This window comes from Streptomyces sp. NPDC104202 (genome assembly GCF_055584185.1).
In genome coordinates this window covers 1-111,939 of sequence record NZ_JBVJMN010000004.1, presented here as the reverse complement: position 1 = coordinate 111,939, position 111,939 = coordinate 1, and the positions used below count along the sequence as shown (strand labels likewise).

Sequence of the window (111,939 nt, the reverse complement as noted above, 5' to 3'; positions counted from 1 at the left end):
AGCGCGTCGAGCGCGGCGTCGAACACCGTCCGGGCGGCGGCGTGCAGTCCGGGATCGGTGAGGCCGTCACGGGCCGCCGCCAGCCACAGCGGATTGCGCGGGGCGGGGCCCGTGCCCTCCCGCTCGCCGAGGGGTTCCAGCGCCCGGTACACGGTCTCCGCCGCCTCCAGGTCCTCGAACACGGCCGTCGTCACGGCCACCGGCACCATCCAGCCGTCGGGGCCCGACTGCGCGTCGACCATCCGCAGCTCCAGATGACCGCGGGGCCGGACCGGCGGGAAGAGCGTCGTCATGTGGTAGCGCAGGTCGTCGGCGTCGGCCCGGCGCGGAAGGCCCGTGTGCAGCCACTCCCGGAAGGACAGGCCCTCCGGCACGGCCCACGGGCCCTCGTCGGCCCGCACGCACAGCACCGGGGTGTCGAGCACGTGGGCCGCCCATTCGGCACGCGGCTCCCCGTCCGGCGACGGGGCCAGCGCCCGCAGGGGGTCGAGGTCCGTCCAGAACGCCTGCCGCGTCGAGCGCCAGCCGGTCCGCCGGCCGCCGTGCACCGCGGAGTTGGCGAACGCCGCCACCAGCACCGCGCCCAGCAGATGGGCCATCCGCCAGCGCCTGCGGTAGCCGAGCGGCCCCGCCTCCTCCACCCCGGCGTCGAGACAGATCTGCACCGAAGCCGAGTCGCACATCATCGCCCGGCCGGCCGGCCCGGTGCGGCCGAGCGCGGTCTCCATGGCGTCGTACCGCGGCTCGTGGAGGACCCGCTCGCGGGGCGCGTGCCACGGGTCCACCCCGTAGCCGCTGAGCGTGAGGCCGAGGGGGCCGAGCGCGCCCCGCACCGCCCGCAGGTCCGCGGCGAGGGAGTCGAGGCACTCCATGAGGGAGCCGGCCGGGCGCGAGCTGAGCTCCAGCTGCCCGCCGGGTTCGAAGGTGAGGGCCGACACCAGGGGCAGCGACCGCACGGTGTCGACCGCCGCCGCGAGCCTCGGCGGCCGTACGGGTGTCCTCGGGTCGCGCAGGTCGTGCACCAGCCACTCCAGCTCCGCCCCCACCGTGCGGGGCGGGCCGGTCTTGAAGCAGATACATCGCAGCAGGTCCTCGGCCTCGCCCTCGGTGAGGGGCGGCCCGCCGCGCGGTATGCCGCTCGACGCCATCCGTGCACCTCCTGGTCGTGGGGCAGGGCCCCGGGAAGTCGCTGCTTCCACCTAAAGCCACCTCCGACCGGCATGCAAGAGCGCCTCAAGCGCCCCGCACGCTCCCCCCATGCCCCCGCTCGTCCGAAACCTCACCCCTCACGCCGCGCCCGCCGGGCCGCGGGACCGGCACCCTTCGCCGTCCGGGCCCCGGCCGCCACGTCCCCCTCCGGCCTCCGCCGCCACGTCTTCTTCCGGGTCCGGCCGCCACGTCCCCCTCCGGGTCCCGCCGCCTGGTCACACGAAAACCCGTTGCCCCCGCACCGCCGAAAAGATCACCCTGGCCGCATGAGCGCACGACTGCGCGCGATCGCGCGGCAGACCGAGGAGATCGTGGCCGCGGGCCGCTACCAGGCCCCGGGCGGACGCACCGTCTCCCTGGCCGACGACCTGGCCGCGGCCCTGTCCGGAACGCGCCTGCACGGCCCCGGGCCCCTCGCCGTCACCCCCGACACCGACCGCACGCCCGTCCTCGACGTCACCGGCGAGAGCAGCCTGGCGGCCGCCCGCCGGATGACCGCGGCCGACCCCTCCCGCCCGGTGGCCGTCCTCAACTTCGCCTCCGCCCGCAACCCCGGCGGGGGCTACCTCAACGGGGCCCAGGCCCAGGAGGAGGCCCTCTGCCGCTCCTCCGCCCTCCACGCCACCCTGCTCCGCGCCCCCGACTACTACGCGCACCACCGCGCCGAGCGCGACGCCTTCTACACCGACCGTGTCATCCACTCGCCCCGCGTGCCCGTCTTCCGCGACGACCGCGGCGGCCTGCTCGCCGTGCCCTTCACGGTCGGCTTCCTCACCTCGCCCGCGCCCAACGCGGGCGTCGTCCGCCGCACCGCCCCCGACCGGGCCCATCTGCTGCCCGCCGCCCTGGCCTCCCGCGCCGAACGGGTCCTGGAGACGGCCGCCGCGGCCGGCTACCGGCGGCTCGTCCTCGGCGCCTGGGGCTGTGGCGTCTTCATGAACGACCCCGCCGAGGTGGCCGGCGCCTTCAAGACGCTGCTCACCGGGGACGGACGGTTCGCCGGCCACTTCGAGGAGATCGTCTTCGCCGTGCTCGACCGCTCCTCCGGCGCCCGGACCCTCGCCGCGTTCACCCGCGTCCTGGGCGGCGGCGCCTGACGCGGACGACGGCCGTCCGGCGCCCGGCATGCGCCCCGCGCACCCCCGTGCCACGCTGGGGAGACACGGACCTTCACCGTCCGAGACTCCTCACGGGAGGCACGATCGTGGGCAAGAAACAGACCCGGACCAACCGGGGAGCCCGAACCGGCGGTCATGAGCACCGCACCGAGGCCGCCGCGAAGGAACAGACGCCGGCGCCCGCGAGAGAGACCTCGATGCCCCTCGTGGAGCACGCGTCCCATCGCAAGGAACGGAAGTTCGGCCACAACTGAGGCCGGCCACCCGGCGGGAGCCGACCCGGCACGCATCGGCCCGGGGTCAGTGAGCGGGGCAGGGGAGCCGACGGGGGTACGAGGACGGGGCCCGGCGCCGAGAAGGCGCCGGGCCCCGTCCGTCACTCCGCGACCGGTGGCGGCTACGCGTCGTCGCCGACCGTGATCTCCACGCTCCCCTCCGCCCGCGCCGTGGACGGGACCGGCACCGGGGCGGGCTGAGCGGGCACGTTCGTCCCGCCCAGCCGGTCCTGCGCGGCCGGATTCATCGTGGCGAGCAGCTGCCGGGCGAGACCGAGCCCGGTGCCGCCCATCGTGAGCGCCTTGGCGAACACGTCGGCCATGCCGTCGGCACCGTTGAGCAGCACCATCTGGTCGACGTTCCCGAAGGCGGAGGCCCCGGCGGAGACGATCTCCGGCCACTTCTCCGCCAGTTGCTGCGCGACCACGGCCTCCTGGTTCTCCGCGAGGGCCGCCGCGCGGGCCTTGATCGCCTCGGCCTCGGCCAGACCCTTCGCGCGCGTCGCCTCGGCGACCGCCAGACCCCGGGCGTGCTGGGCCGCGGCCTCGGCCTCACCCGTGAGACGCGTGGCCGTCGCCTTGGCCGCGCTCGCCAGCTCGGTCTCCTTCGCCTCGGCCTCGGCCGCCGAGATGCGGGCGTCGCGCTCGGCCGCGGCCAGCGTCCGGGTCTCGTACGCCGTCGCGTCCGCCGGCTTGCGGACCTCCGCCTGGAGCTGCTGCTCCTTGCGGTGTCCCTCCAGCTCCGCGACCCGGGTCTCCTGCACGACGACCTCCTGCCGGGAGGCCGCCTCGGCCAGCGGACCGGCCTGCCGGGCCCGGGCGGACGCCTGGTCCCGCTCGGCCTGGTAGCCCGCCTGGAGGATCTCGCTGTCCCGGGTGGCCTCCGACATGCGCGCCGCGGCCTGCTGCTCCGCCTCGGTCGCCCGCCGGTTGGCCTCGGCCTGCGCGATCCGCGCGTCCCGCTGGACGGCGGCGGCGTGCGGCGCGGCGAGGTTCTTGATGTACCCGGTCGGGTCCTCGATCTCGTGGATCTGCAGCGAGTCGACGATCAGGCCGAGCTTCTCCATCTCCGTGCCACAGGCCGAGCGGGCCTGCCCGGTCAGCTTCTCCCGGTCACGGATCATGTCCTCCACGGTCAACCCGCCGACGATGGCGCGCAGATGACCGGCGAAGACGATGTGCACCCGCTCCGACATCAGCTTCTGCTGGTCGAGGAAGCGGCGGGCGGCGTTGGCGATCGACACGAAGTCGTCACCGACCTTGAAGATCACCACGCCCCGCACCTTGAGCGGAATGCCCTGGTGGGTGACGCACTCGACGGACAGCTGCGTCTCGTTGAGGTCCAGCGAGAGCTTGCGCACCGCCTGCACGCCGGGCAGGACGAGGGTGCCGCGGCCGGTGACGATGCGGAACCCCATGCCCGCGCCGAGACCCTCGTTCTTGTGGTTGGAACCGGAGATGATCAGCGCCTCGTTGGGTTCCGCGACGCGCCACATCATCTTGAACACGGTGATGACGACGACGAAGGCGCCGACGACGACGCCCGCCAGAATGCCGATGCCCATGGGCAAGGTCCCCCTTCACCGGAGCCGAGCGGACCCGGTGAAGGGAGTGTGCGCCCGTGACGGGCGCCCTCTCAACGGTTCGGTCAACTGTCGTACGCGGCTGTGACATAGACGGTGCGTGGAGGGAGATGTTCCATGACCATCACCACCGTTCCGGTCTCGATCCGCTCCTTCGGCGAGGCCGCGTAGGCGAGGAAGTGCTCGGCGCCGCCGCGGATCCGGACGATCACCTCGCCGACGAGGCCGGGGCCGACGGTGCCGGTCACCCGGCCGAGCAGTCCCACCATCGCGGAGTCCATCGACGCGTCGTCCATGCCTGAACGGTACGTCAGATCCAGTCGTCCAGCGCGGACATGAACCCGTCGAAGTCGTCCCGGTGGACGGTGTGGCCCGCCCCGGCCACGGTACGGACGACGAAGCCGCGCTCCGTCAGCATCCGGGCCGCGCCGGGCGGCACCAGCGAACTCGGGTCGGCGAGGGTGACGAGGGAGGGCACGACGGCCCCGGCCGGCCACAGGTCGGCGCCCCTGAACTCCTCCAGCGCGTACGCCGTCCGCTCGTCCCAGGCGCGTACGGACGCCATCTCGACGTCGACGTCCTCGTCCGGCCAGTGCGGGTTGAACCCCTTGATCTGCTCCCTGGTCAGGGACTTGCCCCGGACGAAGAGGCCGGCCCGGTATCCGGCGGGGCCGGCCCCGAGGTGCCAGGCGGGGTCGGAGTAGACCGCGCGGGCCGGCTTCAGCCGTTCCACCGCCCGGGCCAGGACGAGGGCGCCGAGGGAGTGGCCGACGGCCAGCTCGGCGCCCGGCGGCAGGTTCTCGACCAGGTCGTCGGCGTGGTCGTCCGGCCGGTACCGCTCCGGCCCGGCGGGCCGGCCGCTGGCCCCGTGCCCCCGCAGGTCCACCGCGACCGCCCGGTAGCCGCGCTCCGCGAGCGCCGGTCCGACCCGCCGCCAGGTGCGGTGGTCGGCCATGAGGCCGTGGACGAGCAGGGCGATCCGGTCGCCGGATCCCCAGGTGGTGGTGTGCAGGCGCACGGTGCCGCCTCTCCGTCGTGCTCGGGTGGCCGCCGACCGGGGTCAGCGGACGCCGCGGATGGGGCGCACGGCCAGCGCGCCGAGCACCGACAGTACGGCCGCGATCAGGAAGAGCGCCGTGTATCCGCCACTGAGCGACACGACGAGGGAGGCCACGAACGGGGCGATGATCTGCGGTCCCGCGTTGGCGACGTTGAGCACGCCCATGTCGCGGGCGGCGTCCTCGGCCTTGGGCAGCACCATCGTCACCAGCGCGGTGTCGACGGCCATGTAGCAGCCGAAGCCCAGGCCGTTGACGACGGAGAAGGCGAGCATGGCGGTCCAGCTCGTGGAGAGGGCCGGGATGAGGAGGGCGACGGCGGCGAGCGCGGCGGACGCGCCGACGAAGAGCTTCCGGCGGTCGTGGCGGTCCGAGAGCCAGCCGCCGACGACCGTGGACACCACCATGGCGACCGAGTTCAGCGGCATGAGGATCGCCACCGCCTCCTCTGCGGTGAGCCCGGCCGGCAGGTCGATGTGGTCCTTCAGGATGTACAGCTGGAAACCGGCCACCGCGAAGTAGCCGAGGACCAGCAGCGCCCGGCCGATGAACGCCCACCGGAAGTCGTGGTCCTTGAGCGCGCTGCCGAAGGCGGCGATCTGCTCCCTGACGGGCAGGGCGGCCTTCGGGGGCATCCGCTCCTCGCGGGCGCAGGCCGTGAAGAGCACGGCGGTGGCGGCGACGATCACGCCGAAGACCAGGTAGCCGGTGCGGTAGTGCTCCGAGAAGGCCGCGCCGACGAGGGCGCCGATGGTCGAGCCGACGGGCAGGCCGAGCCCGACGGCCGCCGACGCCTTGCCGCGCGCGGCCAGGGGCACCCGGTCGGGCACCACGGAGGTGAGGGCCGCCTGGTAGACGTTCATGACCGCCTGACCCAGACACCAGACGAGGGTGACCAGCAGGATCGTGTCGACGCTGCCGAGCAGCAGCATCACGGGCACGGCCAGGAGGCCGCCGGCCAGGATCCACGGGTTGCGCCGGCCCGAGCGGTCCGAGAGGGCACCGGCGACCGGGTTGAAGACGGTGGCGAAGATCGCGGATATGCCGGAGACGAGACCGAAGTTCGCCACCTTGTCCGCCGGGTCGATGGACTCGATCTGGAGCGCGAGGAGCATGCCGGGGACGCCGATGTAGAGCGCGTACATCGCGGTGTTGCCGGCGAGGAGCAGAGGCAGCAGGCCGCGGGTCGGCCGGGTGGCGGCGGGGGTGCCGGCCGGGTCGCCGGCGGGGCCGGGCGAAGCGGTGCCGGAGCCGGTGCCGGGGGAGGAAAGGGCCACGGTGCCCTCCTGGGGAGATCGCCCGACGAGGGGGCGAGGAACGGATCGAACGGTACAGTTACACGTGTCAGTGACACGTGTGAGCACTGTGTAGCACCCACTTCCGGCCATCCGCCAGACCCTGTGCCGGATTGTTCTGGAAAGATGCCGAAGCGATGAGCCAGCCAATCGAACAGTCCCCCGACCGCCCCGCCGGGCGCACGGTCCCCACCAGCGCCGACGTCGCGCGCCTGGCCGGCGTCTCCCGGGCCACCGTGTCGTACGTCCTGAACAACACCGCGGCCGTCCGCATCAGCGAGCCCACCCGCCGCCGCGTCCGCGAGGCGGCCGAGGAGCTGGGGTACGTCCCCCACGCCGCCGCCCGCAGCCTGCGCGCCGGCCACAGCCGGATGGTCCTCCTGCCGACCGCCCACGTCCCGGTCGGACCGCTCTACAGCCAGTTCTTCAACGACTTCCAGTGGGCCCTGCGGCGCCTCGACTACACCGTCGTGCAGTACGGCAGCGTCGGCCTCCGTGCCGAGGAGGCCGCCCGCGCCTGGGCCGAGCTGCGGCCGGTCGCCGTGGTCTCGCTCGGCGAGGCCGAGCTCTCCGCCCACGGCGTCGAGATCCTCAAGCGGTCCGGGGCCCGGGCCGTCATCACCCTCGGCACCCAGCGGGTCGAGGGCACCCACGCCCTCGTCATGGACCAGGGCCGGGTCGGCGAGGTGGCCGCCGCCCACCTGGTGGAGACCGGCCGCCGCCGGATCGGCGTCGTCGTCCCCGAGGAGCCGGGCCTCGGCATGTTCTCCGGACCCCGCCTCGACGGCGCGCGCCGCGCCGCCGAGGGCACCGGCGCCGCCGTCGTCCCCCTCCCGCTCCGGTACGACGAGGAGTCCGCCCGGGCGCTCGCCGCCCGCTGGCGCGAGGAGGGCCTCGACGGCGTCTTCGCCTACAACGACGAGTACGCGATGCTCCTCATGCGGGCCCTCCAGGACGAGGGGATCTCCGTGCCCGGCGAGACCGCCGTGGTCGGTGCCGACGACCTCCTCCTCGGCCGGCTGCTGCGCCCCCGCCTCAGCACCGTCTCGATCGACATGGTCCTCGGCCGCGAGCTGGCCGAGCTCGTCGACCGCGCCGTGCGGGACCCGGAGGCCCCGGCGGTCGCCCGCTCCCTGCTCGACTCCCGGGTCGTCCGGCGCGAGTCCAGCTGACCGCCTGCCGCGGCACCGTGCCGGGTGCCCCGCCCGGCACGGCCCGGCGTCGCCCGGCGGGAGTGCCGCCCAGCGCTTAGCGTCGGTGCATGAGCACAGTTCCGAAGCGTTTCGAGATCCTGCTGGTGGCCGAGCACGTGGAGGACCGCGGCGGCGCCTCCGTCCGGGACAGCGCCGTCCGCTCGGCCGTCGTCGAGGCCACCGGACGCCACGGCGAGTCGGGCTACCCCATCTACGAGGGCCACGGCCTGCGGGCCGACATCGACCCCGAGACGCGCACCGTCGAGGCCCTCCTCGTCGACGGCCGCGAGCTCGACTACGGCCTGACGGCGCTCGCCCGGCCCGTCGACCGCGGCTGACGTGCCGCGCCCTCCCCGCCGGACGTCCGGAAGCCGCCCGTTGACAGGGCGGGTTCCCGGACGCAGACTCTGCGCGCGCATGCTGGCGAAAGATATTTCACCAGGCGAACAGAGTCGTTCCGAAGGTCACGCAGGCCACGTGGGAGAGAACCGATGAGCATCCGCGACGTCTACATCGTCGACGCCGTCCGCACCCCGATCGGGAAGTTCGGCGGAGCCCTCGCCGGGACGCGCCCCGACGACCTCGCCGCCCACGTGGTGAAGGCCCTCGTCGAGCGCACCCCCGCGCTCGACCCGGCGCGCGTCGACGACGTCTACTTCGGCGACGCCAACGGCGCCGGCGAGGACAACCGCGACGTGGCCCGGATGGCCGTGCTGCTCGCCGGACTCCCCGTCTCGGTCCCCGGCGTCACCGTCAACCGGCTCTGCGGCTCCGGCCTGGAGGCCGTGATCCAGGCGGCCCGCGCCGTCGCCCTCGGCGACGCCTCGGTGGCGATCGCCGGCGGCGTCGAGTCGATGTCCCGCGCCCCCTGGGTCCTGCAGAAGCCGGAGCGGGCCTTCCCCGCCGGCCATCAGCAGCTCCACTCCACGACCCTCGGCTGGCGCATGACCAACCCGCGGATGCCCGCCGAGTGGACGGTCGGGCTCGGCGAGGGCGCCGAGCTGATCGCCGACAAGCACGGCCTCACCCGCGAGCAGCAGGACGCCTTCGCCCTCGCGAGCCACCGCAAGGCCGCCGACGCGTGGGGGAAGGGCCTCTACGACGGCGAGGTCGTGGGCTACCCCGGCGTGGACCTCGCCCGCGACGAGTGCGTCCGCGACAACACCTCCATGGAGGCGCTCGGCCGGCTGAAGCCGTCGTTCCGCCCCGAGGGCGGCACCGTCACCGCGGGCAACTCCTCGCCCCTCAACGACGGCGCCGCGGCCCTGCTCCTCGTCGACGAGGAAGGACTGCGCGAGACCGGCCGGGAGCCCCTCGCCCGCGTCCGCGCCTCCGCCGTCACCGGCATCGAGCCCCAGCTCTTCGGCCTCGGCCCGGTCGCGGCGGTCCGGCGCGCCCTGGAGAAGTCCGGACGCTCCTTCTCCGACCTGGGCGTCTTCGAGCTGAACGAGGCCTTCGCCGCCCAGGCGCTGGGCTGCCTCGCCGAATGGCCGGAACTCGATCCCGAGATCGTCAACCCGCGCGGCGGCGCCGTCGCCCTCGGCCATCCGCTCGGCGCCTCCGGGGCCCGGCTCGCCGGCTCCGTCGCCCACCAGCTGGCCGCGGCCGGCTCCGGCACCGGCCTCGCCGCCCTCTGCATCGGCGTCGGCCAGGGCCTCGCGCTCGTCCTGGAGCGCTGACCCGGCACCCCCGGGCCCCGCGACCGCCGACACGAAAGGGGTACGGGAGCCGCTCCGGCTCCCGTACCCCTTTCGGCCCCTCAGGGGCACCCGCCCGCGCGTCCCCGCGCGGCGCGCGTCACTTCTGCTGGGCCTCGATGGACTTGCGGACCTCGTCCATGTCCAGCTTCCGCGCCTGGCCGATGACGTCCTCCAGCGCCGCCTCCGGCAGTGCGCCCGGCTGCGCGAAGACCGCCACGTTGTCGCGGACGATCATCAGCGTCGGGATCGAGCGGATCTCGAAGGCGGCCGCCAGCTCCTGCTGCGCCTCGGTGTCCACCTTCGCGAAGACCAGGTCCTCGTGACGCTCGGAGGCCGCCTCGAAGACCGGGGCGAACTGACGGCAGGGACCGCACCAGGAAGCCCAGAAGTCGATCAGGACGAACTCGTTCCCGCTGACGACCTCGTCGAAGTTGTCCTTGGTGAGCTCTACGGTGCTCATGCTTCCTACCTTTCGGGGTCTCCTGGCGGTGTCCTCACGGTCCCCTGGGGACTCGCCCGGCACAACGGCGAAACGGCCCGGCCTATTCCGCCCCCGCCCGGCCGGACCCGGAGCCGGGTCACACGGCGGACCTGGCCCGCGAACGGGCGAGGGCGGTGGGGCGCCGGTCGTCAGCGGTCCCTCGAAGCGGAGGGGATGAGTCACCTCATCAGGGTAAATTCCGGGGCCCCCTCAGGGGTTGAGGGCTGCCTGGAGTGGCATGAACTCTCCGAGGAAAGGAAGGCAAACCATGCCGTTTCCCCTGCTCGCCGCAGCCGGAGTGATCGCCAAGGTCGTCCACAGCATCTACGACTGGAGCAAGAACACGCCCCAGGGCCGGGCCACCCTCGCTGCCGCGAACACGGTCGCCCTCTACCAGCACCAGAAGGACCACCCCGACAGCAAGTTCATCCAGCCCGCGGCCGAGCGGCTCGGCAAGCAGCTGGCCGACGACGTCGTGCGGCCCGTCACCGACAGCCTCTACAAGCACGTCCGCAACGACCTGAACAAGCCCTGATCGCGGGGCGGGGGCGGGCGGTGAGGTGACGTCCGTCGCCGCGCGCGCCCGCGCAGCACCCCCGCCCTCGATCAGTGACCGGCGCGGTACCGCCCGATCCTCCATCGGGCGGTACCGCGCCGCCCGTTCCCGGCGGCTCCGCCCCCGGTCGGGCGGGGGCGCCCGGGGGTGCCCGTCGGCCGGAACTCCACCGTCGTGGCCGGGGGACGATCGTCCTGCGGTCGGACGGCGTGCCCCCCTGAGGGAGGATTCGGCGAACTGTCTTTTACGACAAGGTGGTTGAGTTCGAACGTCCACCTCCCACGAGGACCTGACTGACTGTGCGAAGCATGCGAATTGCACCCGTCGTGGCCATCGGCACCCTCGCGACGCTCCTTCCCGGGCTGACGCCCGCCGCGGCCGCCGCGGCCGGACCCCCGACCCGTACCGTCACGGCCGCCGGGACCGGCGCCGCGGCGGCCGACCCCCTGCAGCGGTTCACGCGGCAGAAGCCGCGCTGGACCCGGTGCGGCGCCGAGACGCCCGCCGAGCTCCAGTGCGCGACGGTCGAGGTGCCGCTCGACTACGCCCGCCCCGGCGGCAGGACCCTCTCCGTCGCGGTGTCCCGGACGAAGGCGACCAGCGCCCGTGACCGGCGCGGCGTGCTGCTGCTCAACCCCGGCGGCCCGGGCGGATCGGGTCTGGACATGCCGGTCTGGATGGCGCCGGAGCTGCCGGACGACGTGAAGAAGCGGTACGACCTCATCGGCTTCGACCCGCGGGGCGTGGGGCGCAGTTCCCCGGTCGGCTGCGGCCTGAACGACGACGAGCGGGAATGGCAACGCCCCTACAAGGCGGCGACGTTCGCCAAGGACGTCCGGTGGGCGCAGACCGTGGCGGCCAAGTGCCGGGCGGGGAACGGAGCCGTGCTGCCGCACCTCACCACCCGCAACACCGCCCGCGACCTGGACGTCGTCCGAGCCGTGCTCGGCGAGAAGAAGATCTCGTACCTCGGGTACTCCTACGGGACGTACCTGGGCGCCGTCTACACGCAGATGTTCCCGCGGCGCGCCGACCGGTTCGTCCTGGACAGCGCGGTCGACCCGGAGCGGATCTGGCGCGGCATGATCCAGGTGTGGGCCGAGGGCGCGGAACCGGCGTTCGCGCGCTGGGCGACGTGGACCGCGGCCCGCCACGAGACGTACGGACTCGGCCGCACCCCGGCCGAGGTCCGCGCGACCTTCTGGGCACTGGTCGCCCGCGCGGACCGCGAGCCGATCGTGCTCGACGGGACCGCCTTCACCGGCGACGACATCCGGGCCGGCCGGGCGATCTTCTTCGACGTCGCGTACGCGGCGGAGGCGATCGTCCGCGTCAAGGAGGCCGCCGAGGGACGCACCCCGGCGTCGCCCCGGACCGGTGAGCGGCCGTCTCCCGTGCCGCCGTCGTTCACGCCCGTCGGCCCCGCCGCCCCGACCGGCGCCTCGGCCGGCGGCGTCCCGGCGGACAACGGCGACGCCGCCTTCTGGTCCGTGGTCTGCGCGGACACCCGCGCCTGGCCCCGCGACCCGGAGCAGTACCGCCGCGACGCGATCCGCGACAAGGCCAGGTACCCGCTGTACGGCGACTTCGCGTCGCACATCAAGCCGTGCGCGTTCTGGGGCCAGGGCTCCGAGCCCGCCACCCGGGTGAACAACTCCGTGGGCGCGCTCATCCTGCAGAACGAGTGGGACTCCCAGACGCCCCTGGTCAGCGGCCAGGGCCTGCGCCGGAGCATGAAGGGCGCCCGGATGGTGACGGTCCTGGGCGGCCAGGGCCACGGCGTCTACGGCATGAAGTCCTGCGCGGACGCGACCGCCACCGCCTACCTGGTCACGGGGCGGCTGCCGGTCCGGGACACCACCTGCACCACCCCCGCCCCCGCGGCCGGGCACGCCCAGCGGCTCCCGCTGCCCGCTCCCCAGGGGCTCCCCGGTGCGGAGGGCCGGTTCTGACGGCACCGTGACCGGTCTCCGGGGCGGCCCCTGCCCCGGAGACCGGGAACCGTCCGGCCACCGGCGTACCGGGCCGTGCCGTTCCCCGCTCGTGCCCGCAGACTGGGACCCATGACACGAACGGTGGACGCGGTGGAAGACGGACACGAGTACGACGTGGTGGTCCTGGGCGCCGGGCCGGTCGGCGAGAACGTCGTCGACCGGGTGAGGGCGGCCGGCCTCAGCGCGGCGATCGTGGAGAGCGAACTGATCGGCGGCGAGTGCTCGTACTGGGCCTGCATGCCCAGCAAGGCGCTGCTGCGCCCGGCGATCGCCCGCTCGGACGCCCGCAAGGTGGCCGGCCTGCGCGAGTCGGTGTACGGACCGCTGGACGCCATGGAGGTCTTCGCCCACCGCGACGACGTCGTCGGCGACTGGAAGGACGACGGCCAGGTCGACTGGCTGGACTCCATCGGCGTCCGGGTCCTGCGGGGCCACGGCCGGATCGCGGGGCCGCGCCGGGTCGAGGTCGCGGGCCCCGAGGGCGAGCGGCACGTGCTCACCGCCCGGCACGCGGTCGCCGTCTGCACCGGGACCCGCGCGGTCCTCCCGGAGCTGCCCGGCCTGCCGGGCGCGCACCCGTGGACCAGCCGCGAGGCGACCAGCTCCGACCGGGTGCCCCGGCGGCTGGTCGTCGTCGGCGGGGGAGTGGTGGGCGTCGAGATGGCCACCGCCTGGCAGGCCCTCGGCTCGGAGGTGACGATGCTCGTCCGGGGTGGCGGACTGCTGCCGCGCATGGAGCCCTTCGTCGGCGAGCACGTGGCCGAGGCCCTCGCCACGCGCGGCGCGGACATCCGTACCGGCGCCGTCGTCACCGCCGTGGTGCGCGACGGCGGTACGGGGCCGGTCACCGTGGTCCTGGAGGGCGGCGACCACGTCGAGGGCGACGAGGTGCTCTTCGCGACGGGCCGCGCACCGCGCACCGACGACATCGGACTGGAGAAGGTCGGCCTCGCGCCCGGCTCCTGGCTCGACGTCGACGACACCCTCCTCGTCGACGGCACCGACTGGCTGTACGCCGTCGGGGACGTCAACCACCGGGCGCTCCTGACCCATCAGGGCAAGTACCAGGCCCGGATCGCCGGCGCCGCGATCGCCGCCCGCGCGCTGGGCAGCCCGCCGCTGGACACCGGCCGCTGGGGGACGCACGCCGCCACCGCCGACCACTCGGCCGTCCCGCAGGTCGTCTTCAGCGACCCGGAGGCGGCGGCCGTGGGCCTGAGCCTCGCCGAGGCGGAGCGCGCGGGGCACCGGGTCCGCGCGGTCGACCTCGACATGCGGCAGGTCGCCGGAGCCGGTCTGTACGCCCAGGGCTACCGGGGCCACGCCCGGATCGTCGTCGACCTCGACCGTGAGGTGCTCCTCGGCGCGTCCTTCGTCGGTCCGGGCATCGGCGAGCTGCTCCACTCGGCGACGATCGCGGTCACCGGCGAGGTCCCCGTCGCCCGCCTCTGGCACGCCGTTCCGTCCTACCCCACGCTGAGCGAGGCCTGGCTGCGCCTCCTGGAGGCATACCGGGGCTGACCTGTCGTCAGCCCCCTTGCCCGGAGGGGGTGTCGGCCTCCTCGGGGCCGTACGGGGCGATCAGCAGCCGGGCCGCCGAGCGGGCCACCTCCAGGGCGGGCCGCGGGTCGCTGCGCGACTCCTGTCCCAGGACGACCCGGGTGCTCAACCCGTCGAGCAGGGCCAGGAGTTCGGAGGTGCGGGCGGGGATGTCGAGGGGCGCGAAGCGGCGGCGCGCGACCCCCGCCGCGAGCAGCGTCTCCAGGTCCTGTTGCCAGCCCTGGTCCAGCTCCTCCTGGGCCTCGCGCAGGGCGCCGTTGCCGGGGGTGCGGGCCCAGAGCTCGATCCACAGGGTCCAGCGCGGATCGCGGGGGCCGCGCGGCAGGTAGAGCCGCAGGAACAGGTCGAGCTTGCGCTCGGCGGTGAGGCGGCGGGCCATCAGCGCCCGCCGCTCCTCGGCGAGCGCGGCCTCGCTCCAGCGGAGCGCGGCGAGCAGCAGCAGGTCCTTGCTGCCGAAGTAGTACAGGATGTGGCCGCCGCTCGTGCCGAGCCGCTCCGCGAGCGCGGACATGGTGAGCGAGGCGAGGCCGTCCTCGGCGATCGCCGTCATCGCCTCCTCCAGCATCCGCTCCTGGGTGACGTGTCCGTCCCGTCGTCGTGCCGCGCCTGTCACCGCGCCGTCCCCGTCCTGCCGATCCCTGTGCCGCCGCGTACCGCCGCGCCCGCTCCGTGCACCCGGTCGGGTGTCTCCGTGCACCATCGGTGCCCGACCGACCCTAACCGCATCGCCTCCGGGTCTTGACGTGGGCCGAACGCATCGCACATCTTGAACGTCGTTCTAAAACTTAGAACGACGTTCAAGATCCTCGGGACAGGATCCGACGACAGGAGTGCGATGTGCTCGGACACGAGACGGCGGCCGTGACCGCGGGCCGTCCGGCGGCCGACGAGGTCTTCCAGGTCGAGGAACACGGCATCGACCCCATACCCGACGCCGAACGCCACGGCGGCGCCAAGGACGTCTTCTGGCTCTGGTTCGGCTCGAACCTCACCTTCACGTACGTGATCAACGGCGCCCTGGCCGTCGCCTTCGGCCTCTCCTTCTGGCAGGCCACCGCCGTCGTCGTGATCGGCGGCCTCTCCTTCGCCGTCATCGGCGCGGCGGGCCTCAGCGGCGTGCGCACCGGCACCGCCACCCTCGTGATCTCCCGGGCCGCCTTCGGCATCCGGGGCAACTGGCCCGCCGGACTCCTCAACTGGATCGTCAGCATCGGTTACACCATCGTCAACACGGTGGTCGGCACCCTCGCCCTGGAGGCGTTCTTCGCCGACCTCGGCTGGCACGGCGGACCCGCCGCCCGCGCGCTCGCCCTCGGCGTCACCCTCGCGCTGACCTTCGCCGTGGCCCTCTGGGGCCACGCCACCGTCCAGTTCGCCGAACGCTGGATGGCCTACGTCCTCGCCGTGGGCTTCGCCGCGCTCCTCGTCCTCGTCCTGCCCGGCACCGACACCGCCGCCCCCGCCGCCGCGCCCGGCGCCTCCGGCTGGAGCCTCGCCTTCGTCGTCATGCTCGCGGGCCCCTTCTCCTACCTCCCCATGCCCGCCGACTACACCCGCTACCTGCCCCGGACGACCACCCTCAAGGCCGTCACCTGGAGCGGGGCCCTGGGCGGCTTCCTCTCCTCCGTGGCCCTGGGCGTCGCGGGCGTGGCCGCCGCCACCCAGACGGACATGACCGACGCCGTCGCCGGGACCGAGAGCCTGCTCCCCGGCTGGTTCCAGCCCCTCTTCCTCGCCCTCGTGCTCGGCGGGTCCGTCACCAACTCGATCATCACGCTCTACTCGTCGAGCCTGAACCTCCAGGTCCTCGGCATCCCCTGGACCCGCGCCCGCGCCATCGTCATCAGCGCCGGCGTCACCGCCGCGGGCTCCCTCGGCGCCCTCTTCCTCACCGACTTCACCACCTCGCTGCTCTCCTTCCTCTCCCTCCTCATCATCGTCTTCGCCCCCTGGGGCGGGGTCTTCCTCGCCGACATGGTGCTCCGCCGCTGCACCTACGACGCCACCGGCCTGCACACCGGCCCCGGCGGCGCCTACTGGTACCGCGCCGGCTGGCACCCCGCCGGCCTCCTCGCCCTCCTCTCCGGTCTCCTCTTCTCCGCCCTCACCTGCGACTCGGAGCTCTGGACCGGCCCGCTCGTCGCCCCGCTGGGCGGCGCCGACCTCACCCTGCTCGGCGCGGCCGTCTCCGCCCTGGTCTACGTGCTCCTCGCCCGGCGGACCGTCGCACCGCTCGCCGCCTGACCCCTCCCGAACCCGCCCCGACACCCTCGTACGCACCCCACGGAGTCACCCCGCATGAACGGCACCACCCCGCCCGCCGCCGACCTCCTCCTCACCGGCGCCCGGATCCACACCGTCGACCCGGCGCTCCCCGAGGCCCAGGCCCTCGCCGTCCGCGCCGGCCGGATCGTCTGGATCGGCTCCGACGCCGAGGCCGCGGCCTGGGCCGGCCCCGGCACCCGGGTGCTCGACGCCGGGGGACGGCTCGTCCTGCCCGGCTTCGTCGACGCCCACAACCACGTCCGCCTCGGCTCCGACGACGCCTGCGTCCAGCTCGCCGGCGCCCGCACCCTCGACGCGATCCACGCGCGCATCCGCACCTGGCACGCGGCCCACCCCGACGCCGAGTGGATCGAGGCGGAGGCCTTCGACTACTCGGCCGTCCCCGACGGCCGGATGCCCACCGCCGCCGACCTCGACCCCGCCACCGGCGACACCCCCGCCCTGGTCCTCAGCTACGACGTCCACACGGCCTGGCTCAACACCGCCGCCCTGCGCCGGCTCGGCGTCGACCGCGACCACACCGACCTCCCCTTCGGCCGGGCCGTCACCGACCCCGAGACCGGCGAACCCACCGGATTCGTCAAGGACTTCGCCGTCAAGGGACTCTCGCGCGCCGGCCACCGCGCCCTCCGTGACCTCGGCCTCCCCTGGGCCTCCCCGGACCGCCAGTACGGCCGCCTCGCCCGGAGCCTCGACGACGCCATCGGCTTCGGCATCACCACCGTCGTCGAACCCCAGAACTCCCTCGACGACCTCGCGCTCTTCCGGCGCGCCCGCGCCGAGGGGCGGCTCCGCTCCCGGATCGTCGCCGCGCTGTTCCACCCCCGCGGCACCACCGACGCGGACCTCGACGACTTCGAGGCGGCGGCACGCGAGTTCGCCGACGACCGGCTGCGCGTCGGCCCCCTCAAGCTGTACATCGACGACGTCGTCGAACCGCGCACCGCCGCCCTCCTGGAGCCCTACGCGGGCTGCTCCCACCACCGCGGCGACACGTTCTACCCGCCCGAGGAGTTCGCCGGGCTGCTCACCCGGCTCGACGCGCGCGGCTTCCAGTGTTTCGTCCACGCCACCGGCGACCGGGGCATCCGCACCGTGCTCGACGCCGTCGAGCACGCCCGCGCGGCCAACGGACCGCGCGACGCCCGCCACCAGATCGTCCACGTCGAGTGCCTGGACCCGGCCGACACCCCGCGCTTCGCCGCACTCGGCGTCGTCGCCTGCATGCAGCCCCGGCACGCCGCCCCCGACATCGCGGGACCCGGCCAGGACTGGGCGGAGAACGTCGGCCCCGAGCGCTGGCACAAGGCATGGCCCCTGCGCAGCCTGCACGCCGCGGGAGCGGTCCTCGCCCTCTCCAGCGACTGGAACGTCGCCGAGATGGACCCCATGGTCGGCATCCACGCCGCCGTCACCCGCCGCCCGCCCGGCGGCGGGGACGCCTGGACTGCCGGCGAGACGATCGACGTCACCACCGCCGTCGAGGGCTACACGAGGGGCTCGGCGTACGCCAACTTCCTCGAACACGAGCGCGGTTCGCTGACCGTCGGCAAGCTCGCCGACTTCGTCGTCCTCTCCCGCGACATCCTCCGGATCGACCCCGACGAGATCCCCGGAACCGTCGCGCGGACCGTCGTCGTCGGCGGCGAGGTGGTGGTGGAGCGCCACGAGTCCGAGTGACGGCGGCCCGACCCGGAGGCGAACGGCCCCGCACGCGCGCGTGCGGGGCCGTTCCGAGGGCCGGGAGCGGATCAGATCCGGCCGAGGATCTTCCGCAGCGCCGCGATCTCCTCCGACTGGGTGCGCACGACGTCGTCGGCGAGCTTCCTGGCGGCGGCGTTGCGGCCGTTCTTCTGCTCCTCCCTGGCCATGGCCACCGCCCCGTCGTGGTGCGCGATCATCAGCTCGGCGAAGGCGCGGTCGAAGGCGCGGCCCTTGGCGGCGGCCAGCTTCCTCATGTCCTGTTCGGACATCATCCCGGCCATCCCGCCTTCGGAGCCGGAGCCGGAGCCGGAGCCGGAGCCATGGGCGGCGCCGTGATCCGCCGCCTCGGGCTCGCCCCAGCCCTTGAGCCAGGCCCTCATCTTCGCGATCTCCGGGTCCTGGGCCCGCTCGACGGCGGCGACCAGCTCCTTGACCTCGGGGTCCTCGGCGCGGCCGTCGGCGAGCTTCGCCATCTCCAGCGCCTGCTCGTGGTGCGGGATCATCATCTGCGCGAACATGACGTCCGCGTCGTTGAACGCTCCGGGAGCGCCGGCCTCGGCGGCGGCTCCCGACGGGGCGGCGGGGGCGGTGTCCGCGGCGGACGAGCCGCCGTGGTCCCGTCCGCTCGCGCCGTCGTCCGTGCCGCAGGCGGCGAGCAGGAGCGCGGTCGCGGTGGCGGCGCCGACGAGGGCGAGCTTCCGGGCGGTGCGGTGGGTGAGGACGTGCATGGGTGACACCTCTTGTGCTGGTCCGGTCGTACGGACGGAAAAGGGCAGGCCGAAGTCGTTCACGGGCGGCGAGAAGCGCCCGTGGCGGGGGTACGGCCTAGATCCGCAGAACGGAGAGGCGGGCGAGGTCGGGTGGGCGGCGGGGCGGCGCGTGGGGGCCCGGCGCGGGGGCGAGCCGTGCGAGGAGGAGGGTGAGCCACTCGGGGCGGCGCGCGAGCGCGGCCCGGACGAGGCCGGCGAGCAGCCAGGTGCCGAGGACCGCCACGCACAGCGTGCTCATGTCCCTCCCGGACGCGGGTCCGTGCCGCGCGTCGGAGCCGCCGTCCCCCTGCGGGGCGGCGACCGGGGAGGCCAGGGGGAAGGAGCCCGCGGAGGCCATGCGGGGGGAGTCTTCGGCGCCGGCGGAGGCCATGCCGGGGGAGTCCCCCGAGCCGGCGGCGGCCGGCGCGGCGGCCGGCTCGACCGCGGCGGCGGCCGCACCGGCGTGGGTTCCCCCGGACGAGGCAGCGTGGGTGCCGGTGCCGGTGCCGCCGCCGGAGCCCTCCGGGTGACCGACGGCGTGCATCAGGAACACCCCGAGCGCGAGCACGACGACGAGCAGCAGGTGCGCCAGGGCACCCGCCGCTGGTCCGTCGCGTTCCGCTCGATGTGTCCGCACAGCCAGGACCTCCTGGCCGCGGAATATACCGTGTGGGGGTATCAGATGCGCGTCAGGACACGGTCTCGCCCGCCATCGCGGCGGCCAGGCGCAGGTGCGGCGCCGCCTCGGCCCCGCGTCCCTGGCGCTCCAGGGTGCGCCCCAGCATCAGCCGGGCGTAGTGCTCGACCGGGTCGCGGTCGAGGACGGCCCGCAGCTCGGTCTCGGCCTTGGAGAGCTGGGCGGAGTGGTAGTACGCACGGGCCAGCAGGAGCCGCTGGGCCGTCTGCTCCGGGTGCTCGGCGACGAGGCCGTTCAGGATGCGGACGGCGGTCCCGTACTCCTTCGCCTCGAAGAAGAACCGGGCGCGCTCCCAGCGCTCTCCGGCCGTTCCGAACTCGTAGTACGTGTCGCTCACTTGCCGTCCCTTTCCCGAGACCCGGATCTGCCACCCTGTGGGGTGGCCGATCACGTCAACACGACGGGTTGGTTGAACATTCCACCATGGGTGCTCCCGCCCGCCCCGGGGCGTTCCGACCCCCGGAACCGGACAGAGAAGGTTGAGCGACATGAGCAATCTTGATCGTCAGGCCGCGCCGACCGTCTGCGGCGGCCGCGGCTTCGTCGTCGCCGAGCCGGTGCGGGAGCTGCTCAGCCCCCGCCGCGTCCAGCTCGGCGAGTCGACCGAGGTCCGCCGTCTCCTGCCAAACCTGGGCCGCCGCATGGTCGGCGCCTGGGCCTTCGTCGACCACTACGGGCCGGACGACATCGCCGACGAACCGGGGATGCAGGTCCCGCCCCACCCCCACATGGGACTCCAGACCGTCAGCTGGCTCCACGAGGGCGAGGTCCTGCACCGCGACTCCACGGGCAGCCTCCAGACGATCCGCCCCCGCGAGCTCGGCCTCATGACCTCGGGCCGCGCGATCTCCCACTCGGAGGAGAGCCCCCGCCCGCACGCCCGCTTCCTGCACGGGGCCCAGCTCTGGGTCGCCCTCCCGGACGCCCACCGCCACGTCGAGCCCCACTTCCAGCACCACGCCGAGCTGCCCCGCGTCACCGCCGCCGGCCTCACCGCCACCGTGATCCTCGGCAGCCTCGACGGGGCCGCCTCGCCCGGCACCACCTACACGCCCCTCGTCGGCGCCGACCTCTCCCTCACCGCCGGCGCCGAGACCCGGCTGCCCCTCGACCCCGACTTCGAGTACGCCGTCCTCTCGATGTCCGGCGAGGCCCGCGTCGACGGCGTCCCCGTCCTTCCCGGCTCCATGCTCTACCTCGGCTGCGGCCGCACCGAGCTCCCCCTCCACGCCGTCTCCGACGCCGGCCTCATGCTCCTGGGCGGCGAACCCTTCGAGGAGGAGCTCGTCATGTGGTGGAACTTCGTCGGCCGCACGGACGAGGAGATCCGCCAGGCGAGGGAGGACTGGATGACGGGCGACCGTTTCGGCGAGGTGAAGGGGTACGACGGCGCCCGCCTCGACGCCCCGGACGTCCCCGCCACCCACCTCAAGTCCCGCGGCCGCGTCCGCTGACGGGGCCGTCGCCGCCGGCCTCCCGCCGAGCCCGCCCCGCGCGCCGGACCGCCCCGGGCGCGGGGGCTGCCGTCCGGGGGACGCGCCCCTCCTGAGGGCCCGTCCGTGAGGGCGCCCGGTGCCGGGGTTCAGCGCGTGGGGAAGCCGTAGACGTAGCCCTGCTCCTTGAGGCGGGGGAGGAGGCGGCGGAGGGCCTCGACGGTCTGGGAGCGGTCGCCGCCGGCGTCGTGGAAGAGCAGGGTGGGGCCGTTGGGGAGTTCCCGCTCGACGGTGGCGACGATGGCGTCGGTGCCGGGGCGTTCGAAGTCCTTGGTGTCGACGTTCCAGCCGAGCGGACGCATGCCGCGGGAGGCGGCGACGCCTCGGCTGTACGGGGTGAAGGCGCCGCCGGGCGCGCGGTAGTAGACGGGGCGGACGCCGCCGGACGCCTGGGTGATCATGCGCTCGGCGTCGAGGATCTGCCGCTTCTGGTAGTCCTGGGGGGCCTTGTCCATCGCGGTGTCGTGCGAGACCGAGTGGTTGCAGAGACGGTGTCCGGCCGCGACGACCTTCTTGACGAGGTCGGGGTGGGCCTGCGCCTGCGTCCCCACCATGCAGAACGTGGCCTTCACCCCGTACTCCTCCAGCACGTCCAGCACTTGGGGGGTCCACACGGGGTCGGGGCCGTCGTCGATGGTGATGTTGACGCCCCGCGCGCCGGCCTCCGAGGCGTGCGCGATGGTCTTCGAGACCGGCTTGACGGCCTGGACCGGCTCGGCCGGCCTGCTCGCGCTCGGCGCGGCGTCGTTCGTGGACCCGGCGTGCGCGGTCCAGACCGACGCCCCGGTCGCGAGGACCGTCACCCCGAGCGCCGCCCCGACCAGCTTGCCGTACCAACCGCGCCCGTCACCGTGCCGTGCCATGTCCGCCCCCACTCTTTCCCCGGCTCCCCACCGGCTCCTGATCGCGTCGCGACCACTCGTCAGGACGGCGTTCGTCGTCCGGGGGATGCGTCCGTTACCGATCACGGACAATTTCGGGGGAGTTCGCGGACAACTCCGTACGGCGGCGACCGGAACGCGCGGGCCGACGGGTGCGAAGCGGTCCGCCCTTTTCGCGTGGCGCGGAGGTGTGTGCGGCGCGCCGTCGAGCAGGGTAGAAGCGGCACAGGAGCTTACGGACCCGCGGACGCGGGGCCGTCGAATCGCGGAGGCGATGCACCATGGCGTTGGCGCTCTCCCTTATTTCCGCCGGTGAGGCGGGCCTGCTGATCCCCGCGGGCGAGGTCACCGCTCTGCTGCGGCAGCTCGCGGACGACGGCGTGGGGTCCCTGGACGAGAGCGGTTCGGGCGAGGAGGCCGCCCGGACGCTCGTCGGACAGCTGCTCTCCGTCGCCGATCAGCTCGACGCCGAGTGCATCGCCTTCCTGCCACCCCGCGACGAGACCTCCTGACCCTCCGGGCCCGGCCCCACGCGGCCCGGGCCCTTGCCGCCCCTGTCCCGTTCGGCTCCACGCGCGGAGGCGGCGGCCTTCCGTCCCTCCGCCCCTCTCCCCGGTGCGCCTGTCCGCCCGTTCGCGCAGGCGGCACGCCCTGTTCCGGCCCTTTCGGCCGCGCGCTCACGCGGAGGGGGCGGCGCTCCGTCCCGGGCACGGCCCGTGTACGTCCGCCGACGTCCGGTTTGCGTTCCGGGGCCCGGGGCACGCGGACCGCTACGAGCCCCCGGAGCCACGGGGACGGGACAGTGCGACTCGCCGAGAGTGCACGGAGGGGTGTGAGCCGATGTCGACCGGAATCGTCCTGGCCGTCGTCGTCGTCGCCGCGGTCGCGGTGGCCGCGTGCGTCGCCGCCGCGGTGACCCGCAGAAGACGGGAGCGACTGCGTGAGCGCTTCGGACCGGAGTACGAGCGGGCCGTCGAGGCCAGCGGCAGCAGGAAGGCCGCGGAACAGGAACTCGACGCCCGGGAACGGCGCTTCCACGACCTCGACGTCAAACCCGTGACGAGCGCCGCCCGCGAGCAGTACGCCCGCCTGTGGAGCCGGGTCCAGGAGGAGTTCGTGGACCGGCCCGAGGCCGCGGTGAACGGCGCCGACGAGCTGGTGCGGGCGCTGATGCGGGACCGCGGCTACCCCGCCGAGGGGTACGAGCAGCGGCTCCGCGACCTGTCCGTCCGCCACGGCCGCACGCTGGAGCACTACCGGGCCGCCCTTGAGGTGCACGCGCTGAGCACCTCCAACGCCGCCACCACCGAACAGCTGCGGGGTGCGATGACCGACTACCGCACCCTCTTCGACGACCTGCTCGCCGACAGCGAGCCGACCGGCGCACGCCGGTCCTGACGCGAAGGCAGGAGACATGCGACGACACCACCAGGACACGCCCGACCGGACGACGCAGGCACCCGCCCGACGCCACCACCCCGACCACACGGCCGGCCGCACCGATCCCTGGGCGGAACCGCGCCGCCCCAACGCACCCGAATCCGGGACGGACGGCGGCGACGCGGGACGGGCGCCCGCCGAGCGGACGCCGTCGGCCGCGCCGCCCGCGGGCCGGGAGGATCCGCGCCGGGACGCCCCGGACACGGGAGCCCCGCGCCAGGCGGAACCGCGCCCGGAGCCCCCGCCCTGGGAGGAGGCGCGCCAGGACGAGCCGCACCGGGACGGGCCGCGTGAGGACGTCCCGCGTGAGGACGGCTCGCGCCCGCAGGATCCGCTCGGGAAGGACCCGTCCCGGGCCGCCGTGCCCCGTCAGACCGGCCGGGAGACCCCGCCGCAGGCTGCCGGGCCCGAGCAGGCCGCGCCCCCGCAGGCCGCTCCCGAGTACTTCGACTCTCCGCAGGTCCCGCCGCAGCGCACCGATTCCCCGCAGGTCCCGCAGGCAGGCTCCCCGTACGCCGCGTCCGGTCCGGGTGTCGCCTCCCCGCACGTGCCGCGACAGCAGCCCCGGGCTCCGCACGCCGAGGCGCCGCAGGCCCCGTCGGCGCCGAGGACCACGGACCCGAAGCCGTCCGTACCGCCGATGCCGCCCGTACCGCCCCGCTCGACGGCAGCCACGGACGCGGACGACCGCGGCACCCGTGACGCCCACGGCGCGCACGAGGCCCCCGGCGCCCACGGCTCCTCCGCGCGGGGCCCGGGGCAGGCCGCACCCGGCGACGGCCCGGCCGAGCGCGGCTCCCGGCACGAGCTCGGTCCCGCCCGGCCCCACGACCGGGCGGCGGACGACGAGGTCCCCGACCTGCTCGGTGCCGGGGACCAGGAGGCGTTCCGCGCGCGGTGGCGGGAGGTCCAGGGCCAGTTCGTGGACGACCCGCGCCAGGCGGTCCACGCGGCCGACGTGCTCGTCGGCGATGTGATGAGGACCCTGGCGGACACCTTCGCCCAGCACAGGAACACCCTCGAAGGACAGTGGAGCGCGGGCCGGGACGCCGACACCGAGAGCCTGCGCCACGCCCTGCGCCAGTACCGCGCGCTGCTCCACCGGCTCCTCGACGCCTGACCCCGGGCCCGGGACCGGACCCGGCCTCCGGCTCTCGGGCCCCTCGGCCCCGGAGCCGGAGGCCGGCCGCCGTCGGACCACCGACGGAACCGCGCGCTCGAAGCCGAACACCGTCCCCCGATCCCCGACCCCTCCGACCCCGACCCCGACCCCTGATCCCCGCCCCCGGCCGTGCGCCCGGCAGCCAGCCCGCACCGCCGGGCGGCGGCATGTGCGGGGCCGGGCGGGACGGAACCGGGGCCGTGAGGACGTAGGGACCCACGGACGCCCCTACGCACGACGATGCCCTGCGCGGTACTGCCTCGCGCAGGGCATCGTCGTGGGTGGGGGCGCCGGACCGGGCGGTCAGCGGCGGCGCAGCTTGTTGAGGAAGCGCTGCGCCTGGGCGCGGCGGTGGGGGTCGGCCGCCGCGCGGCGGACGGTGGCCGCGGCGCGGCGGCCCTGGGGACTCTGGCGGAGGCGCTTGATGCGGGCGAGCAGTGCGGTCACGGGAATCTCCTCCGGTCGGCGGGGCGAGGTGTCTGCTGGGGACGTGGGTTCAGCGGAAGAACGCGAGGTAGTAGTCGAGGAGCCGCATGCGGTGCGGCCCGTCGTCGTGGGGGTGCTCCGGGCCGGGCTCGAAGGAGGGGGCCGCCTCGATCTGGGCCCTGGAGCAGTTGACGCGGAGTGTGCCCGTGGGGGCGTCGACCGCGGTCACCACACCGGCCGGCAGGATGACGCGCCGGTCGGGGATCCACGGTTCCGTGTCCACCACGACGTGGCTGCGGCCGGCCTCTGCCTCGTGCAGGGCGACCTTTCCGACGGGGCCGTCCGTGGCCTCGACGACGTATCCCGTCAGGTCCAGGTGGGCCGCGTGGGCCGTCGTCTCCCCATAGGTCCAGATGTCGTGCGTCATGGGTGCTCCCTTCCTGTCGTCGGGATCGACCGCACCCGGTGGGGTGCGTTGGTGATCCGTGTAGCCCGAGGACGCGGTTTCACGCCTGCCGATCCGCACGGGTCGCCGAGGGCGTCCCGCGCGGGGAGAGGTGTGCTCCGCAGGAGCTGTGAGTGGACGTCAGGGACGGACGTGGTCTCAGCCGCGGGGGGACGACGGCGCGACGGGGGCCGTGCTCGGCGACGTCGGCGGGGACGCGTCCGGTGCGTCGTCGGCAGGGGAGCCGGCGAGCGTGCCGGTGAGCGAGAGGCCGATCGAGACCAGGGTCGCGGCGACGGCCCGTACGCCGGGGCGACGGCCCGGGCGGGCGGAGGAAGCGTCCTCCCGGCCCCCGGCCGGCAGGCCGGCCCGGGTGGCCGCCGGCTCGGGGGCACCCTCGGGGGAAGGACCGGGCGTACGCGGGTCGGCGAGGGCCTTCGCGCAGGCGGCGGCGTCGGGGCGGGACGCGGGGGTGCGGTCGGTCATCGCCGTGAGCAGCCGGCCGAGCCGGGGCGGCAGGCCGGGCGGGAGCACGGGGTTCCGGTGGAGGTGAGCGACGGCGGCCTCCAGGGGTGTTCCGCCGTACTCTGCCTCGCCCTTGAGGGTTTCGAGGAGGACGAGGCCCAGGCTGTAGACGTCGGCGCCGGGGCCCACGGGGCGGCCCAGGGCCTGCTCGGGAGCCATGTAGGACGCGGTTCCCAGCAGCGTGCGGTCGGGTGCGGCGGCGGGCTCGGGCGGTCCGTCGACGCGGCGGGATATCCCGAAGTCCGCGAGGTGCGGGGCGTCGGTCCCGTCCAGGAGGATGTTCGACGGCTTGACGTCGCGGTGCACGACCCCGCGGGCGTGCACGTGGGCGAGGGCCGACGCCAGCGCCGCGCCGACGCGGCAGGTCTCGTGGGGCGTGAGGACCGAGCGGGCGACGCGCCGCCGCAGGGTCGTGCCGCGCACGAGCTGCATCACCAGGTACGGGAGTCCCTCGTCGCTGCCCGTGTCGTAGAGCGTCACCAGGCCGGGGTGCTGCATCCGGGCCAGGAGCCGGCCCTCCTCGGCGCACTGCGCCTCCGGTCCGCGGGGTTCCGACGGCCGGAACATCTTCACGGCCACGGCCCGGCGCAGCCGCAGGTCCAGCGCCTCGTACACGTCGGCCGCGCCGCCGCGGCCCAGGAGGCGGTCGAGGCGGTAGCGGCCGGCGACGGCGTGGGCCGTCAGCCGGAGATCCGGATGGATGGACCTCGCACGGACCTGCATCGGGTTCTCCCTGGGGGTGTGCGCCGGCCTCTGGCGCCGGCCCGTCGGCGGGTGCCCTCCCGCCGGTGTGCGGAGGCCCGCGCCTGACGCGTGCCCCGTCGTGGCGCGAACATCCCTGTGGGGGCGAGGAGATGGGGAGCGGCGGGGCCGTGGGCGGCCGGGGACCCGAACCCTTCGCGGAGGGCGGGGAATGAACGTGCGAGACCCGGGAACGCGGGACGTGTCGAACTCCGCAGGGGAAGGGAGCAACCCATGGGTCTGGGACTGTGCATCATCCTGATCGCCGTCGGCGCCGTGCTGACGTTCGCGTCCGACTGGGAACTCGAATCGGTCAACCTCGATCTGGTCGGCCTGATCCTGATGGCGGTGGGCTTCCTCGGAACCGCCGTCTACACCAGTGTCCTCCGCCGCCGCCGGATGGTGGTCCCGCCCGTGGCGCCCACGGTCACCGAGGACAGTCGCCGCGACCTCCTCTGAGGGGGCCCGCGCCCGTCCCGTGCAGCGACGAACACGACGTACAGCAGGAGAAGGAGTGACAGCGATGACCGACCACATCTGGAGCTACAGCACCGAGTCCGGCCACCTGACGGGCACCGACCTCACCGGTTGGCGCGTCGAGGCGGCCGACGGCCACATCGGCAAGGTGGACAAGCACTCCGACGAGGCCGGTGACGCCTATCTGGTCGTGGACACCGGCGTCTGGATCTTCGGCAAGGAGGTCCTGGTGCCGGCGAGCGCCGTGACCCTCGTCGACCTGGAGGGGCAGGTCCTCCACCTGGCCCTCACCAAGGAACAGGTCAAGGACGCACCCGAGTTCGTCTCCGAGAAGCACCTCGCCGACCGGCAGTACCGCGAGGAGATCGGCGCGTACTACAACATCGGCGGACCGTTCTACGGCGGTCCGGGCGTCATCTGACACCCCACCCCCGGCAGCCGACGGCCCGGGACGGAGCACAGGCCCCGTCCCGGGCCGGCCGCATGCCCGGCGGCCGTGACGCGTACGCCGCTCTTCACCGTCGCCTCCCGGAGGCGCCGCACGCGCCGGTGCCGCCCTCCGGGCGGCGCGAGGCCGGCGAGGGGACGGGTGCGACGGGTGCCCCCGGGCACGCGCGAGCCCGGCACGGCCCTGGGGGGAAGGCGGCCGTGCCGGGCTCGGGAGGGGCTCAGGCGGTGAGGACCGAGTCGTCCTCCGGACGGGCGCCGGGCAGTCCGTGCCGAGCCGCTATCAGGGCCGCGTCGACGTCACGCGTACCGGTGGAGACACAGAGCGTGTAGGCGACGTCGTCCATGCGCTGCCGCACCTCGGCGGTCCCGTTCTCGGCGTGGAGCACCCGCAGCGTCTCGTACTGTTCGACGAGATTGCGCAGCACCGCGGGGTGGGCCATCAACATGGGGACTCCCTCGTCATCTGGGGGCGCGACCGCCCGGTTCGAGCGGCGTGTACCCGGGCCCGGGCGTTCCATGCGGAGGAGATCGCGGTTCTCCTGGCCCGGTGTGGCAACGTTTTCCGGACGCACGGTCCCGCTCCGCTCTCCTCGCGTGGATCACGGCGGGGTACTGTCGTCATGATTGCCGTGCGGCAACGGTTGAGGTCGCGGTCGTGAGCAACGGCCGACGATTCCGGCACGTGACCGCGGCCGTACGGCACGTGAGCGGACGCCCGACGGGCGAAGAAGGATGGGGCATGTCTGAGACGACGATCAAGGGCTCGGCCGGCGTGGGACGGCCGGGTCCTGCCGCGGTGGGCGAACCCGAGCTCCGGCAGCTCCTCGCCGGTCTGACGGCCGTGCGGGACGGTGATTTCGGCACGCGTCTGCCCGACGAGGCGGGCGGGCTGATGGGCGAGATCTCCACCGTGTTCAACGGCATGGTGGACCAGCTCTCCCTCTTCACCTCCGAGGTGACCCGGGTCGCCCGCGAGGTGGGCACCGAGGGGACCCTCGGCGGTCAGGCCGTGGTGCCGGGGGTCTCCGGCACCTGGGCGGACCTGACCGACTCGGTCAACGCCATGGCAGGCAACCTCACCACCCAGGTCCGTGACATCGCCCAGGTGGCCACGGCGGTCGCCAAGGGCGACCTGTCCCAGAAGATCGACGTGGACGCCCGCGGCGAGATCCTGGAACTGAAGAACACCATCAACACGATGGTCGACCAGCTGTCGTCGTTCGCCGACGAGGTCACGCGCATGGCCCGCGACGTGGGCACCGAGGGCATCCTCGGCGGCCAGGCCGACGTGAAGGGCGTCTCCGGCACCTGGCGCGACCTGACCGACTCCGTCAACTCCATGGCCGGCAACCTCACCGCGCAGGTCCGGGCGATCGCGCACGTGGCCACCGCGGTCGCCACCGGCGACCTGTCGAAGAAGGTCGACGTCGACGCCCGGGGCGAGATCCTGGAGCTGAAGACGACCATCAACACGATGGTCGACCAGCTCTCCGCCTTCGCCGACGAGGTGACGCGCGTCGCCCGCGAGGTCGGCACCGAGGGCAACCTGGGCGGCCAGGCCACCGTCCGGGGCGCCTCGGGCACCTGGAAGGACCTCACCGACAACGTCAACGTGATGGCGTCCAACCTCACCGGGCAGGTCCGTTCGATCGCGCAGGTCGCCACCGCCGTCGCGCGCGGCGACCTCTCCCGCCGGATCACCGTGGAGGCGAAGGGCGAGGTCGCCGCGCTCGCCGACACCATCAACACCATGGTGGACACCCTGTCGGCCTTCGCCGACGAGGTGACGCGCGTCGCCCGCGAGGTCGGCACCGAGGGCCGGCTCGGCGGCCAGGCGAGGGTGCCGAACGTGGCGGGGACCTGGAAGGACCTCACCGACAACGTCAACTCGATGGCGAACAATCTGACCGGCCAGGTGCGCAACATCGCCCAGGTCACCACCGCCGTCGCCAACGGCGACCTGTCGAAGAAGATCGACGTCGACGCCCGCGGCGAGATCCTGGAGCTGAAGACGACCATCAACACGATGGTCGACCAGCTGTCCTCCTTCGCCGCCGAGGTCACCCGCGTCGCCCGCGAGGTCGGCAGCGAGGGCCGGCTCGGCGGCCAGGCGGAGGTCGAGGGCGTCTCCGGCACCTGGAAGCGGCTGACCGAGAACGTCAACGAGCTCGCCGGCAACCTGACCCGCCAGGTCCGCGCCATCGCCGAGGTCGCCAGCGCGGTCGCCGAGGGCGACCTGACCCGCTCGATCACCGTCGAGGCCTCGGGCGAGGTGGCCGAGCTCAAGGACAACATCAACGCGATGGTCGGCTCGCTCCGCGAGACGACGCGCGCCAACCAGGAGCAGGACTGGCTGAAGTCCAGCCTGGCCCGGATCTCCGCCCTCATGCAGGGGCACCGGGACCTCGCCGTCGTCGCCGAGCTCGTCATGGACGAGCTGACCCCGCTCGTCTCCGCCCAGTACGGCGCCTTCTACCTGGCCGAGGAGGGTGCGGACGGCGTCGAGCTGGGGCTCGTCGGGTCCTACGGCCGGCCCGCCGGGGACCAGGGCCGCGACCGCTTCCGGCTGGGCGAGTCGCTCGTCGGCCAGGCCGCCCGCAGCCTCCGTACGATCGCCGCCGAGAACGTCCCCGCCGACTACGTGACCATCTCCTCGGGCCTGGGCGAGACGGCCCGCGGCAGCCTCGTGGTGCTGCCGATCGTGGTCGAGGACCAGGTGCTCGGCGTCATCGAGCTGATGTCCTTCGGCCCCTTCACCTCCGTGCACCGGGACTTCCTGGAGCAGCTCATGGAGACGGTCGGCGTCAACGTCAGCACCATCGTCGCCAACGCCCGGACCGACGAACTGCTCGACGAGTCCCAGCGGCTGGCCGGCGAACTCCGCTCGCGCACCGAGGAGCTCCAGGTCCAGCAGGACGAACTCCAGCGCTCCAACGCCGAACTGGAGGAGAAGGCCGCCCTGCTCGCCTCGCAGAACCGCGACATCGAGGCCAAGAACCTGCAGATCGAGCAGGCCCGGCAGGAACTCGAGGACCGGGCCCAGCAGCTCGCGCTGGCCTCGAAGTACAAGTCCGAGTTCCTGGCGAACATGAGCCACGAACTGCGCACCCCGCTCAACAGCCTCCTCATCCTGGCCCAGCTGCTCGCCCAGAACCCCACCCGCAACCTCACGGCCAAGCAGGTGGAGTACGCCGGCATCATCCACTCGGCCGGATCGGACCTCCTCCAGCTGATCAACGACATCCTCGACCTGTCCAAGGTCGAGGCCGGCAAGATGGACCTCAACCCGGAGCGCGTGGCGCTGCGCCGGCTCCTCGACTACGTCGAGGCCACCTTCCGCCCCCTCACCTCGCAGAAGAGCCTGGCGTTCACCGTCTCCACCGCCGCCGGCGTCCCCGTGGACCTGGTCACCGACGACTCGCGGCTCCGGCAGGTGCTGCGCAACCTGCTGTCCAACGCCGTCAAGTTCACCGAGCACGGCAGCGTGGAACTGCGCATCGAACCGGTCGCCGAGGACGAACTCCCCGCGACCGTGCACCGCGCCGGACCGGTCGTCGCCTTCCGCGTCATCGACACCGGCATCGGCATCGCCCCCGAGAACCTGGAGGCCATCTTCGGCGCCTTCCAGCAGGCGGACGGCACCACCAACCGGAAGTACGGCGGCACCGGTCTCGGCCTGTCCATCAGCCGTGAGATCGCCTACCTGCTCGGCGGGTCCCTGACGGTCGCCAGCACGCCCGGCGAGGGCAGCACCTTCACCCTCTACCTGCCCGTCAACCGCACCGACTTCACCGAGCAGCCCGCCCTCCCCGCCCCCGCGGGCGAGGCCGCCGGGGACCTGGTGGTCGCGGTGCCCGACCGCACCCCCGCCGTGATCACGGTGACGCCGGCCGCCCGGCCGACCAGGCGGCTCCTGGTGATCGAGGAGCGGCTGCGCGGCCTCCTGGCACTGGTCGCCGAGAACGCGGTCACGGAGCTCGCCGCCGACCGCGGCCACGCCGACCGGGACATCGAGCTGATCGCGGTCGTCGGGCCCGACGAGGCGGCCGCCGCCCTGGCGACGCAGCCGTTCCACTGCGTCGTCCTCGACGTCGACATGGCCGACGGGGACGCCCTGCGCTTCCTCGACGCCATGGACGGCGACGAGGCCCTGCGGACCGTCCCCGTCCTCGCCCACAACAACCGCCGGCTCGTCGCCGAACAGGAGCGCGCCCTCCAGGACCTGGCCCGGCGGCGTCCGCTGGAGCTGCTCTCCAGCCTCGACGAACTGCGCGAGCGGATCGCCCTGCACCTGTCGGCGGAGCAGCCCGGCGACGTCGTGCCCCTGGTCCGGGGGGACCACCGGGCCCCGGCGCCGCAGACCATCGACACCACCCTGCACGGCCGGACGGTGCTCGTCGTCGACGACGACGCCCGTAACCTGTACGCGCTCAGCGGCATCCTCGAACTGCACGGCATCACCGTGCTGCACGCGGAGAACGGCCGGAAGGGGATCGGGACGCTCCTGGAGAACCCGGCCGTCGACCTGGTCCTGATGGACGTGATGATGCCGGAGATGGACGGCTACACCGCGACCGCCCGGATCAGGGAGATGCCGCAGTACGCGGAGCTCCCCGTCATCGCGGTCACGGCCAAGGCCATGCCGGGCGACCGGGAGAAGAGCCTGGCCTCGGGCGCCAGCGACTACGTGACCAAGCCCGTCGACGCCGACGAGCTGATCGCGTGCGTCGGCCGCTGGCTGAACGAGGGGTAGCGCCGTGTCCGACCCGGTCGGCCCGCACGGCACCCGCGCACGGGTGCCGCGCCGCCCCGGCGCCCCCCGCCCCCATCCCCCCGGCTGCCCCGCGGCCACCCCCACCGAGGAGCCGTCGACGTGAGTGCCCCCCACCTAGGGAACGACGACCCGTCCTCCGGCCCCCGAGGAGAGGACGCCCCGGCGGCGCAGGTCCTCGTGGCCGGCGTCCCCGGCCCCGCCGTCCCGGACGGCGCCGAACCGTCGTCGGACGACCGCCGTACGGTCGGCCGGCTGGCCGCCACCGTGGAACGGCTGCGCGGCGAGGTGCGCGCGGCGCACGCGGCCGCCGAGGGCCGCGCCCTGGTCGAACTGGCCAAGGGCGTCATGATCGAGCGCCTGGGGTGCGGCCCCGCCCAGGCCGCCCGGCAGCTGGCCGAGCTCGCCGACCGGGCCGGGCTCACCCAGCTGGAGCTGGCCGCCGACATCATCAACCAGGCGGCCCACGACCAGGTCGCCGAGGTCGCCGGCGCGTTCGTCCGGACCGCGGCGGGCGAGCCCGGCGACCCCGGCCCGGGGGCCTCCGTGGCCGTGCGGCTGCGGACGGCCGAGAGCGCGGCGCTCAGCGCCGACGACACCCAGGCCGTCGCCGAGTCGCTCCTGGGGCACGCCCTCGCGCCCCTGGGCGCGGTCGCCGTGGCGATCTGGACGACCGGGGCGGACGGCTCCCTGACCCTGCGCGGGCACGCCGGCTTCGGCCCGGACGAGGCGGCCCGCTGGCACTACGTCCCGCCGGGCGTGGCCACCGCGGCCCGCCAGGCCCTCGCGGCCCGCAGCACGGTCTGGCTGCCGGGTCTCGCCGCCGCCGCGATTCCCTCGATCGGGAGGGCGCGCCACCCTGACGGCGGCCGCGTCGTCGTCCCCGCCGGCACCGGCGGCCGGATCCAGGGCGTCCTGGAGATCTGCTGGGACCGCCCGCTGGAACCCCAGCCCCAGGCCGTGGAGCGGCAGATCGAGGCCCTCGCCGAACTCTGCGCGCACACCCTGGAGGCCCATGCCGGGCCGGCCGTCCCGGCCCGGCCCCTCGTGCCGGGCGAGGACCGGGCGCTGGAACTGGCCGAGCTGGCCGACGGACTCTACGACCCCGCCCTCGTGCTGACCCCGTACCTGGACGAGCAGGGGCGGCTCGCCGACTTCCGCATCCGGCACGCCAACGCCCACTTCCAGGACCCCGCGGGGCGGACCCGGAGCGCCGTGGAGGGCGCGCTGCTCCTGGAGGCGTACCCCGCCACCGCCGGCGAGCACGAGCTCTTCGACCGGATCGAGCGCGTCTACGCCACGGGGGAGCCCTTCCGTGCCCGCCGGGCCCGGCTGACCGCCCTCGTGGACCAGGTGCCGCTCTCCGCCCCGGCGGACATCAGCATCAGCCGGCACGGGGAGAGCGTCCTGCTCATCTGGCGGGTCGAGGACGAGTCGGCCCGGCTGGCGAGCCTCCTCCAGCACGCGCAGCGGCTCGGCCGCGTGGGTGCCTTCGAGGAGTCGGTCCTGGACGGCGAGATCACCTGGAACGGGCAGCTCTTCGACCTCTTCGGCAGGCCGTCGACCGAGCCGCCGGTCGCCCTGCGCGACCTCGCGGCCCACGCCCACCCGGACGACGCGGACACCATCGGGAGCTTCCTCCAGTCGGTGCTGCGGCACCGCCGGGCCGGTTCCACGGCCTTCCGCCTGCTCCGCCGGGACGGGGTCACGCGGCACATCCGGGTGATCGCCGAACCGGCGGTGGGCCCGGACGCCCGGCTGCTCGCCGTCCGCGGCGCCTACCAGGACATCTCCGCGCAGCACTGGACGGAGGTCGCCCTGACGGCCACCCGCGACCGGCTGGCCGCCACGGAGGAGGAGGCGGCGGAGCGCAACCGGCTCACCCTCCAGCTCCAGCACGCCATCATGCCGCCGGTCAAACCGCCGCTGGACGCGCCGGGCCTCGACGTCGCCGTGCGCTACCGCCCGGCGGAGTCGGAGTCCATGGTCGGCGGCGACTGGTACGACACGGTCGTGCTGCCGTCCAAGAAGGTGCTGCTGTGCGTCGGCGACGTGGCGGGACACGGCATCGAGGCCGCCACCGGCATGGTCGTCCTGCGCAACGCCCTGCGCGGCCTCGCCGTCACCGGCGCGGGTCCGGGCCAGCTGCTGGCCTGGCTGAACAGCGTGGCCCACCACCTCACGGCGCACGTGACCGCCACCGCGGTCTGTGGGATCTTCGACCCCGAGAGCCGTACCCTGCGCTGGGCCCGGGCGGGACATCTGCCCCCCGTTCTCGTGCGGGGCGGCGAGGCGGCGGACCAGCCGCTCCTCGGAGGGCTGCTGCTGGGGGCGCTGGCCGAGACGGAGTACGAGGAGGCGGAGGTGCGGCTCGAACCCGACGACACCGTCCTGCTGTACACCGACGGACTCGTCGAACGGCGGGACACCTCCGTCCACGACTCGGTCACCCAGCTGCTGGCGGTCGCACGGATGCCCGCCGACAGCCTCGAACGCCGACTGGACCTGCTGCTGTCGCGCAGCAAGTCGGACACCGACGACGACACGTGTCTGGTCGGTGTCCGGGTGACCTGACCGCCCCCGCCCGTCCGACCGACCGTCCTTCACAGTGGAAAGCAGGGAACATGACCGAGCGAGAAGCGAACCTGGATGTCGACGTGGAGATCCGTGACGCCGGCACGGCGGTGGTGTCCCTCCGCGGCGAGCTGGACATGGAGACCGCCGGTCGCCTCCACGAGCACCTGACGGAGCAGCTGGGGGAGGGCAGGCGGCACCTCGTCCTGGACCTGTCCGCGCTGGAGTTCATGGACTCCTCCGGCCTGAACGTCCTGATCAGGGTGGTCCACAAGGCCCGGGCGGCCGACGGGGACCTGTACCTCACCGCGCCGACCCCGGCGGTGCGGCGCATCCTGGAGATCACCGGGGTCACCATGACCATTCCGCCGCACGACGGCGTGGCCGAGGCACTGGCCGCCGCGGGCGCGAGATAGCCGTGAGACCGGCGCGGTCCCGGGGAGCGGGGCCGCGCCCGCAGAGGAAGGAAACGGGAAGAACGTGCACGAGATCGCAGCCGTCGAGCAGGCACTCCGCAAGGCGGCGCCGCACCTGCTGGTGGGCGTCGTGGAGGACGCGCTGCGGGAGCAGTGCGACGCCCGGCGGGTGGAGCTGCGCCTGGCGGACTACGGGCTGCGGACGCTCCAGCTGGTCGAGCGGAGGGCCGGTGCGACGCCGTCGGTCCCGATCCACGACAGTCCGCAGGGGCGCGCCTTCGGGTCCCAGGAGCCGTACGTCACGCGTGACGCCGAAGCGGTCCGCGTCCACCTGCCCGTCACCGTGCGCGGGGACCGGCTCGGCGTCCTGTCGGCCGACCTGCCGCCGGAGACCGACGCGGGACCGCTGCTTCCCGCCCTGGGGCAGCTCTGCGAGGCGCTCGGGCACGAGATCCTGGTGGCGGAGCGCGACACCGACCTGTACGTCCTGGCGCGGCGGGCGGCCCGGCTGACCCTCGCGGCGGAGATGCAGTGGCAGCTGCTTCCCGGGCGCGCGTGCATCCGTCCCGAGTTCGCCCTGGGCGCCCATCTGGAGCCGGCGTACGCGATCTTCGGCGACAACTACGACTGGTCGGTCTCCGAGGGGCGGCTGACCCTGACCGTCACCAACGGCATGGGCGAGGGCATCGAGGCCGCGCTGCTGTCGAACCTCGCGATCAGCGCCCTCCGCAACGCACGGCGGGCCGGACTCGGCCTCGCGGACCAGGCGGCCCTGGCCGACCAGGCCGTCTACGCGCAGTACCGGGGCGCCACCTACGTGTCGGTGCTGCTGCTCTCCTTCGACCTCGCGACGGGCGAGGTGGAGGCGGTGGACGCCGGCTCGCCGCGGATGTGGCGGCTGCGCGGCCGCTCCGTCGAGTCCGTCACCTTCGACGCCCAGCTGCCCCTCGGCATGTTCGAGGAGACCGTCTACACGACCGAGCGCTTCACCGTGCTCCCGGGGGACCGGCTGCTGTTCGGCAGCGACGGGGTGTACGGCGCCTCCTCGCCGGCCGGGGAGAGCTACGGGGAGCGGGCGCTGGCCCGGGCGCTGAGCGGCACCCGGCTGCTCCCGCCCACCCATGTGCCGCAGGCGGTCCTGCGCGAACTCGCCGCGTACCACGGCGAGTCGCCGCTGGAGGACGACGCCTTGGTGGTCTGTCTCGACTGGATCGGGACCCCGTCAACAGTTGCCGTGTGACAACTGTATCCTTGTGGCAACACCTGACGGACGGTCGGGTGCGCACGCCACGAGGATGACCAGAGGGGGACATGGGTGTACCGCCGGCCCACGCCGAGGGCGCCCGGGGATCAGGCCGAACTGACGTCCTTCAGCGGCGTGTCCGGGCGTGACGAGGCCGTCGTCCCGCCGCCCTCCTCCAGGGCGTCCTGGAACCCGGCGAGCCCCCGCAGAAGTGCCTTGCGGCTCGCGGCCGACATACCGGCGATGACCGCGAGCAGGGCCTCCTCGCGCTGGGCCCGCAGGTCCCGGAGGTACGCCTTGCCGTGGACCGTCAGGTGCAGCTCCAGCTGCCGCCGGCTGACGGGACTCGGCAGCCGCTGGACGAACCCCAGCGCCTCCAGTCGGTCGCACATCCGGCTCACCGACGGCGGCGCGGACCCGAGCAGCCCGCCCAGGGTCCGCAGGCTCATGCCCTCGTCGCGGTCCAGGCTGTAGAGCACGCGCAGCTGTGACGCCGACACCGGTGTCGACGACACCATGTCCCGGCCGCGCTCCCACAGCACCTCCAGGAGCTCGATGAGCTCGCGGGCGCCCTGCGTCGCCTGCTGCGCCTCCCGCCGGGCCGGGTCGGGGTTGGTGTTCATGCCTGCCGACACTCCTCGGGCGTCCGGGACCGAGGACGTCGGCTCTCCGACGGACCGGTCATCTCACAACTCTCCAGAAGGCGGTACGGATTCGGTGGACCGACACGTGACAGTGGAAGGCGCACTGCGCGGGGCGCCACCACACCTCCTCCTGGACTCCCTCCGAGTCCATCTCGCGCGGCGGTTCGCCGCGACCTCGGCCGACCTGCTGCTCCTCGACTACGGGCTGACCTGCCTGCGCCCCGTCGAGCCGGTCCAGAACCCGGCCGGGGTACGGCACGGACCCACGGGCGCGGGACCCGCCGATCGCGTCCTCCGCACCCAGCAACCATATCTTTTCCGCGATGACGGGCCCACGGGGACCGCGTACCTTCCGGTCACGGTCCGCGGCGACCGGTTCGGCGTGCTGGTGGTCGCCCTGCCCGCCGACCGGGCGACCGGAGAGTCGGCGGAGGGCCTCGCCGCCGCAGCCGAGATGCTCGGACACGCCCTCCAGGTCGCCGACCGCCACACCGACCTCTACCGTTCCACCCGCCGGACGGAGGCCCTCACCGTCGCCGGCGAGATGCAGTGGGACGCGCTCCCCGGCCGGGCCTGCACCGGTCCGGAATTCGATCTGCACGCCCACTGGGAGCCCGCCTACGTGTCGGGCGGCCACGTCCTCGACTGGAGCCTGACCGAGGACGGGCTCCAGCTCGTCGTCGCCAACGGCACCGGACCGGGCACGCCCTCCGCCCTGGTGAGCACCCTCGCCCTCAACGCCATCCGCAACGCACGGCGGGCCGGACTCGACCTCGTGGGGCAGGCCAGCCTCACCGACCAGGCGCTCTACGGCCAGTACCGGGGGAAGAGCCCGCTCCCCGCCCTGCTGCTCGACTTCGACCTCGACACCGGCAGGACCGAGGTGGTCGACGCCGGCTCGCCGACCGTCTGGCTGCTGCGGGGGCCGGAGACCCGGCGCCTCGAATTGGACCGCCAGCTCCCGCTCGGCATGTTCGAGGACACGGTGTACGTCACCCAGCGCCTGCGGGTGCACCCCGGCGACCGGCTCGTCTTCGTCGCCCGCGTCCGTGGGGAACCCGAACCGGCCCCCGGCGGTCCCGACGAGTCGGCGGACGGACCCGTCGCGCGCGCGGTGGCCCTGACCCGCGGCCTGAGCTGCGCCGACGCCCCGCGGGCCGTGGTGCGGGCCCTGGGCGGGACGTCCCGCGGCGCACCGGACGCCGTCCTCGTCCTCTGTCTCGACTGGCGGGGTCGCTCGGCCCCGGGACAGGGCGCCCCGCGGGACCCGGCCGGGCCGGACCTCCCCCGGGCTCCCCGCCCGCTGACGGGGCGGCCGACCGAGCGGTGACGCCCGTGATTCCCGGTGTAAGCGGTGTGGAAACCGCAAAGGGGGGAAGGGCGGAATACGAGGCGCCCAGTGCGCCCGGAAAGCCGTGTGAAAGGGGAACGGGGCGATGACGGACGCCATCACCGCGGAGCGTGCCGCTACGGAGCCCACGCTGTCCGCGAGCGCCTCCTACGACGGAGCCGACGCGGGCGCGATCGCGGCGGCCCGCCGCTTCGCCGGCGACTTCCTCGCCGCCCCCGGCGCCCGGTCGGCGCCGGTGCCGCGGGACCACGTCGACCTGGCGAAACTGGTGGTCAGCGAGCTGGTGACCAACGCCGTCCGGCACGCGCCCGGCCCCTTCCGGCTGCTGCTGGAGCTGGGCCCCGACCACCTGGACATCTCCGTGATCGACGGCGCGACCGCCGCCCCCGTCCCCCGCGGGCACGACCCGCGCCGGATCGGCCAGCACGGCGTCGAGATCGTCATCGCCGTCTGCGAGAGCGTCACCGTCGAGCCGCACCCCGCCGGCAAGCGGGTCCGGGCCCGGATCGCGCTCGCACCGGCGGACGCCGGACAGGAGCCGGCGGAGCCCGGCGAGGGCCGGGCGGAACCGGCGTAGCGGCCCCGCCCGCTCCGCCCTCACCGCCGCCCGTCCGCCCCGCGGCGCAGCCGCCGGCGCAGGGAGGCGCGCTCGTTCTCCGTCAGGCCGCCCCACACGCCCGTCACCTGACGGGAGTCGTCCATGGCCCAGCGCAGGCATTGCTCGCGCACCGGGCAGTGCCGGCAGACCTTCTTCGCCTCCTCGGCCTGGGCGAGCGCCGGAGCGCCGCTCCCCACGGGGAAGAAGAGATCGGGGTCGGCGTCCTGGCAGGCCGCTGCCTCGCGCCAGCTGTCCATCGGTCCTCCTCGGTCGAACGCGGGATGTTCTCCCTCCCGCGTCACCGCTCGCGCCCACTCGAAACGGTGGAAACGCGGATTCGGCGCGGAAGGACGGGGCACCCGGAGCACTGAGCGAGAGGAGCTTGCGGACATGACGACTGCGAGGGTGCACACGGCCGCTGGGGCCAAGGCGTTCCGGGGAGAGGCCGTTCGGGCCGGTGCCCGGGCTGGATTCGCGGCACGGGGGGTGCTGTACCTGTTCGTCGGCGCGCTGGCCGTGCGCGTCGGACTGACGGGAACGGGCGAACAGGCCGACCGCGGAGGGGCCCTGGCGCGCGTCGCGGCCACCCCGTTCGGCGCGGTCCTGCTCTGGGCCCTGGGCATCGGCCTCGCCGGCATGGCGGTGTGGCGGCTCTCGGAGGCCGTCTTCGGGGCCGCGGGCCCCAAGGGCGACAGAGCCCACAAACGGGCGCTCTCCGCGGGCCGTTGCGTCTTCTACGCCGCGTCCGCCTTCCTCGTCCTCTCCTTCGCGGTGGGGGAGCGGGGCAGCGGCGCGGGCTCGACCGACCGGCAGAGCCGGGACGTCACCGCCCGGCTGCTCGAACTCCCCGGCGGCCGCTGGTGGGTGGGGGCGGTGGCCGTGGGCGTCCTGGCGGCCGGTGTGTGGATAGCGGGCAGGGCGGTGATGCGGAAGTACCGCGACCGCCTGGAGTGGGGAGGCATGGAGACCTACCAGCGCCGCCTCATGGACGTGACCGGCGTCGGGGGCGGCCTCGCACGCGGCCTCGTCTTCGGTGCGCTCGGCTACTCCGGCCTGAAGGCGGCGATCGCGTACGACCCCCAGCAGGCCAAGGGAATGGACGACGCGATCCGTTCGTTCGCGGCGACCCCGGCAGGGCCGTGGCTGCTCATCGCCGTCGCCGCGGGCCTGGTGCTCTTCGGTGTCTTCTCCTTCGGCCAGGCGAAGTGGCGCCGGGTCTGACGCCACTTCACCGCGTCCCCGGGGCCTCACCCGGGGACGCTCTCCCGCTCCTCGGGAAGCGACTCCCAAGGGGCGGGCGCCGTCGACGCGGTCCAGGCGTCCAGCGCCTCGCCGTCCACGCAGAGGATGCCGCACGTGGCCGCGTACTCCAGGGCCGGGTCGGTGAACGAACTGGTCGTCACGAGCACGGCGACGTCGGCGTCGTGGACGGTGTAGCAGGTGCCGCCGAACCGCTGCAGGTCCGGGGAGCCGACGCGGTGGTCCGGTCCGTACTGCTTGCACTGGATCACCACGCGCCGGCCGTCGGCGGTGGTCGCGAGGACGTCGGCGCCCAGGTCGCCGGCGCCGCCTACCACCTCCACGGCCCCGCACCCGTCCCGCGCGCAGAGCGCCGCCACCGCGTGCTCGAACCCGTCGGGATCGACGCCGGAGTGGTCCAGCGCGTCGCCGTCCACCACCGGCACCTCCGCCGTCGCGGCCAGGGCCGCCCGGCGGCGCCCCCGGACGCGGACGCGGGGCCGCGCCCGGCCGCGGGCCGGGACCACGCTCCACCGGGCCAGCGCCACCCCGAGGCCGAGCACCAGGAAGAGTGCCACCGGTATCAGGGGTATCTGCGCGCCCGCCGCCCGGGCCGTCCTGAGGAAGAGGGCCGCGCCGCCCACGACCACCGCCGCGAGCCCCACCGCGAGCACCACGTCCCGTCCCAGCCCGGCCGCGCCCTCCCCGGCCGTGCCCCTCTCCCCGCCGCCGCTGACCGACATCGCGGCCCCCTTCCCCGATAGACGCCCCAGTGAGACCGAAGCGCGGCCCCGCCCCCGCGTACGGGGAGCGCGGGACCGCGCGACGCGGCGCCGCCGGCACCCCGCCCGCGAAAGACGCCCCCTCGTCCGGTCCTGCCCGGTGCCGGACGAGGGGACTCCTTTCGGGTGACGGCGACGGCCCACGGCCCGTGTCACCCCGAACCCGGAGCCGAAACGTCGAGGAAGACGGCGAAACGGAGGATTGGGATCCGTGATCCTGGACAGGGGAGTCGATGTCGCTCCGACGGAATGACGGACCGGCATATGCCCCACGTGGAGGAAGAGGAAGCCGAGCGTGTTCACGGTCGTCGTCAGGCACGAGGCGCGCGGCACGGTGTTCGCGCTGCGCGGGGAGATCGACTTCGAGAGCGCCGTACAGCTCGACGAGGCCGCACGCCGGGAACTGGCACCCGGTGGCGGGGACGGACCCGTCGTGGCCGACCTCGCGGCTCTGACATTCTGCGACTCCAGCGGCATCAGCGCCCTGCTGAGGCTGTATCAGCGGCTGACCGCGCACCACCGCGAGCTGCGGCTGGCCGCCGTGCCGCACAACGTCCTCCGTCTGTTCTCGCTGACGGGCCTGGACCAGGTCTTCGCCGTGCACCCCGACGTGCCCGGCGCCCTGGCCGCGGGCCCTGCGGGAGCGGGCACCTCCACCGGCGCCGGCGCGACGGCCCGGCCGAACAGGGAAGAGAACGCATGAGGCGCGTACCGGGCCGGCTGCCCCGCGGGCCCGCAGAGCCGGACACCGCGGCCCCGGCCGCCACCGGGCCGGCGGAGGAGGACCTGAGGGTGCTCTTCGGCAGGTCGACCGCCGTCTTCGCCTCCCTCGCGGGCCCCGCGCACATGGTCGAGTCGGCCAACCCGGCGTTCTTCAGCGCGATCGGCGGCCACCGGGAGGCCCGCACCGGCGTCCCCCTCGGACAGCTGATGCCCGAGCTCGTCGAGCAGGGCCTGATCGGCTTCCTCGACCGGGTCTACCGGACGGGCAAGCCCCACACCGGCCGCGACGCCCGGGTGTTACTGGGCGACGCCGCGCGCCCCAGGGAGGCGTTCTTCGACCTCACCTACGAGCCCCGCGTCGACACCGGCGGCAACGTCACCGGCGTCCGGGTCATCGGAGTGGAGACGACCCAGGTCAGGCAGGCCCAGCGGCTCACCGCGGAACACCGGGCCCTGCTGGAGCGGATCGCCCGCCAGGCCCCCCTGACGGAGGTCCTCGACGACATGGCCCGCGCCATGGAGGAGCTGTCCCCCGACGAGCTCATGGTCTCCGTGCTGCTCGCCGACGACGAGGGCCGGCACCTCTTCCACGGCGCGGCACCGAGCCTGCCCGACTTCTACAACGAGGCCGTCGACGGCATCACCGTCGGCGAGGGCGTCGGGTCCTGCGGCACCGCGGCGCACCGCCGCACGCCCGTGATCGTCACCGACATCGCGACCGACCCGCTCTGGGACGACTTCCGCGACCTGGCCGAACGGGCCGGTGTGGCGGCCTGCTGGTCCACCCCCGTCCTCGGCCGGGACGGCGCACTGCTGGGGACGTTCGCGATGTACCACCGCGCCCCGAGGGCGCCGCGCGACGCCGACCTCGCCCTCGCCCGCCTCTTCGCCGACACCGCCGCGCTCGCCGTCGAGCGACAGCAGGCCGAGACGGCCCGCCGGGCCGCGGAGGACCGCGAGCGGGCGGCCCGCGAGGACCTCGCCTTCCTGCTCACGGCCGGCACCGCCCTCACCGTCGACCTCGACGCCGTCCAGATCCTGGAGCGCCTGGCCGCCTCCTGCGCCCCGCGGCTGGCGCCCCTGTGCGCGGTCGACGTCGTCGAGAACGGACGGCTGCGCCGCGTCGCGGCCGCCGCGCCGGACGAACGGCTGCGGCGGGCGCTCGCCGCCCACGTCCCGGCCGACGACGACGCCGACGACGTCGTGGCCCGGGTCCTGGCCACCCGCGCCGCCGAGGTCGCCCGTCGCCCGCCCACCGGTCCGGGACCCTGGGACGACCTCGGCGTCACCGGCTACCTGTGCGTCCCGCTGCTCGACCGGGGCACCGCCTTCGGCGCCGTCACCCTGCTGTCCTCCGGTGACCACGCCTTCGACGGCCACGGCGTGGCGCTCGCCGAGGAACTCGCCCGCCGCGCCGCCTCCGCCGCCCGCACGGCCCGCCAGTACACCCACCGCGTCGCCCTCGCGCGCGACCTCCAGGCCGGCCTGCTCATGCCGGAACTGCCGGACGTGCCCGGCGCCGACGTCGCCACCTACTACCACCCCGCCGGCGAAGGGCTCGACATCGGCGGCGACTTCTACGACGTCTTCCCCCTGGAGGATGGCCGCTGGGCGTTCCTGCTCGGTGACGTGTGCGGCCGCGGCGCCATCGCCGCCACCACCACCGCCCTCGTCCGTCACACCGCGCGGGCCGTCGCCGCGCTGCTGCCCGATCCCGGGGCGGTCGTCGCCGCCGTCAACCGGGCCCTGGTCAACCGGCCCGGCAGCCACGGGACCGGCTTCGTCACCCTCGTCTACGGCCGGCTCACCCCCACCGCCCACGGGCTGGACGTCGAACTGGTGCGGGCCGGTCACACCCTGCCGCTCCACCTCGACTCCGGCGGCGCCGCGCACGCCCTCGACATCCCCGGCTCGCTCCTCGGCATCTCCCCCGGGACCGACGTCGTCACCCACTCCCTCCGCCTCGCCCCGCACGAGAGCCTGCTCCTGCACACCGACGGCATCACCGAGGCCCGCGACGCCACCGGCGAGCAGTTCGGCGACCGCCGCCTCGCCGAGGCCGTGGCCCGCGCCGGCCCCCGCCCGGCCGCCCGGCGCGTGATCGACGCGGTCACCGGCGCCGTGCACTCCTTCACGGGCGGTCAGGACATCGACGACGACCGGGCGGTGCTCGTCCTCACCGCCACCGGAGGCGACCCCGACACGCCGTGAGACGTGACCGTTCGGTGAAGCCCCTGTGCCGGGAACGTGGGGGTATGGCCTGTTCGAGTCCCCCCGAGGTCCCGAAAGGGGGGCCTCGCTTGCTGCGGGGACGGCATCTGAGGAAAGGTGGACGGACGAGCTGTCGTCGAGACGGAAGGTGGCGGGCCGGTCGTAGCGGGCCCCGCGTATGACTGTTTTCGAACCCCAGTCCGGCCGGTCGCGGGGTGCGCCCGCGGCCGTGGGCACCTCCTGGCTCCGCGCGCCCCACCCGGCGGTGGTCGCCGACCGGGAGGGCGGAGTCGTGGAGTTCAACGACGCCGCGGCCGACCTCTTCCCCGACATGGTCGTCGGATCGTGGCTCGACGAGGTCGCCCCCACCTGGCTCGCCGACGCGCACCGGCGACTGGCCCGCCCATCGCTTCCCGGCGCGCGCCCCGCCGACACCTCCCCGGCGGCGGCGAAACGTCCCGCCGCCCGAGGCAGCCACGAGGGCCGGCGCCTGCGTGCCCACCCCACCTTCGCCGACCACGGCGACGTCGCCTGGTGGCTGGTCGACGACTCCGACCTCGTCGCCGCCGAACGCGCCCTGCGCAGCGAGCAGGAACGCACCGCGCTCCTCGCGGAGGCGTCCACCCAGCTGCTGGCCTCCCTCAACCCGGACCGGTGCCTGGAGAAGGCCGCGCAGCTCGCGGCCGCCCACCTCGCCGACGCGGCGCTCGTCATCGCGCCCGCCGTGCGCAACCGCTACCCCCTGGTCACCGCGGTGGGCGAGCGGGTCAGCAGACGCCACGTGGCGATGGACCCCACCGCGGTGCCCGGCCTCGCCGAGGCCCTCCAGGGATTCCCGCCGGTGCCCTCGCGGTGGATCGACCCGGCCGAACTTCCGGACTGGGCGGTGCCCGAGGACTTCGAGGGAGCCCCCGGCTCCGTCGCCGTCACCCCGCTGCCCGGCCACGGCGTACCCGCCGGCGTCCTGATCCTGCTGCGGCGCGACGGCCAGGCGGCCTTCGACGCCTCCGAGGAGCTCTTCGCCCGGCTCTTCGCCGCCCGCGCCGGCGCCGCGCTCTCGGCCGCCCGCCTCTACGCCGAACAGGCCCGCGTCACCCGCGCGCTCATCGCCGAACTCCTCCCGCCGCAGCTCCACCACGTCCACGGCGTGGACTTCGCGGGCGGCTACCGCACCTCCCAGGACACCGACCGGATCGGCGGTGACTTCTACGACGTCCACCCCGGGGCCGACGCCGGGCAGGAGTCGCTCGCCGTCCTCGGGGACGTCTGCGGCAAGGGGCTGGACGCCGCCGTGCTCACGGGCCGCATCCGCAGCACGCTCCACGCCCTGCTGCCCCTCGCCGGCGACCACCAGAACGTCCTCGGTCTGCTCAACGGCGCCCTCCTGACGACCCGCCACACCCGCTTCGCCACCCTGGTGCTGGCCTCGGTCAGCCGCTCGGGCTCGCGGGTACGGATCCGGCTGACCAGCGCCGGCCACCCCATCCCCCTCATCCTGCGCACCACCGGCGAGGTGGAGGAGGCGGACACGCGCGGCACCCTCGTCGGCGCGCTCCCCGAGGTCACCTCCCGGTCCGCGACGGTGCACCTGGCCCCCGGGGAGACCTGCCTGCTCTACACGGACGGGATCACCGAGGCCCGCGGCGGACCGCTCGGATCGGCCATGTACGGCGAGGAACGGCTCAGGGCCGCGCTGGCGGAGTGCGTCGGCTTCCCGGCCGAGGCGGTCGTCGAACGCATGCAGATGCTCGCCGGCGACTGGGTCGGCAGCGGCCCCCACGACGACATGGCCGTCGTCGCGATCACCGCACCGCACTCCACCCATCTGACGGCGGTGGACGGTCACACCCGGGGCAGGTACACCGCATGACCACGCACACCACCCCGCCGGCGCCCCTCCCCGACACCCTCGCCGGCATCCGCGAGCGGCTCTGGGCGGCCCTCGACGCCAGGGACGAGCACGCGGCCGCCGCGACGGTGTTCGCCGCCTGCGACGCCGGCGTCCCGCTGGAGGACGTCCTCCTCGACGTGATCGGCCCCGTCCAGGCCAGGGTCGGCCGGGAGTGGGCCGCCGGCCGGCTCACGGTCGCCCAGGAGCACGCCGTGACGGCGATCCAGGACCGCGTCATCGGCGCCCTCGCCCACCGGGTCCCCGCCCCCCGCCCCGCGGACGGCCCGTCCCGGGGACGCGTCACCGTCGCCTGCGTCGACGGCGAGTGGCACGCGCTCCCCGCGCGCCTGCTCGCCGAGGTCCTGCGCGGCCGGGGCTTCACCGTCGACTACCTCGGGGCGCAGGTCCCCACCCCGCACCTCATCGCCCATCTCCACCAGAACGGCAGCGACACCGTCGCGCTCTCCTCGTCCCTGCCGGTCCGCCTTCCGACGGCCCACGCCGCCATCACCGCCGTCCAGGCCGTCGGACTGCCCGTCCTCGTCGGCGGCGCCGCCTTCGGGCCCGACGGCAGATACGCGCGGCTGCTCGGCGCCGACGGATGGGCCCCGGACGCCCGCGCCGCCGCGGACCTCCTCGCCGTCGGCCTGTTCCGCCCGACCGACACCCCGGCCCTCCTCGACGAGGGCCTTCCCCACCTGCTCGACCAGGAGTACACCCTCGTGACCCGCACCCGGGTCCAGCTCACGCGCGACGTCCTCGCCGGACTGGACGAGAGGGTGCCGGCCATGGCCGCGTACACCGCGCAGCAGCGGGAGCGGACCGCCGAGGACATCGCGCACATCGTCGACTTCCTCGCGGCCTCCCTCTACACCGACGACGCGGAGCTCTTCGTCGGCTTCCTGTCCTGGACCGCGGGCGTCCTCGGGGCCCGCGGCGTCCCCGTCGGGGCCCTGCTCGTCGCGCTCGACCTCCTCGCCGAGGCGCAGCGCGACTTCCCCCGCGCGCGGGCCCACCTCGCCGCCGGGCAAAGAGCCCTGACCCGCATCCCCTCGCCGCCGACCCCCGGAATCCCCGCATGACGACCTCTCCCCACGACACCTTCGCGTTCACGACGGCCACCGGCGCCGACGGCGTCCTCGACGTCGTGCTCGTCGGCGACCTCGCCTGGGACTCCGCCGACGAACTCCTGGACACCGCCCGCGCCCACCTGTCGTCGGCCCCACATCCCGCGGACGTGCGCCTCGACTGCGCCGGGATGACCCTGTGCGACTCGATGGGGCTCTCGGCGCTCCTCGCCCTGCACCGGGAGACCACGGCCGCCGGGGTGCGCCTCCACCTGGAGCACCGGCCGCCGTTCCTGGACCGGCTGCTCCGGCTCACCGGCACGTACGACCACCTGGCGGAGGCCCCGGAGAGGGCCGAGGGCGAGAGCGTCACCCCCGGCGACGAGGCCGACGGCCGGCCGCTGCCGCCTTCCTGACCCGTCGCGTCCGGCGGGGGCCGGAGGATCGGCGGGGGCGGGCCGGCGGGGGCCGCGGGCGGCGGCCCCGGAGACCGGCCGAGGAAGGTCGGCCGGAGACCGAATCCTTTGTGGCCCGTCCCGTCTCCTATCCGTGTACCGGCCGAACGGGCCGGTGGAACCGGAGGAGACACTCATGATGGTCACGGCACTGATCGTGGTCGGCGCCCTGCTCGTGGCGGCGTGCGGATGGCACCTGACGCGGCGGTTCAGGAGCCGGGGCTGAACGGCCGCGGCGGGCGGGACCCCCGGGAGGCGGGAAGCGGATGAACCGACGCCACACCTGGCCCGACGAGGGGCTGATCAGGGCGGCCCAGGACGGCGACCTCACGTCGCTGACCACCGTCGTCCTGGAGTCGCAGCCCCATGTGCGCAAGTTCGCCCTGTCGTTGTGCGCCACGCCGCAGGACGCGGAGGACGCGGCGCAGGAGGCGCTGATCGTCCTCTACCGGAAGATCGGCAGCCTGCGTGCCACCGGCGCGCTCGCCTCCTGGATGTTCCGGATCGTGCGCAACGAGTGCCTGCGGCAGGTGCGCCTGCTGGTCTCGCGGACCGGCGAGCCGCCGCCGGACGGGGAGGGGGCCGCGGCACCCGCGGGACCCTCCGCGGAGGAGGCGGTGCTGCACCGTCTGGAGGTGGAGCGGATCGCGGCGGCGGTCGCCGCGCTGCCGCGGGAGCAGCGGCAGGTCCTGATCATGCGCGACGTCCAGGGCCTCCCCGGCAGGTCCGTCGCCCGCACGCTCGGCCTGAGCGACACCGCGATGAAGTCGCGGCTGCACCGGGCCCGCACGTCCCTGCGCCGGTCGCTGGCGGCGACCGGGCCGGTCCCGGGCGGGACGGGCGGCCGGGCAGGGGACGAGGACGCCGCCGGCCGGAGGGGACGAGGAGACCGATGACCGTGAACAGCGAGCGGAACGTGCGGAACGGGGAGAGCACGGGGAGCGTGCGGTCCTTCGAGCCTCCGAGGAGTTACGCCAGCAGCTCCGTGCCGCGCCATCTGGCGCGCGGCGCCGTCGGTTTCGGGCTGGTCGTCGGCTCGATCGCCCTGGTGCCGGTCGTCGGGCCGGTCGCGCTGCTCGCGGCCCCGCTGTCGCTGGTGGCCTTCCGGGGCTGCCCGACCTGCTGGATGGTCGGCCTGGCGCAGACCGTCTCCCGCGGCCGACTGGAGCGCCGGTGCGTGGACGGGGTCTGCACCCTCGCCCCGGCTCACCCGGCGGTCGGGGACGGGAAGGGGGCTGCGCGCGGGTGAGGAGCGGCGCGCCCGGTCGGGGGCGGCACCGCGGCGGTGCGCCGCCCGCGTGCCCGGCCGGGCGGAGGGCGGTCCGCCGGCCTTCTATCTCCAATCTGCGTTGTTCCTAGAATGGCGGCGTGGAAGACATCGATGTGATCGCGGTGCTGCAGGACCCGGTGCGGCGCCGTCTGTACGCGTACGTGGCCGAGCAGGGGCGCGAGGTCGGCCGCAACGAGGCCGCCGAGGCGGTGGGGGTCGCGCGGACGCTCGCGGCGCACCACCTGCACCGCCTGACCGAGGCGGGGCTGCTGGAGAGCGGGAGCCGGCGGCTGACGGGGCGGTCGGGTCCCGGGGCCGGACGCCCGGCCAAGGTGTACACACGGGCGCGGGTCGAGCGGTCGGTCTCGCTGCCGGCCCGTGACTACCGCACCGCCGCCGACCTGCTCGCCGAGGCCGCCGAGGAGGCCGGGCTCGACGCCGGCCTCCGTGCGGCCGCGCGGAGGCGGGGCGAGGCGCTGCGGGGCTCGGCGGAGCCGTGCGCGGGGATCGAGGACGCCGTGCGGGTGCTGGCCGAGCGCGGCTACGAGCCGCACCTGGAGGCCGATGAAGGGGCCGGGGGCGTCGGCGGGAGCGTCGTCCGGATGCGCAACTGTCCCTTCCACGCGGTCGCCGAACGCTTTCCTCCGCTCGTCTGCGGCATGAACCTCGCGCTCCTGGAAGGGCTGATCGGCACGGACGGGCCGGTCCGCGCGCGGATGGACGCCCGGCCGGGCGAGTGCTGCGTGGTCGTCGAGAATTCTAAAAACAATGAACATTGACATAGAAAACGGGGTCGTGCTGGGATGAGGACATGACCGCATCCGAGCACGCCCTCCACCTCGCCCAGCTCAACGTCGCCACCCTCCGGCACCCCCTCGACGACCCCCGCGTGGCGCCCTTCGTCGAGATGCTCGACCCGGTCAACGCCGCCGCCGACGCCGCGCCCGGCTTCGTCTGGCGGCTCGTCGGGGACGGCGAGGCCGACGCGACGGGGCTGCGCCCGGCCGGCGAGGACGTCATCGTCAACCTGTCGGTCTGGGAGACGCAGGAGGCCCTGTGGGACTTCTCGTACCGGAGCGGCCACCTGGAGGTGATGCGGCGGCGGCGCGAGTGGTTCGCCCGGCACGTCGAGGCGCACCTGGTGCTCTGGTGGGTCCCCGCAGGGCGGCTCCCGACCGTCGACGAGGCCATGGAGAGGCTGGCCGACCTGCGGGCGAACGGGCCGTCCCCGCGTGCGTTCACCTTCGCCTCGGCCCACACCGCCGCCGAGGCCGTCGCGCACCGCGGGGCCGTGACGCCGGGGCGGGCGGAGGAGTCCGCCGCGCTCTGAGGCGAGGACTCGGTGCGGCCCCGCCCGCCTCGACCGGAGCCGGTCAGACCGCTCGTACGGCCTCGAATCCGGCGGGCACCGTCAGCGAGGCGCCCGTCGCCGCCCGGACGTCGTCGACCGTGACGCCCGGGGCGAGTTCGGCGAGGACGAAGCCCTCGGGGCCGACGTCGACGACCGCGAGGTCGGTGACGACGCGCTGGACGACGGCGCGGCCGGTGAGCGGCAGGTCGCAGCGCCCGACGAGTTTGGGCGTGCCGTCCTTGGCGGTGTGCTCCATGAGGACGACGATCCGTCCGGCGCCGTGGACGAGGTCCATGGCGCCGCCCATGCCCTTGACCATCCTGCCCGGGATCATCCAGTTGGCCAGGTCGCCGGCCGCGGAGACCTGCATGGCGCCCAGGACGGCGGTGTCGACGTGCCCGCCGCGGATCATGCCGAAGGACAGGGCGGAGTCGAAGAACGAGGCCCCCGGCAGGGTCGTGACGGTCTCCTTGCCCGCGTTGACCAGGTCGGGGTCCAGCTCGTCCTCCGTCGGATACGGGCCGACGCCCAGGATGCCGTTCTCGGACTGCAGCACCACCTCGACGCCGGGCGGCAGGTGGTGGGGGATGAGGGTCGGCAGACCGATGCCGAGGTTGACGTAGCTGCCGTCGGTCAGCTCCAGGGCGGCACGGGCGGCCATCTGCTCGCGGGTGAGCGCCATCTCAGGCACCGCCTTCCGGTCGTACGGTGCGGCGCTCGACGCGCCGTTCGGCGGCGGGGTCGCCGGGGGCCACCCGGACCACGCGCTGGACGAAGACGCCGGGCAGGTGGATCTCGTCGGGGTCGAGCTCGCCCGGGGCGACGAGGTGGTCGACCTCGGCGACGGTGATCCGGCCGGCCATGGCCGCCAGGGGGTTGAAGTTGCGGGCGGAGGAGTGGAAGACCAGGTTTCCGTGCCGGTCGCCGGCGGCCGCGCGGACCAGCGCGAAGTCGGTCGTGATCGCCTCCTCCAGGAGGTACGGGCGGCCGCCGAACTCCCGCGTCTCCTTCGGCGGCGAGGCGACCGCGACCGAACCGTCGGCCGCGTACCGCCAGGGCAGGCCGCCCTCGCCGACCTGGGTCCCCGTTCCCGCCGGGGTGAAGAAGGCGGGGATGCCCGCTCCGCCGGCCCGCAGCCGCTCCGCCAGCGTCCCCTGCGGGATGAGCTCCACCTCCAGTTCGCCGCTGAGGTACTGCCGGGCGAACTCCTTGTTCTCGCCCACGTACGAGCTCGTCATGCGCGCGATCCGGCCCGCGGAGAGCAGCAGGCCGAGTCCCCAGTCGTCGACGCCGCAGTTGTTGGAGACGACGCGGAGGCCGTCCACCTCGCGCTGCCACAGGGCGTCGAGGAGCGTGCCCGGTATCCCGCACAGACCGAAGCCGCCCACCGCGAGCGAGGCGCCGTCGGGGATGTCGGCCACCGCCTCCGCCGCGCTCGCGACCGTCTTGTCCAGACCCATACGGTCCCTTTCCCTCGGGCACGGGGACGGCCCTGGAGGCCGCCGCCGGTGCCACTCCGAACGACTGGCCGTGAGCCTAGGAAGACGACGGGAACGGAGACCATGTCTGCCCTCCACATACCGATGCCCGCGCAGATGGGGGCCCCGGACTTTCCCCGTGCCGCTGCCGAGGAGACGGGCACGTCGGGCTCAGGAGTGCCGCCCGCCGCGGCCTCGCCGTATGGCATGGGAAACCATGGAGGAGGATGTCTTTGTGGTGGCGGTTCCTATGGGACGGGCTTGGAGGGCTCCCTAGTGTCTCCGGCCATGACGCACACCTTCCCCACCCCAGCCCTCCTGCCGCCGCCCGCGGCCCCGGTCGACCTGGCCGGGCGCACGGCCCTGGTGACCGGCGGCGGCAGCGGCATCGGCCGGGCCTGCGTGCTCGCCCTGGCCCAGGCCGGGGCCTTCGTCCACGTCGTCGACCGCGACGCGGCCTCCGCCGGGGCCGTCGCGGAGATCGCCGGAGGCGCCGCGCACGTCGCCGACCTCGCGGACCCCGGAGCGGTCGACCTGCTCCCGGCCGAGGCCGACATCCTGGTCAACAACGCCGGCCTCCAGCACGTGGCCCCGCTCACCGCGTTCCCCCCGGAGCGCTTCGAGCTGATCCAGAAGGTGATGGTCACCGCGCCCTTCCTGCTGATGCGCCGGATCCTGCCCCACATGTACGCGGGCGGCTGGGGCCGGATCGTCAACGTCTCCAGCGTCCACGGACTGCGGGCCAGCGCCTACAAGTCCGCCTACGTCGCCGCCAAGCACGCCCTGGAGGGACTGAGCAAGGTCGCCGCCGTCGAGGGCGCGCCCCACGGGGTGACCAGCAACTGCGTGAACCCCGGCTACGTCCGCACCCCGCTCGTCGAGGGGCAGGTGCGGGACCAGGCCGCCGCCCACGGCATCAGCGAAGGCGACGTCCTGACGAACGTCATGCTGGCCCGCTCGCCCGTCAAGCGCCTCCTGGAGTCCGAGGAGGTGGCCGCCGCCGTCCTGTGGCTCTGCGGCCCCCACTCCGGATACCTCACCGGGGCGTCCCTGCCGCTCGACGGCGGCTGGACGGCGGGCTGACCCGAGACCGCCCCGGGAGCCTGTCCCGTCCGGGGCCCGTCCTTCCCTCCGGCGCCCCGGGCGGACGGCGTCGCGGCCGGGTCCGCTCGCGGTGCGCCGGTCAGACGTAGGTGACCGTCACCTGCTCGAAGCCGAGCGCGCGCAGCAGGCCCTGGAACATGGCGGTGGTGTTCCGTTCCGCGCGGGACGTCAGGTCCGACTCCCGGGCGGCCTCGCCGATGTGGCGGGCGGCGAGGACGTTGACGGCCCGTTCGCTCGCCGGGTTGTCGGAGAACAGGTCGCCCAGCCGGTCCAGCAGACCGCGCTGCTTGGACACGGCGTAGGACTTCTCGGGGTCCAGGGCGGGGGAGGCCAGCCGGGCGTGCGGCAGGCGCAGGGTCACCGTGGTCCGCTTCGTGTCGACGGTGACGGCGTCCTTCCCGACGCCGCCGAGTTCCACGTAGGCGGTGACGCTGCCGGTCGCCACGTACAGCGTGCGGGTCCCGCGGATGGCGTCCGGCAGGTAGCGGGCATCGTGCTCCAGGTCGACGACGACCTGGTAGGTCCCGGCCGCACCCTCGTAGCGGTGCATGTCCTGGACGGACCTGAGGACGGCGGGTCCGGAACGGTCCTTCACCTCGGTGCCGAACACGTCCAGCCCCGGCAGCCGCAGGACCTGCCCCACCAGCAGCAGGGCGAGGGCGAGCACGAGCAGGACGACGGCGGCGAGCGGCCATCGCCGTCCGGGTCGTTCCGGCCGGCTTCCGAGGGGCGAGCGTCTGTTCGCGGTGTCTTCTCCCATGGGCGGCGGGTGCCCCGGAGTGCCCGGACTCATGCCCAACCAGCCCTCGGGAGACTTCTGTTGGCACCTGGAGTGAGGGGAGGGGCGGTGGGGGCGGGCCCGTCGGAAGCCGCCGTCACCGCACCAGTTCGGAGGCGATCAGATCCATGAGCAGCCCGTCGTGCCAGCCGCCGTCCGCGTCCGCCTCGTACTGCCGCATCACGCCGACGGGGCGGAAGCCCGCCTTCTCGTAGCAGCGGATCGCGGCGAGGTTGTCGGCCGCCGGGTCGATGACGAGCCGGTGGTGACCCACGTCGTCGACCAGATGGCGGGCGAGGGTGCGGACGGCGTCGGTGCCGAGCCCCCGGCCGTGCACCGACGGGTCGAGGTACAGGTCGATCCCCGCGTGCCGGTACTCCGGATCCTCCTCGGCGTACCACTGGATCATCCCGACGACCCGGTCGCCGTGGAGCACGGTCAGGCAGTGGGTGGAGGGGTCCGCGAGGTCGGAGGCGACCTCCGCCGCCATGTCGTCGCCGCCGCGCCACCGCGCCCGGACCTCCGGGGTGGTCCGGATGGCGGCCAGGGCGGGCACGTCCCCGGGTCCGGAAGGGCGCAGGACGACGCCGGCACCGCGCAACTCGTTCATGCGCACCAGCCTGCCCCGTGGGCGGCCCCGCAAGCCACCCCGGGCACGAGGTGACCCGCCCCGCCCTCCCGGCGCACGCGCGGCACCGGCACCCCCGGCCGCCGGCGCCGCCGGGCTCCCGTCGTGCCGGGCGCGGCCGCGCGGGCGATCCTGGGGAGATGGGTGGCTCGTTCCCGCGACGGCTGCCGCCCGCCTACCGGGCGGCGGCGCGCAGGGCGCTGCGCGTCACGATCGCCGCCGGGGCCGGGTTCTACGTCCTGCTCTACGGCTTCGACCTGGCGGTCGGCGCCACCTACGCGCTCTTCGGCGCCATCGCGATGGCCGGGCTGTCCCGCCTCCCCGGCTCCGGGCGGCAGCGGGCCACGCTGCTGGTGGGCGTGGTGCCGGTGTGCTGGGTGCTGATCACGCTCGGCACCTATCTGTCCGTGCGGACGTGGAGCGCGGTCCTCGGGATGCTGGTCGTCGGGTTCGCCCTGGCGTTCATGGCCGTCGGCGGGCCCCGGTTCGCGGGCGCGGCCACCGGGCTGCAGCTGATGTACATCCTGCCGTCCTTCCCCCCGTACGACCCCGGCTCGCTGGGCGAACGCCTCGCGGGCGCCACCTTCGGACTCGCCCTGCTGATCGTCGCGGAGCTCACGCTGCTGCCCGAACCGGCGGCCCTGCCCTACCGCGAACGGGCCGCCCGGGCCGCCGACGCCGCCGGCCGCTGCGCGGAGCGGCTGCGCACCGCCCCGTACACGCTTCCGGAGGAGGTGCGGCGCACGGCCCGGTCCCTGAGCACGGAGCTCCGCTCCTCCCGGGTGCCGGAGGCGGAACGGCCGGCCGGAGCGGGGGTGCGGCAGAGGGCGCTGGCCCACACCGGCCTGGCGACGCGCACCCTGCTCGGCCGGCTCGCGGTGCTGCCGCCGCCCCCGCCGGACGCGGCGCCGCCCGCGGAGGCGGTCGACGGGGCCGTGGCCGGCGACGCGGGGGAGGCCGGGGCGCACGGCTCCGGCCCGCTGCGGGCGGTCGCGGAGGTCGCGCGGGAGACGGCCGCCCGGCTGCGCGGCGGAGCGCCCGACGGACGGGCGCACGACCGCCTGCGGCAGGCGCGCGGGGCGCTGGCGGCGACCGGGGACGGGTCGCCCGCCGCGCTGCGCCGGAGCGCGGCGCTCCTGGAGGTGGCGGACGCGGCGCTCGCGATGTCCACGGCGGCCGACATCGCGATACGGGGCCGTGCGGCCGACCCGCCGGCGCCCGGCCGGTTCTGGTACGTGCGGGAACGGGCGCCCCGCCTGTGGTGGCGGCGGCTGTCGGGCCACGCGGGCGGCCGGTCGGTCTTCTTCCAGAACGCGGTACGGATCAGCCTGGCCCTGGCCGCCGCCCGGCTGATCGCGGGCATCGACAGCCTCCCGCACGGCTTCTGGGTCCTCCTGGCGACCCTGACCCTGACCCGGACGACGGTGCGCGAGACCCGGACGACGGAACGCAGGGCGCTGACCGGCACCCTCGTCGGCGCGCTGGTCGCGGCGGCGCTGCTGGGCTTCGTCGGCACCGACATCGAGGTGTACGCGGTGGCGCTCCCGCCGCTGATGCTGGTCACCTTCACGCTCGGCCCGGTGAAGGGCGTCGGCTGGGCGCAGGCCCTCTTCACCGTCGTGGTCGCGCTGGTCTTCGCGCAGCTGGCGCCGGCGACCTGGCAGCTCGCCGAGTTCCGGCTGCTCGACGTGCTGACCGGCAGCGCGATCGGGGCCGTCTTCGGGCTGCTGGCCTGGCCGCGCGGCGCCCACGACGAACTGCGGCGGTCGGTGGCGGTGCTGCTCCGCGTCGTCGCGGAGATCGTGGTGGCCACGACGGCGCAGATCGCGGCGGGCGGGCGGCGCGTCCCGGTGGTCACGGCCCCGGGGCACCGCAGTCTGCAGCACGCCCTGGTGATGGCCGAGTCGGCGTACGCCCAGTACCAGAGCGAACCCCGGGGGCCGGGCCCGCCGCCGGCCCACCGCGCGGACTGGCAGGCCGCGCTGATCGCCGGCCACCACACGCTGTGGGGCGCCGACCGGCTCCTCGTCCCGGCCGAACCGGTCGTCGTCCCGCCGCTGGGGCCGGAGGCGTCGGAGGCGCTCGTCCGCACCGGGGACCGCGTCGCGGCGGGCATGCTGCTGACCTCCGCCCGCATGGACCCGACCGGCGACACCACGGAGACGCCGGTGCCGCTCCACGCCCCGAGCGCCTCGGCGACCATGGAGGCCGATCCGCCCGGCGCACCGCGCGCCTACTACGCGACGGTGTCGTGGCTGGCGTCGTTGACGACGGACCTGGAGCGGCTCGTGGCGGAGACCGGCGCCGGGACCGGTACGGACGGGGAGCGGGCCCCGGCCCCGGTAGGGGACGCCGCCGGGGGCGGACGGAGGGAGCAGCCGGGGCGCCCGGTGTAGGACGGACCGGGCGCGGTCGTCACGTCCCGTCGACGAGGTGCTGGATGCCGGGGGCGTAGAGCTCCGCGAGCCGCGCGGGGGTGGTGTGGGCGGTGGCGCCGTCGGGGCGGTGGAGACTCAGGGTGGCGCCCAGGCCGAGGAGCTGGCCGGCGACGAGCTCGGCGCGCAGACGGGCGTCGGGACCGGCGAGGAGGCCGGTGAGCCGGTCGGTGACCTGCTCGCGGAAGCGGGCGCGCAGCAGGGTGCGTTCGTCCTCGATGCCGAGGGAGAAGACGACGCGGAGGAGCGGGTCGCCGCGGAGCCGGTCACGGAGGTCGACCATGGTCAGGACGAGGTGCCGGCCGAGGTCGGGAAGCGGGGCGGCGAAGAGTTCGGCGGCGGCCGGGCGGAAGTCGACGACCGTGTTGAACAGGACCTCCTTGCTGCCGAACCGTTTGACGATCAGGGACGGGCTCACCCCGGCGGCGGCGGCGATGCCGCGCATGGTGACCTCGGCGTACGGCTTGAGGGTGAACGCCCGCCGTGCGGAGCGGATGATGGCCTCGCGCCCGGTCTCCGGGCCCGCGTCCCCGGCCGGTCCCGCGGCGTCCCGGCGTCCGTCGGGCGCGCCGGAGCGGTCCGCTCCGTCGGTCGCCGGGGCGGTGGGTTCGTCGGCGGTGCTCATGCGTTCCCTCGGGCGGCGCGGGTGGGCGGTGACACCGCGACCGTACCGTCCGCCCGGCCGCCGTCGCGCGGGGCGTCCCGGCGCGGGCGGTCGGAGGGCAGGAGGAGGGTCGCGACGAGGGCGGCGAGGGCCGCGCCGGCCGCGATCAGGAAGATCAGCAGATACGCGTGGAGCGTCGGCGCGGTGCCGCCGGCCGTCACGAAGGTCAGATGGGCCAGCACCGCGGTCACCACGGCGCTGCACCCCGCCTGCCCCACCGAACGCATCAGCGTGTTCAGGCCGTTGGCCGAGGCGGTCTCGCTCACCGGCACGGCCCGCATGACGAGGGCGGGCAGCGCGGAGTACGCGATGGCGGTGCCGCAGGCGACCACGGTGGCGCCGGCGACGATCAGCCAGAGGCTGTGGCTGGTGAAGAAGCGCACCACGTAGCCGAGGGCCATGACGACGGCCGCGAGCCCGAGCGCGGTGCGCGGCCCGTACGTGGCGGAGATCCGCGCCGAGAGCGGGGAGAGGGCCACCATCGCCAGCCCGCCGGGCAGCAGGCACAGACCGCTGACGACGATCGACGCCCCGAGTCCGTAGCCGGTGCTCGTCGGCTCCTGCACGAGCTGCGCGGTGACCAGGGAGTTCGCGTAGAACGCGAAGCCGATGAGGAGGGCCGCCAGGTTCGTGAGCAGCACCGCGGGCCGGGCCGACACCCGCAGGTCCACGATCGGGGACGGGGTGCGCAGCTCGTACCGGCCCCAGAGCAGGGCGACGGCCGCCGAGGCGCCGAGCAGACCGAGCGTCAGCGGCGAGGTCCACCCCCAGCCCGAGCCCTGCGTGATCGCGAGGAGCACGCCGACCAGCACCGCGGTGAGGCCCAGCGTGCCCGGGACGTCGAAACGTCCCGGCGAGCGCACCGCCGACTCCGGCACGATCCACAGCACGAGCGCCAGGTCGAGCAGGCCGAGCCCGGCGGACGCCCAGAACATGGTGTGCCAGTCGAAGTTCTCCGTCACGACGGCGGCCAGGGGCAGCCCGACGGCCGCGCCGATGCCGAGCGTCGAGCTCATGAGCGCGATCGACGGCAGGACGCGCGCGGCGGGCAGTTCGTCGCGGATGATGCTGATGCCCAGCGGGATCACCGCGAGGGCCGCGCCCTGGAGGGCCCGGCCGGCGATCAGCACGCCGATCTGAGAGGTGACCGCGCAGAGCACCGATCCGAGGGTGAGCACGCCGAGCGAGGCGAGCAGCACCCGCCGCTTGCCGTACATGTCGCCGACCCGGCCGAGCACCGGCGTGAACACCGCCCCGGTGAGCAGGGTGACCGTCACGAGCCACCCCGCGGCGCCCGCACTCGCCCCGGTCAGTTCCGGCACATGCGGCAGCAGCGGCACGACGAGCGTCTGCATGACCGCCACGACCACGCCGCAGAAGGCCAGGACGGGGACGACGAACCGGGCACGAGGGGCGCCGGGTGTCGCGCCGGAGGCGGGTATCGCGGGGTTCATCGTGCTCCAGAGCCTGTGCGAGAGGGGGGGAAGGGGGGGTGCACATCTGTTCACCCCCAGGGTAAACAAGTGTGCACCCCCTGCCAAGGCCGTCGGTCCCCGCATCCTCCGGCACCCGGTTCCAGCCGGGCCGGAGCCCCGCTGGAGGACGGGGCGGGAGCAGCGGATCCCCCGCCCCGGACGCGGCATCCGCCCCGCCGGCGCGGGGTGCCCGCGCGGACGTCCTCCGTGCCCGTTCGTCCGGTCGCCGGTCACTCCCGGCCGGGCGGTGGGCTACGCTGCGCCCGCCATCGACCGGAGCGAAGGGCGGCGCCGATGCGGGAGAGCGTGGAGCGGCGGCACCGCCGGATCCTGCGCGTCGTGCGGGAGCGGGAGAGCATGCGGATCGGCGAACTCGCGGCGGAGCTGGGAGTGTCCGTGGAGACGGCCCGGCGGGACGTGGCCGCGCTGGCGGACGTGGGGCGCGTACGGCGGGTGCACGGCAGCGTGACGTGGCCGACCGCGCCCCTGAACGCGCGGGACGCCAGGCTCGTCCGGCGCGGTGCGCCGCGGAGGCCGGCGGGACCGGTGCTGGGCATGGTGGTGCCCGTCTCCGACTACTACTTCCGGGCGGTCATCCAGGGAGCCCGGCAGGCGGCCGCCGACGCCGGGGCGCGACTGCTCGTGGGCGTCACGGACTACGCGGCGGACCGCGACCTGCGGCACGTCGCCACCCTGCTCGACGCCGGGGTCGACGGCCTGCTCCTCGCGCCGAGCTGGACCGTCGGCGGCCCCACCGCCCAGGAGGCCGCACGCTTCGCCGAACCCGACGTGCCCGCCGTGCTCGTCGAGCGGCGCATCCCCGTCGGCGTCCCCGGCGCCCACCTGGACCGGGTCGTGTCCGACCACGCGGGCGGGGCGGCCCTCGCCGTGCGGCACCTGGCCGACCTCGGACACGGGCGCGTCGCGCTGCTCGCCCGGCACACCCACACCTCCCCCGCGGTGCGCGCCGGTTACCTGTCCGCGGTCCGGGCGCTCGGCCTCCCCGAGGACGACCTCTCGCCCGCGACGACCGCTCCGCGGGGACATCCCGACGACGCCGGCCGGGAGCGGCTCCTGGCCCTCGTCGAGGCGGGGGAGGTGCGGGCCGGGCTCGTGCACACCGACATCGACGCCATGAACCTCCTGCAGTGGCTGACCGCCCGCGGCGTGCGGGTGCCGGAGGACTTCGCGCTCGTCTGCCACAACGACGAGATGGCCGCCCTCGCCGACGTGCCCCTGACGTCCGTCAGCCCGGCGACCTTCGCGGTCGGCGAGGAGGCCGTCCGCCTGCTGGTACGACGCCTGGAGGAGCCGGACGCGCCGCACTCCGCCGTCGAGTGGCTGCCGCGGCTGGTGATCAGGGAGTCCTGCGGCGCCGGAGGCGCGCCCGGGGCGCCGCTCCCGGGCCCCGGCCGCCCGCGACGGCAGCCGCGCTGAGGCGCGCCCCGGCCCTCTGCGGGGCGCCGCCCCGTGCGCCCCCGCCCCGCCACCTTCGTCCGGCTCGCCCCGTACGCCCCGCCCCGCCACCACCCGGCGCGAGGCTGCCGCCCCGCCCTCTCCCTGACCCGCCGTCATCCCGCCCGGCCCCTCGCGGCCCCGGACCTCGCCGCGCCCGGCCACAGCCCTGCCCGGCCACCGCCCTGCCCGGCCACCGCCCTGCCCGGCCTCGTGCCCCAGGCCCCCGCCGGCCCGGACTCGCCGCCCTCACCCCCCTCACTGACCGAAAACTGCCCGATTCCCCGCCGTCCCTTGACGGGGAGAAAGCGCTTGCAGAGGCTGCCGTCCAGGCATCGCGCCCCGACTCCCCCTCCGCAAAGGCTGGTTCCCCATGGCCGCACCGCTCCGCCGCCGCACCTTCCTCCAGGCCACCGGAGGAACCGCGCTGACCCTCGGACTCACCGGCGTCCCGGCCGCCGGGGCCGCCGCGGAGACCGTGGACACCGCGGACCCCCAGGAGTTCGCCGCCCTGCGCGCGACCTGGCGCGACCTCGTCCTGGGCACCGGGTTCAGCCCCACCGCCGAGCCGTTCCGGACGCTCCTGGCGGACCTGGGCCAGACCGCCAGGGCCCATCTGGCGGCGATGGCGCCGACCGATGGCTCGCTCTGGCCCGACGCCGTGTGGCGGGACCCCGAGCCGGACACCGACGCCGAGTCCTACGCCTTCTCGGCGATGATGAACGAGAGCTACAACCGGCTGAGCATCCTCGCCCAGGCATGGGCCCAGCCCGGCACGGGCCTGACCGGCGACCCGGCCGTGCTCGCGGCCGTCCTCACCGGCCTGGACCACCTGTACGCCCGGGTCTACAACGAGCACACGACGCGCTACGGCAACTGGTGGAACTGGCAGATCGGCGGCGCCCAGACCCTGATGGACGTCTGCGTCCTCGTCCACGAGCACCTGCCGGCCGACCGGATCGCCGCGTACTGCCGTGCCGTCGACCACTTCGTGCCGGACTCCGTCTTCGACTCCTACACCGGCACCTCCACCGGGGCGAACCGCGTCGACCTGTGCCGCAGCGTCATCCTGCGCTCCGTCGTCGGCGACCACCCCGACCGGCTCGCCCGCGCGGTCGCCGCCCTCGACCCGGTCTTCCCGTACGTCACCGCCGGCGACGGCTTCTACGCCGACGGGTCCTTCGTCCAGCACCGCAACGTCCCGTACATCGGCGGCTACGGCTCGGTCCTCCACGACGGCGTCGGACGGCTGATGGCCCTGCTGCGGGACTCGCGGTGGCCGGTGGACTCCCCGGACGCTCAGCTCTTCCTGGACACGGTGGAGAACGCCATCGCGCCGTTCGTCCACAACGGGCTGATCATGGACAACGTCTCCTCGCGCGGCATCAGCCGGGCCGGGACCTCCGACCACACACGGGCGCACGCGCTGCTCGCGACCATCGTGCTCGTCGGACAGGGCGCGAGCCCGGAGGAGAACGCCCGCTGGCGCGCCATGGTCAAGGGCTGGATGCTCCGCGACGTCTCCTTCCCGCCCCTCAGGAACCCGAAGCTGAGCCTCGTCCGCGCCGCCCTGCTGCAGGCCGTCCTCGACGACGCCTCGGTGAAGCCGGCCGCCGAGCCGGTGCGGCACCGGCTGTTCCACCACATGGACCGCGCCACCCACCGCCGCCGCGGCTGGTGCGCCTCGGTGTCGATGGCCTCGGAGCGCATCGCCCACTACGAGTACGGCAACGGCGAACACGCCCGCGGCTACCACACCGGCGCCGGCTGGCTCTCCTGGTGGGGCGACGACTTCGGCCTGGACCAGTACACGGACGCGTACTGGCCGACCGTCGACCCCTACCGCCTGCCCGGCATCACCGCCTCCCGCAAGCCGCTGGCCGACGGCGAGGGCGGCAACTGGGGCCAGCCCATGCCGGCCGCCGCCTGGGTCGGAGGCACCACCGACGGCGAGTTCGGGGCCACCGGACAGCACCTGATCGGCCTGTCCTCGACCATGAACGCCAGGAAGTCGTGGTTCTGGCTCGACGACGCGGTGGTCTGCCTGGGCGCGGGCATCACGTCCACCGACGGGTACGCGGTCGAGACGACCGTGGACAACCGGGCCCTCGGCACGGCCGGCGCGCCCGCGCTCACCGTCGACGGCCGCACGCAGCCGGACGGCCAGGGCGTGCGGCGGACCTTCGAGGACGCCCGCTGGGCGCACGTCGCGGGCCACGCCGGCTACGTCTTCCCCCAGGGGATGCGGCTGGGCACCGTACGCGAGGAACGGACCGGCGCCTGGCGGGACATCAACACCGGCGGCCCCGCCACCCCCCTCACCCGCCGCTACCTGACCCTCTTCACCGACCACGGCGCCGACCCGGTGGACGCGGACTACGCGTACGTCCTGCTCCCCGGCGCGAGCGCCCGGACCACCGCCCAGCGCTCGGCGGACCGGGGATGGCTGCGGATCCTCGCCAACACCGGTGCCCGGCAGGGCGTGCGCGTGCCCCGGCTCGGCCTGACCGCGGTCAACTTCTGGAGCGCCGGCTCCGTCGGGCAGCTGTCCGCCGACGCCCCCGCCTCCGTGCTCGTCCGCGAGCACCGGGACGGGACGGCGACCGTCGTGGTCTCCGACCCGTCCCGGCGCGCCACCTCCCTGGAGGTCACCTGGAACCGCCGGGTGTCCGGCGTCCTGTCCCGGCCCGGCTCCGTCACCGCCGCGACGACGGGCTCCTCGCTGAAGCTCGTCTTCGGCGACCTCACCGGGCTCGCCGGCGCGCCCCAGCGGATCCGGGTCCGGCTCGGCTGAGACGGAAGGCCGGTGCGGGGCCCGCGGCGGCCCCGCGGCGGCCGAGGGCCTGTCGTCGAAATCCCCTCGTTGCCCGAAGGGCGGCCCTGCGGCGTCTGGTGCGTGCTCTCGGTGTGCCGGGTGGAAGTGCTCGTACGGGGCGTACTCGCGCTTTCGCCCGGTGCGGCGAGAGCGCGTGCCAGGCGTCGCGGGGCAGAGGGGATGGTGACGACAGGCCTTAGGCGCGCACGGCGGCGTTCCGGAGGCCGGGGCCGGTGGGCCTGTCACCAGGGCACGGGCCCCGCGTCGTCGAAGAAGCCGCCGGTCGGTCCGTCCGCGGGCAGCGTCGCGAGCCGCAGCGCGATCGCCGCTCCCTGGCGTGGGGTACGGACGCCCTGGAAGCCGTTGAGGTCGGTGGCGGTGTATCCGGGGCAGCCGGAGTTGACCAGGATGCCGGTCCCGTCCAGCTCCTTGGCGTACTGGACGGTGAGGGCGTTGAGGAAGGTCTTGGAGGCCAGGTAGGCGGCCGGAACCGGGCCCATGTCGACGCCGGGCGTGGTCTGCAGGGCGAGCGAGCCGACGCTGCTGGACATGTTCACGATCCGCGGCGCCGCCGAGCCGCGCAGCAGGGGCAGCATCGCGTTGGTGACGCGGACGACCCCGATCACGTTCGTCTCCACGACGGCCCGCACCGTCGCGGGATCGACCGTGGCGGGTGTCTGCGGCACGGCGCCGGTGATCGCCGCGTTGTTGACGAGGACGTCGAGCCCTCCCGCGCGGTCGGCGACCAGCTCGGCCGCGGCCGCCGCGCTCGCGTCGTCCGCCACGTCGAGCGGGACGCCGAACGCGTCGGTCCCGGCCGCGCGCAGCCGCTCGACCGCGGCGTCGCGCCGCCGCCGGTCCCGCGCACCCACGCCGACGCGCCAGCCGAGGGCGCCCAGGCCGGCCGCGATCTCGTACCCGATCCCCTTGTTCGCGCCGGTCACCAGCGCGATCGTCTGTCCACTCATGCCGTCCAGCGTGGTGCGGACGGGTGCCGGGCGTCCAAGACCGACCGGGTGGGCGGCGATACCGCACGGATATCGGCCGAGGTGAGCGCCGGATAGCATGACGCCGTGGAGACACGGGAGTTGCGCTACTTCGTCGCCGTCGCCGAGGAGCTGCACTTCGGGCGGGCGGCGCGGCGGCTCGCCATGGCCCAACCCCCGCTGTCGCGCGCGATCCGGCAGCTCGAACGGCGGCTCGGGGTGGAGCTGTTGCACCGCACCGCCCGCGCGGTGGCCCTGACCGAGGCCGGATCGGTGCTCCTGCGGGAGGCCCGGGCCGCACTCGACGCGGTCGAGGCCGCCGAACGCCGCACCCGCCGCGCCGCCGCCGCACCGCACGGCGTCGTGCTGGCCACGAAGGCCGGAGCGGCCGGCGAACTGCTGTCGAAGCTGCTCGACGCCTACGCCGCCGAGCCCGGCGCGGTCGCCGTCGAGGTGGTGCTCTGCGGGCCCGGCGAGCAGGAAGGTCTGCTGCGCGACGGGCGCGCCGACGTCGCCCTGCTCCAGAAGCCCTTCGACACGACCTCCGGACTCGACACCGAGGAACTGCGCACCGAGGGGCAGGTCGTGGTCCTGCCCGCGGGGCACCCCTGCGCCGACCGCCCGCACCTGACGATGGCCGAGGTCACCGCCCTGACGGACCTGCCCCTGCCGCGGTGGCCCCGACGTGACGGGAGCCATCCGGACGGGCCCGGCCCGCAGGTGCGCGACCACACCCAGCTGTTCCAGCTGATCGCGCTCGGACGGGCCTGCGCGGTCGTGCCCGAGTCCCTCCGGGCCCACCTGCGCGACGGCCACGCGACGGTCCCCGTGCCGGACGCGCCGGCCGTCACGACCGTCATCGCCTGGCCGCCGCACAGCAGGTCCCGCGCCGTCGCCGACCTCGTCCGCACGGCGACCCGCCTCTAGGGCCTGTCGTCACCATCCCCTCTGCCCCGCGACGCCTGGCACGCGCTCTCGCCGCGTCGTCGTCGGGCGGCAGGCCGGCGGCCGACACGCTCGCGGGTGCCGACGACGAGCGGGGGACGGCGGGGGCGGCCGTCAGGCGGAGGCCGCCGCGAACAGGTCCTCCTGCGCCTCGTCGAGGATGAAGCCGTTGTCGAGCCGGACGCGGACCGTCACCCGCACCGACCGCTCCCGGTACGCCGTCCAGTCGGCCTCCAGGGCGCCGACCTGCTCCTCCAGCCGACCCCTGCTGGCGGGCGGCATCTGGGCGCCGAAGTCGTCGAGCAGCGACGTGAGCCGCAGGTACTCGCGGACCTCGTGGCTCTGCTCCCGGGTGTGCTCCTCGACCCGCTCGACGGTGCCCTCGGTGCCCGAGGCCAGGGAGAGGAAGCCGGCGACGGGCTCCGCCCCGGTGTCGGGGTCCCCTGCCACGGCGAGCGAACCGGTCAGCCGGACGTCGGCCGCCAGCCGGACGCGCAGGCCCTCACGAAGCGTCATGGTCGTACGGCTCTCTTCCGGGTCACGAGGGGCGTGGGCCCGGGCTGCCGGGCCCGGTCACTCTACCGAGGCCGGTGACCCGGGGCCGGTGACCCGGGGCGGGGCCCGGCCCGGTCACGCGCGGTCGTCGAGCCGGCGTTCCCAGCGGACCTCGCCGTCGTGCCGGCGGTCGGTGGGGGAGAGCCCGGCGGAGCGGGCGACGGCAGCGGAGGCGTGGTGGTCCGGGTGGACGTGGGCGACCAGGACGTCGACCGGGCCGGCGGCGAGCCGCTCGACGAGGGCACCGACGGCCTCCCGGGCGATGCCGCGGCCCTGCCAGGGGACGCCGACGACCCAGGCGATCTCGGCGGTCCGGCCGACGACGGTCGCCTGCACCGTGCCGACCAGACGGTCCTCGTCCCGCAGCCGGACCACCCAGTTCAGCCACGTCTCGTCCGGGCGCGGCGAGCCGGCCGTCATGCGGCGGTAGCGCGCGCGGAGCCGCTCCGCGTCGTCGGGCTCCCCGCCGATGAACGCGTGCAGCCGGGCGTCGCCGAGCACCACGGCCATCTCGTCGGCGTGTTCCACCCGCAGGGGACACAACTGAAGCCGGGCGGTCGGCGGTACGTCCGGCCCGGCGGTGGTCCAGTCGTCGCCGACCATGGATCCGACACCCTTTCAGCGGATACGCGTGAGATGGCTCACCGTACGCGACCCCGTCCGCCGCACGGAGCCCGGCCCCGGGCGGTTCCGTGCCGTTCCGGGCGGCGGAGGCGCCCCGCTCCGGCCGGACGGTCGGGCCGCCGTGAAACCTTCCCGTCGCTTGTACCGTCCTCTCACCTGGGAGTCGGTCGGACGCGCACGGGGAGTGAGCGGTTTTCATGGGGCAGAGCACGTACAGGACGCACATAGCCGTGGCGGCCTCGGCGGTCGGGATCAGCCTGGCGGTGTGGGCCGCCGCCGCGCTGACGGACGTCGAGTCCGCCGCGAGGACGGACGCCGCGCCCGGCGAGCGCACGCCGACCGAACAGGCGCAGAAGCCCGCGCGGGTCCCCGCTCAGCGGGTGCCCGAGGGGATCGCGCACGCGGCCGAGGCGGGCGGCAGGGCCGTGAACATCACCATCGACGACGGGCCCGACCCGCGCTGGACCCCCCAGATGCTCGACATCCTGCGGCAGCACGACGTCAAGGCCGTCTTCTGCATGATCGGCCCCCAGGCCCGGCAGCACCCCGGCCTCGTGAAGCGGGTCGTCGCCGAGGGCCACCGGCTGTGCGACCACACGATGACCCACGACACCGCGATGGACAAGAAGTCCGTGGCGTACCAGCGGCGGCAGATCCTGGACGCCAAGAAGATGATCGAGGACGCGGCCGGGGGAGCGAAGGTCGAGTACTACCGGGCGCCCGGCGGCGCGTTCACCCCGGACAGCCGGCGGATCGCGGCGGCGGCGGGCATGCGCCCGCTCGGCTGGAACGTCGACACCAAGGACTTCGAGAAGCCCGGCACGGCCTCGATCGTCCACACCGTCAAGAACCAGCTGTCCAACGGGCCGACGATCCTCTTCCACGACGGCGGCGGCGACCGCGGGCAGACCGTCGCGGCCCTCCGGCAGGTGCTGCCGTGGCTCAAGCAGCACGGCCACTCCTTCAGCTTCCCGGTGCGCACCGCCCCCTGACGCCCCGCCCCGCCCGGAGCCGGCTCCCGACGACGCGTCAGGACGCCGACCCCTCGCGTGTTACTCACCGGTACGCCATGATGGCGGACGACCATCCAAACGGCCGGGGTGAGGTAGTTGTGACGTCCTACGAGCAGATGACCAGGGTGCACGCGTTCCGGGACGACGCCCTGGGGGAGCACGACGCCGTCGGGCTCGCGGCGGCGGTCCGGCGCCGCGAGGTGAGCGCCGGCGAGGTCGCGCGGGACGCGGCGGAGCGCGTACGGGCGGTCGAGGGACGGCTCCACGCCGTCCAGGCCCACGTCGCCGACCCGGCGCCCGCCGCCGCCCCGGGCGGCCCCTTCGCCGGTGTCCCGACCTTCGTCAAGGACAACACCGACTACGAGGGGCTCCCCACCGGCCACGGAAGCGCCGCCTTCACCCCGCAGGCCGCCCGGCGGCACGCGCCGTTCGCCCGGCAGTTCCTGAGCACCGGCGTCACCGTCCTCGGCAAGACCCGGCTCCCCGAGTTCGGCTTCAGCCCGAGCACCGAGTACGAGGGCGCCGAACCGGTGCGCAACCCGTGGCACACGGACCACTCGGCCGGCGGCTCCTCGGGCGGCAGCGCCGCGCTCGTCGCCGCCGGCGCGGTCCCGATCGCCCACGCCAACGACGGCGGCGGTTCGATCCGGATCCCCGCCGCCTGCTGCGGACTCGTCGGCCTCAAGCCGACCCGGGGCCGGGTCGTCGCCAACGCGCAGAGCGCCCGGCTCCCGCTCGACATCGTCGCCGACGGCGTCGTCAGCCGCTCCGTGCGCGACACCGCCGCCTTCCTCGCCGCCGCGGAGAGCTACCGCCGCAACCCGAAGCTGCCGCCCGTCGGCCGGGTGGAGGGACCGTCGGGTCGACGCCTGCGCGTCGGCTTCCTCCTCGACTCGCCGAACGGCGTCCGCGCGGACGCCGCCACCCGGGCGGCCGTCGCCGACACCGCGGCGACGCTCGAACGGCTCGGCCACCACGTGGCGCCGGTCGAGCCGGTCATCGACCCCCGCTTCACCGACGACTTCCTCACCTACTGGGGACTGCTCTCGTTCCTCATCGGGACCACCGGCCGCACCCTCGGCAGGGACTTCGACCGCCGGCGCATGGACGGACTCAGCCGGGGCCTCCACGAGGCGTACGTGCGGAACTGGCGCCAGACCCCGGGGGTGCTGCGCCGGCTGAGGCGGACCAAGGTGGCGTACGCGGCTGCCTTCCGCGGCTTCGACGTCCTGCTCTCCCCGGTGCTCGCCCACACGCCCCCGCCGATCGGGCACCTCAGCCCCGAGGTGCCCTACCCGGAGCTCGTCGAGCGGATCCTGCGGTACGTGGCGTTCACCCCGCTCGACAACATCGTCGGCACCCCGTCGATCGCGGTGCCCGCCCCCGCCGCGACCGGGGAGGGGCTGCCCGTCGGCGTCCTCTTCTCCGGCCGCCCGGGCAGCGAACGCACCCTCCTGGACGTCGCCTTCACCCTGGAGGCCGACCAACCCTTCCGCCGCATCCAGGACGCCTGACGACGCTCCCGGCCGGACGTGGAACCGCGGGAGACGCCTCCCCGCCTCCCCGGGAACCGTCCGGAGTCCCGCCCGGCCCGCGGGCCGGGCGCCCCTACGTCCCGGACACGCCCTGGAGCGCCGGCCCGGGAGTCCTCTCCGCCGGGGTCCGGCCGAGGCGGCGGACGGCGGGCACGGCGAGCATCACGCCGATGCAGAGGATCCCCATGACGGAGGAGAAGAGCAGGACGCGGTCGGCGCCGTAGGCGTCGGCCGCGGGGCCCGCCAGGACGCGGCCCAGCGGGATCACCATGATGGAGCCGGCGATGTCGTAGGCGGACACCCGGCTCAGGACGGCCAGCGGGATGTGGGACTGCACGCTGGTCGCCCACATCACGCCCCAGAAGGCGAAGCCGCAGCCCGCGACGGCGCCGGTGAGCGCCGTGACGGTGAAGGACCAGCCGAGCGCCGGGGCGAGTGGGTTGAGCGTGAAGAAGAACATGGCGCAGGCCCCCGCGACCAGCGGGCGGCCCGGCCGGACCCGCATGCCGAGCAGGCCGCCCACGATGGTTCCGGCGCCGTCTGCGGAGGCGATCCAGCCGTAGCCGCTCGCCCCGTGCTGCTCGGTGAGCAGGGCCGCGCCCAGCGGCAGCGACGGACCGAAGACGAACAGCCCGTACACGGCCCACACGACGATGACGCCCCACAGCCAGGAGCGGGAGCGGAACTCGTGCCATCCCGTGGCCAGCCTCCGCAGCAACGGGTCGTCGCTGTCGTCCCCTTCGTCCCCGCCCGCCCGCAGGCCCCGCAGCGACAGCAGGCCGAGCGCGCTGAGCGCGTACGCCGCCGCGATGACGAGGAAGGACCCGGCCGTGCTCCAGTAGGCCGCGAGGAGCCCGGCGAGGCCGGGGCCGAGGAGCGTGCAGATCGCCTCGGCGATGCGCAGCAGCGCGTTGGCCCGCTGGATGTCCTCGGCGACCTGGGGGACCAGGGCGGCCAGGCCGGGCTGGAACATGGCCGTCGCGGCGCCGCTGACCGCCATCAGCGCCATGACGTGCCAGAGGCGCACCCCGCCCCCGCCGAGCAGGGCCGCGAGCGTGAGCATGGCCGCCATCCGCACCGCGTCGGCGCCGACCATCATCACCCGGGGCGTGAACTTGTCGGCCAGCGCGCCGCCGAACAGGATGAGCAGCACGATCGGGGTCATCCAGGCGGCCAGCGCGTACCCCACGCCGCCGGCGCCGTACCCCGCGGCGAGGACGCTCGTCGTGATCGACACCATCAGCATGCCGTCGGCGAGGAGCGACGTGCCGCGGGCGGTGAAGAAGAGCCGGAAGCGCGGGGAGCGCCACGGGCTGGGCAGGGCGTCCGGCGCCGGCCGGACGGTCACGTCATCCATCGTCATGTCACCACTGCCGGTCGCGACCGGAGCCTTCCGTGAGTAGGGGGCGCCGCAGCCACGCGCTGTCGGCGTCGGTGTCCTCCGGCGGGTCCCCGACGATCACGTACCGGCGGGGGGCCAGCACTCCGGGACGGCCGGGCAGGGCGTCCATCAGGGCCGCGTGGGCCCGGGCCGGTGTCAGCGGAGCCCCGCCGGCGGCGACGTACGCGGTGAGGACCGGTCCGCCGCCGTCCTCGTCCGGGTCATCGCCGGGCGGCGGCGTGTCGAGGCGGACGTGGACGGGCACGCCGCCGAGGGCCCGGCTCAGGGCGTCCGCCACGGCGGGGCGCGAGACCCACGAGCCGTCCACGAGGCTCCATTCCGGGCCCCGTTCGACCGGCCGGACGCCGGTGACCGCGGTGAGCCGGTCGAGCGGCACGTCCTCCTCGGCGGCCGCCTCCAGGAGCCGGACGAGACCGGTGAGGAAGTCCTCCGCGGCGGCCCGCGGGAACAGCCCGGGGTCCGCCCACAGCGACAGGTGCAGCAGCGGGTCGGCCTGGTGGACGAAGGCGAGGAGGCGGGTCGGCAGCACCTGGTCCGCGCCCCACTCCAGTGCCAGCTCCGGCCCGTCCGCGTCGGCGGGGGCCGGCGGGGCCCCGGCGGGGAGCGTGCTGACGTCGTTGAAGACGACGTCGCGGGTGAAGCGGCTGCCGCGCTCGAAGGTGGTGCGTCCGATCATGTCCCAGAGGGCGACCGCGTCGAACCGGCTGTGCCGGTAGGCGTTCAGCGCCGCGCCCCACGCCTTGCCGAGCAGCGCGTCGAAGGTCGGGACCCGCACGTCGAGGCAGAGCAGCGCGTCCTGGGACAGGGTGTTCACCGAGCGGGCCAGCCGCGGCAGGAAGCGGTTGGAGGTCGGCACGGCCGTGACGCAGGCCGTCTGTCCGGCGCGGTGCGCGACGAGCGCGCACCAGGCGGTCAGCAGCACCGTGGCCGGCAGGCCGCCGGTCCGCTCCGCCACCCGGGCCAGCGCGCGGGCGCCGCGCCGCGAGCGGAGGGCCAGGCACGGCACCCGCACCTCCGCGCCGTCGGCGTCCGGCTCCGCGAACATGGCCTGGGGACCGGTCCGGACGATCCGCTCCCAGTGGTCGAGCGCGGCCCGGGACCTGCGCACTCCCGCCGGTGCGGCCTCGTCCGCCGCCAGTTCGAGCGGGGTCAGCGCCGTGACCTCCGGCAGCCGTTGGCCGGAGAGCAGGGCGCGCCACTCGTCGTGGAGGACGGCGAGCGCGCCCACGTCGGTCACGGCGTGGCTCGCGGCCAGGGCGACGTACGCCGGAGCCCCGGCCACGGTGACGAGGGAGATCCTGAGCGGGAAGTCCCTCTCGAGCCGGAAGGGGTCGACGCGGCCCGCGCGGGCCAGCGCGTCGGCGTATCCCGACGGGTCGGTCGGCGGCGCGTCGTGGTCGAGGACGGTGACGGTGAACGTGCCCTCGCCCGCCACGACCTGCTCGCGCGGGACGCCGCCGTCCGGGGCGTCGGGGAAGGTGGTGCGCAGGCCCTCGTGCCGGACGGCCAGGGCGCGCAGGGCGTCGAGCGCCGCCCCGGTACGGGTCCCCGCCGGCACCGGCCAGACGTCGTGGATGTTGATCTGCACGGGTTCGTCGCGCAGGACGCACCGGATCATGTTGGCCTGCCCCATCGTGACGGGACCGCGGCGCGGTGCGCCGCCCGCGTAGGCGACGGTGACCGTGCGGGTGCTCTGCGGGCGCGCCGGCCCGTCGGCGGTCACCGGCACGGGACGGGCGGGGTCGGCCGGGGGCCCGTGAGGGGCCGGGGGCGGCGGGTCATGCGAGGCCTTTCGCGGACGGTGCGGAGCGGATCAGGGGTTCCCAGACGTCGATGAGGAGGGCGAACTCCTCCATGTCCCGCCGTGCCTCGTCGAGGAGGAGGCCGGCGCGGGCGGCGAGGAGGTCCGCCACCGCGGCGTAGCGGCCGCCCAGCGTGCGGTAGGAGCGGTCCAGCACGTCGAGCCGCGCCGCGTTCTCCGCCGGGTCCAGCCGGGTGCTCTCCCGGACCAGGGCGGCGACGGCGGGGGCGCGGACGAGCCCCCGGTCGTCGAGCAGCGTCTCGCCGGCCTCCGCCATGCGGGCGTACACGGTGTTGAGGTACGCCGAGGCCAGCAGGAACTTCGCGAAGCGCAGCTGGTAGGCGAGGAAGCCGTCGTCGGAACGCCGTTCGCCGGTATGGAAGTTGACGATGTGCCGGTTGTGGAGCACGCCGGGCAGCCGGGCGTCGCGCACCAGGTGGACGAGGAAGTAGTCGGTGCCGAGGGTGTCGGTGGCGGGGGGCAGCGGCACCCGGCCGTAGACCGCGCGGTCGAAGCCGATGTTGCACATGTCCACGCGCATCGGGCTGACCTCGGTCAGGGTGGACCGGTCGGCGGTGAAGGGGGCGGTCCCGGCGCCGCGGAAGGACTCCTCGATCAGGTTCCGGCGCCAGATCTCCGGATAGCCGTCGGGCACCGAAAGCCCGACGACGTCGTGGTAGACGGCCGGGTCGAGGCGGCGGATCTCCTCGACGTCCACCGACATCTCGCCGACGAACGAGGCGCCCACCATGGCCACGTTCCGGTCCGCGCAGGCCGGGTCCAGTCTGCTGCGGGTCACCAGGCCCGCGGCCTCGGCGGCCGGCCGGCCGAGGGAGGCCAGCTCGTGGTGGACGGGGAAGACGGGCGCGCCGTCCGCGCACTGGTAGCGGCTGTCGGAGTCCCGGCGGTGGACCGAGGCGCACCCGAGCGCCTCCGCGACCAGGAACGCGCGGTCGGTGCAGGCGCCGTAGGACACCCGGTCCGGCAGCAGCAGGCCGAGGACGCGCTCGGGGCCGGCGACGCCGGACCGGGCGATCACGTCCCGGAGGAAGGCGCGCTGCGCGTCCTCGTCGAGGTGGTGGACGACGACGCCCGGCGCCGCCGGCAGCGCCTCGACCGCCGCGCGGTGCCGGGCGAGCACGGGCGCGTCCGAGGAGTCCAGGATCACGAGCCGGACCTCGACGCCGAACCGCCGTGCGCCGTAGGCGGCCTCCTCGGCCACGGCGGCGATCGTGTCGGGGCAGGAGCGGTGGGTGGGAAGGGTCAGGCAGACGCGGCGCACGCCGGCTCCCCGCTCCGCGGTCCGGGCACGGGCGGGGCGGAAGCGGCGGGGGCCGCGGCGGTCGTGGCCGCGGTGGCCCGCCCGGCGGGGTCGCCGGCGCCCGTGTCGTCCGGCTCGTGCCACGAGGTGAGTCCGAGGAGGCGGCTGCCGAGGGGCGAGAGCGCGGCGGTGGGGTACCGCTTCGACTCGTGCAGGACCGGGTCGCCGACGAGGGTGCGGTTCCAGCGCGGGGTGCGCAGGTGGCGCCAGGAGTCGACCCGGGACTTCCGCAGCCGCTCGTGTTCTTCGAGCGCGGGCATCATGGAGAGGTACTGGACGGCCCGCACCCCGTCCGAGGAGACGTTGCGCGCCACGCCGTGGGCGAGCAGGCCGTTCCAGATCAGCAGGTCTCCGGGGTGGAGTTCGGGGCGTACGACGGGGAACTCGGCGCGGTCGACGTCGGGCCGGAGCGGGTCGCGGTCGGCCGGGCTGCCGGTCCTCCACTCCTCGAACCGCCGGAACAGCTCGGGGTCGCACTGGAAGCCGCCCGTCTCGGGCGTGGTGTCGTTGAGCGCGATGATGCCCTGCACGCGCTGCGGCGGGACGCCGAGCGTGGTGTCGATGTCCCAGTGCAGCTCGATGTCGAAGCCGCGGTCGCGGGCCTCGATCAGGGCGCGGTCGCGGTTGCGGACGTTGGGCGGGTTGAGGTTGAGCCGGTCCAGGGTGACCCACAGCTCCTCGCAGTCCCACACGTCGACGAAGGCGTCGTACACGCGGCGGGCCTGGCGGTTGTCCCAGAGGAGCTGGTGGTGGTACGCCTCCACGAAGCCGTACACGTGGAGCTGGCGGTCCAGGTCCGAGCGGAACGGCCGGTCCTCGTACCAGCTCTCCGGGCGGTGCGGGTCGAGCCCCTGGAAGTCCCAGGTGAAGTCGAGCAGCCGTCCGGCCACGGCCGCGGGCACGGCCTCGCGGACGACGACGTAGCCGTACGTCTGCCAGTGCGCGAAGTCCTCCTCGGAGAGGACCCGCAGCGGGCGGGACTTGGTGAGCTCCCGCAGGGTCGTCTGCGCCAGGTAGGACTCGCCGTCGGCGCTGAAGTACGGGCGGTCCGTGGCGGCCCGGTGGAGGAAGGGGCGCCGCGGGCGGCGGTCGGCTGCGGGTGTCGTCATGTGGTCCCTCCGAGGCGGGGGTCGAGGCCGGCGGAGCCATGTCGTTGAGCAGAATTGGTGTAGACCATCGGTCCTGTCAAGTCGGCTCGCGACATGCGCAGTTGTGTCGTCTTCGTGTGGAGAAGGGGGTTCGGCGGAGGGGTGCGGATCAGCCTGCGCGGGGCCGACTTTGGTCTAGACAAGTCGCGAGAAGCTGGCCTAGTGTCCCCAGGGGCGGCCCGCCACCTGAGGGGGCGTCAGTCGACCCGTGCCCCGCGCGCCGCGGGTCGACGACGCCTCCGTGCACGGGCCGTCCCAGCCGCCCGCGCGGCCCCCCGGCGCGGGGAGGCCGGCCGGCGGGCGCCCGCCCGGACCGGCCGTCCGGCACGCCCGCCGAAGACCTCGACTGTTCGTCCACGCCCAGAGGGAGCGGTTTCCATGAGCACACCCGGCACCACGGCCTTGCCCGACGGCGGCCTGAGGAACCCCGGTGCGGGACTGATCACGCTGGACCCGGTCCACACCGCCCTGCTGCACGGCCTGGACGGGCTGCTGACCGGGCTCGCCGCCCGGCTCTCCGCCCCCGAGGTGACCGGCCCCCCGCTCCTCTCCGTGGAGAGCCTCGCGCGGCTCGACTTCTTCCGGAACTTCCCCCATCTCGGCGTCTCCGCGGGGCGGTTCACCCCCGAGGCGCTCGACGGCCTCGCGGCCGGCGAGGAGCCGGGCGGCCTGCCGCTCCGGCCCACCGGCTACCTCCTTCCGTCCGCCACCTGCTACGGCCTGCTGCTCTCCCTGGAGGGCCGGGACGTCGGCGACGGCGGGCTGCGGCTCTCCGCCGCCGGCCGCTGCTTCCGCAACGAGACCCACTACGACGGACTGCGCCGGCTCTGGGGCTTCCACATGCGCGAGGTCCTCTACCTCGGCACGAAGGACGGAGCCGTCGAACACCTGGAGAGCGGCGCCGCGTTCGTCCAGGAGCTGGCCGTCCGGCTCGGCCTCGACCTCACCCGGGCCACCGCCGACGACCCGTTCTACGACAAGGGCGGATCCCGTGCCCGGCTGATGGCGCTCGACCCCGTCAAGCACGAGTTCAGCGCCCCCGACGGCACGGCCATCGCCTCCGTCAACCGCCACCGCAACTTCTTCGGCGAGCGCCTGGACATCCGCGCGGGCTCCCACGGCCCCGCCTACAGCGCCTGCGTCGCCTTCGGCGTCGAACGCTGGGTCCACGCGATGATCCTCGCCCACGGCACCCCCGAACGCGCGCTGGAGCACGTCCTCGACGCCGCCCGGCCCTGACCCCGGCGCCCTTTCGCCACCCCCGCCCCACCCCGAGGAACAGGAGCGACCCCGCCCCATGGAACGCATCACCGACTGGCTCCACGAGAAGAACCCGGGCCTGGACGGAGCGATCGACGCCGACGAGGACCTCATCGAGGCCCGGCTCATCGACTCCATGGACTTCCTGGAGTTCATCGACCTGCTGGAGGACATGTCCGGCAGCTCCATCGACCTCCAGGAGGTCACCATCGACGACTTCCGCACCCTGAACCGCGTCCGGGCCCGCTTCCTCGACGCCGGCCCCGCCGCGGCCCCGGCCCCGGCCGGCTGACCCGGTCCGGCGCCCCGGAACCGCCCACGGGCCTCACGGCGGCGGGGCGCGGCGTCCGGGGACGGAGGGTGGCCCGCGGGCGTACGTCCCCGGGCCGATGTGCGGGCTGAGGCCCCCGCCTACGATCGTGATCATGACCGCCACCCCGACCGCAGCCCCGCCGAGCGGGCGGATGACGACGGTGCTCGCCTGGTGCGCGGCCGCCGCCCACCCGTTCGTCCTCTTCCTCTCCCTGGGGACGGGCCCCCACCACTCCACCCGACTGCGCTTCCTGCTCGGCGCGGTGGCGGTGGGGGCGGCCCTGCCGCTGGCGAGGCGGCGCCCGCTCCCGGCCCTCGTGCTGCTGCTCGGCGGCCTGCTCGCGGCGGCGACGGCCCGGCCCGAGTCCCTGCTCCTGTACCTGCCGGTGCTCGCCGCCGACGTCGTCGTCGGCCGGATCGCCGCACAGCGTCCGCTGCGGGTCCTGCTGCCGGCCGCGCTCGGCACGCTCGTCGCGCAGATCACGGCCACCACCTTCGTCGCGTCCGGACAGGACGTGTTCGTCAGCACGAGCATCGCGCTCGCGCTCGCCCTGCTCACGGCCGGCCTCCTCGGCCGGTCGGTGCGCGAGCGCCGCGGTCACGCGGACCGGCTGAGGGCCGCCGCCGCGGCCCAGGCCGTGGCCGCCGAACGGCTGCGGATAGCCCGCGAGCTGCACGACGTGATCGCGCACAGCATCGGGGTCGTCGCCATCCAGGCGGGCGCGGGCCACCGCGTCATCGAGACCCAGCCCGCCGAGGCCCGCAAGGCCCTCGCCGTCATCGAGACCGTCAGCCGGGAGACCCTCGCGGGCCTCCGCCGCACCCTCGGCGCGCTGCGGACGCCGGCCGAGGACCCTCCGGCGTCCGGCGAGGCGCCCCGCGCACCCGCTCCGGGCCTCGCCGACCTCGACCGGCTCACCGCGATGACGGCGGACGCGGGCGTCCGCGTGGAGGTGCGCCACATCGGCGACCCGGGGCGCCCCCTGCCGCCGGAGGTCGACCTGGCCGCGTACCGGATCGTGCAGGAGTCGCTGACCAACGTCGTCCGCCACGCCGCCGCGCCCGTCTGCCGGGTGACCGTGGAGCGGACCGGGGACGCCCTGGTCGTGGAGATCGCCGACGACGGCCCGCCGTCGGCCCCCGCCGGCGACGGCCCCGACCACCCGACCCGGTCCGCCGGCGACGGCCCGGGTCGGGTGGTCGCCACCGCCACCGCCACCGCGGCGGAGGGTGCCGACGGCGGCTACGGCATCGTCGGCATGCGGGAGCGGACCGCGCTCCTCGGCGGGCGCTTCTCCGCCGGCCCGCGCCCCGGAGGGGGCTTCCACGTGACGGCGCTCCTGCCGCTCCCCACCGCCCGCCCGGAAGGATCTCCCACCCCGTGAACCCGCAGATCCGCGTCCTCCTCGTCGACGACCAGCCGCTGGTCAGGACCGGTCTGCGGGTCCTGATGGCCGACAGCCCCGACCTCGTGGTCGTCGGCGAGGCGGGCACCGGGGACGAGGCGGTCCGGCTGGCGGCCGAACTCCGCCCGGACGTGGTCCTGATGGACGTCAGGATGCCCGGCACGGACGGCATCGAGGCCACCCGGATCGTCACGGCGGCGCCCGACGCGCCCCGGGTCCTGGTCCTGACGACCTTCGACGACGACGCGTACGTGTACGGCGCGCTGCGCTCCGGGGCCAGCGGCTTCCTGGTCAAGGACATGGCCGTGGACGACATCCTCGCCGCGGTCCGGGTGGTCGCCGCCGGAGACGCCCTGATCGCGCCGGGCGTCACCCGCCGTCTCATCGCGGAGTTCGCGGCCCGGCCGGAGGCGCGGCCGCGGCCGGTGCGCGAGCCCGTGGCGCTCGCCCAGGTGACCGCGCGGGAGCGCGAGGTCCTCGTCCTCGTGGGGCGCGGTCTGTCCAACGGTGAGATCGCCGAGCGCCTCCACATCAGCGCGGCGACCGTCAAGGCGCACGTGGCGCGGCTCTTCACCAAGCTGGACGCCCGCGACCGGGTCCACCTGGTCATCCTCGCCTACGAGGCCGCCCTGGTGCCCTGACGGCCGGTGGCGCCTCCTCCGGATCGCCCCGACCCCGTAACCCGGGCGTCATGTCGGAGGTCTTGCGCCGCGCTGCCGGGCTCTCTACTCTCCGCCAATGGTTAGGAATATTTCCTATCTATTGGCCAGGGAGAGAAAGGGAGTTGTCATGCGGAGACGAAGCGCCTCGCTTCTCGGACTCGCGGGTCTGCTGGCGTTGCCCCTGACGGTGGTCGACCACGCACAGGCGGCCGACGCCGTGGTGTCCACCGGGAAGTCCGTGACGGCCTCGTCCGTCGAGACCTCGGCGTTCGGGCCCGCCCTCGCCGTGGACGGCAACGGAGCCACCCGCTGGGCCAGCGTGGAAGGGGTCGACCCGCAGTGGATCAGGGTCGACCTCGGGGCGAACCACACCATCTCGCGGGTGAAGCTCAACTGGGAGGACGCGTACGGCAAGGCGTACCGCATCCAGACCTCGCCCGACGGCACGACCTGGACCGACGTCTACTCGACCACCACGGGTGACGGTGCGACCGACGACCTCACGGTCTCCGGCAGCGGCCGGTACGTCCGGATGTACGGGACCGGCCGCGGCACCGCGTACGGCTACTCCCTCTGGGAGTTCCAGGTGTACGGCGCGCCCAGCGGTGGGGGAGGCGGGGGCGGGGGCGGCGGCACGGCCGTCCCCTTCGGCAGCCACCTCAAGCCCTACGCCGCCGGCACGCTGAAGCCCTCGGGCTCGCAGACCACGACCGACCAGAAGGTCGTCGACTACTACAACCGGTGGAAGGCCGCCTTCGTCCGCCAGAACTGCGGCAACGGCTGGTACCAGATCATCTCGCCCGACGCCGACCACCCGTACGTCGCCGAGGCCCAGGGCTACGGCATGGTCGTGACCGCGACCATGGCCGGCGCCGACCCGGACGCGAAGAAGATCTTCGACGGCCTGGTCAAGTGGAAGATCGACCACCCGTCCTCGGTCAACCCCAACCTGCTCGCCGCCGAGCAGGACACCGCCTGCAAGAGCGTCAACGGCGGTGACGGCGCCACCGACGGCGACATGGACGTGGCCTACGGCCTGCTCCTCGCCGACAAGCAGTGGGGCAGCACCGGCACGTACAACTACAAGGACCTCGCGCTCAAGCACATCGCCGCCATCAAGAAGGACGAGCTCAACCCGACGACCAAGCTCCTGAAGCTCGGCGACTGGACCAGCTCCGGCGACCAGTACTACTACATCACCCGGACCTCGGACTGGATGGTCGACCACTTCCGCGCCTTCCGCACGGCCTCGGGCGACTCGACCTGGGACGCCGTGCGTACCGCGCACCAGAACCAGATCAGCCGGCTCCAGTCCACCTACGCCTCCGGCACGGGACTGCTGCCCGACTTCGTCGTCGACACCAACACCACGCCCCGGCCCGCCCCGGGCCAGGTCCTGGAGGACCCGAACGACGGCGCCTTCTGGTGGAACGCCTGCCGCACGCCGTGGCGCATCGCCGACGACGCCGTGACCAGCGGCGACGCCACCTCCCTCGCGGCGGCGCGGAAGCTCAACGGCTGGATCAAGTCGAAGACCGGCGGCGACCCCGGCAAGATCGCCATCGGCTACAAGCTCAACGGCACCCAGATCTCCTCGGGCAGCGAGGCGGCCTTCTTCGCCCCGTTCGCGGTGGCGGCCATGACCGACTCCGGCAGCCAGGCCTGGCTGGACGCCCTGTGGAACAAGATGCTGGCCACGCCGATCGACACCAGCAGCTACTTCTCAGCGAGCATCCAGCTCCAGGTCATGATCACCGTCTCCGGCAACCACTGGGTCCCGTAGCCCCGGGGGGACGGACAGGCCCCTGAGATAGCCGGACAGGGCGGCCCCGGTGTCCGCGAGCGGGAATCGGGCGCCGAGCTGGCCGTCCGGGCGGACCACGAGGCCGGTGGCGCCGTCGGGGAGGTAGAGCCGTGCGAACTCCCCGGCGGCGTCCCGGTACAGGGGCGCCGCCGGACCGCTGCCCGCCTCCGACGGCAGCGCGGCCACGTCCGCCGGGGCCTCCCGGGCCAGCACGGCCAGCGGCACCACGTCACCGGCGGCCCTCACCCGGCCCGCCGCCCCGGCCAGTTCGGCCGGGTCGCTCCCGTAGAGCAGCACCACCTGGCCGGTCCGGCCGCGCAGCACGTCGAGCAGCCGCAGCGGATGGGCGGCGAGCGGCGTCGTCAGACCCGTGCAGTCCGGGGCCCGGTCACCGGGCTGGGGCGCCTCCTCCGGTCCGTACGGCGCGCCGGAGAGCGGGCCGTCGCGGTACTCCACCAGCAGCTGGGCCTCGCGCAGCAGCAGGGTCCGCCGGTCGTCGCCCCCGGAGTCCATGCCCTGGGTCGCGTGCCGGACGGTGCGCCCGACGACCTCCTCGCCCACCGGGCGGCGCTCCGCGTCGTAACTGGCGAGGAGGGCCGGACCGGCCCCGCCGCGGAGCACCAGGGCGAGCTTCCAGGCCAGGTTGCAGGCGTCCTGCACCCCGGTGTTCATGCCCTGGGCGCCGGTCGGCGGGTGGATGTGCGCGGCGTCGCCCGCCACGAACACCCGGCCCTCTCCGTAGCGGTCGACGATGCGGTGGCTGATGCGGAAGACCGACGACCAGCGCAGCGCCGAGAGCCGTGTGGGCCGGGGCGCCAGGCGGTCGACGACGGCCTGGAGGTCGGCCAGCCCGGGGCCGTCGCCGCCGTCGAGGCCGTGGGCGACGCCGTCCGCGGGGCCCTCCGGGCTCGCGGGCGCGGCAGGCGCCTTCATCGACATCCGGTAGCGCCCCGTGCCCGGCAGCGGAATGCACACCAGGACGTCGGCGGAACCGTCGCCGTCGGGCGAGGGCCGGCTGGAGCGCACGCCGTAGCCGTGCGGCAGGTCCCAGTCCGCCTCGACGTCGCCCAGCATGTACGTCTCCGGGAACGCGTCCCCCTCGTAGGAGAGGCCCAGCGCCTTGCGGACCGTGCTGTGCGCGCCGTCGCAGCCGATCAGATAGCGGACCCGCAGCTCCTCCTCGGCGCCCGCCGCGTTCCGCAGCCGGGCGGTGACCCCGTCCGCGTCCTGGGCGAACGACACCAGCTCGGTGCCGCGTTCCACGGCGGTGCCGAGACCGGCGAGACACCCCTCCAGGAGGCGTTCCGTCTCGTACTGGGGCAGCGCGGCGAACCCGTACGGCACCTCCGGCGGCAGCGACAGCTCGATCCTGCCCTGCTCCCGCCCGTCGGCGTAGAGCAGCTGGCCGCGCAGCGGCACCGCGTTCTCCAGGACGTCCCTGATCAGCCCCATCCGGTCCCAGAGTTCCAGGGTCCGTGGCTGGATCCCGACCGCCTTGGCGTACGGCAGCCGCGCCGGCAGCCGGTCGACGATCCGGCAGCGCACGCCCCTGCGGCGCAGCTCGGCCGCCGCGCTCAGGCCGACCGGGCCCGCGCCCGTGACCAGTACCTCGGGGGCGGCGTGGGTGTCCGTGGGGGAGTGGGCCATGGGTGCCTCCCGGTGATGCCCGGCCTCCGGCCAGATCCCGTGCGTACGTCCATGGTCACCCGGCAGCGTCCGCTCGGCGAGCCGTGCCCGCCGGCTCTCGTGTGCCCCGCCCCCGGGGCCCGCCCGGGAACCGGGGGCGCCCCCGCCGCGTCCGTCACCGGCATGAGCGAGAACGCGCCACACGGGCCACGGAACGGGGACGGGTACGGCGACGAGGAGCGGTTCGACGGGGACCCCCACGAGGGGGAGGCCGCGGAGGAGGAGACGGAGGAGGACGGGCGGACGGCGAGCGCCGTCGGCTGTCTGCTCTCCCTCGCCGGCGCCGCGGCCGTCGGCAGCTTCGCGCTGACCCGTGCCGGATACGTCGTCGACGGCGGCTTCGAGGGAGAGGCCCGGGACTGGGGCACGATCGTCGTGGAACTCCCGCTGATCCTCCTCGCCGGCGTCGTCGTGCCGCCCCTGGCCTACACGGCCGCCGCCCGCCGGCTCCGCCCCTGGCAGGCCGCGCTCGTCTGCGGCGCGGTCGTCGCCCTCGGCCTCTGGGGCCTCTCCGAGGTGTGGCAGCCGGCGCAGCGGCCGGATCGCGGGGACGGACCCGGCCTCTGAACCCGCCGGCGCGACGCGATCGCGCGCCGCGTCCCCCGGGCCCGCCGCGGGCGCGCCGCCCGTGGCGTCAGACGAGGACGACGGGTTCGCCGGTGAGTTCGACGCCCGCGGCGCGCAGCTCGTCGAGGGCGCCGACAGTGCTGTGGGCGGCGGCGCCCACGGTGTAGTCGAGCAGGACGCGGACGTCGAAGCCCGCGCGGACGCCGTCCAGGGCGGTCGCCTTCACGCAGTGGTCGGTCGAGATCCCGACCACGTCGACACCGGAGACCTCCCGGTCGCGCAGCCAGGCGCCCAGGGCCGTGCCGCCCTCGTTCGCGCCCTCGAAGCCGCTCTTCGACGCGGAGTGGGCACCCTTGAAGAAGACCTCGTGCACCTCGCCGGAGTCCACCACGGACGCGAAGTCCGGGTGGAACTCGGCGCCTTCGGTCCCGGCGACGCAGTGCACCGGGAACGAGTCGGCGAAGTCGGGCTCGTCGGAGAAGTGGCCGCCCGGGTCGATGTGGTGGTCGCGGGTGGCGACGACGTGCGCGTACCTCCCGTCGGCGCGGCGGACGAGGTCGGCGATGGCGCCGGCGCGGTCGGCGCCGCCCTTCACGGGGACGCCGCCGCCCTCGCAGAGGTCCTTCTGTACATCGACGACGATCAGGGCACGACGCACGGGAACGGCCTTTCCTCGGGAGGGGGAGGGGAAGCCCCCATCGTCTCGGCCCCGCGCGCCGGAGAACGCGTCACGCGCCCGCCGTTCACCCGATAGGGATCATGGACGCGCGGTACGGCGACGCGCCCGCTGACGCCCCTTCCGCAGGACGTCAGCGTTCCACGACGCCCCGGACGACGCCGAGGTCGAGCAGGTCCCGCGGCCGCAGACGGAGCTGGTCCGCCGTCGCGTCGGACTCCTCGGGCGGCCGCTTCAGGATGGACGCGGCCAGCTCGGGTGCGATCACCGAGAAGTAACTGTCCGGAGTGGCCCAGAGGTTGTCCGGAGAGGCGAGCGCGAGGGCGCCCCCGGAGCCGCCCTCGCCGATGAGCAGCGAGGTGAGGGGGGTGCGGGCGGTGGCGACGGCCGCGAACAGGTCGGCGATGGCGGGACCCGCTCCGGCGTGCTCGGCCGCCGGGTCGTTGGCCGCTCCCGGGGTGTCGACGAGGGTGAGGACCGGGATGCCCAGACGGCCGGCGAGGCGGACCAGCCGTGCGGCCGTGCGGAAGCCGGCCGGCCGGGTCGCGGTGCCGCACTGCGCCGCGTAGGCGACGGTGGTGCCGTCGTCGAGCCGGCCGAAACCGCAGCGCATCCCCGGGTCGACACCGCCGCAGCGGTCGCCGGAGATCTCCTCCCGGAGGGTGAAGTGGGCGTCGAGGTAGGCGGGGGCCCGCGGCCGGTCCGGGTGCCGGGCGTCCGCCACCGCCTCCCGGCCGGTCGCGGCGGGCGAGGCGCTCCGCGCGCCCAGCGCGCGCGGCGGCGCGACCGGTCCGTCGGCGGGCCGGGTGAGCAGGGCGAGCCAGCGGCCGAGGGTGGTGCGGAGCTCCTCGGGGGACACGATCGCGTCGACGTGGCCGTGCGCCAGCTGGGACTCGGCGGTGTACGCGGCCGGGTCCGCGTCCGGCGGACGCACCCGGGAGCCGGCGAACCCCACCTGGGCCCCCGGCAGCGCGAGGACGACGTCCGACCCGGCGCCCAGGGTCGCCCAGCCGCCGCCCGTCGTCGGGTTCCGCAGGACCGCGATCTGCGGCAGGCCGGCGGCCCGTGTCAGCTCCGACTCCCGCGCCAGGAGCTGCAGTTGGAGAAGGGCCCGCATGCCTTCGTGCATCCGGCTGCCGCCGGTGGCGGGCAGCACGACCACCGGCAGCCGGCGCGCGCGGGCCAGTCGGTGCGCGGCGACGGCGCGCGCGCCCGTGCCCTCGCCGAGGGAGCCGCCGAGGAACCGGAACTCGAAGGAGACGATCACCGCGGGCACCCCGCACACCGTGCCGGTGCCGCAGACCACCGACTCGTCCTCCCCGGTCCGCTCGGCGGCCCGGTCGCGGGCGGCGGAGTAACCGGGCCAGCCGATCGGCCCGTCACCGGCCACGGGCTCCCCGGCGAAGGGGAGTTCGGTGAAGTCGTCCGCCACGAGGGCGATCGCCTCACGTGCCGTCCTCGGGTCGCTCATGGGGCCTCGCCGCTCGTCGCCGGAGTGTGCGTACGGGTGGGGCCGCGTGCCGGCGTGCCCCGTTCGTTCGCGCGTTCCCACCGTACCGCCCGGTCCGGGCCGCCCCGGGGGCGTTCGAGTGCGGCGCCACGGGGCCGTCCCCGAAGCGCGGGGACGGCGTGCGGCGCCGGCCGTCCGGCCCCCCTCGATCAGGCCAGGATGCCGCTCCCGTGCGGCGCGTACAGATCCAGCAGGCGGACCCGCGTCACATGGAGGCGGTGCGCCAGGATCGAGCCCACCCAGTAGGTGACCGAGGCGCCGAACTCCTGGTCCGAGCGGCACATCGACCGCACGGCCGGAGCGTCGAACTGGTACGCCCTGACCGGCGTCATCGCCTCGGCGCCCGACTGGCAGAGATACGGAGGGAAGAGCCAGGACAGGCCCACCAGCTCACCGTGGCGCAGGGTCTCGATCACGGGCGCCCCCCGGCCGGGCACCTTCGCGTCGAGCGTCACCGCGCCCGTCTTCACGATCCAGAACCGGTCGGCGTGCTGCTGTTCCTCGAAGAGGCGGTGGCCGGAATCGAAGTACACGTCCTCGGCGAAGGCCATCAGGCGCTCGCGGTGCTCCGGCGGCAACGTGCTGACCTTGGGTGCGGCACTGCTCATGGCGGACCCTCCTCGCGCACTCGACTCCCACCCCCAGTGTCCGCCAGGGCGTGGGCGGCCGCCCCCCGTCCGGGCCGTCACACCGGCGCACCGCGCGTCACCCTCCGTGCCCGCCGTCCGGCGTGCGCGGCCCGGGCCGAGGGCGGAGCATGAACCTGAGAGGGAACGGCAGCTCGGGGGTGCGACCCAGGAGGGTGCCATGCCCGTCCCGGACGGTGGTGACGCGCTCGTCGTGCTGCGCGGAGTCGACAAGCACTTCGGCCCCCTGCACGTCCTGCGGAGCATCGACCTCACGGTGCGCCGCGGCGAGGTCGTCGTCGTCATCGGGCCCTCCGGCTCCGGGAAGTCGACGCTCTGCCGGGCGATCAACCGGCTGGAGACCGTCGACGCGGGCGAGATCGAGGTCGACGGCCGTCCGCTGCCCGCCGAGGGCAAGGAGCTCGCCGCCCTCCGGGCCGACGTCGGCATGGTCTTCCAGTCCTTCAACCTCTTCGCGCACAAGACCGTCCTCGACAACGTCACCCTCGGCCAGATCAAGGTCCGCAAGAAGGACCGCAAGGCCGCAGAACAGCGGGCCCGCGCCCTGCTCGACCGGGTCGGGGTCGCCTCCCAGGCGGACAAGTACCCGGCGCAGCTCTCCGGCGGCCAGCAGCAGCGCGTGGCGATCGCCCGCGCGCTGGCGATGGACCCGAAGGTGATGCTCTTCGACGAGCCGACCTCGGCGCTCGACCCCGAGATGATCAACGAGGTCCTGGAGGTCATGCAGCAGCTGGCCCGGGACGGCATGACGATGGTCGTCGTCACCCACGAGATGGGCTTCGCCCGCTCCGCCGCCGACCGGGTCGTCTTCATGGCCGACGGCACGATCGTCGAGGAGACGACCCCGGACGAGTTCTTCGGCAACCCGCGCAGCGACCGCGCCAAGGACTTCCTCTCCAAGATCCTCCACCACTGAGCCCGCGGAAGCGGCCCGACCAGCAGCCCCCAGGGGTGATCCACATGAACGCACACCGGACCGGCAGGGCCTCCGTCGCCGTCGCCGCGGCCGTCGTCCTCTCCGCCACCTCCGCCGGATTCGCGCACGGCGCGGCCGGCGGCGCGCCCCGCGACCACGGGGACGACCAGATCACCATCGGCATCAAGTACGACCAGCCCGGCATCGGGCTCAAGACCCCCGACGGCACCTACACCGGCTTCGACGTGGACGTGGCCACGTACGTCGCCAAGCAGCTCGGCCACGACCCCTCCGACATCGTGTGGAAGGAGGCCAAGAGCGCCGACCGCGAGACGCTGCTCCAGCGCGGCGACGTGGACTTCATCGCCGCCTCGTACTCCATCAACGACAAGCGGGCCGAGAAGGTCGACTTCGCCGGCCCCTACCTCCTCGCCCACCAGGACGTCCTGATCCGGGCCGACGACGACTCGATCAAGAAGCCGTCCGACCTCAACGACAAGAAGCTCTGCTCGGTCACCGGTTCCACCTCCGCGCAGAACGTCAAGGACAAGATCGCCCCCGACGCCCAGCTCCAGGAGTACGGCGGCTACTCCGAGTGCCTGACCGGACTGGAGAACGGCGTCATCGACGCCGTCACCACCGACGACTCGATCCTCGCCGGATACGCCTCGCAGCCCGAGTTCAAGGGCAAGTTCAAGCTCGGCGGCTTCGAGATGAGCAACGAGAACTACGGCATCGGCGTCCAGAAGGGCAGCGAGCTCAAGGCGAAGATCAACGCGGCGCTGGAGAAGATGGTCGCCGACGGCTCCTGGGAGGCGGCCGTGAAGAAGAACTTCGGGCCGGCCGGCTACCAGAACGAACCGGCCCCGAAGATCGGCGTCGTCGTCCGGTGAGCGGGCCGCCGTGTTCGACTTCCTGGAGGGCTACGACCTGCTGGGAGCCTTCTGGACCACGGTCCAGCTGACCGTCTACTCCGCGATCGGCTCCCTCGTCTGGGGGACGCTGCTGGCCGCCATGCGCGTCAGCCCCGTCCCCCTCATGCGGGCCTTCGGCACCGTCTACGTCAACATCGTCCGCAACATCCCGCTCACCGTCATCATCGTCTTCACCTCGCTCGGCCTCTTCCAGACCCTCGGGGTCAGCATGGGAGCCGACCGGTTCACCGTCATCAACTTCCGGCTCGCCGTCCTCGGCCTCACCGCCTACACCAGCGCCTTCGTCTGCGAGGCCCTGCGCTCCGGCATCAACACCGTCCCCCTCGGCCAGGTCGAGGCGGCCCGCGCGATCGGACTGAACTTCCCGCAGGTGCTGCGCCTCATCGTGCTGCCCCAGGCCTTCCGCTCCGTCGTCGGCCCCCTCACCAACGTGCTCATCGCCCTCACCAAGAACACCACCGTGGCCGCCGCCATCGGCGTCGCCGAAGCCGCCCTGCTGATGCGCGAGATGATCGAGAACGAGGCCCAGCTCATCCTCATCTCCGCGATCTTCGCCGCCGGCTTCCTCTGCCTCACCCTGCCCACCGGACTGCTGCTCGGCTGGGTGGCCAGGAAGGTGGCGGTGAAACGGTGAAGAGCACCCCGACCGTCCTCTACGACGTCCCCGGCCCGCGCGCGCGGCGGCGCAACCTCCTGTGGGCCCTCCTCTTCCTCGCCGGCCTCGCCGGCGTCGTCTGGTGGGTCGTGTCGAGCCTCGCCGACAAGAACCAGCTCGCGTGGTCCAAGTGGGCCCCCTTCTTCACCGACCCGCGCGTCTGGGAGACCTATCTCCTGCCCGCCCTGAAGAACACCGTGATCGCCGCCGGCCTCGCCATGGTCATCGCCCTGCCCATGGGCGCACTCCTCGGCGTCTCCCGGCTCTCCGACCACCGCTCGGTCCGCGGCGCGGCCGGCACCGTCGTCGAGTTCTTCCGGGCCATCCCCGTCCTGATCCTGATGCTCTTCGCCAACGCCGCCTACGCCGAGTTCACCGACATCAGCCCCGACACCCGCCCCCTGTACGCGGTCGTCACCGGCCTCGTCCTCTATAACGCGTCCGTGCTCGCCGAGGTCGTCCGCGCCGGCATCCTCGCCCTCCCCGCCGGCCAGACCGACGCCGCCCGGGCCATCGGCATGCGCAAGGGCCAGACCATGGCGTACGTCCTGCTCCCGCAGTCCGTGACCGCCATGCTCCCCGCCCTCGTCAGCCAGCTCGTCGTCATCGTCAAGGACACCGCCCTCGGCGGCGCCATGCTCGGCTTCTCCGAACTCCTCGCCTCCGTCCGCCCCATGAGCGCCAACTACGGCGCCAACACCATCGCCTGCTTCACCGTCGTCGCCGTGGTCTTCGTCGCCCTCAACTTCGCGCTCACCACCTTCGCCTCCTGGCTGGAGGGGCGGCTGCGCCGCGGCAAGAGGTCCACCGGCGCCGTCGTCGGAGCCGAGGCGGTCGAGGAACTCGCGACCCCCGGCGAGCACCGCGACGCCCCCTGACGGCCCCCGGCCCGACCCGCCCGGCCGCCCGCCGCGTCCCCCGCCCGGGTGAAGGCACCCATCCGGAGGGCCCGGCGTGCCGAAGAACCCAGCATGGACACCACCAGCGCCGAGCGGGAGCCGGCGTACGCGCCCACCCGCACCGACCGACTCCTCGCCGCGCTCGGCGGCCTCGTCTCCGCGTACGTCTCCCTGGCCGTCGCCGAGGTCGTCGCCTCCCGGGTCCGCCCCGAGGCGGGACCCGTCCCGGCCGTCGGGGGAGCCGTCGTCGACCGGACACCGGCCGGCCTCAAGGAATGGGCGATCCGCTCCTTCGGGGAGAACGACAAGGCCGTCCTCCAGCTCGGCATCCTGCTCCTCCTCGGGCTCCTCGCCCTCGGCGTCGGGCTGCTCGCCCTGCGCCACCGCCGGCTCGGCTCGGCCGCCGTCGGCGCCTTCGGCCTCCTCGGCGCGCTCGCCGCCGTCACCCGCCCCGGCTCCCCCTCCGCCACGGACGCCGTCCCCTCCCTCCTCGGCGGACTCGCCGGAGCGCTCCTGCTGTACGTCCTGACCGGCCGTCTGCGCCGTCCGAGGCCCGGCACCGACCGGGCCGACCGGCGCGGCTTCCTGATCGTCGCCGCCTCCGCCGGCCTGGCCGCCACCGGCGCCGCCGCGCTCGGCAGGGCCGTCGGCACCCCGGTCGCCGAGCGGGCCACCGCCTCCCGCGCGGCCCTGAGACTGCCCCGGCCGACCTCGCCCGCGCCGGCCGTCCCCGCCGGAGCCCAGCTGCCCGTCCCCGGCATCGGCCCCTTCGTCACCCCCAACCGCGACTTCTACCGCGTCGACACCGCCCTCGTCGTCCCCAAGGTCGACGCCGACCGCTGGCGGCTGCGCCTCCACGGCAGCGGCGTCCGCGCCGCACGCGCCTACACCCTGCCGGAGCTGATGTCCCGCCCGGTGCTCGAACGGGACGTCACCCTGGCGTGCGTCTCCAACGAGGTCGGCGGCCCCTACGTCGGCAACGCCCGCTGGCTCGGCGTCTCCCTCGCCGACCTGCTCCGCGAGGCCGGCGTCCGGCCGCCCTCCGAGGGCGGCCCCGCCGACCAGCTCGTCGCCCGCTCCGTCGACGGCATGACCATCGGCACCCCCGTCGAGGACGTCATGGACGGCCGCGACGCCCTCCTCGCCTTCGGCATGAACGGCGAACCCCTCCCCTTCGCCCATGGCTTCCCCGTCCGCATGGTCGTCCCCGGCCTCTACGGCTACGTCTCCGCCTGCAAGTGGATCGAGTCCCTCGAACTCACCACCTTCGACGCCTACGACGCCTACTGGGTCCCGCGCGGCTGGGCCGCCCGCGCGCCCGTCAAGACCCAGTCCCGCATCGACACCCCCCGGCCCTTCGGCCGCCCCGCCGCCGGGACCGTCATGGTCGCCGGCGTCGCCTGGGCCCAGCACCGCGGCATCCGCCGCGTCGAGGTCCGCGTCGACGACGGCCCCTGGCAGGACGCCCGGCTCGCCGCCCAGGACAGCAGCGACACCTGGCGCCAGTGGGTCTACCCCTGGACGGCGACCCCCGGCCGCCACAGCCTCACCGTCCGAGCCACCGACGGCACCGGCACCACCCAGCCCGAACGGCGCACCGACACCATGCCCGACGGTGCACAGGGGTGGCACTCGGTCGTCGTCACGGTGGAAGGTGGATAACGAACGCCCGCCGCACCCCCGTTCGGAGCCTTCATGAGGGACACTGCTCCCGTGCGTGGACATCTGCCGGACGAGAACCCCGGTTTCGTGGGGCGCCGCACGGAACTGGAGCGAATATCCGCCGCGTTGGCGGAGCATCGCCTCGTCACCGTGACCGGCGTCGGAGGAGTCGGGAAGACCCGGCTCGCCCTGCGTGCGGCCCACCGCGCCGCCGACCGGCACCCCGACGGCGCCTGGTGGACCGACCTCGGCCAGCTCGACGGCGAGCGGCTGCTGATCGCCCTCGTCGCCGACTCCGTCGACCTCTCCGACCACACCCCCGGCATGGCGAGCACCGGGCTCTGCCGACGGCTGGCCGACGACCGCCTGCTGCTCGTCCTCGACTCCTGCGAGCACCTGGCGGACCCCTGCGCCCGGCTCGTCACCGAACTGCTCGCCGCGGCACCCGGCCTCACCGTCCTCGCCACCAGCCGGTGCCCCCTCGGTGTCGAGGGCGAGCACGTCATCGCCCTCGACCCGCTGCCGCCCGCCGGCCAGGACGCCCTGGAACTCCTCCGGCACGCGGCCGGCGAGGACTTCCCCGCCGTGGGACCGGCCGGCGAGATCTGCGTCCGCCTCGAAGGCATCCCGCTCGCCCTGGAACTGGCCGCCGCGCAGATCCGCCTCCAGGGCGCCGAGGCCGTCCGCGACCAGCTCGGCAGCCGCTTCGACGCCTCGCCGGGCACCCGCTTCGACCTGCTCGCCCACACCGAACGCGTCTGGCCCAGCCGCCACCAGACCCTGCGCGCCGCCATCGGCTGGAGCCACGAACTGAGCGCTCCGCTCGAACGCCTCCTGTGGGCCCGGCTCTCCGTCTTCCGCGGCCCCTTCGACCTCGCGTCGGCCACCGCCGTGTGCGTCGGCGGACCGCTGAACCGCGCCACCCTGCCCGAGGCCCTCGCCGGGCTCGTCCGCGCCTCCGTGGTCCGTCCCGCCGACGCCGCCGGCCGGCACCGGATGCTCGACACGATCCGCGAGTACGGGGCGACCTGGCTCGACCGCACCGGCGAGATGGGGAAGGTCGCCGACCGCCACGCCGCCCACTTCCGCGGCCTGGCCCGCCGGGCGGAGAGCGAGTGGCACGGCGCCCGCCAGCTCCGCTGGTACCGCGGCGTGGACGCGCACCACACCGACCTGCGCACGGCCCTGGACCGACTGCTGCGCACCGACCCCGACGCCGCCCTCGACCTCGTCGGCTCCGTCGCCTTCGCCTGGTCGTGCCGGGGCCGGCTCCGCGAGGCCCGCGACGGCCTCGAACAGGCCCTGCTGCTCAGCGAGGCCCGAGGCCGCGTCCGGGCCCGCGCCCTCTGGGCCCTCGGCGTCACCCTCGTCCTCCAGGGCGAGTTCGGCCCCGCCCAGGACATCAGCGAACAGTGCGCCCGCGAGGCGCGGCACGCCGAGTACGCCGGCCACCCCGGCCACCCCGACGACCCGCACCCCGACGGGAACAGGGACCCCGGCGGCGGCCGGGACCGCCCCGGCGACCTCACCCTCGACGCCGCCGCCCTCGCCGGACTCCTCGCCCTGACCACCGGCCGCCCCATGGCCGCCCACGTCGTCGTCGGCCACGTCCTCGACGCCGCCCGCGGCGGCCCCGCCGACTCCGCCGCACGGCTCCGCTGCAACCTCGTGCGCGTCTTCGCCCTCACCGGCCTCGGCCGGCTCGGCGAGGCCCGGGAGCGCGCGCTCGACCTGCGCGCCCGCTGCCAGGAGCTGGACGAGCACTGGACCCGCACCGCCCTGGAGTACCAGCTCGCCCTCACCGGCCTCCTGGAGGGCGACCCGGCCGCCGCCGCCGGACACGCCCGCGCCATGCTCGAAGGGACCCGGAACCTCGGCGCCATCCTCGGCGTCGCCCTCGGCCTCGACGTGCTCGCCACCGCGCTCGCCGCGGCCGGCGAGGGGGAACGCGCCGCCGACGTCTCCGGCACCGGGGAGGCCTACTGGCGCTCCACCGGCCAGCCCCGACGCGGCCTGCCGGGGCTGAGGGCCCTGCACGAGAAGTACACGGACACCGTCCGCGCGTCGATGGGCGACCCCGCCTACGAGGAGATCTTCGGCCGGGCCCTCACCGGGCTCCCGCAGGACGGCCTCGACCGGGCCCTCCGCGGCCCCGCGCAGGGGTGAGGCCCCCCGCCGCGCCGAGGTGCCGGGCCCGCGGGCCCGGCGCACCATGAGGAGATGGACGGATCCCTCGGCGGTCCGGGCGGCATCAGCGCCCCCGGACGCGTGGCGGCCGCCGGCGAGGGCATCAGCGCCCAGGAACTGGCCCTCGCCGCCCGCAACCACGGACTCCCGCTCGAAGCCCTGCGCTACGACGTCACCCCGCCCGGCCTCCACTACGTGCTCGTGCACTACGACATCCCCGCCACGGACCCGGACGGCTGGCGGCTCACCGTCGGCGGCCGGGTGCTGCGTCCGCTGGCCCTGGACCTGGACGCGCTGCGCGCCCGGCCCTCCGTCACCCGCCGCGTGACCCTGGAGTGCGCCGGGAACGGCCGTGCCGTGCTGACGCCCCGGCCCGTCAGCCAGCCCTGGATCGTCGAGGCCGTCGGCACCGCCGAGTGGACGGGCGTCCCGCTGGCCTCGCTCCTGGCGGAGGCCGGCCCCGCCGAGGACGCCGTCGAGGCCGTCTTCACCGGCGCCGACCACGGCGTCGAACGCGGCGTCGAACAGGACTACCGGCGCTCCCTTCCGCTCGCGACGGCCGCCGACCCGGCCCGCGACGTCCTCGTCGCCCACACGATGAACGGTGCGCCCCTGCCTCCGCAGCACGGCAGCCCGCTCCGGCTCGTCGTCCCCGGCTGGTACGGCATGGCCCACGTGAAGTGGCTGCACGACATCACGCTCACCGGCACCCCGTACACCGGCTTCCAGCAGAGCGTGGCCTACCGGCTCCGCCAGGACCCCGGAGAACCGGGGGAGCCGGTCACCCTCATCGCGCCCCGCGCCCTGATGGCGCCGCCCGGATTCCCGGACTTCATGTCCCGCACCCGCGTGGTGCGCCCCGGCCCGGTGCCGCTCCTCGGCCGCGCCTGGTCCGGTCACGGACCCGTCACCCGCGTCGAGGTCAGCGAGGACGGCGGCGCCGCCTGGACCGACGCCGAACTCCACCCCGACCCGGCCCACCCCTGGGCCTGGACCGCCTGGAGCGCCCTGTGGACCGCGACCCCGGGCCTGCGCCACCTCACCGTCCGGGCCACCGACGCGGCGGGCAACGTCCAGCCGCTCACCGCGCCCTGGAACCGCGGCGGCTTCGCCAACAACCTCGTCCAGCGGGTCGAGGTCCTCTGCGCACCGGAGCCGGACACCACCCCCTGACCGTCCCCGGCGGGCCGGACGGCCCCGACCCCGCGGCCCGGCCCGGCGACACCGGGCGGCCGGGCCCGGCCGACACCCCGGCCCGCCCCGCGCGGGCCCGCCCGCCGTGCCCCTTTGGGCCAGGGCGACGGCCCGGCGCCCCGGTGCGTAGAGTCGACCCCCGTACACCCGTCGGCGCGCGGCCCCGGTCCGCCGCCGACCGCCCCGCGACGAGGAGACCTCCGTGACCGACCCGGCGCCCACCGCCGTCCAGCAGCAGATCGCCCGGGACCTCGAGGTGTCCGACGCCTTCGACCCGGCCGCCGAGATCGAGCGCCGGGTGGCCTTCCTCACCGAGCGGCTGACCTCCACCGGGCTGCGCTCCCTCGTCCTCGGCATCAGCGGCGGCGTCGACTCCACGACCGCGGGCCGGCTCTGCCAGCTCGCCGTGGAGCGGGCCCGCGCCGCCGGCCACGACGCCACCTTCTACGCGATGCGCCTGCCGTACGGCGTCCAGGCCGACGAGAAGGACGCGCAGACCGCCCTCGGCTTCATCCGCGCCGACCGGGTCCTCACCGTGGACGTCAAGGCCGCCAGCGACGCGGCCCTGGCGGCCTGCCTCGCCGGCGGGGTGACCTTCCGTGACGCCCACCACCAGGACTTCGTGCAGGGCAACATCAAGGCCCGCCAGCGGATGATCGCGCAGTACGCGGTCGCCGGCGCCCACGACGGGCTCGTCGTCGGCACCGACCACGCGGCCGAGGCCGTCTCCGGCTTCTTCACCAAGTTCGGCGACGGCGCCGCCGACGTCGTCCCGCTCACCGGCCTGACCAAGCGGCGGGTCCGCGCCGTCGCCGCCGAGCTCGGCGCCCCCGGCGAGCTGGTCTGGAAGACCCCCACGGCCGACCTGGAGACCCTCGACCCGGGCAAGCCCGACGAGGACGCGCTCGGCGTCACCTACGACGACATCGACGACTTCCTGGAGGGCAAGCCGGTCGCGGAGGCCGCGTTCGCCTCCATCGTCCGCCGCTACGAGCTCACCGAGCACAAGCGCCGGCTGCCCCTCGCCCCCTGAGGCCGCGCCCGCGGCGCCCCGCCCCCGATCGGCCCGGCCGGGGGTGCGGGGCGCCCGCCCGCCGTCTCGAATGGGAGGGTGACCGCGCCGCCCGACGACTGCCTCGCCCGCAACGAGTGGATCTGCGGGGCCTACGTCTCCTCCCGCGGTGAGATCCTCGCCGACGCGGTGGCCGAGCACCTCCGGCTCACCGGGGCCTCCGTCGCCCTGGGCCTCCTGCTCGCCCTGCCGCTCGCCCTGGCCGCCCGCCGGTGGCACTGGGCGGCCGGACCCGTCCTGGGCATCACCACCGTGCTGTACACGATCCCCGCGCTCGCCCTGTTCTCGCTGCTGCTGCCGGTCTACGGGCTGTCCGCGGCGCTCGTCGTCGCCGGACTCGTCCTGTACTCGCTCACCCTGCTGGTACGGAACATCCTCGCCGGGCTCCGCGACGTCCCCGAGGAGACCCGGCAGGCCGCCCGTGGCCTCGGCTACGGGCCCGTCCGGCTGCTCCTCGCCGTCGAACTGCCCCTCGCCCTGCCCGCCGCGATGGCCGGGCTGCGGCTGGCCACCGTCTCCGCGGTCTCCCTCGTCACGATCGGCGCGATCGTCGGCCACGGCGGCCTGGGCAACCTCATCTACGCCGGCATGAACACCTACTTCAAGGCCCAGGTGCTCACCGCCTCCGCGCTCTGCGTCCTCATCGCCGTCGCCGCCGACCTGCTCCTCCTCGGCGCCCAGCGGCTGCTGACCCCCTGGACCCGCGGGCGGTCCGCGTGACGACCCTCGCCGACGCCTGGTCCTGGCTGACGACCGCCGCCCACTGGTCCGGCGAGGACGGCGTGGGGAACCGCCTCGCGGAGCACCTCTTCCTCACCGTCGTCTGCCTGCTGATCGGCTGCCTCATCGCGCTGCCCGCCGGTCTCGTCCTCGGCCACCGCGGCAAGGGCGGCGCCCTCGCCCTGAACCTCGCCAACGCGGGCCGCGCCGTCCCCACCTTCGCCGTCTTCGTCCTGCTCCTGCTGAGCCCGCTCGGCCCGTACGAGCCCTGGCCCACCGTGATCGCGCTGGTCCTGTTCGCCGTGCCGCCGCTGCTGACCAACGCGTACGTGGGGGTGCGCGGCGTCGACCCCGACGTCGTCCGGGCCGCCCGGGGGATGGGCATGACCGAAGGACGGACGCTCCTGCGCGTCGAGCTCCCCCTGGCCCTGCCCCTCGTCCTCACCGGGGTCCGGATCGCCGCCGTCCAGCTCGTCGCCACCGCCACCGTGGCCGCGCTGGCCGGCGGCGGGGGGCTCGGCCGGATCATCACCGCCGGCTTCAACCTCGCCTCGACCCCCCAGGTCGTCGCCGGTGCCTTCCTGGTCGCGCTCCTCGCCCTGGCCGTCGAGGGCGTCTTCGAGGGCGTCCGGCGCCTCGTCCCCGGCGGGCCGCGGCGGAGCGAAGGATGAGACCGCCCCGGGCGGCCGCGCTCGCCGCCTGTCTCCTCGCGCTCCTCGGCGGGTGCGCCGAGGGGCCCTCGCTGGAGGACCGCGGCGCGCCCACCGCCCCGCCCGGCGACAGCCGGGACCTGGTCGTCGGCTCCGCCGGGTTCACCGAGAGCGACCTGCTGGCCGAGATGTACGCCCTCCTGCTGGAGGCCGCCGGCTACCGGACCCGGCAGCTGACCGTCACTAACCGGGAGCTGTACGAACCGGCCCTGGAGAGCGGCCGGATCGACGTCGTGCCGGAGTACGCCGCCACCTTCGCCGACTGGCTGAACGCCAAGGAGCACGGCCCCGACGCGCCGCCCGTCGGCTCCCCCGACGCGGCCGCCACCATGACCGCCCTGCGGGCGCTCGCCGCACCGCGCGGCCTGACCGTCCTCGACCCCGGGCGCGCCGTCGACCAGAACGCCTTCGCCGTCACCGCCGCCTACGCCGCCGACCACCGGCTCCGGACCCTCAGCGACCTCGGCGCCGCCCGCCTGCCCGTCCGCCTCGCCGCCGGCGACGAGTGCGTCCGCCGGCCGTACTGCGCACCGGGCCTCCGGGAGACGTACGGGATCGACGTGACCGGCGTCGACCCCAAGGGCGTCGGGACCACGCAGTCCAAGCAGGCGGTGCAGAGCGGCCAGGCCCAGCTGGTGCTCACCACCAGCACCGACGCCACCCTGGACGACTTCGGGCTCGTCCTGCTCGCCGACGACAAGCGGCTGCAGAACGCCGACCACGTGGTCCCGGTGGTCAACCGGGCCCGGGCCGGGAGCGCGGGCGTGACGGGCGCCCTCGACCGGCTGAACACCGTGCTGACCACGGAGGACCTCGCGCACCTCAACGAGCAGGTGGACAGCTGGCGGCGGCTGCCGGAGGACGTGGCGCGGACGTACCTGGCCGGCAAGGGTCTCCTGTCGCCCTGAGCCCGCCCGGCCCTGACCCCGCCTGGCCCGGAAGTCCCCGGCCCGGAAGTCCCCGGCCCGGAAGGCCCCGCGCCGGGGACCACCCGCCCGCGGGACGTGCCCGCCGTGTGATCCACTGTCCCCGCGGGGGCACACCGAACAGGAGCAGGAACAGCGTGACCACCTACCGGCAGCCGGGACTCGTCCTCACCGACCACCGCTTCCCCGTTCCCCTCGACCACACCCGCCCCGACGGCGAGCGGATCGAGGTCTTCGGCCGTGAGGTCGTCGCGAGCGGGAGCGCGGACCGCGAGCGGCTGCCGTGGCTGGTCTACCTGGAGGGCGGCCCGGGCTTCGGCGCCCGCCGTTTCATCGGCCCCCAGGCGTGGCTGGGCCGGGCGGTCAGGGAGTTCCGCGTCCTCCTGCTCGACCAGCGCGGGACCGGCCGCTCCACCCCCGCCAACCGGCAGACCCTGCCCCTCCGCGGCACCCCGGCCGAGCAGGCCGACTACCTCGCCCACTTCCGGGCCGACTCCATCGTCGCGGACTGCGAGAGCATCCGCCGCCGGCTCACCGGCGGCGCGCCCTGGACCGTCCTCGGCCAGAGCTTCGGCGGCTTCTGCGCCACCCACTACCTCTCCACCGCTCCCGAGGGCCTGGAGCGGGTCCTCGTCACCGGCGGCCTGCCCTCCCTGGACGCCACCGCCGACGAGGTCTACCGAGCCGCCTACCCCCGCGTCCGGCGCAAGAACGAGGCCCACTTCGCCCGCTACCCGCAGGACGCCGAGCGGGCCCGGGCGATCCTCGCCCACCTCCTCGACCGCGAGGTGACCCTGCCCGGCGGCGGCCTCCTGACCGCCGAGGCGTTCCAGTCCCTCGGCATCCTCCTCGGCTCCGGCGACGGCACCCACCAGCTCCACCTCCTCCTGGAGGGCGCCTTCGTCCCGACCCCCGGCGGCCCCGAACTCGCCGACTCCTTCCTGGAGCAGGTGCGGGCGCACCTCTCGTACGCCGGACACCCGCTCTACGCCGTGCTCCACGAGGCCATCTACGCCCAGGGCCGGGGCCCCACCGACTGGGCCGCCGAACGCGTCCGCGCGGAGTACCCCGAGTTCGACGCCCGGACCGCCCTCGCGAGCGGCGCGCCGCCGCTCTTCACCGGCGAGACGGTCCATCCGTGGCACTTCGTCACCGACCCCGCCCTGCGCCCGCTGCGCGAGACCGCCGAACGGCTCGCCGCACGCGACGACTGGACGCCGCTCTACGACCCCGAGCGCCTCGCCGCCAACGAGGTGCCCGTCGCGGCCGCCGTCTACCACGACGACATGTACGTCGACACCGCCCACTCCCTGGAGACGGCCCGGGCCGTCCGGGGCCTGCGGACCTGGGTGACCGACGAGTACGAGCACGACGGGGTGCGGGCCGGCGGGCCGCGGGTCCTCGACCGGCTCCTGGCGCTCTCCCGCGACGAGCTCTGACCCCCGCCGCCGGCGGCCCGCCGCGCGCAAAAGTCCAAGCGGTCGGCCGCCGTTGGACATGGTGCGGGCGCGCGGGCTGCCGGTAGAACTCGGTCCGGACCCCCGCGCGGGGAGCCCGCGAGGAGAGGACCCGGACCATGAGCACCCACGTCGGCGCCGAGATCGTCGCCCAGCCGGAGTGCTGGCGGCGCGCCGCCGAGACCGCCGACCGGCAGGCCGCCCTGCTGCCGGGGCGCGGCGAGCGCGTGGCCGTCGTCGGCTGCGGCACCTCCTACTTCATCGCCCGTGCCTACGCCGCCCTGCGCGAGTCCCTGGGGGCGGGGGAGACCGACGCCTTCCCCGCCTCCGACCGGACCCCGCTGGGCCGCGGCTACGACCGGGTCGTGGCGCTGACCCGCTCCGGCACCACCACCGAGGTCGTGCACCTGCTGGCCGCGGCCGCCGGACGGATGCCCTCCCTCGTGCTCACCGGGGTCCCCGACAGCCCCGCCGGGCGGCTCGCCGACCGGGTCGTCGACCTGGGCTTCGCCGACGAACGCTCCGTCGTCCAGACCCGGTTCGCCACCACCGCCCTCCAACTCCTGCGCGCGGGACTGGGCGTGGACCTCGGTCCCTCGATCGCGGACGCCGAGCTCGTCCTCTACGAGCGGCTGCCCGCCGCCTGGGAGCGGCGCGGCCAGTACACCTTCCTCGGCACCGGCTGGACCGTCGGGCTCGCCGACGAGGCCGCCCTCAAGCTCCGCGAGGTGGCGCGCGCCTGGACGGAGTCGTACGCCGCGATGGAGTACCGGCACGGCCCCATCAGCATCAGCGACCGGTCGAGCCTGGTCTGGTGCCTCGGTCCGGCCCCCTCGGGGCTGCGGGACGAAGTGGAGTCCACGGGCGCCCTGTTCGCCGCCGACGCCATCGACCCGGTCGCCGCGCTGGTCCGCGCCCAGCGGCTCGCCGTCGCCCTCGCGGACCGGCGCGGGCTCAATCCCGACCGCCCGCGGCACGTCTCGCGTTCGGTGATCCTGTCCGGGGCGATCCGCCCGACGGCGGCGGACGCGGCCCGTATCCTGCGGTCATGATCGCAACGGATGCCACGGACCTCGCCGAGCTGCCCGGAGACTGGACGCGCGCCCTCGCCGTCGTCGCCCACCCGGACGACCTGGAGTACGGCTGCGCGGCCGCCGTCGCCGCCTGGACGGACGCCGGGAAGGAGGTGGTGTACGTCCTCGCCACCCGCGGCGAGGCCGGCATCGACTCGCTCGCCCCGGACGTCTGCGGCCCGCTGCGCGAGCGGGAGCAGCGGGACAGCGCCGCCGTCGTCGGCGTGGACACCGTCGAGTTCCTCGACCACCGCGACGGGGTGATCGAGTACGGGCTCGGGCTGCGCCGCGACATCGCCGCGGCGATCCGCCGCCACCGCCCGGAGCTGGTCGTCACCCTGAACCACCGGGACACCTGGGGCGGCGGACCGGGTGCCCCCTGGAACACCCCCGACCACCTGGCCGTGGGCCGCGCCACCCTCGACGCGGCCGCTGACGCCGGGAACCGCTGGATCTTCACGGACCTCGCCGAACGGGGACTGGAGCCCTGGGACGGCGTGCGCTGGGTGGCGGTGGCGGCCTCCAGCACGCCGACGCACGCCGTCGACGCCGCGCCCGGCATGGACCGGGCGGTCCGCTCGCTGCTCTGCCACCGCGCGTACATCGAGGCGCTGACGGACCAGGACCCGGAGGAGTACGTCCGGTCCTTCCTCGCCGGGGCCACCGGGCGCGCCGCGGACCGCTTCGGCGGACGCCCGGCGGTGACCTTCGAGCTGTTCGCCCGCTGATCCGGGGCCCGGCTCAGCCCATCGGCGCGGGCTTCAGGACCGCGAAGGCCGCGCCGAACGGGTCGGCGAGCCAGGCGATCCGGCCGACGTCGGGGACGTCGGCGGCGGGCATGAGGACCGAGCCGCCGTTGCCCTGCACCGAGCGCGAGACGGCGTCGGCGTCCTCGACCGCGAAGTACGGCACCCAGCGCGGGTGCTCGCCCTGGAGTTCGGCGGCGCCGCCGAAGGAGGCGTCCTGCTGGTCGCCCTCGGCGGTGGAGATCACCCGGTACGTCATGCCGGGCGCGTCCATCTCGGCCCACCGCCAGCCGAACAGCGCCCGGTAGAAGCCGAGGACCGACTCCGGGTCGGCCACGTGGAGTTCGGCCCAGACCAGGGTGTTGGTCGAGGAGGTCCGCTCCAGGCCCTGCACGCGGCCCGGCTGCCAGACGGCGAACTCGGCGCCGCCCGGGTCGGTGAGGCAGGCCATCCGGCCCGCGTCCATGACGTCGAAGGCCGGGACGCGCACGGTGCCGCCGGCGGTCTCGGCGCCCTTCTGGGCGGCCTCGGCGTCCGGGGTCTGGAAGTACAGCGTCCAGGCGCTGCGGGCGCCCTCCTCGGTGAGCCTCCCGAGGGCGGCGACCGTGAGGCCGTCCTGCTGGAAGTAGCCGTAGCCCCCGGCCTCCGGCCCGGCCGACCGGAACTCCCAGCCGAAGACGGCGCCGTAGAAGGAGGCGGCGGCCTCGGTGTCGGGGCTGCCGAGATCGATCCAGTTGGGGGATCCCTGGGTGAAGTGCGTACCGAGCATGGGAGGTGTTCCGTCCTTCCGTCGTCCGTGGCTGCCGGAGCCGGGGCGCAGGTCCCTGACGGCCCCCGGACACCATGGCCGATCCTCATCCCCGGGGCCGGTCGGCGCAGCCGCCGCCGTGCGGGTTCATCCGGTCGGCCGACGGGCCGCCCGCTCGGCCAGATCGCCCAGGAGCAGCTCGCCGTTGAGCGCGACGGCGGCCCGGTGGCCCCGGCTCACCGCGTTCACGACCTGTTCCTGCGGGCCGGTGACGTTCCCCGCCGCCCAGACGCCGGGCACGCTCGTCCGGCCGGTCTCGTCGACGGCCACGAACTCCCCGAAGGGGGTCGCGCGCAGCTCAGCCCCGAGCTGCCGCAGCACCCCGTCCCGGGCCGCGAGCCGGGTCGCCCCGACGAAGACGACGGAGCGGGGCACGAACCGCCCGTCCGCGAGCCGCACCCCGGTCAGCGCGTCGTCCTCCGTCTCGACTCCGGCCACCTCCCCGGTCACCACCCGCACGCCGGCGGCCTCCAGGAGCGCCGCCTCCTCCGCCGTGGGGCCGTCCGCGGTGTGGAGGAAGAGCGTCACGTCCTTCGACCACTGCGAGACCATCAGAGCCTGGTGCGCGGGCATCACCGGGTGCGCGATCACGCCGAAGGCCCGGTCGCGGACCTCCCAGCCGTGGCAGTAGGGGCAGTGCAGCACGTCCTTGCCCCACCGCCGGGCGACCCCGTCGATGTCCGGCAGCTCGTCGACGAGGCCGGTGGTCACGACGAGCCGCCGCGCCCCGGTCCGCGTGCCGTCCGCCAGGGAGACGGTGAACCCGTCCCGGCCGTCCGGCGCCGCGCCCGTCACCCGTCCCGCGCGCCACTCCACGCCGTACCGGGCGATCTCGCGCCGTCCGGCCGCCAGGTAGTCGGCCGGGCTCGTCCCGTCGCGGGAGAGGACGCCCTGCATGTGCGCGGCCGGGGCGTTGCGGGGCTCGCCCGCGTCCACGACCAGGGTCCGGCGCCGTGCGCGGCCCAGGACCAGCGCGGCACTGAGCCCCGCCGCGCCGCCGCCCACCACCACGGCGTCGTACCGCTCGTCCGGGCCGTGCCCGCCGGTGTCGTCGTCCCTGTCCATCCCGCTGCTCCTCGTGTCGGTGCCCATGGTGCGAGGCTCGCTCGGCCTCGGCGAACCGGCAAGCGGTGTTGCCGTTTCTGCAACACTGGAGGCATGAGCGAAGACGACCGCATCGACGCCGTGCTGAACGACGTGGGCCCCCGGCTCCGGCGGGTCCGCCGCGACCGCGGGGTGACCCTGGCCGAGCTCTCCGCCGCCACCGGGATCTCCGTGAGCACGCTGTCCCGGCTGGAGTCCGGCCGGCGCCGGCCCAGCCTCGAACTGCTGCTGCCGCTGGCCCGCGCCCACCAGGTCCCGCTCGACGAGCTGGTCGGCGCCCCGCCGGTCGGCGACCCGCGGGTGAAGGCCAAGCCCATCGTGCGCCACGGGCGGACGATGTTCCCGCTGACCCGCCAGCCGGGCGGCCTCCAGGCGTACAAGGTGATCCAGGAGAAGACGCGGGAGGCGCCGGATCCCCGGGTGCACGAGGGGTACGAGTGGCTGTACGTGCTCTCCGGGCGGCTCCGGCTCGTCCTCGGCGAGCACGACGTCGTCCTCGGTGCCGGGGAGGCGGCCGAGTTCGACACCCGGGTCCCGCACTGGTTCGGTCCCGTGGACGACGGGCCGGTGGAGTTCCTGAGCCTCTTCGGGCCGCAGGGGGAGCGCATGCACGTGCGAGCGCGGCCCAAGAAGTCCGGCTGACCCGTTCCGCCGCGTCAAGCGACCGCTTAGTATGCAACCGACCGCTCGGTACGGAGGAGGCATTCCGGATGCAGGCATGGCGTGTGTACGAGAACGGGGAACCCGGCGCGGTGATGCGCCGCGAGGAGGTGGGGACGCCGACGCCCGGAGCGGGGCAGGTGCTGCTCAGGGTCCGTGCCGCGAACGTCAACTTCCCCGACGCGCTGCTCTGCCGCGGCCACTACCAGGTGCGGCCCCCACTGCCCTTCACCCCCGGCGTGGAGGTGTGCGCCGAGACCGAGGACGGCCGCCGGGTCATCACCACCGCGGCCCTCCCGCACGGCGGCTTCGCCGAGTACACCCTGGCCGACGCCGCCGGGCTCCTCCCGGCCCCCGAGGCCCTCGACGACGCCGAGGCCGCCGCGCTGCACATCGGCTACCAGACCGGCTGGTTCGGCCTCCACCGCCGCGCGGCCCTGCGCGAGGGCGAGACGCTCCTCGTCCACGCGGCGGCCGGCGGCGTCGGCAGCGCCGCCGTCCAGCTCGGCAAGGCCGCCGGCGCCACCGTCATCGGCGTGGTCGGCGGGCCCGAGAAGGCGGCCGTCGCCCGCGCGCTCGGCTGCGACCTCGTGATCGACCGGCGCTCCGAGGACGTGGTCGCCGCCGTCAAGGCCGCGACCGGCGGCCGCGGCGCCGACGTCGTCTACGACCCGGTCGGCGGCGAGGCGTACCAGCAGTCCGCGAAGTGCGTGGCCTTCGAGGGGCGGATCGTGGTCGTCGGCTTCGCCAGCGGCACCGTCCCCGCCCCGGCCCTCAACCACGCGCTCGTGAAGAACTACTCGGTCCTCGGCCTCCACTGGGGCCTGTACGCGGCGAAGGACCCGGCCTCGATCGGCCGCTGCCACGAGACCCTCACCGCCTACGCGGCCAAGGGCCTGATCAAGCCGCTCGTCGGCGAGCGCGTCCCCTTCGCGGCCGCGGCCGACGCCGTGCAGCGGGTCGCCGACGGCACCACCACCGGCCGTCTGGTCGTCCTCCCGGAAGGGGCCGCCGCGTGACCGACGCCGACGCACTCCGCGCGCTCGTCCGGCGCCTGCTCGACGAGCACCCGCCCGCGACCACCGACCGCACCGACTTCCTGAAGGCGCGCTTCGACGCCGGACTCGCCTGGGTCCACTACCCGGTGGGCCTCGGCGGGCTCGACGCGCCCCGCGCGCTGCAGTCCGTCGTCGACGCCGAACTCGCCGCCGCGGGAGCGCCCGACAACGACCCACGCCGCATCGGCATCGGCCTCGGGATGGCCGCGCCCACCCTGCTCGCGCACGGCGGCGACGAGGTCCGGCGCCGCTTCCTGCGGCCGCTGTGGGTGGGCGAGGAGGTGTGGTGCCAGCTCTTCAGCGAGCCCGGCGCCGGCTCCGACCTCGCCGCGCTCGGCACCCGGGCCGTGCGGGACGGCGACGACTGGGTGATCGACGGGCAGAAGGTGTGGACCTCCAGCGCCCACGTGGCCCGGTGGGCCATCCTCATCGCCCGCACCGACCCGGACGCGCCCAAGCACCGGGGCATCACCTACTTCGTCTGCGACATGACCGACCCCGGCGTCGAGGTCAGGCCGCTGCGCCAGATCACCGGCGAGGCCGAGTTCAACGAGGTCTTCCTCACCGGCGTCCGCATCCCCGACGCCCACCGGCTCGGCGCGGTCGGCGACGGCTGGCGGGTCGCGCAGACCACCCTCATGAACGAGCGGGTCTCCATCGGCGGCGCCCGCATCCCCCGCGAGGGCGGCATGATCGGGAAGGTCGCCGCCACCTGGCGCGACCGGCCCGAACTGCGCACCCACGACCTGCACCGGCGGCTCCTGGACCTCTGGGTCGACGCCGAGGTGGCCCGGCTGACGGGCGAGCGGCTGCGCCAGCAGCTCGTCGCGGGCCAGCCGGGCCCGGAGGGCAGCGCGATGAAGCTCGGCTTCGCCCGGCTCAACCAGGCCATCAGCGGACTGGAGGTCGAACTCCTCGGCGACGAGGGCCTGCTGTACGGGGACTGGACCATGCGCCGCCCCGAACTCGTCGACTTCACCGGCCGCGACGCCGGCTACCGCTACCTGCGGTCCAAGGGCAACTCGATCGAGGGCGGCACGACCGAGGTCCTCCTCAACATCGTCGCCGAACGGGTCCTCGGCCTTCCCCCGGAGCCCCGCAACGACAAGGACGTCGCCTGGAAGGACCTGGCCCGATGACCGCACCGACCCCCGCGCTCGACCTGCTCTACTCCGAGACCGAGGACGATCTGCGGGCGGCCGTCCGCGACCTGCTCTCCGACCGTGCGGGACACCGGACGGTGCTCGCCCTGGCCGAGACGGACAGCCCGTACGTCCCCGGGCTGTGGAAGTCCCTGGCGACCGACATCGGCGCCGCCGGCCTCCTGGTCCCCGAGGAGCTCGGCGGCCAGGGCGCGAGCCACCGCGAGGCCGCCGTCGTCCTGGAGGAGCTGGGCCGCGCGGTGACCCCGCTGCCCTACCTCACGAGCGCGGTCGTGGCCACCGAGACCCTGCTGGCGCTGGCCGGGGAGGACGGGCCCGCCGCCGGACTCCTCGCCCGGGTCGCGGGCGGCGGCACGGTCGCGGTGCTCGCCGTGCCCCTCGCCACCGGACCGGGCGCGCGCCCGCCGGCCGGCTCCCGGGTGGCCGGGGTCGCCGACGCCGTCGCGGCCGACGTCCTCCTCGTCCCGCGCGCCGACGGCCTGTACGCCGTACCCGCGGAGGAGGCGGCGGTGGAGCCGCTGAGCCCGCTCGACCTGACCCGCCCGCTCGCCACCGTCACCGCGCCGGAGGGGAGCGGCACCCGGCTCGCCGGCCCCGAGGCGAGCCGCGCGGCGGTCGACCGCGGACTCCTCGCCGGCGCGGGGCTGTTGGCGTCCGAGCAGTTGGGCCTCGCCGAGTGGTGCCTGGAGGAGACCGTCCGGCACACCCGGGAGCGCCACCAGTTCAACCGTCCCGTCGGTTCGTTCCAGTCCCTCAAGCACCGCATGGCCCAGCTCTGGCTGGAGCTGGTCGGCGCCCGGGCGGCGGCCCGCGCCGCGGCCGACGCCCTCGCCGGCGCCGGCCCCGACGCCCCGCTCCTGGTCGCCGTCGCGCAGGCGTACTGCTCCAAGGTCGCGGTCCACGCGGCCGAGGAGTGCGTCCAGCTGCACGGGGGGCTCGGCATGACCTGGGAGCACCCTGCGCACCTGGCGCTGAAGCGGGCCAAGTCCGATCAGATCGCGCTCGGTTCGGCCGGGCGCCATCAGGACGCGATCGCGGCTCTGGTGGGGCTTCCGGCACCCGAGTGACCTGTGGCGGGGGCCCCTTACCCGGAGCCTTGCGCTCCGGGTAAGGGGCCCCCTGCCGTCACACCCCTTTACGTGCTGTTTAATTGCAATCTCTTCGCAATAACAGTTGATCTTCAAGAGGGGTGTGGACACGATGGCCGCCCGAACCGTCCGCCGAGCGACCGCCGCGACAGTGACGGGGGCGCTCGCCCTCGCCACCACGGCCTGCTCCCACCCCGGCACCGCCGGAGGCACGGGCGGGCCCAGGGACTCCGCGGTCGTCGGCATCGCGTACGAACCCGAGACCCTCAGCCCCCTCCTCGGCTACGGCAAGGACGGCAACTCCAAGATCTTCGACGGGCTGCTCGCCTTCGACGGCGCCATGAAGCTCGAACCCGCCCTCGCCCGCGCCCTGCCGAAGGTCAGCGCCGACGGCCTCACGTACACCTACGCCCTCCGCTCCGGCGTCACCTTCAGCGACGGCGTCCCCTTCACCGCGAAGGACGTCGTCTTCACCTACCGCACGATCCTCGACCCGAGGACGAACAACGCCTCCCGCTCCGAACTCGACGCCCTCCGCGACGTCCGGGCCGTCGGCGACGACACCGTCGTCTTCACCCTCAAGTACCCCTACGCCCCCTTCGCCCAGCGCACCGTCCAGGCCATCGCCCCCGCCCACGCCGCCGCGGGACAGGACGTCAACACCGGCGCCTTCACCACCCGGCCGATCGGCACCGGACCGTACGTCCTCACCGGCTGGTCCAAGGGCGAGAAGCTCACCTTCAAGGCCAACCCCACCTACTGGGACGGCGCGCCCGCCGTGAAACGGTTCACCATGGCCGTCGTCAAGGACGACGACGTCCGGGCCACCCGGCTGCGCGCCGGCGACCTCGACGGCGCCGTCCTGCCGCCCAACCTGGCGGCCGGCTTCGCCGACGACCCGGCCCGGACCACGTACACCGCGAAGACCTACGACTACCGCACCGTCACCCTCCCCACCCACCACCCGGTCACCGGCGACACCGCCGTCCGCCGCGCCCTCGACCTCGCCGTCGACCGCCAGGCCATGGTCGACAAGATCCTCGAAGGCGCCGGCAAGCCGGCCTACGGCCCCGTCCCCACCGGCAGCCCCTGGTTCGCCGAGGGCACCGAGCGCCGCCACGACCTCGCCGGCGCCGGGAAGATCCTCGACGAGGCCGGCTGGAAGCCCGGCCCCGACGGCGTCCGCGTCCGCGACGGCGTCCGCGCCGCCTTCCCCCTCTGGTACCCCTCCGGCGACAAGCTCCGCCAGGACCACGCCCTCGCCTACGCCTCCGACGCCAGGAAGGCCGGCATCGACATCACCACCCAGGCCGGCACCTGGGAGGTCATCGAACCCCGCATGAGGACCGACGCCGTCCTCGCCGGCGGCGGCTCGCCCGGCGACCCCGACTTCGACCAGTACCTGCTGCTCAAGTCCACCCTCGCGGGCGACGGCTTCAACAACATGGCCTGGTACGACAACAAGACCGTCGACCGCGCCCTGGAGGACGGCCGCCGGACCGACGACCCCGCCGCGCGCCGTGCCGCCTACGACACCGTCCAGCGCGAACTCGCCGAGAACCCCGGCTACACCTTCCTCACCCACATCGACCACCTCTACGTCGTGAACGACGCCTGGGACGGCCTCGGCACCCAGACCGAACCGCATGACCACGGCCTCGCCTCCGGTCCCTGGTGGAACGTCGAGTCCTGGGTCCCCAAGGGCGCCGCCCCGTGAGCCGGCGCCTCCCCTGGGGGGCCATGGCCCGCATGACGGGCCGGCGCGCCCTGGCCGCCGTCCCCGTCCTGCTCGCCGTGACCTTCGCGGTGTTCGCCGTCGCCGCGGCCTCCCCCTTCGACCCCGTCAAGGCCTACGCGGGCACCGCCGGCCTCACCGCCTCGCAGGAGAACCTCGACCAGCTCCGTGCCAACCTCGGCGTCGACCGGCCCTTCACCGCCCGCTGGTGGGAGTGGCTCACCTCCGCCCTCACCGGCGACCTCGGCGACTCCTCCGTCATGCGCCGGCCCGTCGCCGACGTCATCGGCGAACGCCTCGGCTGGTCCGTCCTGCTCGCCGCCACCGCCTTCCTCGTCGCGATCGCCCTCGGCACGCTCCTCGGCGTGCTGGCCGGCCGCCGCCGCGGCGGCCTCCTCGACCGGGCCGTCAGCTCCGCCGCGTACACCCTGGAGGCCGCACCCGCCTTCTGGCTCGGCCTCCTCGCCATCTGGTTCTTCGCCCTGCGGCTGGGCGCCCTGCCCCCGGGCGGGCTCACGGACACCGCGAGCGACACCGTCACCGCCGGCCAGGTCGCCCGCCACCTCGTGCTGCCCGCCCTCGTCCTCGGCCTCTCCCAGCTCCCCTGGTTCTTCCTCTACGTCCGCCAGGGCGTCGGCGACGCCCTCGACGAGGACCCCGTGCGCGGCGCCCGCGCCCGCGGCCTCGCCGAACGGACCGTCCTCACCGGACACGCCCTGCGCTCCGGAATGCTCCCCGTGCTGACCCTCGTCGGCTCCCGCGTCCCCGAACTCATCACCGGAGCCCTGCTGGTGGAGACCGTCTTCAGCTGGCCCGGCATCGCCGCCGCCACCGTCACCGCGGCCACCTCGGTCGACTTCCCGCTGCTGGCCGCCCTCACCGTCCTCGCCACCGCCGCCGTCCTCCTCGGCAACCTCCTCGCCGACCTCCTGTACGGACTCGCCGACCCGAGGGTGGGCTTCGATGGCTGACCCCCGCACCCACCGCCTGCGGCTCTGGACCTCCGCCCTCGTCGTCGGCACCGTCCTCCTCGCCGTCCTCCTCGTGCCGCCGCTCGTCCGGCTCGACGAACAGGCCGTCGACCTCTCCGCCAAACTCCTCCCGCCGTCCTGGTCCCACCCCTTCGGCACCGACGACCTCGGACGCGACCTGCTGCTGCGCTGCGTCCACGGCCTGCGGATCTCGCTCCTCGTCGGACTCGTCGCCGCGCTGGTCGCCACCGTCGTCGGCACCGCCGTCGGCGCGGCCGCCGGCGCCTTCGGCGGCTGGACCGACCGCTGCCTGATGCGACTCGTCGACACCTTCTCCGCCGTGCCCCACCTGCTGCTCGGCATCTTCGTCGTCGCCCTCTTCCGCCCCGGCGTCTGGCCCGTCATCGCCTCCGTCGCCGTCACCCACTGGCTCTCCACCGCGCGGATCGTCCGCTCCGAGGTCCTCTCGCTGCGCACCCGGCCGTTCGTGGACGCCGCGGTCTCCGGCGGCGCCACCCGGCTGCGCGTCGCCGTCCGTCACCTGCTGCCCGCCGTGCTGCCGCAGGCCGCGCTCGCCGCCGTCCTGATGGTGCCGCACGCCATGTGGCACGAGTCCGCGCTCTCCTTCCTCGGCCTCGGTCTGCCGAGCCACCAGGCCAGCCTCGGCAACCTCGTCCAGAACGCCCGCTCCTCCCTGCTCACCGGGCACTGGTGGCCCACCCTCTACCCCGGCCTGCTGCTGATCGTCCCCACCCTCGCCATCGCCGGCCTCGCCGGCGTCTGGCGCGACCGCCTCCACCCGCGCCGCCGATCGGAGCTGATGCTGTGAACACCGCCGACGGCAAGGTCCTGCGCGCCCTGGAGGCCGTCACGGCCGAACGGGCCGAGGACGCCCTGCTCAGCGTCCGCGGCCTCACCGTGCGGTTCCGGCTGCACGGCGGACGGAGCGTCGCGGCCGTCAGCGACGCCGACTTCGACCTCGCCGCGGGGGAGTGCCTGGCGCTCGTCGGCGAGAGCGGCTGCGGGAAGTCGGTCCTGGCCTCCGCGCTCCTCGGCCTGCTGCCCGCGAACGGCGTGGCCTCGGGCTCTGCCCTGCTCGCCGACCGCGCCGGGGAAGGTCCGTCCGACCTGCTGGCCGCCGACGAGAAGACCCTCGCCCGGACCGTACGGGGCCGGCGCGTCGGCCTGGTGCCGCAGAGCCCCGCCGCCCACCTCACCCCCGTGCGGACCGTGCGGTCCCAGCTGGAGGAGACCGTACGGGCGCTGACCGCCGTCCCCCGCCGCGCCCGGCGCGGGGCCGCCGAGGCCGCCGCCGCGCGGGCCGCGTTCCCGGCCGGCCACCTGGACCGCCACCCCCACGAACTCTCCGGCGGCCTCGCCCAGCGCGCCGCCACCGCCCTCGCCCTCATCGGCGACGCCCGCCTGCTCCTCGCCGACGAACCCACCACCGGGCTCGACCGCGACCTCGTCGACCGCACCGTCGACGAGCTGCGCCGCCACGTCGACGAGGGCCGCGGCCTGCTCCTGATCACCCACGACCTCGCCGCCGCCGCCCGCGTGGCCGACCGCGTCGCCGTCATGTACGCCGGCCGGATCGTCGAGATCGCCCCCGCCCACCGGTTCTTCGGCCCCACCGGCCCCGGTCACCCCTACGCCCGGGGCCTCCTCGACGCCCTCCCCGACCGGGCCTTCACCCCCGTGCCCGGGATGCCGCCCGAGCTCTCCGCCCTGCCCGACGGCTGCGCCTTCGCCCCCCGCTGCACCCGCGCCACCGACCTCTGCGCCACCCGCCCCGCACCCCGGGCCGGGGTGGCCTGCCACCACCCGGAGCACGCCCGTGCTTGAACTCGACCGCGTCACCGCCGGATACGACCGGCGCGTACCCGTCTTCCGCGGCGCGTCGCTCACCGTCGCCCCCGGCGAATCCGTCGGACTCCTGGGCCCCAGCGGCTGCGGCAAGTCCACCCTCGCCCGCGTCGCGGCCCTCCTCCACCGCCCCGACGCCGGCCGCCTCGTCCTCGACGGCGCCGAGGTCCACCGGTGGCGCCACCGCGCCCCCCGCGCCCGGCGGACCGCCGTCGGCGTCGTCTTCCAGCAGCCCCGCACCGCCGCCGACCCCCGCCTCACCCTCGCCGAACTGATCGTCGAGCCGCTGCGCGCCACCGGCCTGCGCGCCCGGGCCCCCGGCCGCCTCGCCGAACTCGCCCCGGCCGTCGGCCTGACCCCCGACCTGCTCACCCGCCGCCCGCACGAGGTCAGTGACGGCCAGCTCCAACGCGCGTGTCTGGCGCGGGCGCTGAGCCTGCGGCCGCGCTGGCTCGTCTGCGACGAGATGACCGCCATGCTCGACGCCTCCACCACCGCGGCCCTCGTCGCCGCCGTCGAGACCTACCGCGCGGAGACCGGCGCGGGCCTCCTCGCCGTCGGCCACGACCGCCTCCTGCTGCGCCGCTGGTGCGACCGTACGGTGGAGTGGAAGGACTGCCTGCCCGCGGAGGAGCTCCCGTGACCACCCCGCGGGCGACCGCGGCCGGGGGCGACCCCCACCACGGTCCGCGCGCCGCGGCCGGCCCGGCGTCGCGCTCGCCCACCGCGACGCCCCGCCCGACCACCGCTTCCCCGCCCCCCGGCGGCCCGCCGCGGCCCTCAGCGGCCGACCCCGTCCGCATCTCACCCGTATGGCCGCCCCGCCATACGCCCGGACGGACCGCCCATTCCGCCACACTGTCGGCCGAACGCCGCAATTCCGGTGCGGCGACGGAGGGACGTGAAGGCCATGGCCGTTTCCATTTCTGTCCTGGTGCTGCTGGTGGTGCTGGCGGCGATCTTCCTGCGCAGCGGAGGGCTGAAGTTCTCCCACGCGCTCGTCTGCGCCCTGCTCGGCTTCTTCCTGGCCGGCACCAGCATGGCGCCCACCATCCACGACGGCGTCGCGGCCACCGCCGACGTGGTCTCCAGCCTCCGGCCGTGACCACCGCACGCGCGTGACACCGCGGGCCGTCGTTCCCTGTACGTCTCACCTCCTCGGGCCTGGCGTCGGCCGCCGGTGCGCCCCGCGTCAGGACCCGAGGAGCCGATGTGACCGGCCACCCGCCCCGGCGGCGGGCCCGCGGGCCCGTGACGCCCACCGCGCCGGGCGCGGTCCTGGCGCCCCCGCGACCGCGCGCCCCGTGCCCGGCCGGGTGCCCGCCCAGCACCCGTACCTCGCCCCCAACGGCCGCAGCGGGACCGAGCCCGGCTCGGTGAACCAGGGCTCGGGCACCACCCCCGACCTGTTCGCCGTCCGCGACACCCGCTGACCGCGCACGCCGCCGGCCCGGAACCGAAGAGGCAGGGGCGGCGGGACAACCCTCCCCCCCCCCCCGGCCCCCCCCCCACCCCGGTTCTCCAGTCCACCCCCGCAGAAGCACCACCCCTCCGGTCC

The 111,939-nt window shown here is 74.9% G+C and carries 107 protein-coding genes (1 of these 107 only partly in view); 70 read left to right on the top strand and 37 right to left on the bottom strand.

Annotated features, from left to right (window positions below):
- Positions 1-1,148, bottom strand: the 5' portion of a protein-coding gene (gene egtA / locus ACZ60W_RS04375) for an ergothioneine biosynthesis glutamate--cysteine ligase EgtA (protein WP_469753842.1). 112 nt of this gene lie to the left of the window's left edge; only the first 1,148 of its 1,260 coding nucleotides appear in the window; it begins with the start codon at positions 1,146-1,148; the stop codon falls past the left edge of the window.
- Positions 1,149-1,475: 327 nt separating this feature from the next.
- On the opposite strand from egtA, the gene ACZ60W_RS04370 reads away from it, so the two are divergent.
- On the top strand, positions 1,476-2,306 hold the full coding sequence (locus ACZ60W_RS04370; RefSeq protein WP_469753841.1) for a TIGR02452 family protein: 831 nt from the start codon (positions 1,476-1,478) through the stop codon (positions 2,304-2,306).
- Positions 2,307-2,724: 418 nt separating this feature from the next.
- On the opposite strand, the gene ACZ60W_RS04365 is transcribed toward ACZ60W_RS04370, so the two are convergent.
- The 4 genes from ACZ60W_RS04365 to ACZ60W_RS04350 all read right to left on the bottom strand — a co-directional run bounded on the left by ACZ60W_RS04365 (position 2,725) and on the right by ACZ60W_RS04350 (position 6,520).
- Complete coding sequence (locus tag ACZ60W_RS04365; RefSeq protein ID WP_469753840.1) at positions 2,725-4,167, bottom strand: SPFH domain-containing protein; 1,443 nt, start codon at positions 4,165-4,167, stop codon at positions 2,725-2,727.
- 83 nt (positions 4,168-4,250) lie between these two features.
- Positions 4,251-4,454: a hypothetical protein gene (locus ACZ60W_RS04360; protein ID WP_469753931.1), complete on the bottom strand. Its 204-nt coding sequence runs from the start codon at positions 4,452-4,454 to the stop codon at positions 4,251-4,253.
- 41 nt (positions 4,455-4,495) lie between these two features.
- Positions 4,496-5,203: an alpha/beta fold hydrolase gene (locus ACZ60W_RS04355; protein ID WP_469753839.1), complete on the bottom strand. Its 708-nt coding sequence runs from the start codon at positions 5,201-5,203 to the stop codon at positions 4,496-4,498.
- A 42-nt stretch (positions 5,204-5,245) separates the two neighbouring features.
- The gene (locus tag ACZ60W_RS04350; protein WP_469753838.1) at positions 5,246-6,520 is read right to left on the bottom strand and encodes an MFS transporter; all 1,275 of its coding nucleotides are present in this window, start codon (positions 6,518-6,520) and stop codon (positions 5,246-5,248) included.
- Between the two features lie 155 nt (positions 6,521-6,675).
- On the opposite strand from ACZ60W_RS04350, the gene ACZ60W_RS04345 reads away from it, so the two are divergent.
- The 3 genes from ACZ60W_RS04345 to ACZ60W_RS04335 all read left to right on the top strand — a co-directional run bounded on the left by ACZ60W_RS04345 (position 6,676) and on the right by ACZ60W_RS04335 (position 9,410).
- Positions 6,676-7,710 carry a LacI family DNA-binding transcriptional regulator gene (locus ACZ60W_RS04345; RefSeq protein WP_469753837.1) on the top strand — a complete coding sequence of 345 codons (1,035 nt, stop codon included), beginning with the start codon at positions 6,676-6,678 and terminating at the stop codon, positions 7,708-7,710.
- Between the two features lie 89 nt (positions 7,711-7,799).
- A complete protein-coding gene (locus tag ACZ60W_RS04340) occupies positions 7,800-8,069 on the top strand; it encodes a hypothetical protein (protein WP_469753836.1) in 270 nt (89 codons plus the stop codon).
- Between the two features lie 153 nt (positions 8,070-8,222).
- Positions 8,223-9,410: a thiolase family protein gene (locus ACZ60W_RS04335; protein ID WP_469753835.1), complete on the top strand. Its 1,188-nt coding sequence runs from the start codon at positions 8,223-8,225 to the stop codon at positions 9,408-9,410.
- Positions 9,411-9,528: 118 nt separating this feature from the next.
- Here the strand turns inward: ACZ60W_RS04335 and trxA are convergent, their stop codons facing one another.
- Positions 9,529-9,891, bottom strand: coding sequence for a thioredoxin (gene trxA, locus ACZ60W_RS04330; RefSeq protein WP_469753834.1), 363 nt, complete (start codon positions 9,889-9,891; stop codon positions 9,529-9,531).
- 289 nt (positions 9,892-10,180) lie between these two features.
- Here trxA and ACZ60W_RS04325 point away from each other — a divergent pair, with 289 nt between their 5' ends.
- The 3 genes from ACZ60W_RS04325 to ACZ60W_RS04315 all read left to right on the top strand — a co-directional run bounded on the left by ACZ60W_RS04325 (position 10,181) and on the right by ACZ60W_RS04315 (position 13,983).
- Positions 10,181-10,447: a hypothetical protein gene (locus ACZ60W_RS04325; protein ID WP_469753833.1), complete on the top strand. Its 267-nt coding sequence runs from the start codon at positions 10,181-10,183 to the stop codon at positions 10,445-10,447.
- Positions 10,448-10,767: 320 nt separating this feature from the next.
- A complete protein-coding gene (locus tag ACZ60W_RS04320) occupies positions 10,768-12,420 on the top strand; it encodes an alpha/beta fold hydrolase (RefSeq protein WP_469753832.1) in 1,653 nt (550 codons plus the stop codon).
- A 111-nt stretch (positions 12,421-12,531) separates the two neighbouring features.
- Positions 12,532-13,983 carry a dihydrolipoyl dehydrogenase family protein gene (locus tag ACZ60W_RS04315; protein ID WP_469753831.1) on the top strand — a complete coding sequence of 484 codons (1,452 nt, stop codon included), beginning with the start codon at positions 12,532-12,534 and terminating at the stop codon, positions 13,981-13,983.
- A gap of 7 nt (positions 13,984-13,990) precedes the next feature.
- Here ACZ60W_RS04315 and ACZ60W_RS04310 read toward each other — a convergent pair whose 3' ends face one another.
- On the bottom strand, positions 13,991-14,635 hold the full coding sequence (locus tag ACZ60W_RS04310) for a TetR/AcrR family transcriptional regulator (protein ID WP_469753830.1): 645 nt from the start codon (positions 14,633-14,635) through the stop codon (positions 13,991-13,993).
- A gap of 224 nt (positions 14,636-14,859) precedes the next feature.
- On the opposite strand from ACZ60W_RS04310, the gene ACZ60W_RS04305 reads away from it, so the two are divergent.
- Positions 14,860-16,266 carry a purine-cytosine permease family protein gene (locus ACZ60W_RS04305; RefSeq protein WP_469753829.1) on the top strand — a complete coding sequence of 469 codons (1,407 nt, stop codon included), beginning with the start codon at positions 14,860-14,862 and terminating at the stop codon, positions 16,264-16,266.
- A 54-nt stretch (positions 16,267-16,320) separates the two neighbouring features.
- Positions 16,321-17,988 carry an amidohydrolase gene (locus ACZ60W_RS04300; RefSeq protein ID WP_469753828.1) on the top strand — a complete coding sequence of 556 codons (1,668 nt, stop codon included), beginning with the start codon at positions 16,321-16,323 and terminating at the stop codon, positions 17,986-17,988.
- Positions 17,989-18,059: 71 nt separating this feature from the next.
- Here the strand turns inward: ACZ60W_RS04300 and ACZ60W_RS04295 are convergent, their stop codons facing one another.
- The 3 genes from ACZ60W_RS04295 to ACZ60W_RS04285 all read right to left on the bottom strand — a co-directional run bounded on the left by ACZ60W_RS04295 (position 18,060) and on the right by ACZ60W_RS04285 (position 19,795).
- A complete protein-coding gene (locus tag ACZ60W_RS04295) occupies positions 18,060-18,740 on the bottom strand; it encodes a DUF305 domain-containing protein (RefSeq protein ID WP_469753827.1) in 681 nt (226 codons plus the stop codon).
- A gap of 97 nt (positions 18,741-18,837) precedes the next feature.
- A complete protein-coding gene (locus ACZ60W_RS04290) occupies positions 18,838-19,398 on the bottom strand; it encodes a hypothetical protein (protein WP_469753826.1) in 561 nt (186 codons plus the stop codon).
- A gap of 52 nt (positions 19,399-19,450) precedes the next feature.
- Complete coding sequence (locus tag ACZ60W_RS04285) at positions 19,451-19,795, bottom strand: tetratricopeptide repeat protein (RefSeq protein ID WP_469753825.1); 345 nt, start codon at positions 19,793-19,795, stop codon at positions 19,451-19,453.
- A 151-nt stretch (positions 19,796-19,946) separates the two neighbouring features.
- On the opposite strand from ACZ60W_RS04285, the gene ACZ60W_RS04280 reads away from it, so the two are divergent.
- Complete coding sequence (locus ACZ60W_RS04280) at positions 19,947-20,912, top strand: pirin family protein (RefSeq protein ID WP_469753824.1); 966 nt, start codon at positions 19,947-19,949, stop codon at positions 20,910-20,912.
- Positions 20,913-21,040: 128 nt separating this feature from the next.
- Here the strand turns inward: ACZ60W_RS04280 and ACZ60W_RS04275 are convergent, their stop codons facing one another.
- The gene (locus ACZ60W_RS04275; RefSeq protein ID WP_469753823.1) at positions 21,041-21,814 is read right to left on the bottom strand and encodes a polysaccharide deacetylase family protein; all 774 of its coding nucleotides are present in this window, start codon (positions 21,812-21,814) and stop codon (positions 21,041-21,043) included.
- Between the two features lie 299 nt (positions 21,815-22,113).
- Here ACZ60W_RS04275 and ACZ60W_RS04270 point away from each other — a divergent pair, with 299 nt between their 5' ends.
- The 3 genes from ACZ60W_RS04270 to ACZ60W_RS04260 all read left to right on the top strand — a co-directional run bounded on the left by ACZ60W_RS04270 (position 22,114) and on the right by ACZ60W_RS04260 (position 24,392).
- Positions 22,114-22,344 (top strand): DUF6213 family protein, encoded by a 231-nt coding sequence (locus tag ACZ60W_RS04270; protein ID WP_469753822.1) that lies wholly within the window; start codon positions 22,114-22,116, stop codon positions 22,342-22,344.
- Positions 22,345-22,672: 328 nt separating this feature from the next.
- A complete protein-coding gene (locus ACZ60W_RS04265; RefSeq protein WP_469753821.1) occupies positions 22,673-23,230 on the top strand; it encodes a hypothetical protein in 558 nt (185 codons plus the stop codon).
- A gap of 16 nt (positions 23,231-23,246) precedes the next feature.
- Positions 23,247-24,392, top strand: a complete 1,146-nt coding sequence (locus ACZ60W_RS04260) for a hypothetical protein (protein WP_469753820.1) — start codon at positions 23,247-23,249, stop codon at positions 24,390-24,392.
- A gap of 345 nt (positions 24,393-24,737) precedes the next feature.
- On the opposite strand, the gene ACZ60W_RS04255 is transcribed toward ACZ60W_RS04260, so the two are convergent.
- The 3 genes from ACZ60W_RS04255 to ACZ60W_RS04245 form a co-directional block, all read right to left on the bottom strand.
- On the bottom strand, positions 24,738-24,881 hold the full coding sequence (locus ACZ60W_RS04255) for a hypothetical protein (protein ID WP_469753819.1): 144 nt from the start codon (positions 24,879-24,881) through the stop codon (positions 24,738-24,740).
- A 49-nt stretch (positions 24,882-24,930) separates the two neighbouring features.
- Complete coding sequence (locus tag ACZ60W_RS04250) at positions 24,931-25,287, bottom strand: PRC-barrel domain containing protein (RefSeq protein ID WP_469753818.1); 357 nt, start codon at positions 25,285-25,287, stop codon at positions 24,931-24,933.
- A 177-nt stretch (positions 25,288-25,464) separates the two neighbouring features.
- Positions 25,465-26,553 carry a serine/threonine-protein kinase gene (locus ACZ60W_RS04245; RefSeq protein WP_469753817.1) on the bottom strand — a complete coding sequence of 363 codons (1,089 nt, stop codon included), beginning with the start codon at positions 26,551-26,553 and terminating at the stop codon, positions 25,465-25,467.
- A gap of 252 nt (positions 26,554-26,805) precedes the next feature.
- Between ACZ60W_RS04245 and ACZ60W_RS04240 the strand changes: the two genes are divergently transcribed.
- On the top strand, positions 26,806-27,030 hold the full coding sequence (locus tag ACZ60W_RS04240) for a DUF6458 family protein (RefSeq protein WP_469753816.1): 225 nt from the start codon (positions 26,806-26,808) through the stop codon (positions 27,028-27,030).
- Between the two features lie 64 nt (positions 27,031-27,094).
- Complete coding sequence (locus ACZ60W_RS04235; protein ID WP_469753815.1) at positions 27,095-27,469, top strand: PRC-barrel domain-containing protein; 375 nt, start codon at positions 27,095-27,097, stop codon at positions 27,467-27,469.
- A 247-nt stretch (positions 27,470-27,716) separates the two neighbouring features.
- Here ACZ60W_RS04235 and ACZ60W_RS04230 read toward each other — a convergent pair whose 3' ends face one another.
- The gene (locus tag ACZ60W_RS04230; protein ID WP_469753814.1) at positions 27,717-27,944 is read right to left on the bottom strand and encodes a DUF5133 domain-containing protein; all 228 of its coding nucleotides are present in this window, start codon (positions 27,942-27,944) and stop codon (positions 27,717-27,719) included.
- 293 nt (positions 27,945-28,237) lie between these two features.
- Here ACZ60W_RS04230 and ACZ60W_RS04225 point away from each other — a divergent pair, with 293 nt between their 5' ends.
- The 4 genes from ACZ60W_RS04225 to ACZ60W_RS04210 all read left to right on the top strand — a co-directional run bounded on the left by ACZ60W_RS04225 (position 28,238) and on the right by ACZ60W_RS04210 (position 36,499).
- A complete protein-coding gene (locus ACZ60W_RS04225) occupies positions 28,238-32,251 on the top strand; it encodes a HAMP domain-containing protein (RefSeq protein WP_469753813.1) in 4,014 nt (1,337 codons plus the stop codon).
- Between the two features lie 198 nt (positions 32,252-32,449).
- Positions 32,450-34,843: a SpoIIE family protein phosphatase gene (locus ACZ60W_RS04220; RefSeq protein WP_469753930.1), complete on the top strand. Its 2,394-nt coding sequence runs from the start codon at positions 32,450-32,452 to the stop codon at positions 34,841-34,843.
- A gap of 50 nt (positions 34,844-34,893) precedes the next feature.
- Positions 34,894-35,259 (top strand): STAS domain-containing protein, encoded by a 366-nt coding sequence (locus ACZ60W_RS04215; RefSeq protein WP_469753812.1) that lies wholly within the window; start codon positions 34,894-34,896, stop codon positions 35,257-35,259.
- Positions 35,260-35,323: 64 nt separating this feature from the next.
- Positions 35,324-36,499 carry a PP2C family protein-serine/threonine phosphatase gene (locus tag ACZ60W_RS04210; RefSeq protein ID WP_469753811.1) on the top strand — a complete coding sequence of 392 codons (1,176 nt, stop codon included), beginning with the start codon at positions 35,324-35,326 and terminating at the stop codon, positions 36,497-36,499.
- 110 nt (positions 36,500-36,609) lie between these two features.
- Here ACZ60W_RS04210 and ACZ60W_RS04205 read toward each other — a convergent pair whose 3' ends face one another.
- On the bottom strand, positions 36,610-37,125 hold the full coding sequence (locus ACZ60W_RS04205; RefSeq protein ID WP_469753810.1) for a MarR family winged helix-turn-helix transcriptional regulator: 516 nt from the start codon (positions 37,123-37,125) through the stop codon (positions 36,610-36,612).
- 106 nt (positions 37,126-37,231) lie between these two features.
- Here ACZ60W_RS04205 and ACZ60W_RS04200 point away from each other — a divergent pair, with 106 nt between their 5' ends.
- A complete protein-coding gene (locus tag ACZ60W_RS04200; RefSeq protein WP_469753809.1) occupies positions 37,232-38,476 on the top strand; it encodes a PP2C family protein-serine/threonine phosphatase in 1,245 nt (414 codons plus the stop codon).
- A 106-nt stretch (positions 38,477-38,582) separates the two neighbouring features.
- Positions 38,583-39,074, top strand: a complete 492-nt coding sequence (locus ACZ60W_RS04195) for an ATP-binding protein (RefSeq protein ID WP_469753808.1) — start codon at positions 38,583-38,585, stop codon at positions 39,072-39,074.
- Positions 39,075-39,094: 20 nt separating this feature from the next.
- Here the strand turns inward: ACZ60W_RS04195 and ACZ60W_RS04190 are convergent, their stop codons facing one another.
- Positions 39,095-39,352, bottom strand: a complete 258-nt coding sequence (locus tag ACZ60W_RS04190) for a WhiB family transcriptional regulator (protein WP_469753807.1) — start codon at positions 39,350-39,352, stop codon at positions 39,095-39,097.
- Between the two features lie 133 nt (positions 39,353-39,485).
- On the opposite strand from ACZ60W_RS04190, the gene ACZ60W_RS04185 reads away from it, so the two are divergent.
- Complete coding sequence (locus tag ACZ60W_RS04185) at positions 39,486-40,316, top strand: DUF1206 domain-containing protein (protein WP_469753806.1); 831 nt, start codon at positions 39,486-39,488, stop codon at positions 40,314-40,316.
- Between the two features lie 26 nt (positions 40,317-40,342).
- Here the strand turns inward: ACZ60W_RS04185 and ACZ60W_RS04180 are convergent, their stop codons facing one another.
- On the bottom strand, positions 40,343-41,077 hold the full coding sequence (locus ACZ60W_RS04180) for a restriction endonuclease (RefSeq protein ID WP_469753805.1): 735 nt from the start codon (positions 41,075-41,077) through the stop codon (positions 40,343-40,345).
- Between the two features lie 334 nt (positions 41,078-41,411).
- Between ACZ60W_RS04180 and ACZ60W_RS04175 the strand changes: the two genes are divergently transcribed.
- From ACZ60W_RS04175 to ACZ60W_RS04130, 10 genes are all read left to right on the top strand, one after another.
- A complete protein-coding gene (locus tag ACZ60W_RS04175) occupies positions 41,412-41,819 on the top strand; it encodes an STAS domain-containing protein (RefSeq protein WP_469753804.1) in 408 nt (135 codons plus the stop codon).
- Positions 41,816-44,050, top strand: a complete 2,235-nt coding sequence (locus ACZ60W_RS04170) for a SpoIIE family protein phosphatase (protein ID WP_469753803.1) — start codon at positions 41,816-41,818, stop codon at positions 44,048-44,050. Before ACZ60W_RS04175 ends, ACZ60W_RS04170 begins: the two co-directional genes overlap by 4 nt.
- A gap of 178 nt (positions 44,051-44,228) precedes the next feature.
- The gene (locus ACZ60W_RS04165; RefSeq protein WP_469753802.1) at positions 44,229-45,920 is read left to right on the top strand and encodes a SpoIIE family protein phosphatase; all 1,692 of its coding nucleotides are present in this window, start codon (positions 44,229-44,231) and stop codon (positions 45,918-45,920) included.
- Positions 45,917-47,023, top strand: a complete 1,107-nt coding sequence (locus ACZ60W_RS04160) for a cobalamin B12-binding domain-containing protein (RefSeq protein WP_469753801.1) — start codon at positions 45,917-45,919, stop codon at positions 47,021-47,023. The genes ACZ60W_RS04165 and ACZ60W_RS04160 overlap by 4 nt, the downstream gene beginning before the upstream one ends.
- Complete coding sequence (locus tag ACZ60W_RS04155) at positions 47,020-47,424, top strand: STAS domain-containing protein (RefSeq protein WP_469753800.1); 405 nt, start codon at positions 47,020-47,022, stop codon at positions 47,422-47,424. The genes ACZ60W_RS04160 and ACZ60W_RS04155 overlap by 4 nt, the downstream gene beginning before the upstream one ends.
- 175 nt (positions 47,425-47,599) lie before the next feature.
- Positions 47,600-47,689 (top strand): LPXTG cell wall anchor domain-containing protein, encoded by a 90-nt coding sequence (locus tag ACZ60W_RS04150; protein WP_469753799.1) that lies wholly within the window; start codon positions 47,600-47,602, stop codon positions 47,687-47,689.
- Between the two features lie 40 nt (positions 47,690-47,729).
- Positions 47,730-48,359 (top strand): RNA polymerase sigma factor, encoded by a 630-nt coding sequence (locus ACZ60W_RS04145; RefSeq protein ID WP_469753798.1) that lies wholly within the window; start codon positions 47,730-47,732, stop codon positions 48,357-48,359.
- Entirely contained in the window at positions 48,356-48,712 is a 357-nt protein-coding gene (locus ACZ60W_RS04140; RefSeq protein ID WP_469753797.1) for a hypothetical protein, read from the top strand. Before ACZ60W_RS04145 ends, ACZ60W_RS04140 begins: the two co-directional genes overlap by 4 nt.
- Positions 48,713-48,831: 119 nt before the next feature.
- Entirely contained in the window at positions 48,832-49,512 is a 681-nt protein-coding gene (locus ACZ60W_RS04135) for a helix-turn-helix transcriptional regulator (protein WP_469753796.1), read from the top strand.
- Between the two features lie 32 nt (positions 49,513-49,544).
- Positions 49,545-50,063, top strand: a complete 519-nt coding sequence (locus ACZ60W_RS04130; protein ID WP_469753795.1) for a DUF3291 domain-containing protein — start codon at positions 49,545-49,547, stop codon at positions 50,061-50,063.
- Positions 50,064-50,106: 43 nt separating this feature from the next.
- On the opposite strand, the gene ACZ60W_RS04125 is transcribed toward ACZ60W_RS04130, so the two are convergent.
- The gene (locus tag ACZ60W_RS04125; protein ID WP_469753794.1) at positions 50,107-50,766 is read right to left on the bottom strand and encodes a CoA transferase subunit B; all 660 of its coding nucleotides are present in this window, start codon (positions 50,764-50,766) and stop codon (positions 50,107-50,109) included.
- A gap of 1 nt (position 50,767) precedes the next feature.
- Positions 50,768-51,544, bottom strand: coding sequence for a CoA transferase subunit A (locus tag ACZ60W_RS04120; RefSeq protein ID WP_469753793.1), 777 nt, complete (start codon positions 51,542-51,544; stop codon positions 50,768-50,770).
- Positions 51,545-51,850: 306 nt separating this feature from the next.
- Here ACZ60W_RS04120 and ACZ60W_RS04115 point away from each other — a divergent pair, with 306 nt between their 5' ends.
- Positions 51,851-52,645: a 3-hydroxybutyrate dehydrogenase gene (locus tag ACZ60W_RS04115; RefSeq protein WP_469753792.1), complete on the top strand. Its 795-nt coding sequence runs from the start codon at positions 51,851-51,853 to the stop codon at positions 52,643-52,645.
- A gap of 100 nt (positions 52,646-52,745) precedes the next feature.
- On the opposite strand, the gene ACZ60W_RS04110 is transcribed toward ACZ60W_RS04115, so the two are convergent.
- Together ACZ60W_RS04110 and ACZ60W_RS04105 are read right to left on the bottom strand one after the other, a co-directional pair.
- Positions 52,746-53,426 (bottom strand): DUF4230 domain-containing protein, encoded by a 681-nt coding sequence (locus ACZ60W_RS04110; protein WP_469753791.1) that lies wholly within the window; start codon positions 53,424-53,426, stop codon positions 52,746-52,748.
- Positions 53,427-53,541: 115 nt separating this feature from the next.
- Positions 53,542-54,054 (bottom strand): GNAT family N-acetyltransferase, encoded by a 513-nt coding sequence (locus ACZ60W_RS04105; protein ID WP_469753790.1) that lies wholly within the window; start codon positions 54,052-54,054, stop codon positions 53,542-53,544.
- Positions 54,055-54,212: 158 nt separating this feature from the next.
- Between ACZ60W_RS04105 and ACZ60W_RS04100 the strand changes: the two genes are divergently transcribed.
- The gene (locus ACZ60W_RS04100; RefSeq protein ID WP_469753789.1) at positions 54,213-56,468 is read left to right on the top strand and encodes an FUSC family protein; all 2,256 of its coding nucleotides are present in this window, start codon (positions 54,213-54,215) and stop codon (positions 56,466-56,468) included.
- Between the two features lie 19 nt (positions 56,469-56,487).
- On the opposite strand, the gene ACZ60W_RS04095 is transcribed toward ACZ60W_RS04100, so the two are convergent.
- Both ACZ60W_RS04095 and ACZ60W_RS04090 read right to left on the bottom strand, forming a co-directional pair.
- Entirely contained in the window at positions 56,488-57,132 is a 645-nt protein-coding gene (locus tag ACZ60W_RS04095; protein WP_469753788.1) for a TetR/AcrR family transcriptional regulator, read from the bottom strand.
- Entirely contained in the window at positions 57,129-58,625 is a 1,497-nt protein-coding gene (locus ACZ60W_RS04090; protein ID WP_469753787.1) for an MFS transporter, read from the bottom strand. Before ACZ60W_RS04090 ends, ACZ60W_RS04095 begins: the two co-directional genes overlap by 4 nt.
- Positions 58,626-58,940: 315 nt before the next feature.
- Here ACZ60W_RS04090 and ACZ60W_RS04085 point away from each other — a divergent pair, with 315 nt between their 5' ends.
- Positions 58,941-60,083, top strand: a complete 1,143-nt coding sequence (locus tag ACZ60W_RS04085) for a LacI family DNA-binding transcriptional regulator (RefSeq protein WP_469753786.1) — start codon at positions 58,941-58,943, stop codon at positions 60,081-60,083.
- A gap of 391 nt (positions 60,084-60,474) precedes the next feature.
- The gene (locus ACZ60W_RS04080; RefSeq protein WP_469753785.1) at positions 60,475-62,895 is read left to right on the top strand and encodes a polysaccharide lyase 8 family protein; all 2,421 of its coding nucleotides are present in this window, start codon (positions 60,475-60,477) and stop codon (positions 62,893-62,895) included.
- Between the two features lie 263 nt (positions 62,896-63,158).
- Here ACZ60W_RS04080 and ACZ60W_RS04075 read toward each other — a convergent pair whose 3' ends face one another.
- The gene (locus ACZ60W_RS04075; protein ID WP_469753784.1) at positions 63,159-63,884 is read right to left on the bottom strand and encodes an SDR family NAD(P)-dependent oxidoreductase; all 726 of its coding nucleotides are present in this window, start codon (positions 63,882-63,884) and stop codon (positions 63,159-63,161) included.
- Between the two features lie 105 nt (positions 63,885-63,989).
- Here ACZ60W_RS04075 and ACZ60W_RS04070 point away from each other — a divergent pair, with 105 nt between their 5' ends.
- The gene (locus ACZ60W_RS04070; protein ID WP_469753783.1) at positions 63,990-64,829 is read left to right on the top strand and encodes a LysR family transcriptional regulator; all 840 of its coding nucleotides are present in this window, start codon (positions 63,990-63,992) and stop codon (positions 64,827-64,829) included.
- 132 nt (positions 64,830-64,961) lie between these two features.
- Here the strand turns inward: ACZ60W_RS04070 and ACZ60W_RS04065 are convergent, their stop codons facing one another.
- Entirely contained in the window at positions 64,962-65,363 is a 402-nt protein-coding gene (locus ACZ60W_RS04065; RefSeq protein WP_469753782.1) for a hypothetical protein, read from the bottom strand.
- A gap of 114 nt (positions 65,364-65,477) precedes the next feature.
- A complete protein-coding gene (locus ACZ60W_RS04060; RefSeq protein ID WP_469753781.1) occupies positions 65,478-66,005 on the bottom strand; it encodes a GNAT family N-acetyltransferase in 528 nt (175 codons plus the stop codon).
- A gap of 218 nt (positions 66,006-66,223) precedes the next feature.
- Between ACZ60W_RS04060 and ACZ60W_RS04055 the strand changes: the two genes are divergently transcribed.
- On the top strand, positions 66,224-67,018 hold the full coding sequence (locus ACZ60W_RS04055; protein ID WP_469753780.1) for a polysaccharide deacetylase family protein: 795 nt from the start codon (positions 66,224-66,226) through the stop codon (positions 67,016-67,018).
- A 137-nt stretch (positions 67,019-67,155) separates the two neighbouring features.
- On the top strand, positions 67,156-68,553 hold the full coding sequence (locus ACZ60W_RS04050) for an amidase (RefSeq protein WP_469753929.1): 1,398 nt from the start codon (positions 67,156-67,158) through the stop codon (positions 68,551-68,553).
- Positions 68,554-68,647: 94 nt separating this feature from the next.
- Here the strand turns inward: ACZ60W_RS04050 and ACZ60W_RS04045 are convergent, their stop codons facing one another.
- Genes ACZ60W_RS04045 through ACZ60W_RS04030 form a run of 4 tightly spaced genes read right to left on the bottom strand, consistent with a single transcriptional unit; the run spans position 68,648 to position 74,207 of the window.
- Complete coding sequence (locus ACZ60W_RS04045; RefSeq protein WP_469753779.1) at positions 68,648-69,937, bottom strand: MFS transporter; 1,290 nt, start codon at positions 69,935-69,937, stop codon at positions 68,648-68,650.
- Between the two features lies 1 nt (position 69,938).
- Positions 69,939-71,705 carry a condensation domain-containing protein gene (locus ACZ60W_RS04040; RefSeq protein ID WP_469753778.1) on the bottom strand — a complete coding sequence of 589 codons (1,767 nt, stop codon included), beginning with the start codon at positions 71,703-71,705 and terminating at the stop codon, positions 69,939-69,941.
- Between the two features lie 49 nt (positions 71,706-71,754).
- Positions 71,755-73,059: a DUF6271 family protein gene (locus ACZ60W_RS04035; protein WP_469753777.1), complete on the bottom strand. Its 1,305-nt coding sequence runs from the start codon at positions 73,057-73,059 to the stop codon at positions 71,755-71,757.
- Positions 73,041-74,207 carry a phytanoyl-CoA dioxygenase family protein gene (locus ACZ60W_RS04030; RefSeq protein ID WP_469753776.1) on the bottom strand — a complete coding sequence of 389 codons (1,167 nt, stop codon included), beginning with the start codon at positions 74,205-74,207 and terminating at the stop codon, positions 73,041-73,043. The genes ACZ60W_RS04035 and ACZ60W_RS04030 overlap by 19 nt, the downstream gene beginning before the upstream one ends.
- Positions 74,208-74,624: 417 nt before the next feature.
- Between ACZ60W_RS04030 and ACZ60W_RS04025 the strand changes: the two genes are divergently transcribed.
- The 5 genes from ACZ60W_RS04025 to ACZ60W_RS04005 all read left to right on the top strand — a co-directional run bounded on the left by ACZ60W_RS04025 (position 74,625) and on the right by ACZ60W_RS04005 (position 79,669).
- Positions 74,625-75,485 carry a class-II aminoacyl-tRNA synthetase family protein gene (locus tag ACZ60W_RS04025; RefSeq protein WP_469753775.1) on the top strand — a complete coding sequence of 287 codons (861 nt, stop codon included), beginning with the start codon at positions 74,625-74,627 and terminating at the stop codon, positions 75,483-75,485.
- A 58-nt stretch (positions 75,486-75,543) separates the two neighbouring features.
- Positions 75,544-75,798, top strand: coding sequence for an acyl carrier protein (locus tag ACZ60W_RS04020; protein ID WP_469753774.1), 255 nt, complete (start codon positions 75,544-75,546; stop codon positions 75,796-75,798).
- Positions 75,799-75,931: 133 nt separating this feature from the next.
- Entirely contained in the window at positions 75,932-77,203 is a 1,272-nt protein-coding gene (locus tag ACZ60W_RS04015; RefSeq protein WP_469753773.1) for a sensor histidine kinase, read from the top strand.
- Positions 77,200-77,865 carry a response regulator gene (locus tag ACZ60W_RS04010; protein ID WP_469753772.1) on the top strand — a complete coding sequence of 222 codons (666 nt, stop codon included), beginning with the start codon at positions 77,200-77,202 and terminating at the stop codon, positions 77,863-77,865. The genes ACZ60W_RS04015 and ACZ60W_RS04010 overlap by 4 nt, the downstream gene beginning before the upstream one ends.
- 148 nt (positions 77,866-78,013) lie before the next feature.
- Positions 78,014-79,669, top strand: coding sequence for a glycosyl hydrolase family 8 (locus ACZ60W_RS04005; protein ID WP_469753771.1), 1,656 nt, complete (start codon positions 78,014-78,016; stop codon positions 79,667-79,669).
- Here the strand turns inward: ACZ60W_RS04005 and ACZ60W_RS04000 are convergent.
- A complete protein-coding gene (locus ACZ60W_RS04000) occupies positions 79,610-81,337 on the bottom strand; it encodes an FAD-dependent monooxygenase (RefSeq protein WP_469753770.1) in 1,728 nt (575 codons plus the stop codon). The two genes, ACZ60W_RS04005 and ACZ60W_RS04000, sit on opposite strands and share 60 nt — an antisense overlap.
- A gap of 162 nt (positions 81,338-81,499) precedes the next feature.
- Between ACZ60W_RS04000 and ACZ60W_RS03995 the strand changes: the two genes are divergently transcribed.
- Entirely contained in the window at positions 81,500-81,943 is a 444-nt protein-coding gene (locus ACZ60W_RS03995) for a hypothetical protein (RefSeq protein WP_469753769.1), read from the top strand.
- Between the two features lie 67 nt (positions 81,944-82,010).
- On the opposite strand, the gene ACZ60W_RS03990 is transcribed toward ACZ60W_RS03995, so the two are convergent.
- The 3 genes from ACZ60W_RS03990 to ACZ60W_RS03980 all read right to left on the bottom strand — a co-directional run bounded on the left by ACZ60W_RS03990 (position 82,011) and on the right by ACZ60W_RS03980 (position 84,737).
- The gene (locus tag ACZ60W_RS03990; RefSeq protein ID WP_469753768.1) at positions 82,011-82,601 is read right to left on the bottom strand and encodes an isochorismatase family protein; all 591 of its coding nucleotides are present in this window, start codon (positions 82,599-82,601) and stop codon (positions 82,011-82,013) included.
- 151 nt (positions 82,602-82,752) lie between these two features.
- Positions 82,753-84,090 (bottom strand): carboxyl transferase domain-containing protein, encoded by a 1,338-nt coding sequence (locus ACZ60W_RS03985; RefSeq protein WP_469753767.1) that lies wholly within the window; start codon positions 84,088-84,090, stop codon positions 82,753-82,755.
- A 188-nt stretch (positions 84,091-84,278) separates the two neighbouring features.
- Positions 84,279-84,737 carry a Crp/Fnr family transcriptional regulator gene (locus ACZ60W_RS03980; RefSeq protein ID WP_469753766.1) on the bottom strand — a complete coding sequence of 153 codons (459 nt, stop codon included), beginning with the start codon at positions 84,735-84,737 and terminating at the stop codon, positions 84,279-84,281.
- Positions 84,738-84,936: 199 nt separating this feature from the next.
- Here ACZ60W_RS03980 and ACZ60W_RS03975 point away from each other — a divergent pair, with 199 nt between their 5' ends.
- The 14 genes from ACZ60W_RS03975 to ACZ60W_RS03910 all read left to right on the top strand — a co-directional run bounded on the left by ACZ60W_RS03975 (position 84,937) and on the right by ACZ60W_RS03910 (position 99,910).
- Positions 84,937-85,692, top strand: coding sequence for an amino acid ABC transporter ATP-binding protein (locus ACZ60W_RS03975; RefSeq protein ID WP_469753765.1), 756 nt, complete (start codon positions 84,937-84,939; stop codon positions 85,690-85,692).
- A 44-nt stretch (positions 85,693-85,736) separates the two neighbouring features.
- Positions 85,737-86,585: a glutamate ABC transporter substrate-binding protein gene (locus tag ACZ60W_RS03970; RefSeq protein WP_469753764.1), complete on the top strand. Its 849-nt coding sequence runs from the start codon at positions 85,737-85,739 to the stop codon at positions 86,583-86,585.
- A 10-nt stretch (positions 86,586-86,595) separates the two neighbouring features.
- Entirely contained in the window at positions 86,596-87,261 is a 666-nt protein-coding gene (locus ACZ60W_RS03965; RefSeq protein ID WP_469753763.1) for an amino acid ABC transporter permease, read from the top strand.
- On the top strand, positions 87,258-88,160 hold the full coding sequence (locus ACZ60W_RS03960) for an amino acid ABC transporter permease (protein WP_469753762.1): 903 nt from the start codon (positions 87,258-87,260) through the stop codon (positions 88,158-88,160). Before ACZ60W_RS03965 ends, ACZ60W_RS03960 begins: the two co-directional genes overlap by 4 nt.
- Positions 88,161-88,253: 93 nt before the next feature.
- A complete protein-coding gene (locus ACZ60W_RS03955; protein WP_469753761.1) occupies positions 88,254-89,843 on the top strand; it encodes a molybdopterin-dependent oxidoreductase in 1,590 nt (529 codons plus the stop codon).
- A gap of 33 nt (positions 89,844-89,876) precedes the next feature.
- Positions 89,877-92,009 carry an ATP-binding protein gene (locus ACZ60W_RS03950; RefSeq protein ID WP_469753760.1) on the top strand — a complete coding sequence of 711 codons (2,133 nt, stop codon included), beginning with the start codon at positions 89,877-89,879 and terminating at the stop codon, positions 92,007-92,009.
- Positions 92,010-92,063: 54 nt separating this feature from the next.
- On the top strand, positions 92,064-93,203 hold the full coding sequence (locus ACZ60W_RS03945) for a sulfite oxidase (protein WP_469753759.1): 1,140 nt from the start codon (positions 92,064-92,066) through the stop codon (positions 93,201-93,203).
- A gap of 223 nt (positions 93,204-93,426) precedes the next feature.
- Positions 93,427-94,257 carry an ammonia-dependent NAD(+) synthetase gene (gene nadE / locus ACZ60W_RS03940; protein WP_469753758.1) on the top strand — a complete coding sequence of 277 codons (831 nt, stop codon included), beginning with the start codon at positions 93,427-93,429 and terminating at the stop codon, positions 94,255-94,257.
- 78 nt (positions 94,258-94,335) lie between these two features.
- Complete coding sequence (locus tag ACZ60W_RS03935) at positions 94,336-95,016, top strand: ABC transporter permease (RefSeq protein WP_469753757.1); 681 nt, start codon at positions 94,336-94,338, stop codon at positions 95,014-95,016.
- A complete protein-coding gene (locus tag ACZ60W_RS03930) occupies positions 95,013-95,687 on the top strand; it encodes an ABC transporter permease (protein WP_469753756.1) in 675 nt (224 codons plus the stop codon). Before ACZ60W_RS03935 ends, ACZ60W_RS03930 begins: the two co-directional genes overlap by 4 nt.
- Positions 95,684-96,634 (top strand): ABC transporter substrate-binding protein, encoded by a 951-nt coding sequence (locus ACZ60W_RS03925; RefSeq protein ID WP_469753755.1) that lies wholly within the window; start codon positions 95,684-95,686, stop codon positions 96,632-96,634. The genes ACZ60W_RS03930 and ACZ60W_RS03925 overlap by 4 nt, the downstream gene beginning before the upstream one ends.
- A gap of 155 nt (positions 96,635-96,789) precedes the next feature.
- On the top strand, positions 96,790-98,091 hold the full coding sequence (locus ACZ60W_RS03920; RefSeq protein ID WP_469753754.1) for an alpha/beta fold hydrolase: 1,302 nt from the start codon (positions 96,790-96,792) through the stop codon (positions 98,089-98,091).
- A 137-nt stretch (positions 98,092-98,228) separates the two neighbouring features.
- Positions 98,229-99,161, top strand: coding sequence for an SIS domain-containing protein (locus ACZ60W_RS03915; RefSeq protein ID WP_469753753.1), 933 nt, complete (start codon positions 98,229-98,231; stop codon positions 99,159-99,161).
- Positions 99,158-99,910 carry a PIG-L deacetylase family protein gene (locus ACZ60W_RS03910; protein ID WP_469753752.1) on the top strand — a complete coding sequence of 251 codons (753 nt, stop codon included), beginning with the start codon at positions 99,158-99,160 and terminating at the stop codon, positions 99,908-99,910. Before ACZ60W_RS03915 ends, ACZ60W_RS03910 begins: the two co-directional genes overlap by 4 nt.
- A 13-nt stretch (positions 99,911-99,923) precedes the next feature.
- Here ACZ60W_RS03910 and ACZ60W_RS03905 read toward each other — a convergent pair whose 3' ends face one another.
- Both ACZ60W_RS03905 and ACZ60W_RS03900 read right to left on the bottom strand, forming a co-directional pair.
- A complete protein-coding gene (locus tag ACZ60W_RS03905) occupies positions 99,924-100,697 on the bottom strand; it encodes a VOC family protein (RefSeq protein WP_469753751.1) in 774 nt (257 codons plus the stop codon).
- 126 nt (positions 100,698-100,823) lie between these two features.
- Positions 100,824-101,801 carry an NAD(P)/FAD-dependent oxidoreductase gene (locus ACZ60W_RS03900; RefSeq protein WP_469753750.1) on the bottom strand — a complete coding sequence of 326 codons (978 nt, stop codon included), beginning with the start codon at positions 101,799-101,801 and terminating at the stop codon, positions 100,824-100,826.
- 93 nt (positions 101,802-101,894) lie between these two features.
- Here ACZ60W_RS03900 and ACZ60W_RS03895 point away from each other — a divergent pair, with 93 nt between their 5' ends.
- From ACZ60W_RS03895 to ACZ60W_RS03845, 11 genes are all read left to right on the top strand, one after another.
- The gene (locus ACZ60W_RS03895) at positions 101,895-102,482 is read left to right on the top strand and encodes a helix-turn-helix domain-containing protein (protein ID WP_469753749.1); all 588 of its coding nucleotides are present in this window, start codon (positions 101,895-101,897) and stop codon (positions 102,480-102,482) included.
- A gap of 68 nt (positions 102,483-102,550) precedes the next feature.
- Positions 102,551-103,519: an NADPH:quinone oxidoreductase family protein gene (locus ACZ60W_RS03890; protein WP_469753748.1), complete on the top strand. Its 969-nt coding sequence runs from the start codon at positions 102,551-102,553 to the stop codon at positions 103,517-103,519.
- Positions 103,516-104,697: an acyl-CoA dehydrogenase family protein gene (locus ACZ60W_RS03885; RefSeq protein WP_469753747.1), complete on the top strand. Its 1,182-nt coding sequence runs from the start codon at positions 103,516-103,518 to the stop codon at positions 104,695-104,697. The genes ACZ60W_RS03890 and ACZ60W_RS03885 overlap by 4 nt, the downstream gene beginning before the upstream one ends.
- Entirely contained in the window at positions 104,694-105,788 is a 1,095-nt protein-coding gene (locus ACZ60W_RS03880) for an acyl-CoA dehydrogenase family protein (RefSeq protein WP_469753746.1), read from the top strand. The genes ACZ60W_RS03885 and ACZ60W_RS03880 overlap by 4 nt, the downstream gene beginning before the upstream one ends.
- Before the next feature lie 133 nt (positions 105,789-105,921).
- Positions 105,922-107,526: an ABC transporter substrate-binding protein gene (locus ACZ60W_RS03875; protein WP_469753745.1), complete on the top strand. Its 1,605-nt coding sequence runs from the start codon at positions 105,922-105,924 to the stop codon at positions 107,524-107,526.
- Positions 107,523-108,515, top strand: coding sequence for an ABC transporter permease (locus tag ACZ60W_RS03870; protein ID WP_469753744.1), 993 nt, complete (start codon positions 107,523-107,525; stop codon positions 108,513-108,515). The genes ACZ60W_RS03875 and ACZ60W_RS03870 overlap by 4 nt, the downstream gene beginning before the upstream one ends.
- Positions 108,508-109,344 (top strand): ABC transporter permease, encoded by an 837-nt coding sequence (locus ACZ60W_RS03865; RefSeq protein ID WP_469753743.1) that lies wholly within the window; start codon positions 108,508-108,510, stop codon positions 109,342-109,344. Before ACZ60W_RS03870 ends, ACZ60W_RS03865 begins: the two co-directional genes overlap by 8 nt.
- Positions 109,341-110,360: an ABC transporter ATP-binding protein gene (locus ACZ60W_RS03860; protein WP_469753742.1), complete on the top strand. Its 1,020-nt coding sequence runs from the start codon at positions 109,341-109,343 to the stop codon at positions 110,358-110,360. The genes ACZ60W_RS03865 and ACZ60W_RS03860 overlap by 4 nt, the downstream gene beginning before the upstream one ends.
- Positions 110,353-111,024 carry an ABC transporter ATP-binding protein gene (locus tag ACZ60W_RS03855; RefSeq protein ID WP_469753741.1) on the top strand — a complete coding sequence of 224 codons (672 nt, stop codon included), beginning with the start codon at positions 110,353-110,355 and terminating at the stop codon, positions 111,022-111,024. Before ACZ60W_RS03860 ends, ACZ60W_RS03855 begins: the two co-directional genes overlap by 8 nt.
- Positions 111,025-111,291: 267 nt before the next feature.
- On the top strand, positions 111,292-111,486 hold the full coding sequence (locus tag ACZ60W_RS03850; RefSeq protein WP_469753740.1) for a hypothetical protein: 195 nt from the start codon (positions 111,292-111,294) through the stop codon (positions 111,484-111,486).
- Positions 111,487-111,685: 199 nt separating this feature from the next.
- Positions 111,686-111,814: a hypothetical protein gene (locus ACZ60W_RS03845; RefSeq protein ID WP_469753739.1), complete on the top strand. Its 129-nt coding sequence runs from the start codon at positions 111,686-111,688 to the stop codon at positions 111,812-111,814.
- Positions 111,815-111,939: the final 125 nt, after the last annotated feature.

Coding starts and splice junctions, on each gene's coding strand:
- ACZ60W_RS04370 (WP_469753841.1), top strand. CDS start 1,476: ATGAGCGCACGACTGCGCGCGATCGCGCGGCAGACCGAGGAGATCGTG.
- ACZ60W_RS04365 (WP_469753840.1), bottom strand. CDS start 4,167: ATGGGCATCGGCATTCTGGCGGGCGTCGTCGTCGGCGCCTTCGTCGTC.
- ACZ60W_RS04360 (WP_469753931.1), bottom strand. CDS start 4,454: ATGGTGGGACTGCTCGGCCGGGTGACCGGCACCGTCGGCCCCGGCCTC.
- ACZ60W_RS04345 (WP_469753837.1), top strand. CDS start 6,676: ATGAGCCAGCCAATCGAACAGTCCCCCGACCGCCCCGCCGGGCGCACG.
- ACZ60W_RS04340 (WP_469753836.1), top strand. CDS start 7,800: ATGAGCACAGTTCCGAAGCGTTTCGAGATCCTGCTGGTGGCCGAGCAC.
- ACZ60W_RS04335 (WP_469753835.1), top strand. CDS start 8,223: ATGAGCATCCGCGACGTCTACATCGTCGACGCCGTCCGCACCCCGATC.
- trxA (WP_469753834.1), bottom strand. CDS start 9,891: ATGAGCACCGTAGAGCTCACCAAGGACAACTTCGACGAGGTCGTCAGC.
- ACZ60W_RS04325 (WP_469753833.1), top strand. CDS start 10,181: ATGCCGTTTCCCCTGCTCGCCGCAGCCGGAGTGATCGCCAAGGTCGTC.
- ACZ60W_RS04315 (WP_469753831.1), top strand. CDS start 12,532: ATGACACGAACGGTGGACGCGGTGGAAGACGGACACGAGTACGACGTG.
- ACZ60W_RS04300 (WP_469753828.1), top strand. CDS start 16,321: ATGAACGGCACCACCCCGCCCGCCGCCGACCTCCTCCTCACCGGCGCC.
- ACZ60W_RS04295 (WP_469753827.1), bottom strand. CDS start 18,740: ATGCACGTCCTCACCCACCGCACCGCCCGGAAGCTCGCCCTCGTCGGC.
- ACZ60W_RS04280 (WP_469753824.1), top strand. CDS start 19,947: ATGAGCAATCTTGATCGTCAGGCCGCGCCGACCGTCTGCGGCGGCCGC.
- ACZ60W_RS04275 (WP_469753823.1), bottom strand. CDS start 21,814: ATGGCACGGCACGGTGACGGGCGCGGTTGGTACGGCAAGCTGGTCGGG.
- ACZ60W_RS04270 (WP_469753822.1), top strand. CDS start 22,114: ATGGCGTTGGCGCTCTCCCTTATTTCCGCCGGTGAGGCGGGCCTGCTG.
- ACZ60W_RS04265 (WP_469753821.1), top strand. CDS start 22,673: ATGTCGACCGGAATCGTCCTGGCCGTCGTCGTCGTCGCCGCGGTCGCG.
- ACZ60W_RS04260 (WP_469753820.1), top strand. CDS start 23,247: ATGCGACGACACCACCAGGACACGCCCGACCGGACGACGCAGGCACCC.
- ACZ60W_RS04250 (WP_469753818.1), bottom strand. CDS start 25,287: ATGACGCACGACATCTGGACCTATGGGGAGACGACGGCCCACGCGGCC.
- ACZ60W_RS04245 (WP_469753817.1), bottom strand. CDS start 26,553: ATGCAGGTCCGTGCGAGGTCCATCCATCCGGATCTCCGGCTGACGGCC.
- ACZ60W_RS04240 (WP_469753816.1), top strand. CDS start 26,806: ATGGGTCTGGGACTGTGCATCATCCTGATCGCCGTCGGCGCCGTGCTG.
- ACZ60W_RS04235 (WP_469753815.1), top strand. CDS start 27,095: ATGACCGACCACATCTGGAGCTACAGCACCGAGTCCGGCCACCTGACG.
- ACZ60W_RS04230 (WP_469753814.1), bottom strand. CDS start 27,944: ATGTTGATGGCCCACCCCGCGGTGCTGCGCAATCTCGTCGAACAGTAC.
- ACZ60W_RS04225 (WP_469753813.1), top strand. CDS start 28,238: ATGTCTGAGACGACGATCAAGGGCTCGGCCGGCGTGGGACGGCCGGGT.
- ACZ60W_RS04215 (WP_469753812.1), top strand. CDS start 34,894: ATGACCGAGCGAGAAGCGAACCTGGATGTCGACGTGGAGATCCGTGAC.
- ACZ60W_RS04205 (WP_469753810.1), bottom strand. CDS start 37,125: ATGAACACCAACCCCGACCCGGCCCGGCGGGAGGCGCAGCAGGCGACG.
- ACZ60W_RS04195 (WP_469753808.1), top strand. CDS start 38,583: ATGACGGACGCCATCACCGCGGAGCGTGCCGCTACGGAGCCCACGCTG.
- ACZ60W_RS04190 (WP_469753807.1), bottom strand. CDS start 39,352: ATGGACAGCTGGCGCGAGGCAGCGGCCTGCCAGGACGCCGACCCCGAT.
- ACZ60W_RS04185 (WP_469753806.1), top strand. CDS start 39,486: ATGACGACTGCGAGGGTGCACACGGCCGCTGGGGCCAAGGCGTTCCGG.
- ACZ60W_RS04180 (WP_469753805.1), bottom strand. CDS start 41,077: ATGTCGGTCAGCGGCGGCGGGGAGAGGGGCACGGCCGGGGAGGGCGCG.
- ACZ60W_RS04170 (WP_469753803.1), top strand. CDS start 41,816: ATGAGGCGCGTACCGGGCCGGCTGCCCCGCGGGCCCGCAGAGCCGGAC.
- ACZ60W_RS04165 (WP_469753802.1), top strand. CDS start 44,229: ATGACTGTTTTCGAACCCCAGTCCGGCCGGTCGCGGGGTGCGCCCGCG.
- ACZ60W_RS04160 (WP_469753801.1), top strand. CDS start 45,917: ATGACCACGCACACCACCCCGCCGGCGCCCCTCCCCGACACCCTCGCC.
- ACZ60W_RS04155 (WP_469753800.1), top strand. CDS start 47,020: ATGACGACCTCTCCCCACGACACCTTCGCGTTCACGACGGCCACCGGC.
- ACZ60W_RS04150 (WP_469753799.1), top strand. CDS start 47,600: ATGATGGTCACGGCACTGATCGTGGTCGGCGCCCTGCTCGTGGCGGCG.
- ACZ60W_RS04145 (WP_469753798.1), top strand. CDS start 47,730: ATGAACCGACGCCACACCTGGCCCGACGAGGGGCTGATCAGGGCGGCC.
- ACZ60W_RS04140 (WP_469753797.1), top strand. CDS start 48,356: ATGACCGTGAACAGCGAGCGGAACGTGCGGAACGGGGAGAGCACGGGG.
- ACZ60W_RS04130 (WP_469753795.1), top strand. CDS start 49,545: ATGACCGCATCCGAGCACGCCCTCCACCTCGCCCAGCTCAACGTCGCC.
- ACZ60W_RS04125 (WP_469753794.1), bottom strand. CDS start 50,766: ATGGCGCTCACCCGCGAGCAGATGGCCGCCCGTGCCGCCCTGGAGCTG.
- ACZ60W_RS04120 (WP_469753793.1), bottom strand. CDS start 51,544: ATGGGTCTGGACAAGACGGTCGCGAGCGCGGCGGAGGCGGTGGCCGAC.
- ACZ60W_RS04115 (WP_469753792.1), top strand. CDS start 51,851: ATGACGCACACCTTCCCCACCCCAGCCCTCCTGCCGCCGCCCGCGGCC.
- ACZ60W_RS04110 (WP_469753791.1), bottom strand. CDS start 53,426: ATGGGAGAAGACACCGCGAACAGACGCTCGCCCCTCGGAAGCCGGCCG.
- ACZ60W_RS04105 (WP_469753790.1), bottom strand. CDS start 54,054: ATGAACGAGTTGCGCGGTGCCGGCGTCGTCCTGCGCCCTTCCGGACCC.
- ACZ60W_RS04100 (WP_469753789.1), top strand. CDS start 54,213: ATGGGTGGCTCGTTCCCGCGACGGCTGCCGCCCGCCTACCGGGCGGCG.
- ACZ60W_RS04095 (WP_469753788.1), bottom strand. CDS start 57,132: ATGAGCACCGCCGACGAACCCACCGCCCCGGCGACCGACGGAGCGGAC.
- ACZ60W_RS04090 (WP_469753787.1), bottom strand. CDS start 58,625: ATGAACCCCGCGATACCCGCCTCCGGCGCGACACCCGGCGCCCCTCGT.
- ACZ60W_RS04085 (WP_469753786.1), top strand. CDS start 58,941: ATGCGGGAGAGCGTGGAGCGGCGGCACCGCCGGATCCTGCGCGTCGTG.
- ACZ60W_RS04080 (WP_469753785.1), top strand. CDS start 60,475: ATGGCCGCACCGCTCCGCCGCCGCACCTTCCTCCAGGCCACCGGAGGA.
- ACZ60W_RS04075 (WP_469753784.1), bottom strand. CDS start 63,884: ATGAGTGGACAGACGATCGCGCTGGTGACCGGCGCGAACAAGGGGATC.
- ACZ60W_RS04065 (WP_469753782.1), bottom strand. CDS start 65,363: ATGACGCTTCGTGAGGGCCTGCGCGTCCGGCTGGCGGCCGACGTCCGG.
- ACZ60W_RS04060 (WP_469753781.1), bottom strand. CDS start 66,005: ATGGTCGGCGACGACTGGACCACCGCCGGGCCGGACGTACCGCCGACC.
- ACZ60W_RS04055 (WP_469753780.1), top strand. CDS start 66,224: ATGGGGCAGAGCACGTACAGGACGCACATAGCCGTGGCGGCCTCGGCG.
- ACZ60W_RS04050 (WP_469753929.1), top strand. CDS start 67,156: ATGACCAGGGTGCACGCGTTCCGGGACGACGCCCTGGGGGAGCACGAC.
- ACZ60W_RS04045 (WP_469753779.1), bottom strand. CDS start 69,937: ATGACGATGGATGACGTGACCGTCCGGCCGGCGCCGGACGCCCTGCCC.
- ACZ60W_RS04030 (WP_469753776.1), bottom strand. CDS start 74,207: ATGACGACACCCGCAGCCGACCGCCGCCCGCGGCGCCCCTTCCTCCAC.
- ACZ60W_RS04025 (WP_469753775.1), top strand. CDS start 74,625: ATGAGCACACCCGGCACCACGGCCTTGCCCGACGGCGGCCTGAGGAAC.
- ACZ60W_RS04020 (WP_469753774.1), top strand. CDS start 75,544: ATGGAACGCATCACCGACTGGCTCCACGAGAAGAACCCGGGCCTGGAC.
- ACZ60W_RS04015 (WP_469753773.1), top strand. CDS start 75,932: ATGACCGCCACCCCGACCGCAGCCCCGCCGAGCGGGCGGATGACGACG.
- ACZ60W_RS04005 (WP_469753771.1), top strand. CDS start 78,014: ATGCGGAGACGAAGCGCCTCGCTTCTCGGACTCGCGGGTCTGCTGGCG.
- ACZ60W_RS04000 (WP_469753770.1), bottom strand. CDS start 81,337: ATGGCCCACTCCCCCACGGACACCCACGCCGCCCCCGAGGTACTGGTC.
- ACZ60W_RS03995 (WP_469753769.1), top strand. CDS start 81,500: ATGAGCGAGAACGCGCCACACGGGCCACGGAACGGGGACGGGTACGGC.
- ACZ60W_RS03985 (WP_469753767.1), bottom strand. CDS start 84,090: ATGAGCGACCCGAGGACGGCACGTGAGGCGATCGCCCTCGTGGCGGAC.
- ACZ60W_RS03980 (WP_469753766.1), bottom strand. CDS start 84,737: ATGAGCAGTGCCGCACCCAAGGTCAGCACGTTGCCGCCGGAGCACCGC.
- ACZ60W_RS03975 (WP_469753765.1), top strand. CDS start 84,937: ATGCCCGTCCCGGACGGTGGTGACGCGCTCGTCGTGCTGCGCGGAGTC.
- ACZ60W_RS03970 (WP_469753764.1), top strand. CDS start 85,737: ATGAACGCACACCGGACCGGCAGGGCCTCCGTCGCCGTCGCCGCGGCC.
- ACZ60W_RS03955 (WP_469753761.1), top strand. CDS start 88,254: ATGGACACCACCAGCGCCGAGCGGGAGCCGGCGTACGCGCCCACCCGC.
- ACZ60W_RS03950 (WP_469753760.1), top strand. CDS start 89,877: ATGAGGGACACTGCTCCCGTGCGTGGACATCTGCCGGACGAGAACCCC.
- ACZ60W_RS03945 (WP_469753759.1), top strand. CDS start 92,064: ATGGACGGATCCCTCGGCGGTCCGGGCGGCATCAGCGCCCCCGGACGC.
- ACZ60W_RS03925 (WP_469753755.1), top strand. CDS start 95,684: ATGAGACCGCCCCGGGCGGCCGCGCTCGCCGCCTGTCTCCTCGCGCTC.
- ACZ60W_RS03915 (WP_469753753.1), top strand. CDS start 98,229: ATGAGCACCCACGTCGGCGCCGAGATCGTCGCCCAGCCGGAGTGCTGG.
- ACZ60W_RS03910 (WP_469753752.1), top strand. CDS start 99,158: ATGATCGCAACGGATGCCACGGACCTCGCCGAGCTGCCCGGAGACTGG.
- ACZ60W_RS03905 (WP_469753751.1), bottom strand. CDS start 100,697: ATGCTCGGTACGCACTTCACCCAGGGATCCCCCAACTGGATCGATCTC.
- ACZ60W_RS03900 (WP_469753750.1), bottom strand. CDS start 101,801: ATGGACAGGGACGACGACACCGGCGGGCACGGCCCGGACGAGCGGTAC.
- ACZ60W_RS03895 (WP_469753749.1), top strand. CDS start 101,895: ATGAGCGAAGACGACCGCATCGACGCCGTGCTGAACGACGTGGGCCCC.
- ACZ60W_RS03890 (WP_469753748.1), top strand. CDS start 102,551: ATGCAGGCATGGCGTGTGTACGAGAACGGGGAACCCGGCGCGGTGATG.
- ACZ60W_RS03880 (WP_469753746.1), top strand. CDS start 104,694: ATGACCGCACCGACCCCCGCGCTCGACCTGCTCTACTCCGAGACCGAG.
- ACZ60W_RS03875 (WP_469753745.1), top strand. CDS start 105,922: ATGGCCGCCCGAACCGTCCGCCGAGCGACCGCCGCGACAGTGACGGGG.
- ACZ60W_RS03865 (WP_469753743.1), top strand. CDS start 108,508: ATGGCTGACCCCCGCACCCACCGCCTGCGGCTCTGGACCTCCGCCCTC.
- ACZ60W_RS03850 (WP_469753740.1), top strand. CDS start 111,292: ATGGCCGTTTCCATTTCTGTCCTGGTGCTGCTGGTGGTGCTGGCGGCG.